This window comes from Streptomyces hyaluromycini (genome assembly GCF_002217755.1).
Lineage (GTDB): Bacteria > Actinomycetota > Actinomycetes > Streptomycetales > Streptomycetaceae > Streptomyces > Streptomyces hyaluromycini.
In genome coordinates this window covers 1,497,569-1,610,218 of record NZ_BCFL01000016.1, presented here as the reverse complement: position 1 = coordinate 1,610,218, position 112,650 = coordinate 1,497,569, and the positions used below count along the sequence as shown (strand labels likewise).

The window sequence follows — 112,650 nt, the reverse complement described above, 5'->3', positions numbered from 1 at the left end:
ACCTCGCCGGCCGGGACGTCACCCACGTCGCCGCCTCCCCGCTGGAGCGCGCGCAGGAGACCGCGACCCCGATCGCCAAGGCGCACGGGCTCGACCTCGGCACCGACGACCGGCTCATCGAGGCCGAGAACATCTTCCAGGGCAAGACCTTCGGGGTCGGCGACGGGGCGCTGAAGAACCCGGCCAACTGGAAGTACCTCGTCAACCCGTTCCGGCCGTCCTGGGGCGAGCCGTACGTCGACCAGGTCGTGCGGATGCGGGGCGCCCTGGACGCGGCCAGGGACCGGGCGCGGGGGCACGAGGCGGTGCTGGTCAGCCATCAGCTGCCGATCTGGATCCTGCGGTCGTACATCGAGCGGCGCCGGCTGTGGCACGACCCGCGCAAGCGGCAGTGCACCCTCGCCTCGCTGACGACTTTCACCTACCAGGGCGACAGGATCGTTTCCGTCGGCTACTCCGAGCCCGCCATCGACCTGGTACCGGTCCATCTGCGCGCCGGTGCCAAGCCGGTGAAGGGGAAGGACAAGGCCTTCGGAGCGTGAGCCTGAACGGGCCTGCGTCATGCTGCGTAAGTCATGAGTGACGCACGCCACTTGGATGGACCGTCGTCACATTCGTTGCGGAATATCACAGACGCGGCGGAACCCGCCCCTTCGTCACGCCCTCTGAGTGGGTGACCACCAGAGGACGTGACGAATCGGGGAACCATGCGGACCTTCACCCGAAGGGGAATACTCGGCCTCGGCGCGGGCGCCACGGCCGGACTCGGCCTCGCCGGCTGCGGCTCTCTCACGGCATCGGACGGAACAACCCGGGCCGGCGGTTCCACCAAGGAGCCGTCGAAGTCGTCGAAGCCGTCGAAGACGCCGGACGCCCGCCCCCTCGGCGACGGCTCCACCTCCAGCACCGGCAAGCAGCCCCACCAGCCCGCCGCCCCCGAGCCGCTGGAGCCCGGCCAGACCCCGCCGCAGTTCGTGATCTTCTCCTGGGACGGCGCCGGCGAGGTCGGCACCGGTCTCTTCCCGCGCTTCCTCGACCTGGCCAGGGAGCACGGCGCGGCCATGACCTTCTTCCTCTCGGGGCTGTACCTGCTCCCCGAGTCGAAGAAGCGGCTCTACGACCCCCCGAACAACCCCCGCGGCGCCTCGGACATCGGCTACCTCACCGACGAGCACATCAGGGCGACCCTCACCAACGTCCGCCGGGCCTGGCTCGAAGGGCACGAGATAGGCACCCACTTCAACGGGCACTTCTGCGGCGGCCACGGCACCGTCGGGAACTGGACGCCCCAGCAGTGGCGCAGCGAGATAGACCAGGCCAAGGCGTTCGTGAAGGAGTGGCGGACCAACACCGGCTGGACCGACCTGCCCCCGCTCCCCTTCGACTACGACAAGGAGCTGGTCGGCGGCCGTACCCCGTGCCTCCTCGGCCAGAACAACCTGCTGCCCACCGCCCGCGAGCTCGGCTGGCGCTACGACGCCTCCTCGCCCGGCGGCCGCCAGGTCTGGCCGGAGAAGAAGCTGGGCGTCTGGGACCTGCCGCTGCAGCAGATACCGTTCCCGGGCCGCTCCTTCGAGGTCCTCTCCATGGACTACAACATGCTCGCCAACCAGTCGGTCAACTCGACCAAGGCCCCCGCCTACAACTACCCGGGCTGGCGGACCCAGTCGGCCCAGGCGTACATATCCGGATTCCAGCGGGCGTACACGACGAACCGGGCGCCCTTCTTCATAGGCAACCACTTCGAGCGGTGGAACGGCGGCATCTACATGGACGCCGTCGAGCAGGCCTTCACGCACATCGCCCGGGAGAAGGAGAAGGGCGCCGACGTCCGGATGGTCTCCTTCCGGCAGTTCGCCGACTGGCTGGACGTCCAGAAGCCGGAGGTGCTGGCGAAGCTGCGCACCCTGGACGTGGGACAGCGCCCCGCCGCCGGCTGGAAGACCTTCCTCAAGCAGGGAGCAGCCGCCTGAGGCGTCCGTGAGGGGGGTGCGCAAGATCCTCAGAACGGGCATGCGAAACTTTTCACATGAGTACCCGTAGCCGCGCCCTCCTGCTCGGCGCCATGGCCGCCACGGCGGCCCTGACCCTGTCCGCGTGCGGCAACGGCGGCACCTCCGGCGGAGGCGGCAACACCAACTTCGTCACCGGCAAGGACGGTATCGACACGGTTGCGGAGGGCCACCGCACGGCGGCCCCCGACCTGTCCGGGAAGACCATCGACGGCAGGACCCTGGACGTCGCGGACTACAAGGGCAAGGTCGTCGTCATCAACGTCTGGGGCTCCTGGTGCAGCCCCTGCCGGGCCGAGGCGCCCTACTTCGCCTCCGTCTCCAAGGAGTACGCGGGCAAGGGCGTCCAGTTCGTCGGCATCAACACCCGCGACACCAGCACCGGTTCCGCGGTCGCCTTCGAGAAGCAGAACGGCATCGACTACCCGAGCCTGTACGACCCGACGGGCAAGCTGATGCTCCGCTTCAAGAAGGGCACGCTCAACCCGCAGGCCATCCCCTCCACCCTGGTACTCGACCGGCAGGGGAAGGTCGCGGCGCGCTCGCTGGCGGCGCTCAGCGAGGAGAACCTCCTGAAGATGCTCAAGCCCGTCGTCGCGGAGAAGTGACGTGAGCGCACTCCTCACGGTCGCGGCGGAGACGGGCCGGAACGAGACCGTCCTCAACGGCGCCCTCCTGGTCGCCCTGCCGATCGCGCTGCTCGGCGGACTCGTCTCCTTCTTCTCCCCGTGCGTGCTGCCCCTCGTGCCCGGCTACCTCTCGTATGTCACCGGGGTCGCGGGCACCGACCTCGCCGACGCCCGGCGCGGCCGGATGGCCACGGGCGCCGCGCTGTTCGTGCTCGGCTTCACCGCCGTGTTCGTGTCGGGCGGTGCGCTCTTCGGCTACTTCGGCTCGACGCTCCTGGAGCACTCCAGCGGGCTCAGCAAGGTGCTCGGCGTGCTGATGATCGCCATGGGTGTGTTCTTCATGGGCCTGATGCCCTGGTTCACCCAGCGCGAGTTCCGCTTCCACAAGCGGCCGGTGGCCGGTCTGATAGGGGCACCGGTGCTCGGCGCGCTGTTCGGGATCGGCTGGACCCCGTGCATCGGCCCGACGCTCTCCTCCGTGATCGTCCTCTCCTCCCAGCAGGGCAGCGCCGGCCGCGGCGCCATACTGACCGTCGCGTACTGCCTCGGCCTCGGTGTCCCCTTCGTGCTCACCGCGGTCGCCTTCCGCAAGGCGCTCGGTGCCTTCGGCTGGGTCAAGCGCCACTATGTCTGGGTGATGCGCATCGGCGGCACGATGATGATCGTGACCGGTGTGCTGCTGCTGACCGGGGCCTGGGACGGCCTCGTGCAGGAGATGCAGGGCTGGTCCAACGGCTTCACTGTGGGGATCTGACTCAATGAGCAAGACCGAAACCGACAACGCCGAGCAGGATCTCGGAGCCGCCGGCTCCCAGCTCTCCACCGCTCCCGCCGAGCCGCCGGTCGCCCCCGGCCTCGGGGTGGCCGGCTGGGCCCGCTGGTTCTGGCGGCAGCTCACCTCGATGCGGGTCGCGCTGCTGCTGCTCCTGCTGCTGTCGCTGGGCGCGATCCCCGGCTCGCTGATCCCGCAGAGCGGCGCCGACATCAACAAGGTCGCCGAATTCCAGAAGGCCCACAAGACGCTGTCGCCGGTCTACGACAAGCTCGGGCTGTTCCACGTCTACAGCTCGGTGTGGTTCTCGGCGATCTACATCCTGCTGTTCGTCTCGCTCGTCGGCTGCATCATCCCGCGCGCCTGGCAGTTCGTGGGCCAGCTGCGCGGCCGCCCGCCGGGCGCCCCGAAGCGGCTGGACCGGCTCCCGGCGTACACGACCTGGCGGACGACGGCCGAGCCGGAGCAGGTCCGCGAGGCCGCCCTGAAGCTGCTGAAGAAGCGGCACTTCCGCGCGCACCTCGCCGGGGACGCGGTCGCCGCCGAGAAGGGCTACGTCCGCGAGTTCGGCAACCTGGTCTTCCACATCGCACTGATCGTGCTGCTGATCGCCTTCGCCTCCGGCCAGATGTACAAGTCGGACGGCACCAAGCTGGTCGTCGAGGGCGACGGGTTCGCCAACTCGATCCTCCAGTACGACGACTTCAAGTCCGGCTCCATGTTCAGCACCGACGACCTGGTGCCGTTCAGCTTCGACCTGAAGAACTTCAAGGCGTCCTACCAGACCAGCGGCCCCAGCAAGGGCACCCCGGTCACCTTCACCGCGGACATCGCCTACAGCGAGGGGGCCTACGGCAAGCCGAAGCGGACCACCATCAAGGTGAACGAGCCGCTGCACATCGACGACGCCAAGGTCTACCTCGTCAGCCACGGCTACGCGCCCGTCATCACGGTCCGCGACAGCAAGGGCAAGGTCGTCTACCACGACGCCGTCCCGCTGCTGCCGCTCGACGCCAACATCACCTCCCAGGGCGTGGTGAAGGTGATGGACGGCTACCAGAGCGCCCAGGGCGTCAGCGAACAGCTCGGCATCCAGCTGTTCTTCCTGCCGACCTACGCCGGCGGCTCCTCCGTCCTCTCCTCCTTCCCGGCGCTGGACAACCCGGTGCTGAACCTGGCGCCGTACCACGGCGACCTCGGCGTCAACTCGGGCATCCCGCAGAGCGTGTACCAGCTCGACAAGACGCACATGAAGGAGTTCAAGGACTCCGCGGGCAAGCAGTTCCGGGACAACCTGAAGCCCGGCCAGACCATGCAGCTGCCGAACGGCGCCGGTTCCGTGACGTTCGAGAAGGACGTCAAGGAGTGGGCCGGCTTCGAGATCGTCCAGGAGCCCGGCAGCGGCTGGGCGCTGGGCGGTGCCCTCTCCGCGATCTTCGGCCTGGCCGCCTCGCTGTTCATCCAGCGCCGCCGGGTGTGGGTGCGCGCGGTGCCGGGCCCCGACGGCGTCACGGTGGTCGAGATGGCAGGGCTGGGCCGCAGCGAGTCCGCGAAGGTGCCCGAGGAACTGGGCGACCTCGCGGGAATCCTCTACGACCAGGCGTCGGGGACTCCCGATCCCGCCGACGACCCCGCCGACGACTCTTCACCCTCCCCCGACCCCGAAGTCGTACCTGCCGAAGGGGCTGAGAAGCGATGACTTCCGCCGCCGCAACGACCCTCGCCGCGACCAACGAACATCTGGCGAGCATGAGCAACACGCTCGTCTACTCCTCGATGGCCGTCTACACGCTGGCCTTCTTCGCCTACATCTTCGAGTGGCTGCTCGGCAGCCGCAGCCGGGTGGCGCGCACCGCCAACGCGCTCACCAGCAAGGCGGACGCGAAGAAGGCGCCGTCCGTGACGGTCAAGAAGGCCGGCGGCACCGCCGTGCTGGAGCGCCCGCAGGTCGTCGTCCGCTCCGCGGCGGGCTCGCGTGACGTGCCGGACGGCCCCGGCGCCCACGGCGGCGACGAGCAGGGCGACCTCTACGGCCGGATCGCGATCTCCCTCACGGTCCTCGCCTTCCTCGTGGAGCTGGCGGGCGTGATCACCCGCGCGGCCTCCGTGCAGCGGGCGCCGTGGGGCAACATGTACGAGTTCAACATCACGTTCTCCACGGTCGCGGTCGCCGTCTACCTGACCCTGCTGGCCCTGAAGAAGAACGTCCGCTGGCTCGGCCTCTTCCTGATCACCACGGTCCTGCTGGACCTCGGCCTCGCGGTCACCGTCCTCTACACGGCGAGCGAGCCGCTGGTCCCGGCCCTGCACTCGTACTGGCTGTACATCCACGTCTCGACGGCGATCTTCTGCGGCGCGGTCTTCTACGTCGGCGCGGTGGCCACGATCCTCTACCTCTTCAAGGACGCGTACGAGAGCAAGCTGGAGAACGGCGGCAAGCCCGGCAACTTCGCCACCTCGGTCCTGGAGCGCCTCCCCGCCTCGGCCTCGCTCGACAAGTTCGCCTACCGCGTCAACGCGGCGGTCTTCCCGCTGTGGACCTTCACGATCATCGCGGGCGCGATCTGGGCGGGCAGCGCCTGGGGCCGCTACTGGAACTGGGACCCCAAGGAGACCTGGTCCTTCATCACCTGGGTCGCCTACGCCTGCTACCTGCACGCCCGCGCCACCGCCGGCTGGAAGGGCCGCAAGGCCGCCTACCTGGCGATGATCGCCTTCGGCTGCTGGCTCTTCAACTACTACGGCGTCAACATCTTCGTCACCGGCAAGCACTCCTACGCGGGCGTGTAAGTCCCGCACCGACAAGGCCGGTTCCCGTGACGCAGCTCACGGGAACCGGCCTTCGTCGTACGGACAGGTGGGAGGACGTGGACACACATCTGCGAAGACGCATCCGTGCCGGAGACCACGACGCCTTCGCCGCCCTCTTCGACGCCTACGCGCGCTCGGTCTACAACCACGCCTTCCGGCTGACGGGGCAGTGGACGACCGCCGAGGAGGTCGTCTCGCTCACGTTCCTGGAGGCCTGGCGGCTGCGCGCGAGCCTCGACGAGGACGGCGGCTCACCGCGCCCCTGGCTGCTCGGCATCGCCACCAACGTCACCCTCCCCCACTCTCGGCTTCGCTCGGGCGGGGGGACCCCCATCCAGCGCCGGGCCGCCCGCAGGCACACGGCCGCGATGTCCCGGCTGCCCCGCGAGGAGCCGGTACGGGACTTCGCCGACGAGGTCGCCGGACGCATCGACGACGGGGCCCAACTGGCCCTCGTGCGTGCGGCACTGGCGCAGCTGCGCAGGCCCGAACGCGAGGTGCTGGCGCTGTGCGTGTGGGCGGGCCTGGACTACGCGGCGGCGGCCGAGGCCCTCGGCGTGCCCGTGGGCACGGTCCGCTCCCGCCTCTCCCGAGCCCGCACAAAACTAGCGAAACATATGGAACCTCCTTATATCAACGGACAGATGAGAGGTGACCGCACCACCGCGGTCGGGCCCCTGAGGGAGGGAACCCGATGAACCCGCTGAACCCGCTGAACCCGATGTCCGAGCAGGACCTTCCGCCGGCCCGTCACCTACTCCTCAAGGAGCATCTGATGACCGAGATCCGACGGGAAGAACGCCGGCCGTCCCGTGGCCGGCTGCGGCCCGTGCTGGTCGGCGCGGCCGTGGCGGCCGTCGCCGCGATCGCCGTCACCGTGGCCGTGCCGTCCGGAAGCACGTCGCAGCCGCACGCGTCCCAGGAGGCCACCGTCCTCCTCGGCCACATCGCGCTGGCCGCCGAGCACGAGAAGGCGCCGGTCGGCGTCCGCGACGACCAGTTCGTCTACATCAAGAGCCGGACCGCCTTCACGGTCTCCGAGAACGGCGGACCCGCGAAGCTCCAGCCCGTCCACGACCGGGAGGTCTGGCAGTCGGTGGACGGCACCAGGGAAGGCCTGCTGGAGGAGAACACGCCGGACAACGAGCACGTCTCGCTCGGCACGAAGGGCAAGAAGGTCGGCGAACGGTCCACCTACTACCGGGACCTGGCCAAGCTGCCGACCGGCACCGAGGCGATGCACGACTGGCTGTACCGGGTCAGCTCCCGCGAGGTCGAGGCCGAACGCCCGGACCGCGACGCCGCGGCGTTCACCCTCTTCGCCGATCTGATCCAGGAGTCCCTGATGCCGCCCGAGGTGAGCGCCGCGCTCTACCGGGCGGCGGCGACGATCCCGGGCGTCGACGTGGTCCACGACGTCAAGGACCTGACCGGCAGGGAAGGCGTCGCGATCACCCGCACCACCGGACAGGAGAAGGTCCAGCTGATCTTCGACGAGAGGACGTACGCGTTCCTCGGGGAGCGGTTGTACGACCTGCACGGTACGTCGACGGGCGGCACGTCGATCATCACGCGGGCCGTGGTCGACAAGGCGGGGGAGCGCCCGTAGGGGTGCGGATCCCGGAGACCGGGGTCAGGCTGGTGTCATGGCCGGTTCCATAGAACAGGGCATCAGCCAGACCCACGGGAGAACGCACATCCTGCACTTCCTGGTACGACTGCCGAGGCCGACGGACCAGGTCTGGCCGAGCCTCTCCACCCCGGAGGGCCTGGCCGCCTGGTTCACCCCGGTCGATGTCCTGCAACCGAGACTGGACGGCACGGTCACCCTCGGTGACCTGGGCACGGGCCGGGTGACCGCCTGGGACGTCGACCGGATCGCGGAGTACACGGTGGAGGGCGGCGGCAGGATCCGCTTCCACCTGGAACGCGACGGGGAGACCGGCAGCACCCTGCGCTTCACACACGAGTTCAAGGGCGAGGGCGAGACAGAGCCGGGCTGGCGCACCAGATTCGAGCGTTTGATCGATGTCTTGGGGTGAAAACAAGGCGCGTAGCGCCGAGTTTTCAGGGGCGCGGGGAACTGCGCGCTCAGCCCCCACCCACCCGCACCCGCCTACGACGGCGGCAGACACTCCCCACTGGGCGGCTTCCCCTCCGGCCACGCAATACGAACGAACCGCGACCCACCCTCCGCCCGCAGCTCGACAATCGGCACCGCCTTGTCGTACGGATTCCCATGCGCGTCCAGGCAGATCCACCCGCTCGCCCCGTCCACCCGCAGCGACCCCTTCACCTGCGGCCACTGCAACCCCACGTCGGCCAGCGCCGGCACGGACTTCCCCTCCGGCACCGCCTCGCGAATGCCGTGCACCGCGAGCCGCATCGCGTCGTAGGCGATGATCAGCTGCCCGTCCTCCAGGGCCACCGTTCCGATCGGCCCGACCGGCGCCTTCTCCGCGCTCTTCAGCAGCCCGGTCAGGGTCGCCATGTCCGCCGCCGAACCCCCGGTCCTCGGACTGCCCGTGCCCCACGCGTCCGGATGGGCGAGGGCGGTGTAGCGGACGGAGAGGTTGTGCCCCAGGGCGCTGCGGTCCAGCTTCTTCTCGCCGGTCAGGTACGACCCCTCGTCCCCCGTCAGCACCGTGAACCTCCGGTCCTGGCAGCCCCGTCCGCCCAGCGCGTTGATGAACTGCCGCAGCTGGGTGTGGCGGCCGGCGAAGAGGATCGTGTCCGTCGTCCGCGAGGTGTCGCAGACCAGGTTGGTGATCTGCCGGAACGTGTTCGCGGTCGTCCCCTCCTGGCTGCGGTCGGCCGGCGGCGTGAACGGCTGCGGCTCGTACGGCGAGCCCTTGATCAGCGCTGCGAACGACGTCTGGAGCGTCCGGGTGTACGGGTCGCCCGGCTTGTCGTAGACGAGCAGCGCCCGGCCCGCGCTCACCTTCGCGAAGGAGGCCAGGGCGCGGGCCTCGTCGGTGTTGGTGGGGGAGACCCGGGCCAGGCCGGGGTAGGGGTCCTTGCCGCCCTGCCCGTTGGCGAGGTCGTCGGCGGTGATCGACGACCCCACCACCGGAATGCCCAGCCGGGTCAGCTCCTTGACGGCCTTCTTGTTGTTGTCGGTGCTCTGCCCGACCCCGGCGACCGCCCGCAGCCGGTCCGTGCCGCCGGTCATGCCCGCCAGCTGCGTGACCATCCGCTGCCAGTACTGGCTGGTCGCACCGGGGTTGGCCAGTACCAGCCGGATCACCGGGGACTGGCCGTTGGAGTCGTGGTTGGCCTGGTACTGGGCCAGGTAGGCGCCCTGGAGCTCGTGCTCGATGTCGGCGAGGTTCGCCGTCGCCGTCGAGGTGTACGGCAGCATCACCGCGACCGTGACATAACTCCCGGGCTTCAGACGGGCGTTCTCGCGGGCGATGGCCTGCACGGTGTCCCGCAGCTGCGGATGCCCGAAGTCGAACGCGGTCGTCGCCACGCCCACGCACTCGTCGCTGCCCTCGGGCCGGGCCACCCCCGGCGCGCAGGACCGGTCGTCGTGGAGGACCACGCGTACCCCGACGACCAGGCCGGCGAGCACCGCGGCCGTGACCAGCAGGGCGAGATAGCGGCGCAGCGGAATCTCCCAGACGCCCTCACGCAACCACGTGCCCACGCCCCGCCCCGCCATCACGCCACCCCGCCCCGCCGCGCCATCACGCTCCGCCGCGCCATCACGCCACCCCGCTCCGCTCGTCGTCGCCCTCGTCGCGCTCGTCGTCGTCCTCCGGGTCCGCCGGCGGGCGGCCCGCCAGCGCGGCCGCCGGCCAGTCCCGGGAGGCCCGCCACAGCAGCGCGTTGCCGGCCGGCCGCAGGTTGGACAGCTGCTCCAGCTCGAAGCGCAGCCGGTCGCCGACCTTCGGGTCGGGCAGCACCAGCGGATCCGTCAGCAGCCACACCGCGTGCAGCAACCGCCTTATCCGCAGGTGCAGTACGCCGTCCACGCCGCCCGGTACGCGCTGCTGCGCATCCGTGCGGCCGAGCGCCACCGCCGCCCGCCGGTCGCCCTGGCCGGTGAAGTCGCGGCCCTCGGCGTCATGGGCGTGGAAGTAGGGCGCGGAGGCGATGAACCGCAGGGTGTGCAGCCAGCTGCGGGTGTCCAGGACCGGGAAGCCGTCGCGCAGGTGGGCGACCGCCGGTCCGCTCTGTCCCAGGGCCAGTTGGTGGTGCAGCCGGAAGCGGGCCTGCCCGTCCGGCCGGTCCTCGGTGTAGTACGCGATCAGCGTCTCGTGGGCGGTGCGCCAGCCGCTGTGGTCGGCGTCCCGCAGGTGCAGCCGGAGCAGCAGCAGGGTCCGTACGAAGGGGTCCCCGACGAACTGGCCGGGCACGGCGGGCAGCCCCTCCCGGGCGAGCCGGTTCTGCAGGGCGCGTACGTCGGCCGGGCCGAAGTCGTCCGGGAGCAGCGCGGCGGCCAGGGCGCACGCCGAGTCGTGGTCGTGGGCGGCGGCCAGGACCGTCAGTTCGTCGAGGCGGTCGGCGGGGACCAGCCGGTCGAGGAGCCGGAGGTACGCGGGGGCGGCGGGACCGTCCTCGACCGGCTGTACGTCGGCGGTGAGCAGGCCGCCCAGCGATCCGGCCCGCTCCGGGTGCTGGGCCGCGGCCTCGGCGAGCAGGGCGATGCCCAGCGGGTTGCCGCCGGTCAGCCGGTGGACGGCGTGCGGGAGCTGGGGCGCGGCCGGGGCGGCGACCAGGTGCAGGGTGTCGTCGGGGGTCAGCGGCGGGAGCGCGACCAGCAGGGCCCGCGAGGAGGGTACGGCCGGGTCCGGCGTCCACTCGCTGCGCCGGGCGACCCCGGCCAGCTCGCGCCGTGAGCCGCCGCGCAGCAGCTCCCGGCCGTCGCCGCGCAGTCCGGCGACGAAGGCCACCTGGTCGGCGATGCCCTCGGCGCGGTCCCTGAGCACCGCCTCCACCAGGCCGGGCCCCGGCCCGGTCTGCACGTTGTCGGCCAGCACCAGCGGCCGGCCGAGCCGCTGCATCCGCGGCAGCACCCCCGCGTACGCCTCGGTGAGGTCGGCGAGCAGGGCCCGGACGAGGTACCGCTCGGCGTGCTCGCGGGAGGTGCCGCCCGCGCGGAAGTGGCCCGACAGCAGGATCAGGCCGCGCTGGGCGTGCCCGCCCGCGTTGGGATACGTGCGGTACCAGACGGACGCCTTCTGGTGCCGGCGGCTGCTGAAGCCCTCGGCGATCGACTCCAGGGTGGCCTCGATGGCGCCGGAGACCAGCGGTCCGGTGCCGGTCGCGGCGGCGACGACCTTCGCCGCCACCTTCCCGGCCCACCGCCCCGCGAACCCGCTGATCCACGAACCGCTCTCGTTCAGCAGCAGGATCCGCTCCACCTCGCGCCGGATCCGCTCCGAGTCCGCGTCGCCCCAGCCGCCGGCGGCCACCGCGACCAGGCCCGACATCAGCCGCGGGAAGGTGATCCGCCCGGCCCCGGTGACCGGCTCGGCGAGCTGCTCGGCGACGACCAGCAGCGCCTGCGCGAGGGGCGACCAGGATGCGGCGGGCCGCTCCGGCGGCGGGGCCGCGAACTGCTCGTCCGCACAGTCGACGAGCGCGACCGGGGTGTGCCCCTTGTAGGCGTCCCGCAACTCGGCGAGCACCGCACTCTTGCCGAGCCCCCGGGCCCCGGTCAGCACGACGAACGGCAGCTCACCGGGGTGTTCGAAGGGGAGGGCACGATGCTGGTACGGCCGTAACCCGACGAGCCTCGGGACGAGGCCGGCCGGCTCGACGTCGAACAGCGCGCCACGCCCGTGCAACCGTCTGTGCAAGGCAGTCCCCCCTCAACGCAAGTGTAGGAAGGGGGAGTTGCTTCGGGCCAGATCGGGTGATGACTGTTGGGTTACGAATCCTGACTCTGTGAGATCAGCCGACGGTGATGGAGTCCAGCTTCTCCCGGAGGTAGACGTGCGAGTCGACCGGCGGGTGCGCCACCCGGCCGACCGGTGCCGGGACGGACTCGACGGTGGTGCCCGGGGTGCACTCGCCGAAGTAGACGAGGGACATCAGCTCCTCGGCGGGCGCGTCGGTGGGCGGCGGCAGCACCCGGTGCCGCCCCGACCGCCACCGGTCGCCGGTCCAACGGGCCATCAGGTCACCGATGTTGATGGTGAACGCGGCCGGGTCGAAGGGCGCGTCCTCCCAGCCGCCCTCGTCCGTGTACACCTGGAGCCCGCCCTTGCCGGCCTGCCGGTCCAGGATGGTCACCGTCCCGAAGTCGGTGTGCGGTCCGATCCGGAACTGCCCCGGCGCGGGCTCGCCGAGCACCTCGGTCCCGGGATACCAGTTGATGTTGAAGCCGTACGTCGGATGGTCCATGTGCCGGGAGAAGAAGTCCTGTTCGAGCCCGAGCGCGTACCCGAGGAGGGACAGCAGCTCCTTCTCCAGCTCGGCCATCCGGTCCAGGTACTCCTCGCAGAGCGTCCGCAGTTCCGGCACCTCCGCGGGCCACACGTTGGGCGCGTACCACTCGGCGTTGACCGCCGGGTCCTCGAACGGCTCGTGGGTCGCGAAGGTCAGCGACTCCTTCAGGTCGGGCGGGGTCTCGGTGCCCTCCGAGTAGCCGTTGGCCTCCGCACCGGGCCCCAGCCAGCCGCGCCCGCCGACCTTCGCCTCGTACGCCTGCTTCACATCGGCCGGCAGCGCGAAGAACCGGCGCGCGGCCTCCCGGACCCCGTTGCGCAGTTCCGCGTCGACCCCGTGCCCGGTGACGAGCAGGAAACCGGCGGTCTGCAGGGCGCTGTCGACGGTCCGGGCGATCTCCCGCCGGTCGTCCTCGTCCCCGTCGAGCCAGGGGCGCAGGTCGACGGTGGGGATACGGGGGCTGCCGCTCGTGTTGGTCACCTTATTCACCGATGTCCTCGTTCCACAGGGCCGGGTTGTCGTTGATGAAGTCGCGCATCAGGGCGGTGCACTCCTCGTCGTCCAGCAGGACGATCCGTACACCGTGCTCGGCGAGCCAGTCGTGGCCGCCGTGGAAGGTGGCCGCCTCGCCGATCACGACCCGGGAGATGCCGAACTGGCGGACCAGGCCGGAGCAGTACCAGCACGGCGACAGCGTGGTCACCATGGTGGTGCCGCGGTACGTGCGCTGTCGGCCCGCCGCGCGGAAGGCGGCGGTCTCCGCGTGCATGGAGGGGTCGTCGTCCTGTACGCGCCGGTTGTGGCCGCGGCCGAGCAGTGCGCCGTCGGCGCCGTAGAGCGCGGCGCCGATCGGGATGCCCCCCTCGGCGAGCCCGGCGCGGGCCTCGGCGACGGCGGTGGCGAGCCAGGCACGGGCCTGTGTCCGGTCCAGGGGGTCCGGGGTGTCCAGCGGATCCATGGGCTGCATGACTTCACTCTCCTGTGGCCGAAACACGAGGGCAACGTGCGGAAAGTACCCTCCGGGCAACCCCCGGCCGGACGAAATGTCAGCGGCCGTGTCCGTCCCCTGGAGGTCGCCGTGCCCGCACTCACCCTCCGCGAAGTCCTGGCCCTCGACCCCGTGCGGGCGGCCCGCCCCGAACTGCTCGCCGGGGAGGGCGCCCTGGACCGCCCGGTGCGCTGGGTGCACTCCAGCGAGGTCTACGAGGGCGCCAACTTCCTCGACGGCGGCGAACTGCTCCTCACCAACGGCTTCGGGCTGACCGACGCAGGCGACGAGGTCCGCCGCCGGTATGTGCGGGAGCTGGCGGCACGCGGTGCGGCCGGTCTCGCGGTGGAGGTGGGGCGGGCCCTGCCCAGCATGCCGCCCGAGGTGACCGACGAGGCCTGCCGCCTCGACCTGCCGCTGTTCGCCCTGCACCGGGTGGTGCCCTTCGTCCGGATCGCCGAGGCCGCCAACCGGGCGATCGTGGCCCGGGGGCTGTCCGGCCGCCGTACGCTCGTCCGGCCCTGGGGCGACGACCACGCGGCGGCGCTGCTCGCCGACCTGGCCGACGGGCAGGCCCTCAACCAGCCCGAGGTGGAGGCCCGGGCCGCGCTCGCCGGGTTCCACCCCGGCCCCGGCGCCCGGCTCCTCGGCGTCTCGCTGCACGGCAGCCTGGGCGTGGGCGCGGTGGACCGGGCGGTACGGGTGCTGGGCGGGGCCGGGGCGCTGCGGGCCGCGTTCCCGGGGGACGTGCTGGCGCTGCTCGCGGTGCCGGCCGCGGTACCCGGCGATCCGGTGCGGGCCGTGCAGGAGGCGTTCCGGGGTGCCGCCGAGGCGGGGGCGACGGTCGCCGTCGGACACGCGGTCGGCGCCGGCGGCTGGCTGCACTGGAGCGAGACGCTGCGGGCGGCCCGGACCACCCTCGAACTGGCGCTGACCGTGCCGCCCGCCGAACCGGCGCTGCCCGAGGGCCCGTCGGTGACCTCGGCCCGCGCCCTCGCCCTGGAGCGGGAGCTGACCCGGGGCGGCGTCGCCGCCAACCGTGACCGCCTCGCCGCCCTCGTCCAGCACACCCTCGGCCCGCTGCTGGCCTGGGAGGCGGCCCACGCCAGCGACCTGGTCCGCACCCTGGAGGTGCACCTGCGGCACGGCTGCTCCCCGACCCGCACGGCCGCCCTCCTGCACATCGGCCGCCAGTCCCTCTACCAGCGCCTGGAACGCATCGAGTCCCTCCTGGGCCTGGAGATCGACGACCCGGACCTGCTGGGCGAACTCCTGACGGCGACCTGCGCGCACCGGGTGGTGCGGGGGACGCGCCCTGAAGGGGCGCGAGACCCTGTCCGATATGCGGCTACCGCCGCGTGCGCGCGACCAGCCACGACGGCGCAGCAGCCGACCGACGGCATATCGCGGCACTTCCAGCGGAGCGCCTAGGCGCGGGTCCGTGCCTGGTCGCGGAACCAGGCGGCCGTTCCCACCAGCAGTGCCACGGCCAGCCCGTACAGCGGCAGCCACAGGGTGGTCGTGGCCGAGAGGCACTCGGCGACGGCCTTGCGGGCCTGGGTCTGCTGGGCGAACGCCAGGGCGGCGCGGTCGGCGCCGGCCAGGTCTCCCAGGGCGGCTTTCACCTGGAGGGCCTGGTACCGGCCCGTCAGTTCGCAGTCGTCGCGGGTGCCGGGCATCGGGAACAGCCAGGCCTGCCGCTGCAGCAGGGGCGCGACCGCGATCGCCACGCACAGGCCGACGACCAGCGCGTACGCGACCAGGCCGCGCAGGTAGGGCGAGCGGAGGTCCGGTGTCCAGGCCGCCCGGCGCTGGAAGGCGGCCAGCACCGCGAGCAGCGTCACCCCGATGAAGGTGGCGAACCACTGCCATGAGCCCTGGGCCAGCGCGAACGTCAGCACCGCGGCGAGCCCGATGCCGATGACCCCGGGGGCCGGAAGGTCGTCGCCTGCCGTGACGGAGGCCGGCCTCGGGGCCACTCGGGGGCTGGGATCGGTCACGGGCCTCTCCTGCGAGGGGGAGACAGCGGGGGAGACCTCAGCATCCGCCGCGGGGTGCCGCGGCCCCGGGCACCATGCCGTACCGGCCCGCCGCCTCGCCCGGACGGCCCGCACCTGGTCGGCGGCAGCGCGTGCGGGTACCGCGGGCCGCACGCAGGCTGGGAGCCTGGGCGAGGGATCAGCGGTGAGGGTGATGATCGTAACGGTGGTGTCGGTGCCGGACGGGGGCGTGACGCGGGTCTCCGTGCAGGAGGCGCGTCGGCGGCTCGCCACGGATCCGTTCCTGCTCCTCGGTGTCGAACTGCCCGAGGAGGAGGTACCGGCACAGGAGCCGGTGGTCCGGCAGCTCGGGCTGGACGACGAGGACCTGGAGTGGTTCGCCCGGCCGGACGGATCCCCGCGGGCCGAGTTCCTGGGCGACATCGCCGGGTTCGTCGTGCCGGTGGCCCGTGGCGGCCAGGTCCACCATGTGCACGCCCTGGCCTCCGAACGCTTTCTGGTGGTCGTCCACTGGGGCCGCCGGGCCGGCCTGGCGGGGGACATCACGGCACTGGTGCGGCGGGAGCGGCCGCGCGACGCGGTGGCCGCGCTGTTCCTGCTGCTTCAGGAGGCGCTCTCGACGTTCCGCCGGGCCTCGGTGGAGGCGCTGCTCCAGGTGGAGGAGCTGGAGGACGACATGTTCGAGGAGCGACGCCCCGAGCAGATCTACCGGCTGTCCCAGCTGCGCCGCCACTCCGCCGTCCTGCACCACGCGCTGCTGCCCTACCTCCAGGGGGTCGACGAGGTGATCACCCGCAGGATGATGAGCCCCGACTTCCCGGTGGAGCGACAGCGGCTCGCCCAGGAGTTCCAGCGGGCGGCGCGCCTGGTCCTCGCGGACATCGAGTCCCTCCAGGACGCCACCCGGCGGGCCTTCGCCAGTTACGGCTCGCTGGTCGCGGGCGAACAGAACGGGGTGATCAACCGGCTGGCGATCGTGTCGGTGATCTTCCTGCCGCTGTCGTTCCTGACCGGTTTCTTCGGCATGAACTTCGAGTTCCTGACGAACCGGCTGGAGACCAGGGACGAGTTCTGGCTGCTCGCCGTGGGCCTCCAGCTGGTCGCCGTGGTCGGCTCGCTGTTCCTGCTGCACCGCTCCCGCATCTGGCGGCGGCTGCGGGACGACGACTGAGCGCTCCGCTGGAATGCCGCGATCTGCCGTCTGCCGTCTGCGGCGCCGTCGTGGCTGGTCGCGCAGTTGACTTCGCCGGACCCGCTTAGGACGGGGGTGGGTCCCGGCACGGTCAGAACCCGTCGACCGCCACGACAGCCGCGGCAAAGCCCCTCGGGTCCTCCTGCGGAACGTTGTGGCCCACGTCCAGGGTCCGGTGCTCGTATGTGCCTCCGAACCTGTCGCGGTAGGCCGATCCGTTTCCGGGGGGTGTGAACGGGTCGTGCTTTCCGTCGACGGTGATCGTCGGCACTTTGATGACCGGTGCTGCGGCGAGGCGCCTTTCGAGGTCGTCATACCTGGGCTCGCCTTGTGCGAGACCAAGCCGCCAGCGGTAATTGTCGATCACGATTCCGACGTAATCCGGGTTGTCGAAAGCCGCCGCTGTGCGATCGAATGTCGCGTTGTCGAAACGCCATGTCGGAGAGTTGAACTTCCAGACCAGTTCGGCCAGATCGCGCCGGTACCTGTCGAGGCCGCGCACACCTCTTTCGGTGGCGAAGTAGTACTGATACCACCATGCCCATTCGCTCTTCGGGGGCGACGGCATTTTGTTGGCTTCGACGTTCGCTATCAGATATCCGGTCACGGAGACCAGCGCTTTGCAGCGTTCCGGCCAGAGCGCCGCAATGATGTCGCCCGTCCGGGATCCCCAGTCGTATCCGGCGAGGAGGGGCCGCTCCGTCCCGAGGGCGTCCATCAGGGCGATGATGTCGACGGCGAACGCCGACTGCTGGGCGTTCCTGGGTGTCTTGTCCGAGCGGAACCGCGTGCTGCCATGGCCGCGCAGATAGGGGACGACCACCCGGTATCCCTTCGCCGCGAGCAGCGGCGTGACCGCTTCGTAGCTGTGGATGTCGTAGGGCCAGCCGTGCATGAGTATGACCGGCTGCCCGTTCGCGGGTCCGGCTTCGACATACCCCACGTTCAGTTCCCCGGCGTTGATCTGCTTCACCGGTCCGAACGCTTCCGGCGGCGCTTGGGTATGTTCTTTCATGCCGAACCGGCCCGCCACAGCAGCTGCGGCGGCAGTACCGAGGAATTGGCGACGGCTGGGTATGGACCCGTGCGTTTCCATCGGTGAATCTCCTTGTTCGAGGCGGCGCCGACGCCTCTCCTCTGCCATGCAACACCCGTCGGTGGACCGCCGCAACAGTGGCCGACCGTCCCGGATCGCTCCGCTTTCCATGAAGAGGGACATGACGAAGACCTCCGGTGTGGTGAAGGTGTCGAGTCTTCACCACACCGGAGGTCTTCGTGGCTCACCGCAATGCGGGTCGGTAGACCTAGGCGGTCCGGGGGCGCTTCCGCAGTACCGCGTAGAGCAGGGCGCTCAGCGCGAAGCCGACCAGTGGGGTGATGTCGCCGAAGGCGGGGTGGTGCTTCGGTACCCAGCCCACGTAGTCCTCCTGGTTGGAGAAGAGCGGGACGGAGACCGCGACGCCGATCAGCAGGGCGGCGAGGCCGGGCCAGTTGGCGAAGGAGCGGTCGGCCAGGCGGGCGGACAGTTCCTCGTCCGTCGCCGTACGGCCCTGGAGCCACCGTTCCACCAGGACGACTCCCAGCCAGGGCGCCACCCAGTACGCGATGACCAGCAGGAACGCCTCGTAGGCCGCGCCCGCGTCGTCCAGCGAGGCCCAGGCGGCCGCCGTGCCGACGATGCCCGACACCACGACCAGGGCGCTGCGGCTCAGCCAGGTGGGGAGCTTCAGGCCGAAGGAGGCGATGGAGATCGCGCCGGAGTACACGTTGAGGGCGTTCGCCGAGACACCGCCGAGCATGATGGCGAGCAGGACGAGGTCACCGAGCCAGCCGGGGAGGTGGCCGGTGAAGGCGGCCGTCGGGGTGGCGTCCTTCGGGGCGATGATGGTGGCCGAGGCCGCGCCGATGACGGCGACGATCGAGACGGACACGAACAGGCCGACGGCCGGCCACAGGACCGTCTTCGCCTTGTTCGCGGTGCGCGGCAGGTAGCGGGAGTAGTCGGTGGCGTACGGGTTCCAGCCGGCCGCGTAGCCCCAGGCCGCGCTGAAGGCGAGCAGGAAGCCGCCGACGCCGCCGCCCGAGCCGCCCCCGCCGAGGTCCGCGTCCTTGAAGGTCCACACCCCGGCCAGCAGGAAGACCACGGCGAGCGCCGGGAACGCGTACTTCTCGAAGGTGTGCACGAAGTTGTGGCCGATGAAGCCGATGAGGATCTCGGCGACCACGACGAGCAGGAGGGAGGGGAGGGGGCGCAGGCCGGTGAGCGTGTTCAGGGCGAAGGCTGCGCTGACGCTGTTGACGGCGAACCAGCCGACGCCCGCGAGCAGGCCGTTGGCGGCGGAGGGCAGGATGTTGCCGAGGAAGCCGAAGGAGAAGCGGCCGATCACCATCTGCGGGACGCCGAACCGCGGCCCGTCCAGCGACAGCACGCCCTGGGTGACCGCGCCGATCGCGGTGCCGAGGAGGATTGCGGCGGTCGCCGACCAGAAGTCCAGGCCGAAGAAGAGAACCGCGATCACGCCGATGTAGACGGTCGCGAACTCGATGTTGGGGGAGGCCCACGTCCAGAGCAACTGGAGCGGACTGCCGTGGCGTTCGGCGTCGGGGATGGGTTCCGAGCCCGCCGTCTCCACGGCGATGACCCGGTCGCCGTACTCGGGCGCGATGCTGGTGGTGGAACCGGCGGGAGCAGTCGTCATACGAGGTAAGTGTCGGGATCGCTCCCGGTGCGGCCCAGGGGCGCACTGTCCGCTTCGGGCGGCCCACCGGCGTACAACCTGCACGCATGCGAGGACTTCCGGAGGCTCGGCGCCTCCGGAAGTTCCTCGGACGATACCTGCGGTGCGGCCTGGGTCAGCCGTTCTTGCAGGTGTTGCCGATCGCCGGGTTCAGCAGACCGATGACGTTGACCGTGTTGCCGCACACGTTGATCGGGATGCTGATCGGGATCTGGACGACGTTGCCCGACAGCAGACCCGGGCTGTCGACTGCGACACCGTGGGCTTCGGCGCCGTTGTCGGCGTACGCGGCGGTGGTGCCGGCGAGGGATCGGATGCGCGTGACGGCCTCCAAGGTGTCGGAATGTCAGAGCCCGTCCATCACAACCGCCTGCAACCGGGCCCGCATGTGCTGCTGGGCCGATCGGCGCAACCGGCCCCGGACCGGGGGCCGGGCGCCGGTGCGCGCGTTACGCGGCGAGGCGGTCCGCCAGCTCCTTCGCCTTGGCGGCCGCGTCCTGGAGGGCGCGGTCGCGGGAGGCCTCGTAGAGCGGCACGAGCTCGGCCATCGCCGGGTTCTGCGGGGCCATGGTCAGCTCCGGCACGATGAAGTCGACGTCCAGGCCGAGACCTTCGGCGAGGAGCGCGGTCAGGTAGTTCTGGACGTACTCGAACGGCTCCCGCGGGGTGCCCGGCGCGTACGAGCCGCCGCGGCTGGCCACCACGGTGACCGGGGTGCCCTTGGCGGAGGGGTTCTCGCCCATCGTGCGGTTGAACAGGACCACGTTGTCCAGCCACGCCTTGAGGGTCGACGGGATCGTGAAGTTGTACATCGGGGCGCCTATCAGCACCGCGTCCGCCTGCTCCAGCTCCTCGATCAGCCGCACCCGGGCCGCGAAGGCGTCCGCCTGCTCGGGGGTGTGCGTGGCGGGGTCGGCGAAGCCGGCGGTGTGGGCGGCCGCGGTGAGGTGCGGTACCGGGTCCGCCGCCAGGTCGCGGTAGATCACGGTGCCGTCCGGGTGCTGCGCCAGCCAGGCCGTGCGGAAGGCGTCGGTGACGGCACGGGAGGAGGAGGCCTCGCCGGGGAGGAGGGACGAGTCGATGTGGAGAAGGGTGGCCATGAGATGTCTCCGGATACACGGGCCCAGGGCAGAGCCGAGGGGGCTGAGAATTCGTACTCAGCTATAGATAACACAGGTGCTTACTTTTTTTCAGCCCCCTCCCCCGGCGGGGCTGTACCCTGATGCCATGGCGGTGGAGCAGGCCCATGACCCGGAAGCGTGCAAAGGTGTCGATGCCGGCATCACGCGCGTCTTCCAAGTGCTCGGCAAGCGCTGGAACGGCCCGATCCTGTCCGTCCTGATGGATCAGCCCACGCACTTCGCCAACCTGCGCCGCGCCATCCCTGGCATCAGCGAACGCATGCTCTCCGACCGGCTCGCCGAACTCGGCGCGGCGGGACTCGTGGTGCGCGAGGTCGACGAGGGACCGCCGCTGCGGGTGTCGTACCGGCTGACGGCGGCGGGGGCGGCGCTGGAGCCGTCGCTGAAGACGCTCGGGGAGTGGGCGCGGCAGCACCTGCCGGAATCGGCCTGCTGAGCGCTTCGCCCGTGGTGGCGGGTCAGTTGGGGAGCCGGTGCAGGATCCACTCGGCGAGTTCCCCGGTCATCAGGGCGTGCGCCTCGTTCTTGGAGGAGAGCAGGAAGTCGTCGACGTCGGACTCCTCCGGCGGGAGGTCGCCGATGTCGGCGTACAGGTCGTCCTGCTGGTCCAGGTCGCGGATGGAGACCGCGCTGACGGACGGCACGAAGCACACGCTCCGGTGTGCGACGTCGGTGTTCTCGCCGGCCGCCGCGAGCGTGTCGGCGAGGAGGCCGAAGGACTCCAGCGTGCCGCCCGGCGCGCCGTCGAGGTCGGGGAAGCCGCTCGTGGTGATCGAGTGCGGTCCGCCGAGTACGCCGTTCACCACGGCGACCTCCGTCTTCTGGCCCCTCGCCTGGGCGAGGAAACGGGTGCCGTCGAAGAGCGGCCCGGCGCAGCTGAGCGTCTTCGCGCCGGCGCGGACGCCGTTGCCCGTCCCGTTGCCGCGTCCGCTGGACACCGCGAGCAGGCGCGGGAAGCGCGGCCAGTCACCGACCTGCTGGAGCCGTTCCCTGAACTCCGTCCGCAGCGGGCTCTCCCCGGGTGTGCCGTGCACGCCGTCCAGGTGACGCCAGAGCATCTGCTGTGCGGCGGGGCTGCTGATCTGCCGCAGGCAGGTGTCGTCGTACGGGGCGAGGTGGTGCGCGAAGGCCTGGAGGCCGATCGGAATCCAGGCGCCCCGGTGCGGGCTGTCGAACGACAGGTGGACGCCGACCCGGTGGTCGAAGCGCTGTGTCTCCATCCTGGCCAGCGCGTACCGGGTGACCAGGCCGCCCATGCCGAACCCGCCGACGAGCAGCCGGGAGTCGCCCAGTTGCTCCGCGACGGTCCGCAGGACGGCGGCGATCACCGTCTCGGCGTTCCGGAGGACCGACTCGCTGCGCTCGTCGAACCCGACGAGGACCAACGTGCGCCCCCGGCGCCGCAGTTCGCCGACGAACGGGAACCGGCCGTTCTCCAGCCCGTCCCAGAGCCGGTCGTGGTCGGTCGGTCCGAGGTCGAACCCGTCGGCGAGGACCACCGGCCGGACCACGCCCCGGTGCCCCTCCCCGTAGTACACCCGGGCGCTGCCGCCCGGCAGTTGCCACACCTCGTCGGCCGAGGGCGCCTGCGCGGCCGGCCGCGCGCCCACCGGGGTCACGAGTCCGATCGACCCGGCGGCCTTCTTCGCCTTCTCGACCTTGCTGTCTGCCACGGTCATCCCTTTCCGCACTGCCGGAAGCGGTTCCGGGGAGATCTTCGGCATATGAACCCGGCATTAGGCGCTTACGTCATGTTTTCACCAACACGTGTTAAATGGTGCGATTTTTGTCCCGGCGGCGCCCCGAAGGGCAGACCGGAGGGCAACTTGCCGCACAGGGGCGGGAATTGGTCATTCGTCGCGCGTCCCGGTCCTATGCTGACCGCGTCTTGGGGAGCAAGCGGCACGGGAGGGATCGTGGCAGCTCTGGAGCCGGGCGATCCGCGCTCCGTCGGGGAGTACCAGCTGCTGAGGCGGCTCGGCGCGGGCGGGATGGGCCGGGTGTACCTCGGGCGCTCGCCGGGCGGCCGGGCCGTCGCCGTGAAGGTCGTCCACGCCGAACTCGTCGCGGGGCAGCCGGAGTTCCGGTCCCGTTTCCGCCGTGAGGTGGAGGCCGCGCGCAAGGTCAGCGGCGCGTTCACGGCGCCGGTCGTGGACGCCGACCCGGACGCCGAGCTGCCGTGGCTGGTCACCAGCTACATCGCCGGGCCCTCGTTGCAGGAGGCGGTGGCCGAACAGGGGCCGCTGCCCGCCGCGAACGTGCGCGCGCTCGCCGCGGGGCTGGCCGAGGCGCTCACCTCCATCCACGCGGCGCAGCTGGTGCACCGGGATCTCAAGCCGTCGAACGTGCTGCTCGCCGAGGACGGGCCGCGGGTCATCGACTTCGGCATCGCCCGCAGCGTCGAGTCGGCCACCATCACGCGGGCCGGGCTCATGGTCGGCTCGCCCGGTTTCATGTCGCCGGAGCAGGTCGCGGGCGGGGAGGTGACCGGCGCGAGCGACGTGTTCGCGTTCGGCGCGGTCCTCACGTACGCGGCCACCGGCGGCAACCCCTTCGGCGACGGGCCGACCCCCGCCCTGCTCTACCGGGTCGTGCACGACGAACCCGACATCGGCGCCGTCACCGACCCGGCCCTCGCCGCCCTCATCGCCCACTGCCTGGCGAAGGACCCGGCCGACCGGCCCACCCCGCGCGAGATCCTGGCCCGGATCGGGCCCACGGCCGACGCCACCGCCCTCCTCGAACGGCCCGCCGCCGACCCCCGGGCCGGCTTCCCGCGCCCCGCTCCGCCGCCCGCCGCGACCCGACCGGTCACCCGGCTCGACCCGGTGCCGCAGCCGGCGTCCCAGCCGGTGTCGTACCAGCGGAACCCGGGCACGAACCGCCGTACCCTGCTCGTCTCCGGGGGAGCCCTCGCCGTCGCCGCGCTCGCGGCCGTACCGGTCGCGCACCTCGTCAACCGGGGCGGCGGCAAGAAGTCCCCGCAGCACGCCGGCGGTTCCGTCTCCGTCCCCTCGCCGCTCGACGCCTGGCCGCTGGACGAGACCTCGGGCGCGGTCGCCGCCGACGACACCGGCCGGTACGACGGCACGGCCACCGCGGTCGGCTGGGGGCGGGGCAAGGACGGGGCCGCGCTGTTCGACGGCGGCACCAGCCAGATCATGACCGCGGGGCCGGTGCTCCGGACCGCCGAGGGCCGCAGCTTCACCGTCTCGGCGTGGGTGGCCCTGAGCAGGGTGCCGTCGTCCTTCGCGACCGCCGTCAGCCAGGACGCCGTCGACGTCAGCGGCTTCTACCTCCAGTACTCGGCCGCCGAGAACCGCTGGGCCTTCGCCCGCCCCGGCCTGCGCGCCCTGTCGTTCACCGTCCCGAAGCCGGACGTCTGGACCCACCTGGTCGGCGTCTACGAGGGCCTCCGCAACCAGCTTCTCCTGTATGTCGACGGCGTTCAGGAGGCCGGTATCAACGACAGCAACCCCGTCGCCGCCGACGGCCCCCTGGTGATCGGCCGCGCCACCACCGGCGGCGTCCCCGCCGACTGGTTCCCCGGCTCGATCAAGCAGGTCCAGGTGTTCCAGCGGGCGCTGACCGCGGCACAGGTCAAGGCGCTGCTGTAGGGCTCAGTCGCGGCGGGCCGTGCGCATCCCCGCCGCGGCGCCCACGGCGAGCAGGAACAGGAATCCCAGGACGAAGCACCAGACGGGTCCCGGCGCGTGGAAGAGGGCAAGAGGCAGGACGGCCACGGGCACGAGTGCGACGCTGCCGATCAGTTCACTGCGGTACTTGCTGCGCGGCGGGTCGTAGCGGTCACGGTCGACCGGTGCGGCGGGTGGCAGCACCGCGGCCGGCGGCAGATAGGCGGTGGTCCGCGCCAGCCCCGAGGCGATGCGGCCGGCCCTGGCGCGGTACCCGGCGAACTCGTCGCCGTAGACGGGAGGCGCGCCGTACGTGGGGTCGGTGTCCACCCACCCGGTGACCCGGGCCGTCCGGAAGGTCCTGCCGAGCTGGTCGGCGAGTTCGCGCCACTCCGGGAGGCCGGTCAGCTCGGCGAGTCCGGCGAGCCGGGGCAGGACCGCGCCGATCTCGGCATGGCCGTCGTCCCCGGTGGGGATCGGGCGAGGGTCGAAGACGAGCACGAGCCGCCGCAGGTAGTCCGTGAGGTCGATCCAGCAGCCCGCCGCGTCCTTGCCCTCCTTGGACGTGGCGGTGGGCAGGTCCTCGTCCAGTTCGGCCAACAGCGGTTCGGCCCTGAGCAGGGCACTGCGGCGGGACTCCGCGATCCTCGCCTCGATCGTGAGCAGCAGGGCCTCGGCCTCCTCGGCGGCGGCTTGCAACGCGGCCCGGTCCGAGGGGCGCAGGCGGCTGGGGATCAGGTCGGTGCGGCCGGCCGTCCGCAACTGCTCATAGGCCACCGCCCATCTGAGCCTCCACTCGTCCGGGTCCGCTCCGGCGTGCGCGGCGAGCGCGACGACCAGGGCCAGGGAGGGCAGCTTCTTCGCGGTGAAGGCCTTGGAGAACTCCGAACTGGACCAGTTCAGTTCCCTCTTGAGCGCCTCAAGGGTCTGAGTCCCCTTCAGCTGCCCGAGGTCCCGGGCGAATTCGCGAAGGTGTGGATCAAGTCCCGGTATGTCCAGGCCCTTGGGTGGCCGTCCGCGCCGCGCATCCCTCTGCTCAGCCATGCCCTCCAGGCTAGCGGGGGGCCGCGTGTCGCTCCGGAAAAAATCCTGACCTGCGCATTTCCTCCCGCTCGTGGTCCGGAAACAAAGACCCGTCCTGAACCCCGTGGCCCCCGGATACAACCGAGTCAGCGCTCCGACCGGCGGGGCGGACCACCCGGAAGGCAGGCGGACCGGCCATGACCACGAACCGAAACCCCCGACACCCGAACCCACGGCTCGACCTGGTGGCCTTCCTGGTCGTCGTGACCGCGGGCGTCGTACTGCTCCTGTGCGGCGTCTCGACCACCGCCCTGACCGCGGGGAGCGCGGCCCTGGCCGCCCTCTACCGTGCCTGGACCGACTCCCGCCGCCGCCCTGAGACGCCTGCGCGGTCCCGCACCGAGGAGCGCGACCGGTGACCGGCGTCAGTCGGTGCGCGGGTCGTCCGGCTTCAGGGACTTCAGGAACTCCGGGTTGTCGTCAGGGGCGACCCACTGCTCGCGCGGCTGCCGGGTCCTGCCCGCGATCAGCCAGGCCACCGGGCCGACCAGGACCTCGCCGAAGAGCAGGATGACGAACACCCACGCCAGCTTCGGCAGGGCGCGGACCTCGTCCTCGGGGGTGTTCAGGCAGTCCACGAAGGCGTAGATCCACAGCGCGAGGACCAGCAAGTAGGGCAGATACCTGAGCATGGCGGCCAGACTAGCGGGTGACCTGGGCCGCGGATCGGCACCCGGGCATCATCGTTCTCCACCTGATCGTCTGACGGGAGGGGGACCAGCGGTGGCCATGACCTTGGGCGCCCGCCCCTGAAGAGGCGCTGCAGCAGCGCCTCTTCAGGGGCGCGGGGAACTGCGCGACAAGCCACGAACTACCGGCAGCCGCCGTCGCACGGAACCACCCCGCCCCTCGGGCGCGCTACTCCGCCAGCAGCGGCCGGGTGATGCTGCGCACGACGACCTTGCCCCGGTACCCGGCGAGGCTGACCGCCCTGCCGTCGAGGTCGGGCGCCGTCCTCCGGTCCGGCGGCCGGCACCCGGGTCAGCGGAGAGGCGGGCGCGCCGGCGGCCTCCCGCGGCGGCGCACAGGCGGCGAGCGACTATGCAGGGGGCGGTGACCGGGCCCGGACCCCGGGTGGCCGATACTGGGACACATGGCTTACGACGATCTTCGCTCCCTGCTCCGGGCACTGGAGCGCGAGGGAGACCTCAAGCGTGTCAAGGCCGAGGTCGACCCGTATCTGGAGGTCGGGGAGATCGTCGACCGGGTGCAGAAGGCCGGCGGACCGGCCCTGCTCTTCGAGAACGTGAAGGGGTCGGGCATGCCCCTCGCGATGAACGTGTTCGGCACCGACCGGCGGCTGCTGAAGGCCCTGGACCTGAAGTCGTACGGCGAGATCTCCGAGAAGATCGGCGGGCTGCTGCGCCCCGAGCTGCCGCACGGCTTCGTCGGCGTGCGCGAGGCGTTCGGGAAGCTCGGCGCGATGACGCACGTACCGCCGAAGAAGATCAAGGATGCTCCGGTGCAGGAGGTCGTCCTGACGGGCGACGACGTCGACCTGGACCAGCTCCCGGCGCTGTTCACCTGGCCGCAGGACGGCGGCTCCTTCTTCAACCTGGGCCTGACCCACACCAAGGACCCCGAGACCGGCATCCGCAACCTCGGCCTGTACCGGCTCCAGCGCCACGACCGGCGCACCATCGGCATGCACTGGCAGATCCACAAGGACAGCCGCAACCACTACCAGGTGGCGGCGCGGAAGGGAGAGCGGCTCCCGGTCGCCATCGCCTTCGGCTGCCCGCCCGCCGTCACCTACGCCTCCACCGCCCCGCTCCCCGGCGACATCGACGAGTACCTCTTCGCCGGGTTCATCGCCGGTCGGCGGATCGAGATGGTCGACTGCAAGACGGTCCCGCTCCAGGTCCCGGCCAACGCCGAGGTCGTCCTGGAGGGCTGGCTGGAGCCGGGCGAGATGCTGCCCGAGGGCCCGTTCGGCGACCACACCGGCTTCTACACCCCGCAGGAGCCGTTCCCGGCGCTGACCATCGACTGCGTGACGATGCGCAAGCGCCCGCTCCTCCAGTCGATCGTCGTCGGCCGCCCCCCGACCGAGGACGGCCCGCTGGGCCGCGCCACGGAACGCTTCTTCCTGCCCCTGCTGAAGATCATCGTCCCGGACATCGTGGACTACCACCTCCCCGAGGCCGGCGGCTTCCACAACTGCGCGATCGTCTCGATCGACAAGAAGTACCCGAAGCACGCACAGAAGGTCATGCACGCGATCTGGGGGGCGCACATGATGTCCCTCACCAAGCTGATCGTGGTCGTCGACTCCGACTGCGACGTCCACGACCTGCACGAGGTCGCCTGGCGGGCCCTCGGCAACACCGACTACGCCCGCGACCTCACGGTCGTGGAAGGCCCCGTCGACCATCTCGACCACGCCTCCTACCAGCAGTTCTGGGGCGGCAAGGCGGGTATCGACGCGACGAAGAAGTGGCCCGAGGAGGGCTACACCAGGGACGGGGGCTGGCCGGACATGGTCCTGTCGGACCCGGATACGGCGGCGAAGGTCGACCGCCGCTGGAAGGAGTACGGCCTGTGAGCTCCGCCTCCGCAGCCCTCCCGCAGCCGGGACGGACGAAAGCCTTCCTCCGTCTGGTGATGATCGAGCACTCGGTCTTCGCCCTGCCCTTCGCGTACATCGCGGCGCTGACCGCCATGTTCGAGATGGACAGGAACATCCACTGGGGCCGGCTGCTCCTCGTCACGATCTGCATGGTCGGCCTGCGCACCTTCGCCATGGCCGTCAACCGGATCATCGACCGCGAGATCGACGCCCGGAACCCGCGCACCGCCCACCGCGAGCTGGTCACCGGCGCGATGAGCGTGAAGCACGCCTGGACCGGCGCGCTGATCGCGGTGGCGGTCTTCCTCGGCTCGGCGGCCCTGCTCAACCCGCTCTGCCTGGCCCTGGCCCCCGTCGCGGTGATCCCGATGGTGGTCTACCCCTACGGCAAGCGGTTCACGAACTTCCCCCAGGCCATCCTGGGCCTCGCCCAGGCCATGGGCCCGATCGGCGGCTGGCTGGCGATCACCGGCGAGTGGTCCTGGGACGCGGTGATCCTCGGCCTCGCCGTCGGCATCTGGATCGGCGGCTTCGACCTGATCTACGCCTGCCAGGACGTCGAGACCGACCGCGAGATCGGCGTCATGTCGGTCCCGGCCCGCTTCGGCATCCCGGCGGCGATCTGGGGCGCCCGGGTCTGCCATGCGGTGACGACCGGCCTCTTCGTCTGGTACGCGATCGCCACCGACGCCGGTGCCTTCTTCTGGCTGGGGCTGGTGATCGTGGCGGGCGCGTTCGTGTACGAGCACAACATCGTCCGCCCGCACGACCTCTCCCGCCTGAACCGCGCCTTCTTCAGCGTCAACGGGTTCATCGGGATTGCCCTGTTCGTGTGTGCGCTGCTCGATCTCCTGGTCCGGGGTCTGACCGTCTGAATAGCGTGCGGCCTACCATCGAGTGCAGGACACCAAGGAGGCCACCGTGACCGTCTCGGACCTTGACCGCCTGCACTCGCAGCTCAGCCGGTTCGAGGACATGTTCCCCGGCTATCACATGGAGATTGTCGAGGGCAACATCGTGATGAGTCCGGTCAAGCCCCACCATGCGGAGACCCTCCGACTGGTGTGGAACGCCCTCCGCGAGCAGGTGGCCGAAGAGTGGGGCTTCACCAGCGATGTCGCCTTCCCGTTCGACGAGGACAACGAGTTCTGCCCCGACCTGGCGATCATTCCGGCCGTGGAGGTGTCGAAGAACGAGGGTGCTTACCCGCCCGATCTCATCGAGCTGGTGGTCGAGGTCGTGTCCAAGGGCAGCATCCGCCGGGACTACGAGGTCAAATCGCGCTGGTACGCCACGCGCGGTATCGCCAACTACCTGATTTTCGACCCCCTCCAGGGGCATGTCGTCACGCTCTGGAACCCTGGCCCCGATGGCTATGTGGGCCGAGACACCATTCCGTACGGTCCCGAGCTGATCGTCGCCTCGACCCTCGGCAAGATCACCCTGCCCACCTCCGGTCTTCCCGTCGACCCCAAGGCGCCCCACCGGTCCTGAGCACTCCTCCTTCCACCGGTACGCTCAAGGTGTGAACGCAGGAGAAACGCAGCGCGTGCCTTGGATCGTGGGGGTGTCCGGGGCGTCCGGAACGCCGTATGCCGCTGCGGTGCTGCGTGCCCTGCTGGACGCGGGGGAGAGCGTCGACCTGGTGGTCAGCCGGGCCTCGCGGCTCACCCTGCTGGACGAGACCGGGATCTCCTTCCGGGACGCGCACTGGAAGGACGACCTGGGGGAATGGCTGGCTCGGGGGGCCGACGGCAAGCCGGGGACCTTCCGGACGGACCTCGCGCGGGTGCGGTACTGGAGCGCCGGGGACCTGGCCGCCGGGCCGTCCTCCGGGTCGTACCCGACGAAGGGCATGCTGATCGTGCCGGCGTCCACCGCCGCCGTCGCCGGGGTCGCGCTCGGCCTCTCCAAGGACCTGCTCCAGCGGACGGCCAGTGTCACCCTGAAGGAGCGCCGGCCCCTCGTCGTCGCCGTCCGCGAGACCCCGCTGAACGGCCAGACCCTGCGCCACCTGGTCACCCTGGACGACCTCGGGGCGGTCGTCGTCCCCACCTCGCCCGCCTTCTACGCGGGTGCGACCCACATCCAGGACCTGGTGGACTTCGTCGCCGGGCGGGTGCTGGACGCGGCCGGTGTGGGGCACCGGCTCTACCGCCGCTGGGAAGGGGACCTCGGCGGCGCCACAGGCGAGTAGCAGTACCCGGCAGCACCTCTGCACCACCTCTCATCTACTTCGGGAACTTTCAGCGGAAGGCTTCGATCGCATGGACGCCGTGGACAGGCAGCTCATCCAGGCCCTGAGGGAGAACGGCCGGGCCTCGTACGCGGAGCTGGGCCGCCTCGTCGGACTGTCGGGACCCAGCGTCACCGACCGCATCAACCGGCTGGAGGCGGCCGGGGTCATCACCGGCTACCGCGCCACCGTCAACGCGGCCTCGCTCGGCCTCGGTGTCATCGCCCTCATCGGCATCTCCCTCTCCGACGCGGCCGACCACGAGGACGTGGCGCAGCGGCTGCGGGACCTGCCGGAGATCGAGGACTGCTGGTTCATCGCCGGCGACGACTCCTTCATGCTCAAGGTGCGCTCCACCGACGTGGACGGCCTGGAGAAGACCATCCGGCGGCTGTCCGGGACGAAGGGCGTCTCCCGCACCCGTACCACGATCGTGCTGTCCACGAAGTGGGAGAACCGGGTCGGGGAACTTCCCGAAGAGGCGTAGACGTACGGTTGTCGAAGTTGTCGTAGAGAGGTGTGGGCATGGACGTCGGGCTCAAGCGTGAGCTGGAGGAGAAGGTCAGGGCCGGTGAGCGGCTGACCCGCGAGGACGGCATCGCGCTGTACGAGTCGGACGACCTCGCCTGGCTCGGCGGCCTCGCTCACGAGGTGCGGACGCGGAAGAACGGCGACGTCGTCCACTTCAACGTCAACCGCCACCTCAACATGACGAACGTGTGCACCGCGTCCTGCGCGTACTGCTCGTTCCAGCGCAAGCCGGGCGAGAAGGACGCGTACACGATGCGCATCGAGGAGGCGGTGAAGCTCGCCAAGGCGATGGAGGGCGAGAACCTCACCGAGCTGCACATCGTCAACGGCCTGCACCCGAACCTGCCGTGGCGGTACTACCCCCGGTCGCTGCGGGAACTCAAGGCGGCCCTCCCGCACGTCTCGCTGAAGGCCTTCACGGCGACGGAGATCCACCACTTCGAGACGATCAGCGGCCTGTCCGCCTCCGAGATCCTCGACGAGCTCATCGACGCGGGCCTGGAGTCCCTCACCGGCGGCGGCGCGGAGATCTTCGACTGGGAGGTCCGGCAGCACATCGTGGACCACCGCACCCACTGGGAGGACTGGTCGCGGATCCACCGCCTGGCGCACGAGAAGGGTCTGAAGACCCCGTGCACCATGCTGTACGGCCACATCGAGGAGCCGAGGCACCGGGTGGACCACGTCCTCCGCCTCCGCGAACTCCAGGACGAGACGAACGGCTTCCAGGTCTTCATCCCGCTCCGCTACCAGCACGACTTCGTGGACATGAAGGACGGGAAGGTCAGGAACCGGCTCCAGGCCCGGACCCAGATGGCGACCGGCGCGGAGGCGCTGAAGACCTTCGCGGTCTCCCGGCTCCTCTTCGACAACGTCCCGCACGTCAAGGTCTTCTGGGTGATGCACGGCGTGCAGACCGCCCAGCTCGCCCTCCAGCACGGTGCGGACGACATGGACGGCTCGGTCGTCGAGTACAAGATCACCCATGACGCGGACAACTACGGCACGCCGAACAAGCTGACCCGCGAGGACCTGCTGGACCTCATCCGCGACGCGGGCTTCCGCCCGGTGGAACGGAACACCCGCTACGAGATCATCCGCGAGTACGACGGCCCGGACCCGCTGCGCCGCGAGTCCCCCCAGCCGATGCGGGTGTGAGGCACCGGGGGGGGCTCCGCCCCCCCGGACCCCCTGAGACCTTCGCCCACCCACCACCCGACTCGGTAGGGAGAGAGGTGAGGCTGAAGCGCCCCGTAAGGGGCGCGGGGAACTGCGCGGCCAGCCCCCACGCGCCCGCACTCGACCCGGGACCGGAGTTCCACGGCGAAAACCCTCTCCACACCCCTCGCCGTAATGGATACGATCCGCCCATGCCCCTTACCTTCACCCTCGACCCCGCCATCACCCCCGCCCTCCGCGACGGTCTCCTCGGCCTGTGGACGGACGTGTCCAACGCCGGTGGAGCCGTCGGTTTCGTGGCTCCGGTCACGGCGGAGGAGATCCGGCCGGAACTGGTCCGGCACCTGACCGCCATGGCCGAGGGGCGGCACCGCCTGCTCGTCGGGCACGACGAGGCCGGCGAGGTCGCCGCCACCGCCTTCTTCTCCTTCAACACGCACCGGCTGATGAAGCACTGGGTGTGGCTGTACACGGTGATGGTGCACCCGAGGCACCAGGGCCGGGGACACGGCCGCGACCTCCTCGCGGCCGCCGCCGGCGCCGCCCGTGGCTTCGACGGCATCGACGCGATACGGCTCGCCTGCCGCGGCGGCCTCGGCCTGGAGGAGTTCTACGGCTCCTGCGGATACAAGGAGGTCGGCCGCGTCCCCGCCGCGATCCGCGTCGCACCCGGCGACGACCGCGACGACATCACCATGCTGCTCCCGCTGGCCTGACGGCCCGACGGCCCGACCGGACCCCGGTGCAAGATCGGCGCCACGGCGTGCTTCACTGGACGGTGCCCCTTTTCGTCGTCGGAAGACTGGATTGAGATGCTCCGCTACACGCTGATGCGCCTCGGTATCTTCGCGGGCTGCCTCCTCGTCGTCTGGGGCCTCGTCTACGCCGGCGCGTTCCCGCGTGGCTTCGGCGACTCCAACCCCTTCTGGGTGCTGCTGCTCTCCCTCGTCCTGTCGGCGCCGATCAGTTTCGTCGTGCTGCGCAAGGAGCGGGACCGCGCCTCCGTGCAGGTCTCGCAGCGGGTCGACCGGATGAAGGCCAACATCGAGGCCAACCGGAGCCAGGAGGACGAGGCGGTCGACGAGGCGGACCAGGCACAGGCCCAGGCCCCGGGGCAGGCCCAGACCTCCTCCTGAGCGGCTCCCCGGTCTCCGGCCCCAACTAGGCTTTGTCCCATGGGGACCGTCAAGACCAAGCGGATGCCGCGCGCGGTACGTGAGCAGCAGATGCTGGACGCCGCCGTGCGGACCTTCGGCCAGCGCGGCTACATGGCCGCGTCGATGGACGAGATCGCCGAACTCGCCGGTGTCTCCAAGCCGTTGGTGTATCTGTACCTCAACTCGAAGGAAGACCTGTTCGCGGCGTGCATCCGCCGCGAGGCCGGCGCCCTGACCGAGGCGGTCCGGGCCGGCGTCGACCGCGAACTGCCCGCCGACCGGCAGCTCTGGGACGGCCTCCGGGCGTTCTTCACGTACACCGCGGAACACCCCGACGGCTGGTCGGTGCTGCACATCCAGGCCCGTACCCACGGCGAGCGGTTCGCCTCCGAGGTCGCGGCGATGCGCGAGGACATCGTCGCGTTCGTGACCCAGCTCATCGTCGCCGCCGCCCGCGAGGCGCACCGCGACCCCGACCTGGGGGAGGGCGAGGTGGCGGGCCTCGCCGAGGCCCTGGTGGGCGCGGCCGAGTCCCTCGCGGCCTGGGCCAACGCCACACCAGGAGTAACGGCACGTCAGGCGGCGGCGACCCTGATGAACTTCGCCTGGGCGGGCCTGGGCAGCCTGATGGAGGGCCGGCCGTGGTCCCCGCCGTGACCGGCCCGGCCCGTCAGACGGAACCCCAGCGGCGCAGGGCGGGCGCGAGCCGCTGATGGCCCACGCGGTACAGCTTCTTGGCACCCCGCCCGGCGACCGACCGGACGGCCTTCTTCACCCGCCCCCGGCCGCCGCCGCCCAGCGGCACCGGCAGCGGGCGGCCCTGCTCGTCGAAGCCGTTGTTCCGGAGGATGCCGTCGAGGTAGATGCCGGCGTTCTGCCGCGTGTAGTACGGGCGCAGCGGCGGTAGCGGTTGCAGCGGGTCGGTGGCGCGCAGCGCGGCGATGCGGGCCCGGGCCGCGGTGTACGGGTCGCTCCTGCCGATGCCCTGTGCCGCCGCCCATTCCGGGTCCGGCTGCGGGAGCGCGCCCGCGTCGATGTCGTCCCAGGAGGCGAGGCAGCCGGAGTGCACGAAGTAGTGGTTGCCGTGGGCCTCGCGGACGCCGAAGTCGGTGAGGATCGCGGTGGGTATCCGCCGGTGCATCGACTCCAGGGCGGCCGTGGAGCTCACCGTGACCAGCAGGTCGGTGCGGTCCAGCACCTCGGCCATGTTGCCGTAGACGAGCTGGAGGTTCGCGGGCGCGGGTTCGGCGAGGGTCTCGACCAGCTTCTGGTACGGGTCCCGCTCCTCGTGGGTGGTCTGCTCGCCGGGCCGGCTGCGCAGCTTGACCAGCACGAGCCGGTCCGGGTGCAGGCGGGCGTGGGCGGCGGCCCGCTCCAGGAGCCTGAGCCGGGACGCGCGGTCCTTGGGCACGGACGGCTGGGCGGCGAAGGTGACGGTGAACGGCCGCTCGGAGGAGGGCAGGTAGGGGGCGCCGCCGAGGAAGGGCAGGGCGCACTCGACGACCGAGTCGGGGTCGGCGCCCACGCTCGCGAAGACGGAGCGGAACCGCCGGGTGTCGTGGCCGGAGTTGGCGAGCACGAGATCCGTGCCGGCGCGGGTCAGGAGACCGTCGACCATCTTCTCGTAGACCACGCCGACGTACCCGCTGACCGTGACCGGCCGGTGCAGCCGGCCCTCCCAGGCGATCCCCAGGCTGTGGACGAGCGCCAGGACCGTGCCGCCGAGGACCGCCAGCACGACGATGTCGGCGTTCGCCAGCTCCTCGTCGTCGGCCAGTTCGGCGGCGCGTACCTCGCGCCGGGTGTCGGGCTCGATGCCGATCTCGGCGAGTTGCCGTTCGGTGGGCGTGGACCGGCCCCGCAGGAAGTACGCGTCCAGCGCGTGCTCGGGGGCGATCTGCCGGGCCACCGACGCACCCCATTTCCAGCGGGTGTCCGAGTCGGCGATTACTGCGACGCGTCTGGGAGGCATGCTCAGTGCCCTTCGTGCAATGGATCACAAAAGTGAGCAGAGGCTAAGGACGCTTTCTTGGCGCAGCATTAGGGATTCCTTCACGGATCCTTGGACGGGCTGGGTGTCCGATGTGAGTGGATCTTCGGTCACCGCTGTCACCTGCGGTTTCGCAATGGCGTGACAGGATCCGCACAGATAGGCGAAACACAGTCTTTGTGTGTTTTTAGTAGATCACGGGGCAACGCGTGGGCTGACGATGCCCTCCACGTGCACCCGGTCTCCGCTCCGCAATTGAAAGCGACCGCCCTCGGCGGCGTATTCGACCGTGCCCGGCAGCAGGACCGGTGCCCGGAACTCCGCCCGTACCTCCGCCGCCGCCGGCACCCCGTGCGCGGCGAGGCACCGGGCCACGGTCCACATGCCGTGCGCGATGGCGCGGGGGAAGCCGAAGAGGCGGGCGGTGAGCGGGTGCAGGTGAATGGGGTTGCGGTCCCCGGAGGCGGCCGCGTAGCGCCGGCCGACATCCCCCGCGATCCGCCACTCCTCGGCGACGGGCAGGAGTCCGGACTCGTCCCGGGCCGTCTCACCGGCGTGCCGCGTCCGGTGCCGCGCCAGATACGTACTGCGCGACTCCCATACGACGTCCTCGCCGACCCGCACCCCGGTCACGACGGTGGCCTCGGTGCCCCGTCGGTGCGGGCTCAGCTTCTCCACATGGACGGCCATGTCGTACGTCCCGTCCCCGGGCAGTTCGGCATACCGCTCGATCGCGATGGAGGTGTGCACCAGCCCCAGCAGCGGCAGCGGGAAGTCCCGCGCACTCATGAGCCGCATGGCCAGCGGAAACCCGAGCACATGGGGGTAGGTGATCGGCAGCCCGTCGTCGCCGGTGGCGAACCCGCAGACGCGCTCGTAGGCGGCGAGCTTTCCGAGGTCGGGGCGGACACCGGGCAGTACGAGGTGGGTGCGGGGGAACAGGGAGTCCAGGGTGGGCCGTTTGAACGGTGACCGTAGCGCCCCACGAACGAGTAGAGGCCCGAGGGAAGGAGCGCTGTTGAGGGTGGTCACAGGGCTTTCCTTTCACATTCCGGTGGCAGGGACGTGCCCCCTTGGGGGCGCGGGGCTGTGGTTGATATGCGGCTGCCGCCGCGTGGGCGCGACCAGCCACAACGCACCCGCACCCGCCCCGCAACCGTCCCGTCCCCCCATGTCGCACGATTCCTGACTCTGGAGTAAGGTTACCGTAGGTAAGTCTATGTCACAGCTGTCAAGTGCCGGGAAACGGGCCGAACGTGAAGGACCCTCACGTAACCTCCGGGATTGCACAGGCCCGTCCCCGGACAACCCCCGAATGCCCACAAGCCCGCCACAGCGGCCCCGTACGATCTCCAGCCTGAACCGCCGGTAACCCCTTTCCGAGGGCCGGTGCCGGTGAACGCCTCGGTGCGCGAGGCACGTACGTCATGCAGCAAGCAGTTCACCGCTGCACGCCCGAGGAGCCGCCCCGTGTCCACGTCCTCTTATCCGAGCGCCGCCCCCGTCTCCTCGGGCGCGGCGATCCAGGCCACGGACTACGACGGGAACCCGATCCTGGTCGAGCCCCTCGTCCAGCGGCTGGACGGGGTGGTGCGGGAGGCGTACGTACCGCCGTTCGCGCCGCCGGTGCGGCACGGGTCGCTCGCCGACCTGCCGTTCGAGAACGCGGAGGCGGAGCCGGGCGCCGTGGTGCTCAGCCGCAAGTCGGGCGAGGACGAGGGCCGTTGGGAACACGTGACGGCTGCCGAGTTCGCCGCCCAGGTGCTGGCGATCGCGAAGGGCCTGATCGCGGAGGGGCTGATGCCGGGCGACCGGATCGCGATCATGTCCCGGACCACGTACGAGTGGACGCTGCTCGACTTCGGCGCCTGGGCGGCCGGCCTGGTGACCGTGCCGGTCTACCCGACCTCCTCGGTCTTCCAGACCCGCTGGATCATGCACGACTCGGGTGCCGTCGCCCTGGTCACCGAGACCGCCGCGCAGGCCGCCGCGCTCGGCCCCGAACTCGACCGGCTGCCCGACCTCAGGCACCTGTGGGTGACGGAGAAGGGGCACGTGGACCGGCTCGCGGAGGCCGGCGCGCAGGTGCCGGACGCCGAGGTGGGCGTACGGCGCGGCATGCTGGGCCCCGACACCCTCGCCACCCTCATCTACACCTCGGGCACCACCGGCCGCCCCAAGGGCTGCGCCCTCTCGCACGGCAACTTCTTCGCCGAGGTCGACAACGCGATCGAACTCCTCTACCCGATCTTCAAGTCGCGCAACGACGAGGAGGTCTCCATCCTCCTCTTCCTGCCCATGTCCCACGTCTTCGGGCGCATGGTGGCGATCGCCTGCGTCCGCGCCGGGGTCCGCCTCGGCCACGCCCCCAGCCTCAAGGCCGAGGACCTGCTCCCGGACCTGGCCGGCTTCAAGCCGACCTGTCTCCTCACCATCCCGTACATGCTGGAGAAGGTCTTCAACACCGCGCGGGCGAAGGCGGAGGCAGGCGGCCGGGTCTCGGTCTTCGACCGGGCCACCGGGGTCGCCCAGCGGTACGGCGAGGCACTGGAGGCCAAGCAGACCGGCACCGGCAGCGGCCCCGGCCGCGCCCTGAAGACGGCCCGTTCCTTCTACGACCCGCTCGTCTACCGCCGTATCCGCACCGCCATGGGCGGCAAGGTCCGGCACATCATCTGCGGCGGCTCACCGCTGGGCCGCCGCCTCGCCGCGTTCTACGCCGGGGCCGGCATCGAGATCTACGAGGGCTATGGCCTGACCGAGACCACGGCGGCCACCACCTGCACCCCGCCCCTCAAACCCCGCCTGGGCACGGTGGGCTGGCCGATGCCGGGGACCAAGGTCAGGATCGCCGCCGACGGGGAGATCCTGGTCGCCGGCGACCACGTGCTGCGCGGCTACTGGGACCCGCAGGCCGGCGGGGTCGTCCCGGCCACCCGGGACGGCTGGCTGGCCACCGGCGACCTGGGCGAACTGGACGACGAGGGCTACCTCACCATCACCGGCCGCAAGAAGGAGATGCTGATCACGGCCGGCGGCAAGTCGGTGGCCCCGGCCCCGCTCGAGAACTGGCTGCGCTCGCACCCCCTCATCTCCCAGGTGATGCTGGTCGGCGACGGGCTGCCGTACGTCAGCGCCCTCATCACCCTCGACCGGGACGGCCTCACCCACTGGCGCCAGATGAACGGCAAGCACCCGGTGCCGCCGGAACTCCTCATGGACGACATGGAGTTGCGGGCCGTCCTGCAGCGCGCCGTCGACGAGGCCAACAAACTGGTCTCCCGCCCCGAGTCCATCCGCCGCTTCGAGATGCTCCCCGTCGACTTCACCGAGGAGGCCGGGCATCTCACCCCCTCGATGAAGCTGCGCCGCGAGGCGGTCATGAAGGACTTCGCGCCGGAGATCGAGAGCCTGTACGCGAAGTGATCCGCGGCTGACGCGCGAAGCGGGCCGCGGCCCCGGTGTCCGGTGGTTTGCGTTGGGCCACCTGGCCCACCTGGCGTGATGGCATCACAGGGACCGTCCGGGACCCGTGATTCCATCGCGCCAGGAGGTACACCATGGCCGACGACCGGCAGCAGGACACCCACCCCCGACCGTCCACCACCCGGCGCCGCGTGCTTGCCGCGGGTGCCGTGGCCCCCGTCCTCGCAGGCGCGGCGACCCCGACCGCCCGGGCCCTCTCCCGCGACCGCCCGCGCACCCTGGCCGAACCCGAGATGACCGTCCTCGCCTACTGGGCGGACGTGGCCAAGGCCCTGGGACGGCCGGGTGACATGAAGCGGTACATGTACCACACCGGCCTGCCCCGCCGGGACCTCAAGGTGGTCTCCCGGGGCGTGCGGATCGAGACCTCGCTGGCCCTCGGCACCCACGTCGCCTTCGTCCGCTACAAGGACGGCGCCCATCTGATGATGGGTGACGCCGTGGTCACCGAGCACGAACTGGACGGCTTCACCGACGTCATCCTGGAGCACGGCATCGGGATCAACGCCGTACACAAGCATCTTCTCGCCCACCAGCCCGCCCTGTGCTGGCTGCATCTGCACGCGCACGCTCACGACCCGGTACCCGTCGCAAAGGGGCTGCGCGCGGCCTTCGACCGCACCGGCACCCCGCCCGACCGGACGCCCGCCACCCCGACCCTCGACCTGGACACCAAGGGCATCGACGGCGCGCTCGGCAGCAAGGGCGTCCAGGACGAGGGCATCTACAAGAGCGTCTGGGCACGTGTGGAGCGGATCGTGGACGGCGACATGATCCTGCCGCCCGGCCTCGGCTCGACGACCACCGTCAACTTCCAGCCGCTGGGCAGGGGGAGGGCCGCGGTCAACGGTGACTTCGTGATGACCGCGGGCGAGGTCCAGCCGGTCCTGAAGATCCTGCGCGACGGCGGGATCGACCTGGTGGAGCTCCACCACCACAACCTCTACGACGAGCCGCGCCTGTTCTTCCTCCACTACTGGGCGATCGGCGACGCCCTGCGGCTCGCGAAGAACCTGAGCGCCGCCGTCCACGCCACCAAAGTGGTGCCGTTCTCGTGAGCGACCTACCGATGAAGGAGACGAATGTGCAGGCGATCGACTGCCCCTTCGGTTTCAGCAAGGCCCTCGACTTCGACCCGACCCTCGCCGGGTTCATGGAGCGCGATTCCCTCGGCACGATCCGGTTGCCGTACGGCGAGTCGGACGCCTGGCTGGTCACCAGTTTCGAGTCGGTGCAGCAGGTGACCACGGATCCCCGGTTCAGCCGGGCCGAGATCATCGAGTACGACTATCCGCGCCTGACGGCCGAGCCGATCGTCTCCCCCGAGTCGATCAACGTGATGGACCCGCCGCACAGCAGCCGGATCCGGCATCTGGCCACCCAGGCCTTCACCCCGCGCCAGGTGGACCGGATGCGGGGCCGGATCGGCCTCCTCACGGACCGGCTGCTGGACGAAATGGAAGACGCCGGTCAGCCGGCCGACCTGGTCCGGTACCTGTCCGACCCCCTTCCCCAGCACACGATCCTGGACCTGCTGGGCATCGACCGCGCCGAGTGGCCCCGGATGCAGGAGCAGGTCCAGCGGCTGCTGGTGGTCGGCGCCGGCAACCGGGACGTCGCACGCGCGGCCAAGGAGGACCTGACCGGCTACTTCACCGGGCTCGTCGCCGAACGCCGGAAGAACCCCGGTACGGACATCATCAGCGTGCTCACCGAGGCACGGGACGGCACGGACCAGCTCGACGACCGGGAACTGGCCGTCCTGGCACTGACGTTCACCCTCAGCGGCCAGGACACGGCGACCTGCCAGATCAGCGACATCGTGTATCTGCTGCTGACCCGCCCGAAGCTGGCGGAGTACGCCCGCGCGCACCGGAAGGACCTGACGGACTTCATCCACGAACTGCTCCGGTACATCCCCTTCCGGAAGGGCGTGGGCATTCCCCGGGTGGCACTGGAGGACGTCGAGATGGACGGGGTGGTCATCCGGCAGGGCGACTTCGTCCACGTCTCCTACCTGACGGCCAACCGTGACCCGGACCGCTATCCGGATCCCCACGAGATCGTGCCCGACCGTCCCGTCGCTCCCCACATGACCTTCGGCTGGGGCGGCCACCGGTGCATCGCGGTGCCGTTGGCGATGGCCGAACTGGAGGTCGCCCTGGAACGCCTCCTGGACCGCTTCCCCACGCTCCGCCTGGCGGTGCGCCCGGACGAGGTCCGCTGGGACACCGAGACCATCCGCCGGTTCCCCCTGGAGCTGCCGGTGGCCTGGTAGGCCCGGGCCTCACTCCTCGTCGGCCAGGCGGTCCAGCCACTCCCCCAGCAGGTGCTGTTCCGCGCTGCTGAGGATCGTCTGGCCGGGGAGGCCCGCGCGCAGGGCGCGGGCCGCGGCCGCCGGCCCGCCACCGGTCCGGACGGCCGGTCTCTCATGCGTGACCGCGCCGACCATGGCCTCCCGGAGGGTGGCCAGCAGGGCCGGGTCGCGGTTGGCCGCGGGCGCGGACAGCCAGGTGAGCACGGCGCCGCGCGCGGTGGCGTGGATGACATCGACCGCGAGATCCTCGCCGACCCGCAGCCACCCGCCGGCGGCGAGCCGCCGCACCCGCCCCCGCAGGATCTCCAGCCCGGCCCGGAAGGCGGCCGACCCGCTGTGCGAGGTGCCGCCGTACATCAGCATGTACAGCGCGGGGTTCTCCAGCCCGAACCCGACCGCCAGGTCCCAGCTGCCACGCAGGTCCTCGATCAGATCCTCGGGGTCCGGATCGACCCGCTTGCCGGCCAGGAACGTGGCGAAGCCGTGCTCCGCAACGGCCTCCAGCAGCCCGTCCTTGTCGCCGAACAACCGGTAGATGGCCGGGGGTTGCAGCCCCGCGGCGACCGCGACCGCCCGGGTGGTGACGGCGTCCCGCCCCTCCCGTTCCAGTAGTCCCAAGGCGGCGTCGACGACGCGCTGCCGGGTGTCCGTGTCACGTGATTCCGAGCCCATGTATCAATGATATCGCTCATGTGCTTCCATCGATAATATCGGTGTTACGCTGAATCTGTTTCCATCGATATCGCCATCGTGCTGGAGGACATCGTGATCGTCGTGACCGGAGCCACCGGACAACTAGGCAGCCGCATCGTGGAGCGACTGCTGACCCGCGTACCGGCCGAGCGGGTCGGCGTCAGCGTCCGCGACCCGAAGAAGGCCCAGGCCCTGGCGGACCGGGGCGTGCGGGTGCGGCAGGGCGGCTTCACCGACCCGTGCGGCCTGGCACACGCCTTCGAGGGCGCCACCCAGATCCTGATCGTCTCCGTCGACCGGCTGGGCGAGGAGGGCGTACGACAGCACCGCACCGCGATCGACGCGGCCGTCGCGGCCGGCGTCCGCCGCATCCTCTACACCGCCCACATGGGCACCAGCCCCACCTCCCGCTTCCAGGCCTGCCGCGACCACGCGGCCACCGAGGAGGCCCTGCGTGCCTCGGGCGTCCCCTGGACCTCCCTCCGCAACGGCTTCCACGCGGCGAGCGCGCTGCAGTTCGCCGGCCACGGCCTGGCGACCGGCGAACTGGCCCTCCCGGCCGACGGCCCGGTCTGCTGGACGGCCCACGACGACCTGGCGGAGGCGGCAGCCGTGATCCTGGCGGACGAGGGCCGCTTCGAGGGGCCGACGCCCCCGCTGACGGGGGCGCAGGCACTGACCTTCGCCGACATCGCCGACCTGGCCGGCGCGACCAGGACCATAGCCCCCGACGACACGTTCCGCGGGCAACTCGCGGCCAACGGCGTCCCCGAGGACACGGCCGACCACCTCCTGGGCGTCTTCCTGGCCGCTCGTGAGGGCGAGTTCGCGACCGTGGACCCGACCCTGGCGGACCTGATCGGCCGCGAACCGATCGGCATGCGGGAGCTGTTGAGCGAGCGGCCCGCCTAGAGAGGCAGCTCCGCCCAGACCGTCTTGCCGACGTCCCGCTCCGCGACCCCCCACGTCCGCGCCAGCAGCGACACCACCACCAGACCGCGTCCGCCCTCCGCCTCCGCCTCCCGCGCGAACCGCAACTGCCGGTCGTCCCGCGCGTCGCTCACCTCGATACGGAGGGTGTTGTCAGGGGTGAGCAGGAGCAGCCGTACCTCGAAGTCCCGGCCGGGGACGCGACCGTGGGTGACCGCGTTCGCGGCGAGTTCCGCGGTGAGCTGCTGGGCCGTGTAGTTCAGGTCGCTGTCGTGGGGGTATCCCCAGGTGGCCAGCTGGTGGGCGACGAGCCGCCGGGCCAGCCGGGCGCCCCGCGGGGTGGCGCTCAGACGCTGCGTCAGTTCGGCGGTGGGGGTGGAGATTTCGGCGTTCACGTGACAGAGCGTGGCCGGTTCTCCGTACCCTGGCCAGGGGCGATCGCGCGACTCACGGTAGCCGTACGGGTGTGTCGGGTGAGGAGTACGGGTCGTCGGCCGTGACCACGACGACGTGAGGCGGAGGCGTACGTGACGGACGTACAGCAGGAGCGGCGGCCGGAGACACCGGCGGAGGCCGAGGGCACGACGGGGCTGTTCAGCGCACTGGGCAAGCAGCTGAAGCTGCTGCGGGAGCGGAAGGGGCTCACGCAGAAGGAGTTCGGGGCGCTGGTGGGGTACGGGCCGGACGCGATCTCGGCGATGGAGAGGGGGGTGCGGGTGCCGCAGCCGGACATGCTGGTGAAGGCGGACGAGTTGTTGGAGGGCGGGGGGTTGCTGGGGGCGGCGGTGCCGGAGCTGAAGGAGGCGATGAGGAGGGCGCGGACGCGGCATCCCGAGTGGTATCGGAGTTATGCGGGGCTGGAGGCGGAGGCGGTTGAGCTTCACTTCTACGCCAATCAAGGCGTCCCCGGGTTGTTGCAGACCGAGGACTACGCGCGGGCGGTGTTCTCCCGCAGGCGCCCGCTTCTCGACGAGGAGACGATCGAGAAGCGTGTCGCCGACCGGCTCGCGCGGCAGCAGATCTTCGACAAGTGGCCTGCGCCGATGTGCAGTTATGTGCTTGAAGAGGTGTTGCTGGATCGGCCGATCGGGGGCCGCGCGGTCCACCGAGGACAGTTGGAGCAGTTGCTGCGCATCGGCGGGCTGCGAAACGTTGAGATCCAGGTGATGCCCACCGGTATCGAGGACCATCCAAACATGGGCGGAGCCTTCAACCTGCTGACTCCGCAGAAGCACCCGCAGGTGGGGTACACAGAAGTGCAGGGGTTTCCTCGGCTGATCACCGACCCCGAGGAGGTCCGGACGATCGCAGATCGCTATGGGATCATGCGGGCGATGGCTCTCCCGCCCGCGGAATCCCGGGCGTTGGTCGAGAAGAAGCTGGAGGAGCTGTGAACACCCAGCAACTCGCTTGGTTCAAATCCAGCTACAGCGACGGCGAGGGCGGCGAATGCCTGGAAGCCGCCTACACCTGGCGCAAGTCGTCGTACAGCAGCGGCGAGGGCGGCGAATGCCTCGAAGTCGCCTACCCCTGGCGCAAGTCCACCCACAGCGGCGGCGAGGGCGGCGATTGCCTCGAAGTCCGCACCGCCCCCTCCGTCATCCACATCCGTGACTCCAAGCGGACCGCCGGCCCCGCCGCCCCCCACCTCGCCCTCTCGCCCTCCTCCTGGACGGCGTTTCTCACGGGCGTCACCGGTCGTCCGGGCACGCCTCGCTCGTCTTGACCACGCGTAGCGTGACCGGCGTGGTGAGGGCGTAGCGCGCCGGTGGCGGCTGCTGGGAGCAGACTCTCCAGTTGCCGCCCAGGACGGGGATCCGGTGCCGGTCGAGCGCGTCCTCGGCGGCGAGTTGGCGGAATCCCGCGTCCCGGGCGGTGAGTTGGGCCGTGCGCAGGGTCGTCCCGCGCAGGTCCGGCAGCTCGGCGGTCTGCTGTCGGGCGTGCTGGGACAGGGCCAGCAGCGCGACGACGACCGCGAGGGTGAGGAGGGCGGGACCTCTGCGCACGGTCGGTCCTCAGCCGACGTGGGTGAAACCGGCCTCGGCGTCGGCTGGGGCCGGTTCGGCCGCCACCGCCAGCTTCTCGCCCTCGATGTCGACGTGGGGGAGTCGACGGTCGATCCACCCGGGGAGTGCCCACGCGCGGTCTCCGAGCAGCGCCAGGACGGCCGGGACGATGGTCATGCGGACCACGAACGCGTCGAAGAGCACGGCCGCGGCGAGGCCGAAGCCGAGCGACTTGATCATGGCGTCGTCGCCGCCGATGAAGCCGCCGAAGACGCCCGTCATGATGAGCGCGGCGGCCGTGACGACCTTGCCGCTGTGCCGGAAGCCGTCGGTGATCGCTTCGCGGGCGCCGGCGCCGTGGACGTAGGACTCGCGGATGCGGGTGACGAGGAAGACCTGGTAGTCCATGGCGAGGCCGAAGACGATGCCGACCGTGAGGATCGGTACCAGGCTCATGATCGGGCCGGTGGTCTGGAGGCCGAACAGGTCCTTGAACCAGCCCCACTGGAAGACCGCCACCATGGCGCCGAAGGCGGCCAGGACGGACAGCAGGAAGCCGAGCGCCGCCTTGAGCGGTACCAGGAGGGACCGGAAGACGAGGATCAGGACGAGGAAGGCGAGGCCGACGACGAGCAGCAGGTAGGGGACGATCGCGCTCGCGAACTTGGCGGCGACGTCGAGGTTCAGGGCGGTGGTGCCGGACACCAGGCCCTCGGCGCCGGTGGCGGCGCGGGTGTCCGCGGCCCGGTCGCGGATGTCGTGGACGAGGTTCTTGGTCTTCTCGCTGGTGGGCGCGCTCCTGGGGACCACGGTGACGATCGCGGTGTCGCCGGCCGGGTTGTAGACGGCCGGGCTGACGGCGGCCACGTCCTTCATGCCGGTGATGCCGTTCGTGAGTTCGCCGACGGCCTTCTTCGTCGCCGCCGGGTCGGTGTCGTTGACGACGACGGTGAGCGGGCCGTTGAAGCCGGGCCCGAAGGACTCGGCGAGCATGTCGTAGGCCTTGCGCTCGGTGGTGGCGGGCGGCTTCGATCCGTCGTCGGGCAGGCCCAGTTCGAGCTTGGTGGTGGGCAGCGCCACCAGGACCAGGCCGGCGACGGCGACCAGCAGCACCTTCCACGGGCGGCGCAGGACGAAGGCCGCCCAGCGCTCTCCCAGCGGCGTCTTCGAGGGGGCCTTCGGCCTGCGGCGCGCGCGGCCCAGGACGCGTTCGGGGGCGAGCGAGAGCAGGGCCGGGACCAGGGTGACGGCGACCAGGACCGCGACGACCACGGCGCCGGCGGCGGCCATGCCCATGGCGGTGAGGATCGGCAGGTTGACCACGGCCAGGCCGACCAGGGCGATGACGACGGTCAGTCCGGCGAAGACCACGGCGGAGCCCGCGGTGCCGTTGGCGCGCGCGGCGGCTTCCCCGGGGTCGTGACCGGCCGCCCGTTCGGAGCGGTAGCGGGACACGATGAACAGGGCGTAGTCGATGCCCACCGCGATGCCGAGCATGGTGGCCAGCGCCGACGTGCTGCTGTTGAGGTTCAGGGCCGCGGTCAGCGCGGTCACCGAGGAGATGGTGATCCCGACGCCGACCACGGCGGTCGCCAGCGGCATGCCGGCCGCGGCGAACGAGCCGAACGTGACGACCAGGATGAGCGCGGCGAGCGCGAACCCGATCGCCTCCGAGGAGCCGCCCGCCTCGGCCGCCGTCAGCGCGGTGCCGGACGCCTCGACGGTCAGGCCCTTGTCGCGGGCCTCTTCGAGCACCTTGTCGAGGTGCTTGTGGTCCGTGTCGGTCAGGTCGGCCGCCTTGGCGGAGTAGGTGACCTGGAGATAGCCGGTGGTGCGGTCGGCGCTGACGGTCTTGGCGGTGAAGGGGTCGGTGACCGAGGCGACCCGCGGCGAGGACTGCTCCAGGTCCTTCAGCAGTGCCTTCACCTCGGCCTTCGGCTCGCGGCCGGTGAGCTTCTGCCCGGCGGGCGCCCGTACGACGACCCGGGCGCTCGCCCCCTCGGCGTTGGCGGCCGGGAACTTCTTGCCGAGCAGGTCGTACGCCTTCTGTGCCTCGATGCCGGGCAGCGTGACGCTGGAACTGCCGCCTCCGCTGCTGCCGGCCGCCGCGGCGCCCGCGACACCCAGTACGACCGCCCAGAGCAGCAGAACCAGCCAGCGGCGCTCGAAGGCGCGGCGACCGATCCGGTGCAGGAAAGTAGCCATGACGAAAAGAGACTCCGTACGTCGGAACGAGGGTGGGGGCGGAGACACATGCGGCTGGGGTCGAGGACCGTGCGCACGGGGCGGTGCTCCAGGCATGCGCGGCCTGTCGTCGTCGACGGGCGCGGTGGCGGGGCACCGGCGCCGGGGAGACGCCCGTGCCCCGCAAACCATGCTGCGCCGGGCCGCACCCCGGCCGCGTCAGCCTCTGGTACGGGCGTCGCCGGACCGTGTCGGTCATCCGGCCGACACCACGGGAGCGGGTCGGTTTTCTACTCTGGTAGGCGTGGACTGGAAACTTCCGTTTTCGCCCGGAGTACGGCGACTCATCACCGCCGCCGCACTGCTGGCCCTGGCCCTCACCTGGGTGGTCGACATCCTCGCGGTGTACAACCCGGGGGAGGCGAGCTCACCCATCCGCTGGCTGCCGGTGTTCGTCACCGGTCCGCTGGCCGTGCTGGCGCTGCCCGACACCCGCTGGTCGCCCTCGCTCACAGCCAGGTCGCTGGGCATCGCCGCCATGTCCGCCGCGCTGACCTGCGTATGTTTGGTGGACCCGCGGCCGGTGGGCGACTGGGGCCTCCTGGAGCTCCTCGCCCTGCTCTTCCTGATCGTCCGGGTGCTCGCCGAGACGGCGTCCGACCGCACCACGGCATGGACCGCCGCCGCCCTGGTCGCCGCCGTGCTGATGATGCCGCTGCGCGGCCGTACCGTGTTCAGCTTCGTGGCCGGGCAGTACGTGCTGACGGTCGCCCTCGCGCTGGCGGTCCTCATCGGCTGTTCCCTGCGCGCCCTGGAGGCCCGCCGCCGGCGCGCCGTCCAGGAGGTGCGCTACGCCGAGCGGCTCGCCCTCGCCCGTGACCTGCACGACCTCATCGCCCACCACATGACGGGGATCATCGTGCAGGCCAACGCGGCCCGGACCGTGCACGCGATCGCGCCCGAGAAGGTCGACCCGGCCCTGGAGGCGATCTCCCGGTCCGGGACGGAGACCCTGGAGTCGATGCGGCGCCTGGTCCGCGTGCTGCGCGAGGACGACCACCAGGCGCTGCGCCCCGCCGACCTGCTCTCCGGGCTCGGCGACCTCGTCGCCGGCTTCTCCCGGGGCCGGCCCGAGGCCCCCGCCGCCCGCCTGGAGGCCGGCGCGGCGGCCCGGACCAGCAGGTTCAGCCCGGAGGTGGAGACATCCGTGTACCGGGTGGTCCAGGAGGCCCTCACCAACGTGCACCGCCACGCGCCGGGCGAGCGGGTGGTCGTACGGCTGGACGCCGACCCGGACTGGCTGCACGTGACGGTGGCCAACAGCCTGCCGCACCGCCGCATCGGCAGTCCCGCCGGCGGACAGAGCGGGCTCGGCCTGATCGGGCTGCGGGAGCGCGTCGAGGCGCTCGACGGCGAGTTCTGGGCGGGTGCCGTCGACCCCGCCCAGTGGGAGGTCCGGGCCAGCGTGCCCCGGTCCCCGGACTCGCCACCGCACCCGCCGCGATCGGTGCGCGGTGCTACCAGGACCGCGAAGTGACCACGCCGTGCTCCCACGCCCAGGCCGCGATCTCCACCCGGTTGCGGGCCTCGGTCTTGGCCTGGATCCGGGCCAGATACGTCTTCACCGACGACAGCGACAGGAACAGCTCCTCGCCGATCTCCTGATTGGTGCGGCCCACGGCCACCAGCCGCACGATCTCCGTCTCCCGGACGCTCAGCCCGGCCGCCTCCGCGTCCCGCCCGCTGCGCGGGCCGTGCTGCAGCTCGCCCAGCAGGCGGACGGTGACCGCGGGCGAGACCAGGGCGTCCCCGCGGGCGGCCGCCCGGACCGCCTCCACCAGCAGCTCCGGAGACGCGTCCTTCAGCAGGAACCCGCAGGCGCCGTACCGCAGCGCGTCCCGTACGTAGTCGTCCTGGTCGAAGGTGGTGATCACGACGACGTTCGGCCCGTCACCGGCACCGTGCCCGCCGCCTCGCTCGCCCGTCAGTGTCCGGGTGACCTCCAGCCCGTCCAGCCGCGGCATCCGGATGTCGACCAGCACGACGTCGGGCCGCAGCCGGCGGACCAGCTCGACACACTCCACGCCGTCGCCGGCCACGCCCACGACCCGGATGCCCGGCTGGGCGTCGAGGATCATCTCGAAGCCGGCCCGCACCAGTTCCTGGTCGTCGGCGATCACCACGTCGATCGGTTCGCCGGTCACGGGCGGTCCTGGTCCGCTCGCCCTGCCGGCGCCGGCAGCGGGGCCCCGGCGCCGGCGTGCAGCATCGCGATGATCCGGTCCGCGTGGTCGGCCGGCCGCGTCGTGTCGAAGCTGTCGCGTTCGTGGTCGTACGCCATCCCGACGATCACCAACGCGAGGTGCGCGGCCGCCGCGTTCCACAGCTGGTCCCGGCCGCTGCGCTCCGCGATCGCGTCCTCCAGCAGCAGCCGCTCCCGGTGCATGAGATCCCACAACCGCGCCCGCGGTCCCGGCGCGCGGTCCAGCTGCGCGCGCAGCCTGCGGATCCGGTCCAGCTGCTCGGGGGTGCGGTCCAGGGCGTCGTGCACGGTCCAGCGGAGCGAGACGGTGACGTCCTCGTCCTCGGGCCGGGCCCGGAACAGGCCGGCGAGCGCACCGACATCGCTCTCGACCGGGTCGAGCAGGATCGCGTCCTTGTTCGCGAAGTACCGGTAGACCGTGGAGACCGCGACCTCGGCCCGGTCCGCCACCTGCTCCAGCGTGGCCGCCTCGTAGCCGTCCCGCTCGGCGAGCGCGAGCATGGCGTCGTAGATCGCCTCGCGTACTTTCCGCGCCTTCTTCTCCCGCAGCCCCACACGGCAACCGTAACAGAATGAGAAGACTTCTCATACGAGATGTCTTCTCATTGGGCAAGGGTTACGGATATACGGGCGCCCCGTCGTTCGACGCGCGGCCCTTGACTTCACAAGACCCCCGCGGGACCTTCCCTCCCCGATCCTCATGTTCCCGTCAGGTCTGGAGGGATCGGTCATGTCGGAGCGTGCGAAACCCACCCGGAGACAGGTGCTGGGCACCACGGCGGCGACGGGGCTGGCCCTCGCCGCCGGGGCGCGCGGCGTCGCGTCCGGTGCCGGGCTGCCGGTGCTCGGCACGTACGACGTCGTGGTCGTCGGTGCGGGGGCCGCCGGAATGACCGCCGCGCTCACCGCCGCCGCGCAGGGGCTCAGCTGCGTGGTGGTGGAGAAGGCGGCGACCTTCGGCGGCTCGGCGGCCCGTTCCGGCGCCGGGATCTGGATCCCCGACAACTCCGTCATCCTGGCCGCCGGGGTGCCCGACACCCCGGCCAAGGCGGCCGCCTACCTGGCGGCGGTGGTCGGCTCCGACGTCCCCGCCGCCCGGCAACAGGCCTTCCTCGCCCACGGCCCGGCCATGCTGACGCAGGTCATGGCGGCCAGCCCGCTGCGCTTCCGCTGGATGGAGGGGTACAGCGACTACTACCCCGAACTGCCCGGCGGCCTGCCGAACGGCCGCTCCATCGAACCCGACCAGCTCGACGGCAACCTGCTCGGCACCGAACTGGCCCACCTGAACCCGCCGTACCTCCAGGTCCCGTCCGGGATGGTGGTGTTCAGCGCCGACTACAAGTGGCTGGCGCTGGCGGCCGTCAGCGCCAAGGGCGCCGCCGTCGCCACCGAGTGCCTGGCCCGCGGGACCCAGGCCGCGCTGCTCGGGCAGACCCCGCTCACCATGGGGCAGTCGCTGGCGGCCGGGTTGCGCAAGGGGCTGCTGGACGCGGGGGTACCGGTGTGGCTGAACACCCCGCTGACCGGCCTCTACCAGGAGAGCGGGGCGGTCACCGGGGCGGTGGTGACCCAGGGCGGCGCCGCCGGGCTGGTGCGGGCCCGGCGCGGGGTGGTCGTCGGGTCCGGCGGCTTCGAGCACAACGCGGCCATGCGGGCGCAGTACCAGCGGCAGCCGATCGGCACCGACTGGACCGTCGGCGCGAAGGAGAACACCGGGGACGGGATCCGGGCGGGGGCGGCGGCCGGCGGCGCGCTCGCGCTGATGGACGACGCCTGGTGGGGGCCGGCCGTCCCGCTCCCCGGCGACCCGTACTTCTGCCTCGCCGAACGCACCCTCCCCGGCGGCCTGATGATCAACGCGGCGGGCCGCCGGTTCGTCAACGAGGCCGCTCCCTACAGCGACGTCGTCCACGTCATGTACGACCGCAACCCGACCGACCCCGACATCCCGGCGTGGCTGATCGTCGACCAGAACTACCGCAACCGGTACCTGTTCCGGGACGTGGCCCCGACCTTCGTGCTCCCCGACGCCTGGTACACCTCCGGCGCCGCGTTCAAGGCCTGGACCTGGGACGCCCTCGCCGCCGCCGTCGGCGTCCCGGCCGCCGCCCTGCGCACCACCGTCGACCGCTTCAACTCCCTGGCGGTGAGCGGCAAGGACACCGACTTCAAGCGCGGCGACAGCGCCTACGACCACTACTACACGGACCCGTCCGTGCTGCCCAACTCCTGCCTGGCCCCCCTGTGGCTGCCGCCGTACTACGCCTTCCGGATCGTGCCGGGCGACCTGGGGACGAAGGGCGGACTGGTGACCGACGAACGGGCGCGGGTGCTGCGCGGCGACGGGTCCGTGATCAACGGGCTCTACGCGGCCGGGAACGCCAGTGCCGCGGTGATGGGGCACAGCTATGCGGGCGCCGGATCGACCATCGGCCCCGCCATGACGTTCGGGTACATCGCGGCCCTGGACCTGGCCGGGGCGCTCTAGACGTACCGAAAGGGGGGTGGGCCGGCCGTGTCCGATACGCGGTTCCGCAGCGCGGGCGTGGCCGGCCCCGCCGGCCCGCGTACGCCCACTGCCGAGCATCTGGACACTCCTGGCCGGGCCGACTCGTACCGCGCCGTCGCCGCAGGTGTCTCGGTCCTCTGCCGGCGCGCCCGGGGCAACATCACCCCCACCGAGACCCTCATCCTCGCCCGTATCTGATCCCGCTCAGGAAGCGGAGGTCCTGGCGATCAGAAAGGCTTGGGGAACCCTCTCCCCGAGCTCCGCCTCGGCTTCGCGCACGGTACGGGACCGGAGTTCGAAACCGGCGTCGGACAGGAGTTCCGCCATGAACTCCGGTCGACGCCGCTCGAAGTCGAGCGTCACCCGGTGTCCCCATGGGTTCTCCAGCCGGCGCGCCACATCCCCCACCTGGAAGGCGAGGAGGAGATGACCACCGGGCGCGAGCACCCTGTGGAACTCCGCGAACAACCCCGGCAGTCGATCCACAGGCGTGTGGATGGACGAGTACCAGCAGACCACCCCGTCCAACGCCCCGTCCGGCAGGTCCAGTTCCAGCATCGAGCCCGGTACGAAGCGCAGGTCGGGATTCTCGCGGCGGGCGACGGCGAGCATCGACTCCGACAGGTCCAGACCGAACACGGACAGGCCCAGGGCGGCGAGGCGGGCGGTGGTCCGGCCGGGGCCGCAGCCCAGGTCGGCCACCTCGGCGCCGGCGCCGACCAGTTCGGCGTAGGTGGCCAACAGAGCCCTCTCCAGGGGCCTGTTGACGAGTTCCGCGCGGAAGTGGTCGGCGTAGTCGTCGGCGATCGCGTCGTAGAAGGTACGGGTGGCGGTGATGAAGTCGGCGGTCATGCCCGCGGACCCTAACGGGCGGCACTGACAACGGCCGCAGTCCGCTGCGGTTCGGCAGCGCCCCGAAGGGGCGCTGGGGGTACCCCCGGCCGAAGGCTGGGGGAGGAACTGCGCGACCAGCCACGACGGTGCCGCGGTCGAACGACGACGCATCGCGGCCCTTCCGGCGGAGCGCTCAGCCGGCCCCGGCCGCCCGCAGCAGTGCCGTCACCGCCACGGCCGCCAGGACCACGACCGCGAACGGGGCCCGCCGCCAGGCCAGTACGCCCGCCACCAGCACCCCGGCCGGGCGGGCCCAGCCCGCGAAACCGCCGTCCTCGGTCAGCGCGCCGGTGGCCAGCAGGGCCACGAGGAGGACCACCGCCCCCGCCGACGCCAGCTCCTGGACCCGCGCCGGGACCTCCACCCGGCCGTGCAGCGCCGGGCCCACCAGGCGGAAGGCGTACGTGCCGAGGCAGAGCGCCAGGATCATGACCACCGTCGCGTTCATCGCCGTACCCCCGGAAACGCGAACAGGCCCAGAAGGGCGAGCAGGACCGGGACTCCGGCCGGGACGGCCGGGGTCACCGCGAGGGCGACCGCCGCGCCGGGCAGCGCCGCCCGGCGTACCCCCGCGTCCGCCCGCAGCGCGGGCAGGACCAGGGCCGCCAGGACCGCCGGGAACGCCGCGTCCAGGCCGTAGCGGGCCGGGTCGCCGAGGGCCGTGCCGGCGAGGGCGCCGATCAGCACCCCCGTGTTCCACGCGGCGAACAGGCCGAGGCCCGAGATCCAGAACGCGGTGCGGCGGCGCGCCGGGTCCGGCTGGGCCAGGGCGAAGGCGACCGTCTCGTCGGTGACCAGGTGGGCGCCGAGCAGGCGGGTGGCGCGGCCGGGGCCGAGGAGGTCGGCGACGGCGAGGCCGAACGCCGCCGTACGGGTGTTGAGGAGCAGGCCGGTGGCCGCCGCCGCCAGCGGGCCGCCGCCGGCGAGCAGCACGCCGACCGCGCTGAACTGGGCGGAGCCCGCGTAGACGACGAGGGACATCACGACCGGGACCCAGACGGGCAGGCCACCGGCCACGCTGACCGCGCCGAAGGAGACGCCGACGATCCCGCCGGCCAGCCAGACGAGTGAACTGTCCCGGACGAGCGAGGTACCCGTTCGGGCGCCCGGCGGACGAGTGGTTCGGTGTGACGAACGCATGTTCTCTACAATGAACACACACAGTGGTGTTCGTCAAGGCGAACGGTCGTACCGATGGAGCGAACGAATCAGATGTCCGAGGCACCCGACCGGTCGGACCGGTCAGACCGGCCGGACCGGCTTCCGATGGAGTGGATCGCAGGTTCGCTGAAGCGGGAGCGGGCCCGGGTCGGGCTCTCGCTGTCCGAGCTGGCCAAGCGGGCCGGGATCGCGAAGTCCACACTGTCCCAGCTGGAGGCCGGCGGCGGGAACCCCAGCGTGGAGACGCTGTGGGCGCTGGGCGTGGCGCTGGGCGTGCCGTTCAGCGCGCTGGTGGAGCCGCCGGTGTCCGGCGTCCAGGTGATCCGGGCGGGGGAGGGGCCCACGGTCGCGTCGGAGCGGGCCGACTTCGCCGCCACCCTGCTGTCGTCCTGCCCGCCCGGCGCCCGCCGGGACATCTACCACCTGCGGATGGAGCCGGGCGCGCCGCGGGAGTCCGAGCCGCACATTCCGGGAACGGTCGAGCATCTCGTCGTATGCAGCGGGCAGGTGAAGGCGGGGCCACGCGGAGAAACCGTCGAATTGAACCCCGGGGATTACCTGACGTATCGCGGGGACGTGCCGCACTCCTACGAGGCGCTGCTTCCGGGCACCACGTTCGTGCTGGTCATGCAGCACATTTGAGGCGGCGGTGAAAAGGCAGGAGCCCCGTCGCCTGACGGCGCGGGGCTCCTTGGGTACTGCACTCAGTCTGCGATCAGACTTGGTTTGTCTGGGATCAGACGGGGGTGACGTTCTCCGCCTGCGGACCCTTCGGGCCCTGCGTGACGTCGAAGCTCACCTGCTGGTTCTCCTCGAGGGAGCGGAACCCGCTGGCGTTGATCGCGGAGTAGTGGACGAAGACGTCGGGGCCGCCGCCTTCCTGGGCGATGAAGCCAAAGCCCTTTTCGGCGTTGAACCACTTCACGGTTCCGGTAGCCATAAGCCCTCCTTGGGCTCAAAAGGGTCGCCCTGCTCCAGAACCTGCAAGTGTGAAAACAAACTAAGTGCCGCACAACTGCATATGTCTGAAAACGACGAGAGCCCGCGGTTACATGCTCCGCAGGCTCTGTACTGCAAGGGAAACCAAACTGCAACTTGCGGCGAGCCTAGCATGTGGGCAGCCGAAAGCAACAGAGGCCAAGATCACGTCACCCGGACGTTTGAATGACCCCGAAGACGGGTTGACCGTACGGACGGTCGAGGCACCGAGGGCGGGGGGCGGGGGCGGTCCCAGCACGGTACCCCATGGGGTCTAGTCTCGCGATGTGGACAATTCTCGCACCCGGCCGCGCGTCGGCCACATCCAGTTCCTGAACTGCCTGCCCCTCTACTGGGGGCTCGCGAGAACCGGCACCCTCCTCGACTTCGAGCTGACCAAGGACACCCCTGAGAAGCTCAGCGAGCAGCTGGTGCGCGGCGACCTCGACATCGGGCCCATCACCCTCGTCGAGTTCCTGCGCAACGCCGACGACCTGGTCGCCTTCCCGGACATCGCCGTCGGCTGCGACGGCCCGGTGATGTCCTGCGTGATCGTCTCGCAGGTGCCGCTGGACCAGCTGGACGGCCGCCGGGTCGCCCTCGGCTCCACCTCGCGCACCTCGGTCCGCCTCGCCCAGCTGTTGCTCGCCGACCGCTACGGCGTCCAGCCCGAGTACTACACCTGCCCGCCCGACCTCAGCCTGATGATGCAGGAGGCGGACGCGGCGGTGCTGATCGGCGACGCGGCCCTGCGCGCCAACCTGCTGGACGGCCCGCGCTTCGGCCTCCAGGTCCACGACCTCGGCACGCTGTGGAAGGAGTGGACGGGCCTGCCGTTCGTCTTCGCGGTGTGGGCGGCGCGCCGGGACTACCTGGAGCGCGAACCGCACATCACCCGCGAGGTGCACGGCGCCTTCCTCGACTCCCGCAACCTCTCCCTGGAGGAGGTCGCCAAGGTCGCCGAACAGGCCGCCCGCTGGGAGGCCTTCGACGAGGCGACCCTCGCCCAGTACTTCACCACCCTCGACTTCAGCTTCGGCGCGGCACAGCTGGCGGCGGTGGCGGAGTTCGCCCGCCGGGTGGGCCCGACGACCGGGTTCGCGGCGGACGTGAAGGTCGACCTGCTGGCGCCGTGACACGACCTGGCGAATGCCACCCCGTGAGGGGAGGCGCCCCAAAGGGGCGCGGGGCCGTATCGGCTATGCGGCTACCGCCGCGATGGGGGTCCCCCCGGGTTCGAGCGAAGCCGAGAACTTGGGGGAGCGACCAGCCCCCACCGGCCCGCGGAGGCCCCCACCGGCCCGCGGCAGGAGAACCGCACAACTCGCGGAGCGAATAGGCTGCTGCCGAACTCTCTGGGGGTGAGGGCGCATGCAGCCGCTCGCGGGCGACGAACCCACGGCTGTCGGGCCGTACCGACTGCTCGGCCGGCTCGGCTCCGGCGGCATGGGCCGCGTCTATCTGGGCCGTTCGGCCGGCGGCCGCTCCGTCGCCGTCAAGATCGTGCACCCGCACCTCGCGCTGGACGAGGAGTTCCGCGCCCGCTTCCGCCGCGAGGTGGCGGCCGCCCGGCGGGTCGGCGGTGCCTGGACGGCCCCCGTCCTGGACGCCGACCCGGACGCGCCGGTGCCCTGGGTCGCCACCGCCTACGCGGCCGGTCCCTCCCTGACGGCCGCCGTGACCGACGGCGGCCCGCTGCCCGCGCACACGGTACGGGCGCTCGGCGCCGGGCTGGCCGAGGCGCTGACGGCGGTGCACGAACTGGGTCTGGTGCACCGGGACGTGAAGCCGTCGAACGTGCTGCTGACCCTGGACGGCCCGCTGCTCATCGACTTCGGCATCGCCCGCGCCACGGACGGCACGGCGTCACTGACGTCGTCGGGGGTGTCGATCGGCTCGCCCGGATACATGTCCCCGGAGCAGATCCTCGGCAAGGGCGCCACGGGCGCCGCGGACGTCTTCTCCCTCGGCGCGGTGCTGGCCTACGCGGCGAACGGGGCGCCGCCGTTCCCGGGCGACTCCTCGGCCGCCCTGCTCTACAAGGTCGTCCACGAGGAACCCGAACTCGGCGCGCTGAGCGGCGAGCTGCGGGAGGTGGCCGAGGCGTGCCTGGCGAAGGAGGCGGGGCGGCGGCCCGGCCCGGCGGAGGTGGCGCGGCGGCTGGCCCCGGAGGGGGCCGCGCGGCTGGTGGCGGGCGGGTGGCTGCCGGGGGCGCTGGTAGAGCGGGTGAGCCGGAGCGCCGTGGAGGTGCTGAACCTGGAGGCGGCGGAGGCCGTGCCGGCCGCGGTACCGGCGTCCGGGCCGGTGGAGTTCAGCACCCCTTCCGTGGCCGGGGAGTTCGGGCCGCCGCCGACGGTGCCGCCCGCGGTCGTACCGGAACCGCGGGATGTCGTGCCCACGCCGGAGGGGACGCCCGGGAAGCCGGGGAAGCCCGGCAAGGTGTCCGTGAGCGTCGCCGCGACCGCCGTACCGGGGGCGGACGGGCGCGGGCGGCGGGTGAGCTGCACGGTCGCGCTCGCGGTGGCCGCGGCGCTGGCGGTGGTCACCGTCGGGGTGGGGTTCCTGGTGAAGCCGTTCCTCGGGACCGACGGCGGCGGGGCGGACAGTGACGCGGGCGCCGCCGCCAAGTCGCCCTCGGCGTCCGCGCCGTCCGCGTCCGGCGGCGGGGCGATCCCGGCCGCCTACCTCGGCACCTGGCAGGGCTCGGCCACCGCTCTGTCCGGCAACCTGCCCATCGGCACCTTCCGGGTCACCGTCGAACAGGCTGCGGTCGGCAAGGAGCTGGGCCGCCTGCGGCAGACCGACCAGCTGGGCGGGGTCTGCACGGACATCCTGACCCTGAGATCGGTGACGGCCACCAGGCTCGTCGCCTCCTCGGAGGGCGCCGAGGGCAACCACGACGGCTGCGACCCCGGCACGAACACCGTCTACCTGACCCCGAGCCACGGCGACCTGGTCTACACGTCGGACAGCTCGGCGGAGGGGAATCCGGTGGCGGTGATGTCGAAGGCGGGCGACTGAGGGTTCCGAGGATCCCCCGGCCTTGCCGTTCTGCAAGGGTTCCCCGGCCTTGGCGTACTGCAAGGGTTCCCCGGCCTTGGCGTACTGCAAGGGTTCCCCGGCCTTGGCGTACTACTGCGGGGTCGTCACCGTGACGTGCTCCCCGCTGCCCAGGTGCAGCATGCCCTTGCCGGGCTGGATCGGCCCGCCCACCATGGCGCGGGTGGTCCGGATGCCGATCAGCTCGCCGGAGCCGGACTCCTGCGGGGAGAGCAGGATGCCCCGGCGGGCCTTCTTGGCGTCGACCTGCCAGCCGGAGAAGCCGTCGCAGATCTCGTCCTCGTCACCGGCGATGACGACGGCCAGCCCCTGCTCGGTGCCGCTCTCCACGATCCGCTTGAAGACGTCCTCGGCGTCGCAGTCGTCCAGCACCTCGGCGTCGTCGACCAGCACGACGATCGGCTCGGCGGGGGACGCCGACGCCAGCACCTCCGTCAGCTCGTCCTCGTCCACGTCCCGGCCGGTGAAGACCTTCAGCACGCCGTCCCGGCCGTCGAGTTCGCGCAGCGGCGACTGCCGGGGCGCGGCGACCACGATCCGCACGCCGTTGGCCAGGTAGGAGCGGGCGAAGCCCAACAGGGTCGTGGAGCGGCCGGACTTGGCGGGACCGCCGATCACGAAGGCGGGCACGCCCTGCGCCAGGTCCGGTCCGAAGGCGGTGAGTTCGTCGCCGCCGACCCCGACCAGGGCCCACAGCGGAGAAGCCGCCGCAGCCGGGTCGCGCATCGCCCAGGCGTCCTCGAAGGAGATGCGGCCCGGCAGCACGTCCACCCGGAACGGCCGCCGGGAGCGCGGCACCTGCGCGTCGCGGGCGTCGGCCGCCTCGCCGATCGCGACGATCGCCGCGGCCTGACCCTGACCGGTGGTGTCCGCGGAGAGCAGCGCGAACTGCGTCTCGGCGGCCGTCTCGCTGCGGAAGGCCCGGCCGGGCGGGATCTCCTCGGGAACCTTGCGGGAGTTGATGTCCAGCATCGAGAAGTCGGCACGGTCGGCGAGCCGCAGACCGTACTTGTCCTCGGTGAGGGAGGAGATCCGGCCGGCCAGGATCTGCCGGTCGCCGGTGAGGACGAGATGGATGCCGACGCTCGCGCCCTCCCGCATCATCACCATGATCTTGTCGGTGAGGTCGCCGTGGTTCAGCTCGCCGAGGGTGGGCAGCCAGCCCTCCCAGCGGTCCAGGAGCAGCACGATGTGCGGCAGCCGCTCCGCCTCCGGTACGGCCGCCCGCTGCTCGCCGATGTCCGCGAACCCCCGGTCGGCAAGCAGTTCCTGACGGCGGCTCAGCTCCCCGGAGAGGCGGGCCATGAGCCGTTCCACCCGCTCGGTCTGGTTGCGGCTGACGACGGCACCGCAGTGCGGCAGCCGGGTCAGCGCGTTCAGCGCGCCGTTGCCGCAGTCGATGCCGTACAGGTGCACGTCGGCACAGGAGTTGGTGCGGGCCAGCGAACCGGCGATGGTGCGCAGCACCTGGGACCGCCCGGTGCGCGGGGCGCCGGCGATGATCAGATGCCCGAAGGTCGCGAAGTCGACGGCGACCGCACGGCGGGCCTGGTCGGCGGGCAGGTCCTCGACACCGTACGCGGCGGCGGGCAGCGCGCCCTGCGCCTGCACGGCCGGTACGTCGTCGAGCAGCAGCATGTCGTCGAGGGCGGGCAGCCACGGCGAGTGCTGGGCCGGGATCCTGAGGGCGGTGTTGGCCTCGCGCACGGCGTCGACGAGCACCTTCAGGTCGGTGATCTCGTCGTCCTCCTTCGCCTCGGACTTCGGCTTGCGCAGCGCGGCCCGCCCGAGGTCCTGCCAGGACAGCGCCCCGGCCCAGGGCGCGAGCGTGGCCGGGTCCGCCGCCCCCGGCCGCCTTCCGCCGACCCGCCCCGACTGGAAGGGAACCAGCGAGGCATGCCCGAGCCGGACGTACGCCCGGCCCGGCGTGCTCTTCGCGATGTGCCCGGCGTCGGGCGCGTCGATGACGTCGGTCGACTCACCGGCGTCGGTCACGCGCAGCGCGATCCGCAGGTTGGTGTTGGCGCGGATCTCGGGCGACACGACACCGGAGGGCCGCTGGGTGGCGAGCAGCAGATGGATCCCGAGCGACCGCCCTCGCTGGGCGATGTTGACCAGCCCCGTGACGAAGTCGGGCAGATCACGCACCATCGACGCGAACTCGTCGATGACGATGAGCAGTCGGGGCACCGGCGCCCGGGACGGATCCCTCTTCACCAGGTCCTGGTAGTCCTCGATGTCCTTGGCGTCGGCCGCGGCGAGGATGTGCTCGCGCCGCTTCAGCTCCGCCGCCAGCGACTCCAGGGCCCGCTCCACGAGGTGGGCGTCGAGGTCGGTCACCATGCCCACGGTGTGCGGCAGCTTCACGCAGTCCTTGAACGCCGAGCCGCCCTTGTAGTCGACGAGCACGAAGGTCATGTTCTCGGGGGTGTTGGCGACGGCCAGCGCGGCCACGATGGTCTGCAGCAGCTCGGACTTGCCGGAACCGGTGGTACCGGCGATGAGCCCGTGCGGCCCGTCCCGTCGCAGGTCGATGCCGAACGGCCCGTCGTACGACTCCCCGACGACCGCCATCGTCGACTGCCCGCCCATCCGCCACCGCGCGGCGATCGCGTCCCGCGTGGGCGGCTCCAGCTGGAGCACGTCGAGCAGCCGGCTCGCGCCGGGCAGCGCGGAGTCCTCGCTCTCGCCGCTGATGTCCCGGAGCGGGGAGAGCGAGCGGGCGAGCCGGCCGCACCAGGCGGCGGAGACGAAGTCGGGCCGTACGTTCAGCTTGCGCAGCGCCCCGCTCTGCTCGACGCGCAGTCGCAACTCCAGGTCCTGCGGGGCCTGTTCCTCACCGCCGCCGCCGTGCTGGGGATGCCAGGCCTGGAAGGAGGGGAAGCCGCCGGCTGCCTGCTGCTGTGGCACGGGCGATGCCTGGGCGGCGGTCTCCTTACTGGCCCGCGGCTCGGCGACCACCACACCCTGGCACTCGCCGGGAAGGAAGCGTTCCTCCTCGTCGAGGCAGATGGAGCGGATGGCGACGCCCGGTCCTTCCTTCAGCAGCCGTACGACACCGGGCATGGACCGCAGCCGCCGCGACCCGTCCCACACCACCACGATGTCAGGGTCGGAGAAGGCGGGCCCGTCGATCTTGCTGCGCCCGCCCTGCTGCAAGGCCTTCTGCCGGCCGTCGAGGAGCTGGGTGAGCTCGCCGACGCGGGCGCCGACGGTCTCGGAGTCGGTGCCGATGAGGACGTTCACGTCCTGGCCGCCGCTCGGCCGGGCATGCGGCAGCCAGCGCACCCAGTCCCAACGATTACCGGCGTCGTTGTCGGTGAGGACGTAGAACTGCACGTCCATGGGGCTGTGCAGGACGGCGGTCTGGGCGACGGCCCAACGGCCCAGCGCATGTGCCGAATCCCCCGGCCCGGCGACCCCGATCACCCCGAGGTCGCGCAGCGACAGACCGACCGGGGCGTCCTCGATGTACCAGCGGACCTTGCGCTTGTGCTCGTCCTGCTCGGGGTCGTCCAGCTCGACCTCGGAGGGCACGCGCCCGGTGCCGAACCTGATCAGCAGATGGTCGGCGTCGGTGCGCCGCCGCTCCCACAGCCGCGTCCGCGGCCCCGTCCCGTACGTCAGCACGGCCGCCGGATCCGGCACCGCGCCCCGCCGCTCGGACCGTTCGGCAACAAGCGCCTCCTGCGCCTCCTCCTCGATCCGCGCCTTGTGCTCCTTGTACTCCTTGAGCTGCTTGGCGTGTGACTTCCTGCCGTGCTTCTTGTCCATGAAGTAGTTGCCGAAGAGCATGATCGGGCTCATCACGGCCATGATCAGGTAGTACCAGCGATGGAACATGAAGACGGACACGACCGCGCCGACCAGCGGCAGCAGCGCCATCAGCCAGGGCAGCGGACGGGCCTCGTAGTCGCCGGGCGGGTTGGGCAGCGAGAAGTGCGTCTGCCGGTCGGCGGGGCGCAGCCGCGGGGGCCGGTTGTAGTCGAGCCCGGCACCGTCGTCGGACCACTTGAGGGCGGCGTTGGGCGGGGCGTACCCGGTGATCTCCAGCAGGGTGTTCCCGAGCGCGAGTTGTCCGCCGAGGACCCAGTCCCCGTCCCCCTTGAACTCCTCCCCGTCCAACCGCACGTCATCGATGTGGGTCCGCACTTTGCAGGTGCCGTCGATGGCGATGGTGAGGGTGGCGGCGCGGGCGGGCAGCTCGGGGTCCTCGACGCGGAGGTGGGAGGCAGGCCCGCTACCGATGTCGTACCGGCCGACCCCGAGCCGGTGCACGGCGCCGGCGGCGGGACCGCCGGCGACCCGGAACTCCACGACACCGGTGGGCTCGCCGAGCAGGCACCCGGCGGGGTCGTGGAGACTGACGACGACACCGTCCCGGAGGGGCGAGCCGACGACGGTGGCGGCGGGGTCGAGGGCGTACCCGTCGACGTAGGCGTGCGGACCGGAGAAGTGGACGGCGGCGGCCTGTTGCCGGTGCGCGCCGATGGGTATGACCTGGGCGCCGCCCTCGCTGCCGTCCGGATATCCCAGACCGACCTGCCGGGCCAACTCCCTTGCGACGTCACCGACGGTCGACTCGGGATCTGCGTCGAGCACCACGTCGGCGGTGGCACCGCCGACCGGGTCGACGACGGTCAGACTCAGGCGCACGTTCCGTCCCCCAACACACCGAGAGCACCCAACACAGTGGAAGTGACCTTAGCCGCCCGCACTTTCCCGGGTGCAACGGGATGTGCGTGGTTCACGATTCCGCCGCACAAGGACCGTGCGGTCGCACGCGTCACCCCCGTAGGATCTTTGCTCGTGCGGACGGCCATGTCATGGCCAAAGGATCCGCGCGATCGGTGCCACGGGGGAAGGCCCTGAGGCCACACCAACGGGAGGAAGCCGTCATGGCCAGTAAAGACACGGATCTCACATATGCGGAGATGGAGAAGGTCGCGGGCGACCTGATCAAGGACATGCACGAGCTTGAGGACAAGATCAAGAACGTCGAGAAGCGCGTTTCCGCGCTGGTGGAGAACGGCTTCACCACCCAGAAGGCCTCGGGAGCGTACGACGACTCCATGAAGGACTTCACGAAGGGCGCGACGAAGACGATCCAGGGCCTGCACGGGCTGTCCGACTTCCTGAAGAAGGCCAAGGAAGCGTACGAGCAGCTGGACGACCAGCTGGCGAAGCAGGCCAAGGGTTAGTAAAGTCCGAGGTCGTCGAACGGCTGGGTGCGACGGAGCGTGTGATGTGCTCCGTCGCACCCGGCTGTCAGGCTTCGGCGGCCCGGGAGTCGTCCGACTGCTGATGACGCCTCAGGTACCTGTGGAGCTCGCTGCGCCACTCCTCGGTGATCAGGGTGAGCCACGAGCCGTCCTTGAAACGCAGGCGCAGCCTGTCGTTCCTGTACGCGGGCAGCGGGTCCACAAGGTCGGCCTCTGCGACGGGGATTTCGGCGATCACCTGCATGAAGGCGTCCCGGCGCACTGACACGCGCTGGGGAGGAGCGGCCAGCAGGATGCGGTTCCCGGCGAGCGCGACCAGTCGTTGGTGGTGGGAGGAATGGCTGTACCACTGCAGCAGGAGACGGCCCGCGGCACCGTTCCAGTCGCCGTCGAAGGTCTTGTCGAGCCCGAGTTCGACGACGGCCTCGTCGCGCCGCTTCTCTTCGAGTTTGGCGGCGCGGTGTCGCTCTTGTTCACCAGTGGTCGACAGCATGCGCTTGAGAGCCTCTTCACCCGCGCCGAGGAGACTCAGCAACTTGCCGATGTACAGCAGGGGCGTGCCGAGTGTGACGCCGAGCATGGCGAGCGGCCTCATGGAGGCAGGGCGCAAGGGCGCCGACCCTGCCACCCGGTGTACCTCGTCGGGTGGTTCGGGAATCCTGCCGATCGTGCACCAGGCTGCCGCGTCGGGAGTGACGCCGAGCCGGTCCCGTATCGTGCGGTCGGTGCTCGTGGGCAAAACCGTCCCACCTTCCATGTCGTTTGCCGCATACCTGCGACGCAGGTGGCGACTCCGGTCGTGAAACTGACCCCGCAGCGCGAAGCAGTTGACGGTTTGGATTTCCGGAACGGTGACGTCCTGCGTGGTCCCGAAGGTACCGTCGGGCAGGTCTTCCCCCTGCGCTCCCGGTGCCCGTCCGGGAGACCTGCCAGGCGATCCTCGCCCGAAGCTTGAAGACGCTGACACCGGAAGAACGCAGGTGCCTGAATCCGTTGGACGGCGTTCCGTCCGCGTCTCCCGGAGTAGGTCTCGCTGGAGGAGCCGTCGGCGTTGACGGCGCACTCGCCAGAGGGGGAAAGTCCCGGCTCCTCCGACACCTCGAAGTCACGCCCGTAGGCCGCTACCCGCGTTCGGCGCTGCCCGCTCGTGGGCGCTTTCGCGGTCCTCCTCATCGTCCGGTACGACCAGGCGCATGCCCCGTGACTCGGCGACGCGCAGCGCGTCGTTGAGGCATTCAGCGAGGCGGATGCCGGCGTAGCGGACCTCCGTGTACGGCGACATCGGGTCGTCCAGCACCTGGCGGGCACGGCCGAGGACATCGGTACCGGTGGCGAGCTGGGCGGCCTCCAAGTCGTCGGCAAGACGGCTGAGATACCCGCCGTTGTTGTCCGTGACCAGGTAGCACGGCTTGCCCTCGGGGTTGGGCCAAGGGAGGAGCCGGGGGGAGGCCGGGGTGTGCGCGTGGCTGTTGGCCCGTTCCATCACGCGGCCACCTCCGGCGCGCCGATCACGTGCTGGTCCAGGTCGATCCCGAAGTCGGCGGCGAGTACGAGGGCGAGGCGGCGGCGCTGCTGGAGGGCGGCCTCGCGCTCGTAGGCGGTCAGGTAGGGGCGGACCAGCGCGGAGTCGGTGCCGTCGAGGAAGGCGGCGAGGCCGTACGGCGAGCGGTGGTTGGGGAGGTGCGGGTGCTCGGCGGTGAGGGGGCAGCGTACGAGGGTGAGGTGCAGGTGGGGGAAGGGCGGGCGATGAGGACGACGGCGACGTTTCCCGGTTCCGGGGGTGAACAGGAGGCGCAGCCATTGGAGGGTGCGGGGGATAAGGTCGTGCATGTCGACGCTCCTGGTAAGCGTTGGCCATGCCCCGGGAGGTCTAGCCACCTCGCCGGGGTCCTGTCATTTCGACCATACCGGTAACTGCGTCCCCCCGCACCCTCCAGATATATTCAGCGTCCCACTGCGGTGGGACGCGTTCTACTCCTGCGATGTGCGTAGGGTTGCGGCACGGTGGAGACATGACCGAGCTTCCGCGCTATGAGTACGTGAAACTCGCCGACGCCATCGCGGCAGACATCGCTTCTGGAAAGCTGCCGCAGGGTGCTGCACTGCCTGGTGAGCGAGCCATGACGGATCTGTACCGCGTGAGCATCGGCACTGTGCGCCGTGCCATCGTCGAACTTCGCAAACGAGGGCTGGTCGCGACACTGCCCGCGAAGGGGACGTACGTCATTGGGATGCCGGAATCAGACGCTGACGCCCGCGAAGGGGATGGGTCGAACGTCTGAATGGGCTGTGCATCGCGTTGCGCGGTCCCTGCCGTCCTGTTGGCTTCTCGGCAGCAGCAACTTGCGATCCGCCTCGCTCCTTCTCAGGACGCGAGCGCCGGGCGTGCCAGTCTGGGGCGCTCAGTTGCCCAAGGCCGACTCGCCAGCTCCGCTGTTACCTTGTCCTGCTGAGTCCGTGTCGTTTTCAGGAGCGGGGAATGACACCGTCCGCAGGATCGCCACCGTTCCGTCGCAGAATTCGTTCCAGTATTCGGTGGAAGCCGTGTGGAGCGTGAATACGGCGGTGTAAGGGCCGGTCGGGAACGGGATATGGACCTGGATCTGCCCGGTCAGGAGCTGTTTCTCCGTGTGATCGGCAGTGAGTTCCGGTGAGAGTGTCACCTCGCGCATGGTCACGCAGGAGACCGCGGGGCCACAGGGGAGATCCATCCAGCGCGTGTCGTGGTGCGGATCACGGGACAGGGCGACCAGGATTCCGTGTGCCGCCGTTTCGGGGTCTGCATGATCGGTTTCGACAGCCGCCACGGTGAACGCGCACTGGACGACGCCGTCGTCTTCGGTGGAGAACAAACCCAGGGCCGAGTACGAAACACCACTGAGGGCCAGTTGCTCGGCCAGGGCCGCGTAGTACGGGGCGGCCGGGTTCCACAGCGCTTCGTCGCCCTGGGAGTAGAGGTCCCGAACGAAGGTGTCGGACAGTGCGGCCCGCGCTTCGGGCTCGGCTGCCAGGGGGAGGGTGAAGAAGCCCTCGGGGACGTCGAACGTCAGGGGAGGGACATCCGCTTCGACCGTTATGAGAGGCGTGGTCACTGGGTTTCCGCTTCCAATCCGGTTTAGAGGTCGCCCTCTTGGAACGGAACGTCTTCGCCGTCGGCGCCCATCAGGCAGAAGTCGCTGCTGACTCCGTAGTCGGGATCGATCGTGCTGGTCCTCAGATAGTCGGCGAGGAAGTGGCCGCTCGGCCGACGACTGATCACGAGATCGCCGGGTCCCTTCTGGCGCTCCAGCAACTCCGCGACGGTCCGCTGTTGCCCCTCTGTCAGCGCGTCGCCGGACACCAGTTCAGGACTGGTGGCCAGGGGCCGGGTGACATCGTCACGGCAATTGGTGTTCCAACCCGCGAGGCGACTCCATGATCCGTCGGCGAACACGAGCTTGAAGTCCACCTTGTACTGGCTGAACTTCATCCGTTTCACGGTGCTGATGTTGGACCGTTCGGTCTCCCACAGGACCTCGTCATGGGGAGCGCTCTTGTCGTCCAGCAGTCCGAGGACGAGGACCCGCCGGTCCGTCACCACCAGATGGGTTCGATCGGTGTCGGGACGCCGTCCGGGGTCGAGCTGCCACGGGAGGGTACGGGCGAGGCTCCCGGGAGCCGCCCACATGACGGGGAAGTCCTCGACCTCGTTCTCCGGCTCCTCTGGCTGTCCGAGCCGCGAGACGTTTCCTGTGCTGCCCGACCCGGCCAGCGATTCAAGGACGCCGAGGGTCGCCACGAGCAGAAAGCGAGCACCGAACTTGCCCCCCTCACGCAGGCGGCTCTCGCTCTTGGCGCGGGCGGTGAATTCCGGACCCGCCGGCCAGCCCGGCAGCTCGCCCTGGATGTCCCGTCGCGTCGTGTCCCTGAACCAGCGCATCCCGGACACAGGTGTGGCGACGCCGGTGGCGAAACTCACTCCGCAGCGCGCGAGCAGGGTCTCGTCGGGGTCAGGTTGCCATCTCGTCATCTTCTCGTGCCTCAATGTGCTGTGGCGGACTGCTGGAGGCTGTCGCCCGGGTTGGCCGAGTCACCGCTGTGCAGGCCGATGCTGATCCCCTTGGGGAGCACCTTGCCTGCCACATCGATCCCTCTGCCCAGTTTGCTCAACGGGTCGACCGTGAACTTCTCGCCGGCGAGCGCCAGGCCCTTGGTACCGAGCCACTGGCCTTGGTGATACCCCGCCTCGGCGAGCCCGGCCAGGCGGCTCATCGCACCGCTCTCATGGGACAGCAGTCCGAGGTCCTTCCCCGCACCGCCCAGGACGATCCGCCTGCCCAGCAGGCCGACACCGCCCTCGACCGATTTTGCCATGTCGCCCGTTGCGATCACGTTGAAGGCGCGCTCGATGCCGGACACCTTGAAGCCACTGCCGAATTCCGCGATCCGCTCGGCCGCGGCTGCCTTGCTGGCCACCTTGGCGCCCTTTCCGAGGAGGCCGATACCTGGCAGCAGCCCCAGTGCGTCCGTGCCCATGGTGAGCCAACTGACGTCAGCACCGCTTGCCTTGGCGACCGAGTGCGCCAGCAGCGCCATTCCGCTGGTGAGAACCGCCGCAGCACCGAAGATCGCGCCGAGAGGTTCGAAGGGCAGAGTGATGATGGCCAGCACGCCGAGGATCGCGGTGACGTCGCTGAGGATGTCGCCGATTTCCTTGATCAGGTCGGCATGTTCCTTGAGCCAGTCACCCGTGGCATCCCACGCGTTCGCGATCCCGTGCCCCAGCTTGTCCCAGAAGCCGGGCTCGTCGGGGGCGATGTCGCCGGCCTTGTCCAGCTCCTTGCTGACCTGGCGGGCGGCCGCCCGGTAGTCCTCCTCCAGTTCGTGGACCTTCTGGATGACCCCGTCCACCGCGCTGGACGCCTTGCCCAGTTCCATGCTGCCGTCGCTGCCGGCCTTGCCCTGCGCCTCCGCCTTGGCGTCGAGTTTGTCCCCGGCGCTCTTCTCCAGCCGGTCCGCCCGGACCTGGAACTCCTGGAGGTCGTCGGCCCAGCGGTGCAGCGCACGCGATGCCTTGTCGAAGGACTCGTGGCTCTTGCGGATGAGCGGGGTGACGTCCTTGCCGACGTACTCGCTGAAGGCGACCGCGGTCTTGCCCTTCCAGGCACCGGTCTCGATGCGCTCCAGCTCTCCGAGCGCCGTACCCAGCTCGCCGGCCAGTTTGCCGAGCTGCTTGGCGAGGTCCCGGGTGTCCTCCACGCTTCCCGGCGTGGGATCCCAGCCTATGTGGGGGAAGGCCGGCCGTTGCCCAGCCACGTCACTTGCCCTTCTGCTGCGGAGCCTTGAGGGACTCGGCCAGGTCCAGGTCGAGCTTGCCGAAGCTCTCCCCGATCTTGTTGATCATCTTCACGGCACCCTGGGTGTGCTTGCCGAGCTGCTTGATGCCGTAGCCCCAGTCGTCGGCGAAGTCCTGGACGTCTTCGACGAGTTGCTTCTCGCCGACGGCCGAGGCGTCCGCGCTGCGGAGCGTGCGGCGGGTGGTCTCCATGCGGTCGCTGATGGACGAGAAGGTCTTCTTCAGGTCCTGGAAGATCGTGTCTTCGAGGCGCAGGTCACTCATGTCGGATTCCGGTCTCCTGGAGCGGCCCTGAGCCGGAACTCGGCGGGCCGCTTGCGTCTCATCAGCGGTTGACCGCCTGGATTTCCTTCACGGTCACGTTCTGCTCGTACGTGGACAGGCCGTCGGGCAGGCCCGGCTGCCGTGCGGGTCCGTCGGGGTCGGCCGAGTCCGTCCAGGTCACCTTCCAGGTGATCGACGCCTTGAAGGGGTAGGTGCCGGTACCTGACGAACGCAGGTAAGTGACGTTGCAGCCGGCGTCCTTGCTGTCGACCGTGTACCCGTTGTCGCCCTTGACCAGGTCGTACGTGCACGACTGCGGGTCGGCGTCCGCCGTGCCGGCCTCGACCTTGAGCGCCAGGGGGGTCGCGACGGTCGTCGCGGCCATCTGGACACCCTTGTAGTTGATGCTGGCGGTCGTCCAGACGCGATCGAAGTCACCCTCGAACTTCACCCGCGTACCGAGGTTCACCTTGAGCCGGTCCGGGCTCGGGCTCAGCACCACGGGCGGCTTCGGCAACTTCGTGGAGTTGTAAGCGAGTTCGGAGAGGATCTCCGGGGTCAGCTGGTTGGGGTCCGCCTTCGGCTGGGCGGGCGGGACCCAGATCTCCCAGTTGGCCGGGGTCACGGGACAGGCGTCGGTGTAGTCGTCGTTCCGGAACTGCACCTGCCACCACAGGCCCTTGTCGCCCTTGTGGTAGTCCTCGTCGGCGCGCTTCTTGGCGTAGCTCGCCGCCGGTTCCTGGGCTCCCTTGTACGAGGACTTGATGAAGTCCTCGTACTCGTCCGGCGTGTACATGGGCTCGTACCAGCAGACGGGGGGTTTCCAGTTGGCGTTGGAGGACGTGGCCTTCGAGGTGGAGTTGCTTGAGCCGCCGGTCTTGCTTTGACTGATCTGGATATGGGCGCCGATGGTTCCGGTCCCGGAGCTGCCACCTGAGTCGGTGCCGGAGCTGGGTGGGGTCGGCTGGACGTCGCCCTCGTCACCGCCGTAGGAGGGGTCACCCGCATACGCCGGAGCGCCCGCTCCCAGCGCGACGACCAGGCTCACGGCCGCCGCCGTCCGAAAAGCGGGACGAGCGGCTCGGACACCTACCCCCGCACGCACGAGGCGTCACCCTTCTTCCAACTCTGCCGCGTGACCTGCCAGTCGCCTGCAGAGTCCTTCGCGACCTGGAGCGTGTTGAGGACGAAATCCTTGTCACTCGGTTTGGTGACCTGCACCTTTTGAGTCTTGATGACCTTGCCGTACGCCTTGCTCTGGTCCTCGCAGTATCGGACGGCTGCTGTCTTGCTGTTGGCGATGTCGGTGACCTCGAAATCGAAGTACCGATAGTGTCCCGTAACGGTCAGCCCTTGCTTCTTGAGCTCCGCAACCCTGCCGATCCAGTAGGTACGGGCGTATCCCGCAAAGTAGCGATTCAGGTTGGCGGTCTGGCCGTTCCCCTTGGCGAAAGCCTCGAGCCGGGCCTCGGCCGCGTACGCCAGGTCGCGCAGAACCGCGTCCTTGGTGGCATCTCCCGTCGACTCCCGATCGACGACCACCGTGATGTCCGACGGGAAGTCGAAACTCGGCGCGTTCTTCTCGGTCGAGGCGGAGGTTGAGGCGGACGGCGATGGAGAGGTGGAGCCTCCCGTTCCGTCGGCCCCCGCGATCTTGTCGTTGCCCTTGGAGCTGTCGTCCCCGCCTCCGCACGCCGTCAGCAGCAGTGCTGCGGTCGCGGCGAGCGCGGCGGCAACGGGCAAGGTGCGGCGCTTCACTGTGGACTCCCCCGTGAGACAGATGTTTGGCAAGGACACAAACGCTATCTGCGAGGTTCTCGATTCGCCAGCGCGAACTTCCTTGCCAACATGGTCAATGTGGCGCGAACCGGACACTGTGTGGCTGGTCCGTTTCCTGATCGTGCCTCTGCCGGTTTGTGCTCAGCCCTCCGTCCTGGTCTGCCTCAGGAGGTGCATGTGCACCTCACTACGCGTCTCCTCGGTGACGACCGTGAGCCAGGAGCCGTCGCGGAACCGGACGCGCAGCAGGTCGCTCGCGTGAAGCCCGGCGAGGGGGTCCTCGACCACCGCCTCCGTGGCCGGAATTTCGGCGACGACCTGTATCTGTTCTTCCTGCCGTATGGAGACACGCTTGGGCGGGGACGCGAGAATGATGCGGTCCTGGGACAGGACGAGCAGGCGGTTGTGGTGTGACGAGCGGCTGTACCAGCGGAGCAGGAACTGGCCGGCGGCACCGTTCCAGTCGCCGTCGAAGGTCCTGTCGAGCTTGAGTTCGACTATGGCCGCTTGTCGCCGCTTCTCTTCGAGTTTGGCGGCGCGGTGCCTTTCTTGTTCGCCCGTGGTCGACAGCATGCGTTGGAGAGCCTCTTCACCCGCGGCGAGAGGACTCAGCAACGTGCCGATGAACAGTAGAGGTGCTCCCAGAATGACGCCGAAGATGCCGAGTGGCCTTATGAAGGCAGGGCGCAGGGGCGCGGATCCGGCCGCTTGGTGTACCTCGGCGGGTGGTTCGGGGATCTTGCCGATCCTGCACCAGGCGACACACAGGGAGGGGACGCCGAGACGACTCTGTACCCGTTCGGTCAGGCTCATCCTGCCCATGTAAGGAGACAATCCCTTTCAGCGATTCACGGCTTGAGCTTCCTGAACCCTGACGTCCTGGTCGTTGCCGAAGGTTCCGTCAGGCAGGTCACCGCCGGTGCCTCCGGTTCCGGTCCAGGTGATCTCCCAGGTGACTGTGGCCTGGAGTTTGTACGTGCCGCCATCCGACGACCGCAGGTACTTGATGCCGCAGGGGGGCGTCTCGTGGGCCCTTCCCGTCTCGTACGGCTCACCGATCGAATCGTCGTCGTTGATCGCGCACTCGCCGGAAGCCGGATAGGTCTCGGCGTCTTCGGTTCCGGGCTGAAGCTTCAGCGAGACGGGCTTGGCCACGGTGGTGGCCTGCATGTTCAGACCAGGCGCGGTGATCGACGCGGTGACGGAGACAGGTTTGAAGTCTCCCTTGTCCAGCCATGCCCAGGTTGCCAGGTTGACCTTGGTGGTGCCGCTCGGAGCAAGCGTCACCTCGGTGCCCGGAACCTTGATCTGTTCATAGGCGAGCCCCGCCAGTATCTCCGGTGAGATGGCGGTCTTGACCTTGGGGGTTTCGCCGTTCTCAGCCCAGAAAGGCAGTGTCGAATTGCAGGCTGTTCTCTCGAGGATGGGCGCGTTCGGATTCTCGACCGCTCCCCACCACATGCCGTCGTCCTGCTTGTCGAGGTTGTAGTTCTTGTACTCGCCGTCCTTGTATTTCTCCCGAAACTGGGATGTGGCGTTCTTCGCGTAGTTGGGCTGGTTGGGGTCGGTCGTGACGTCCTTGTACTCGGACTCCGTCTCCTTGGCGAACTGCTCGGCCGTCCACTTGGGTGCAAGCCAGCAGGCCGGAGGCGTCCAGGAGGTTCCTGTGGCCGAGACATGACCCACGGACGAGCCGGAGCCGTTCTTCGAGGTGTCGTAGGAGACCGCCGCGTACAGGGTGTCGTCCTTGAGACCGGTGTCCTTCTTGGTGTTGGTCGTGCCCTTGTCGACAGGGCCGCCGGCGAAGGCGCTGTGCGCCGGGGCGAGAAGCAAGGCGGCGGTCAACCCGGCGACACCGATCGTGTGACGCTTCAAGCCTTGCACTGCGTGGCCTCCGTCTGCACTTCAATGTCCTCCGCGGTCCACAGGCCCCGGACCTCCTGAGACGCCGTCATGACGATCTCGAAGTAGTAGTAATCCTTGTCACTGGGACTGGTCTTGAGGATCTTCTTGGACTTGACTTCCTTGCCGTAGAACTTCGAGTCGTCGTCACAGAAGGAGACGGACGCGCGCTTGCCGTCGGCGGCCAGGTCGACCTTGCCCTGCGAGTAACGCTGGACCCCCGTGACGGTCCAGCTGCCGTCGACGTACTGCTTGATCTGCTTCTTGGCGTAGGTCTGAGCGGTGTCGCCGGCCGTGGAATAGAACTTGTACGCGGCGTCCTCCGGGTCCTGCCGGATGATGCCGTAGTTGATGGCCCGCACGAAGTTCTCTGCGTCACCCAGAGCCGCTGCCTCCTTGGCATCGGACGGCTTGGTGATGTCGAACGCCATCTCGAAGTCCGAGGGGAACGTCATCGCCGGACGGTCGATGCCCGCAGCGGCGTCCGATGCGCTCGGTGATGCCGACGTCTTGGCGCCACCGGTGCCAGCACCCGCGATCTTTTCGTTGCTCTTGGAATTGTCGTCCCCGCCACCACAGGCCGTCAGCAGCAGGGCTGCGGTCGCGGCCAGCGCGGCGGCAACGGGCAAAGTGCGGCGCTTCACTGTGGACTCCCCGTGAGAATGAAGTTCGTCGAGGACACAGACGCTATCGGCGGGGTTCACGGTTTCGCCAGCGCGAACCTGTGAGACATGAGGGAAAACCCGGCTCAAGGTGCGCCAACCGCCCACCTCTGTATCCGGACTGTGTCCTCGTACGCGGGATGGCGGAGCCGGAGCCCAAGGCGGCGAACGGGGTGTGGCAGGTCGGGCTTGCGTGCGTCTGGAACGGAACCACCGGGAGGGAAGCGCGGACTCTTCCCGCTTTTGCCCCGGTTGCCTTCGCGTTCTACCGTATTTTTGCCGTCTGTCTGCTTGTCACGTGCGGTTTTTACGTCTCCCTTGCCCTTCGTGCCTGTCGTGCCCTCCGTTCACGGTCATAGGATCTTTTGCTCGTGCGGATGGTCCGAGCATGCAGTAACGGGGGCGGAATGAGTGACTTGTCGGCTGACTACGCGGTGCTGAACCGTGTGCGGCACAACCTCGACCACATAGCAGGGCTCATGAAGAGGCCCGGTCGTGAGATGGCACAGGTGAGTGGGGAATCCATGGGGGTGCCCGAGCTGGCCCAGCGGATGGACCACTTCGGGGACGAGTGGTCGTACGGAATCAAGCAGTTGACCAAGTTCTCGGAGAAGGCATCCAAGATGCTGCTCAATGTGAAGGAGTCCTTCGAGAAGCTGGACCACGAACTCGCCGAGACGAGCAAGGGGCGGGGCGCGAAGTAGGCATGGCTGAGGCGAGGCTCGAGGATTTTCCGGCGTTGGGGTTCGTGCCCTGCCCGGGTGACCACGCAGTGGCGGACGACGTGGCGGGGACGGTCCGCAGGACGGCGAAGGCGCTCGACGAGATCTGCCAGGTGCTGCACGGCACCGGTGTCGGGGATTGGAAGGGGAAGGCTGCCGAGGCGTTCCGGGAGAAGTTCGACGACGACTTCCGGCCGCGTATGGACGACGCCCGTGATTCGTTCGCCAAGGCCGCAGGCGCCCTGGAGGACTGGGCGGCGTACATGGAACGCAAGCAGAAGGACGCGGTGAGGCTGGAGGCCCGGGCAGCCGAGGCCGACGGGCAGTTGGGCAGTGCCAAGGACAAGGTGAGCCGTCTCGACAACGCGGCTGGCGGGTCGGTCGACGCCAAGGACGAAAAGGATCACAAGGCGCAGGTCCGGAACGCCAGGACCGCCGTGAGTGCCAAGGAAGCGGAACTGGAGGAACTGCGCCGTCAGGGGCACCGGATGTCCGGCGACTACCACGCATACGGCAAGGAGATCGCGGGCCGACTGAAGTCCGCCATGGACATCGCCCCGAACGAGCCCGGCATCTGGGACAAGCTGGGCAATGCACTCGAAGGGCTGGGCAAGGCCCTTGCCGATCTACCGGGGGAGGTCGGCAAGCTCCTCTCCGACCTCGGAGACTGGATCAAGGCCCACGCGGACTGGATCACGGTGGCCGCCTCCGTGGTCGGCGTGATCGCGATCTTCTGCCCGGCGCTGGCTCCGTTGGCCATCGGGTTGAGCGCTCTCGCTTTCTTCGCACACGCGGCGTCTTACGGTGTGGACGGACTCTGGCCGCCGACGGGCGGGAACATCGGCAACTGGCTCACGTTGGGCGGTGACGCGCTGGGCATGGTGCCGGGTGTCGGCGCCGCCAAGTCGGGGATCACGGCCGGTTTCAAGGCGGGACGAGGCGCGGAGGGTTTGGTCGCCGGCACCCGTGTGGGTCTCAAGACGGCCGGCGTCACCGCCAAGAACATCATGAAGGCCGCCGATCCCGTCGCTGCCGTGATCGACAGGCCGGTCATGGCCGTCGCCACGAAGCTCGGTGTCTCGCGCGGTACCGCCCTTACCGTCACCGAGGGAGTGCAGGCCGCCGCCACTCTCGCTTGGACCGCACCGACCGCCGTCAACGCCTACCAAACGACGCCGGGTCGGTACGACGCAGCCACCTGGGGCACCGGCGTGGGCAACGCCACCATGGGGACCGGTGGCGGCAAGTTCGGCGGACTCGTGGCCGTCGGCAGCGCCATCGGGCTCGGCGCCTGGGAGCTGACGGGCTGATGGCCGACCACGAAGAGGCTACGACGGCCGTCGTGGTGACCGGTGACTTGCCGGACGGCGCGGCCGAGCCCGACCTGTGGTTCGAACTACCGCCGGGTTTCACCCAGTTCCGCCTCGACGAGGCCCCCGAGTCGCGCATGCTGCGGATGGCGGAGGCCACCGATGCCATGTTCGGTGCCACTGCCACGGCGGAGCAGAAGCTCAGTCTGATCGTGTCGGGCGAATACGTCCTCCAGACCATGATCGCCGCAGGTGCCGAGCATGTGTCGAGCTGCCTGGTGCGCATGCCCGACGGGGAGTTGTCCCAGGCGACCTTGTGCGTCCTTGTCGAGACACCGCCGGTGGGCCCGGAGCACCAGGACCGGAAGAGTTCGGCGAAGCGGACGGCCGTGCAGTGGAGCGAGCTGTATCCCGATGCCGAGGTCGGACTCGTGATGCTGCCGTACGGCATGACCGCCCTCTGCATATGGGAGCAGGAACTCCTGATTCCCGGGGCGCTTTTCGGCCTGGGTGATCCCGTCCCTGCCACGGTCCGCCAGGTGCAGTTCTGCGTGCCGTTGCAGACCGGGCCGGGTTCCGCTCTGTTCGTCTTCACCACGCAGGACACCGACCCCGGCCACTGGCCGGCCTACCTCGACATGTTCAGCGGCATCATGAAATCGCTCTCGACGGACAAGCCGGAAGACGAGCGCCGACCAGGCAGACGGAGTCCGGACGCCGAAGGAACGGAGAGACAGGTATGAGCGGCGAAGACGCTGGACACGACGAGGCCGACGAGGCCTACGGGAGGCGGGTGCGGCACCCCGTCGTGCTCGCGGTCGCCATCGGCGGCTACGTGCTCGCGGCCATCGCGGGCCTGTTCGTCCTGGCGGGCGACTTCGGCCCTGTCGTCCTGGTACCTCTGTGGATCGTCCACGCCGTACTCCTCGTTCTGCTCGTCCGGCAGCTCGGGGCGAAGACGTCGAGTACGTACACGATGTTGTTCATCGTGGCCACCTCAGTGATGTCCGTGTACGTGGCGGACATGGCGCGAGACGATCTCACCCTGCAGCAACGCGGCGAGCGCGTCACCGCCACAGTGGTGAAGGAGTGGCGTGACGCGGCGGAGGGCCGCAAGGCGCGTGACTACAACTACACGCTGGAGCGGGAGGACGGTACGAAGGTGCCGGGACCCGCCATGAGAACGTTGACCGACCTCTATGACGTCGGCCAGAAGGTGACGGTCATCGAGGATCCCCAGGGCGAGCTCCGGCCGAAGACGCCGGGGCAGGCAGATGCGACGAGTGAGGAACTGGGGTCGTCGGGTTTCGCCCTCGCCGCCCTCGCCGCCGTGGGCTGGACGGCTTGGCGGGGCTCGGATCCTGCCCGGCGGAGAGGCGATGCGGGCGCACGGCACGACAGTGGGAACGGCGCGTACCGGAAACTCACCGGGGCCCGTGGCTCGGGCGCCACGCAGGAGGAGCAGGAAGAGAAGCTCCGCGAAGCTTTGCGCACGTACCCGGCCGACCGCCGGGGCTACATCAAGGTGCCGCCCGAGCAGTATCCCGACGTGTCGCAACAGCGCGCGGCCAGGATCGCCTGGGAACTGGGCCTCCGTGCAGAGGCCTCCGGCAATCGCGGGTCATGGCGCTTCGCGGAGAAGGTGGTGGAGGAAGTTCCGCTGGACTGACTTCACGGGTACAGGGACGGCAGGTACCCGCGTGTGCTGGGGAAGCGGTCCACCCGCACGCAACGAGAGTTGCCGCGTGTCGTCCCGGTGCCCGGACGGAGGGCCACATGGCCTTCATCCCCGTACGCACGCCGCGTCTCCCTTCTTCCAGTTCTGCTGTGTGACCTGCCAGTCGCCGGCTGAGTCCCGGGCGGCTTGCAGGGTGTACAGGACGAAGCCCTTGTTGCTCGCCTTGGTACGCAGAACCTTGTTCGACTTGATTTCCTTGCCGTACGCCTTGTTCTGGTCCTCGCAATAGCGGGCTGCCGCAGTCCTGCCGTCCGCGACGTCGGTGACCTCGAAGTCGTAGTACCGGTAGTGACCCGTGAGCGTGAGGCCCTGCTTCCTGAGGGTTGCAACACGCTGAGACCAATAGGTGAAGGCAGCCCCGCCGAAGTAGCGGCTCATATTGATGGTCTTGCCGTCACCCTTGCCAAAGGCCTCGATATTGGCCTGGGTCGAGTACGGCCACGTCCCGCAGGATCGCGTCTTTCGTGACGTCTCCCGTCGACTTTCGGTCCACCGTCACTGTGATGTCCGACGGAAACGCGAATGTCGGCGCGTTCTTGTCGGCCGAGGCGGAGGTGGACGGCGAAGGGGAAGCCGATTCTTCCGTACCGGCCCCCGCAATCTTGTCGTTGTCGTTCTTGGAGCTGCTGTCCCCGCCTCCGCAAGCTGTCAGCAGCAGAGCCGCGGTTGCGGCGAGTGCGGTGGCGACGGGCAAGGTGCGGCGCTTCACAGTGGATCCCCCGTGAGAAGGAAGTTCGTCAAGGGTGCGAACGCTTTCGGTGGGGTGCGTGGTTTCGCCACGGCGAACGTCTCAGCAAACGGTGCTCGCCAGTGCGCGGTGTGGTGTCCGACCGGGTCGGTTGTGAAGGCCGTGTGGATGCCGGGTGGGGGCGGTGCGGTCCGTCCGGCGGCGCCCCTCTCCTTTGGTCTCCCTTTGCGGTTCGTTGGTTGTAGCCCCCAAAACCCTCGACACACAGTGACCCTGGTCCTCTGCGTCTCGTGGGGCGGCCGGGTAGGCAGGTGTTCACGGGGGTAGTAGTGGCGGATCACGTCAGGGTGTCCACGACCGAGCTGCGGGAGATCAGCCGGTCTGTCGCCAAGTTGAAGTCCAACTTTGAACATGCGAAGGATCTCGTCGACGCGTACGGCTCCGAGATCGGGTCCGGTGATGTGGCCGATGCTCTAGGCGACTTCGCGGACGACTGGAAGAAGAAGCGCAAGCAGCTCTGTGACGGGCTGGAGTTTCTCGGGAAGACCGCGGGCGAGGCGGCGAAGGCCTACGACGGGGTCGATCAGCATCTTGCCGACGCGCTGGTCAAGGCACAGCCGGGGGACAAGTGAGCGATCACGACTTCTCCGGGGTCGACTGGCAGACGGCCCGGTACGACGACAGGGAGTTCACGCCGGGGGATCCCTACGAGGTCGCCCGGCTCGGGAAGCGGATCTCCGACACCGCCAGGCTGATCGAGGAGCAGGCCGGCAAGCTGAACAACCTCGTCGACGGGAACGGGTGGGACTCGGATGCCGGGAAGGCGTTCGCCACGAAGACCGGTGACACCGTCAAGCTGCTCAGCCAGTCGCATCAGCGGTACGCGGCGGCCGGGGCGGCGCTCGGGTCCTCCGTGCCCTACGAGCCCATCGCCGATCAGGTGCGGGAGAACTGGGCCACCGCCCTCAACCACGCCCAGAACCGGGTGCGTTCGGCGCTGAAGAAGGCCGCCGCGGCCGATGGTGACAGCAGTAACTACCAGAAGCAGATCGATCAGCATCCGTCCGGTGACGACAACCACCCGGACAAACAGAGGCTCAAGCGGCAGAAGGAGGCCTCGGACGGGGAGCTCGACGCCGCGAAGCGGGAGCTTCGGGCCGCGCTCGACTACCGCGACACCCAGGCCGGGTACGCCGCGAAGGCGATCCGGGATGCCATCGACCACGACGGGCTGAAGGATCCCAAGCACCACTGGTGGGACAACTGGAAGGACTGGGTCGCCGACATCGGCCACTGGGCGGGAGCGATCGCCGGAGTGCTCTGCCTCCTGGCGCTGGTGCTGAGCTGGGTTCCCATCCTCGGTGAGGTGCTCGGGGCACTGGCCCTTATCGCCTCGGTGGTCGCCCTGGTCTGCGACACCGTCTCCGCGCTGGACGGCAAGGGCACCTGGCTGGACGTCGCCATCGACGTGGTCGGTGTGCTGTCCTTCGGTGCAGGCCGGGTCCTCGGGACGACCTTCAAGGAGGCGGCAACCGCCGCCCGAGGATCGTCGGCGCTCAGGGAGTTCCTGAACCTGCGGGGACTGGGCGTCGGGGAGAAACTGGCCGGCGAAATCGCCCAGGCGAATTCGGGGGTCAAGGCGGGCAAGATCGCCGAGGCCCTGGCCAAGGGACCGGACAGCGTCCTGCCCAGGATGAAGTCGATCGTCAAGGAATCCGTCAACGTCAAGGCGTACTTCAGCGACATCCGCACGGCCGTCGCCGAGCGCGGAGCCGAGGACCCGATCCTCACCAAGGACCTGCCCAAGTGGCGCGGTCTCTCCGACTCGGTGTTCAAGGGCAAGGCGTGGTCGGCCGGTGGCCTGTACGCGGCGAGCCAGGTGGTGCCGCTGGGTGCGGGCATCGTGAACCTGGCCCCCTCGGCGGGCTGGGAGCCGACCGCCGTCGAACGCAACCAGTTCGACGGTCTCAAGCACACCGCCCCCCTCGGGGCGAACGGTATTCCCTTCTACAACTGGAACTGGAAGGTCGCCGGCGGCTGAACGCGTCCGTCGGCACCGGATCACGGCGAGGCCCGCAGGGGCGAGGAGAGAACGAGGAAAGTGGCACCTGGAGACGGTCAGACCGTCGACGAACAGTTCGCCCGGCTCCCGAGAAGCAGACAGCGCGAACTTGAGGAGAAAGGGCTCGGTCTGCCGAGACTGCGCGAAATCGCCTTGGAGGAGGGCGGTGAGCCGGCCGTGCAGCACATCCTCGCGGAACACTCCCGCCCTTCCAGCCTGTGGGATTTCGACGGCGATCGGCGCACGGACGAGAGCAGAGGGGCCTGGCCGTGGATGCGGCTGCTCCTGGCCGCCGTCATCGGCGTGGTCCTCTGCTTGCTGTCCACGTACGTCCTCAATTCCTCGGCGCTCTTCGTCGGTGTTGCCTGCGGTGTGGTCGTGGCCTGGGCGGGGTTCAAGACTCGGAGGTCCCTCGGAGGGCTCGTGGCTTGCGGCCTCGTCGCGGTCGCCTATGTCGCCTTGATCTGGATGGGCTCGTACACCGCCGACGAGTGGTACCTGCACCTGCGTGGGCAGGAGACCACGGTCACCTACGCGAAGCCCCTGCACGAGCAGGCGTCGCACGGCGTTCGCGTCACGTACTGCCGTGTCACGCTGCCGGACGGAACCGTCCGCAGGGTCTTCAAGAACGACAAGCGGTGTACGGACGAGGCCATGGTCGGCGCCAAGACTCATGCGGTGATCGACCCGTCGGATCACTACCGGCCGGTGCTCGGAGGCAAGTCCGCCATCGGCGGGACCATCGCCGCGTATGTCTGCCTCGGCTTCGCCGCCGTCCTCGTCCTCACCCCGGTGGCCGCCGCTGTGATGAGCCGGTCGAACGAGCGGCGCAGCGGGCGGGGCGAACAGGGCCGCCGGGCGAGCGGAACGGACGTATGACCGACGGCACGGAAACCCGCGTCACCCCCGTCCCACCCCCCTCCGACTACCGCTTTGCCGTCCCCGGCGGCTGGGAGCGGATCGTGCTGGACAGTCCGGAGCGCTGGACGCACCGCATCGACAAGCTGGTCAAGCGGGGGCTGCGGCGTACGCAGGCCACCCCGCAGCTTGAGGCCGCGCTCGCGGAGCGGATGCGGGCACAGGCCGAGGCCGCGCAGGCCAACGGTGGCGTGGAGATGTACGTCGTCAACCAGGTCCTCGGCCAGGTTGCCGTCTCCGCGGGTCTGGTCGTGACCGTCCTGCGGCCCTCGCCCGGCACCGAGTCCGGCGACCTCGGCGACATCGCCCGCTCCCTCGCCCTCCGCGACGACGCCGGTGACGCCGGTCATGTCGGTGATGACGACGTCACCCTCGTCGACCTCCCCGCCGGCCCCGCCGTACGCCACCGCTACGTCCGCCGGCCCGCCCCCGACGCCCCCGGCAACCTTGACGGCAACAAGCTCGCCGTCGCCCACCTGGACGTCTACCTCGCCGTCCCGCACAGCGGCCAGCGGCTGTTGCTCTCCTTCTCGACACCGACGGCACCGCCGCTGGAGCCGCTGGTGGAGGCCCTGGTCACGTTGTTCGACTCCGTCGCCCGCACCCTGCAATGGATGGCCTGATGCCCGAGTTCGCCGCCGCCACCGTTCGTATGCGGACACCGGAGGACGCCGTCGCGCTGCCCGTGCGGTCGTCCGTCGATCTGCGCGGGTGGGCTGCGGAGGCCGCACGGGGGCTCGTCGGCCCGGACGACGACGTGCCGAAGCTGTTCGACGCCCTCGCCGCCGAACTGCGCGAGGCCGCCGCCGACTCCCACGAGCGCGGCCCGATCGCCGCGCTGTCGTACGTCCCCGAGCCGCGCCTCGGCGAACTCGCCCGGATCGAGCTGTCCGCGCTGGTCGCCGACGACACGTACCCGGCCATGACCGTCGACCTGCTCCAGCGCTACCTTGCCGCCCCCACCCCGGTCTCCTACCGCCCGCCCGAGGCCGAGCTCCGTACGCTTCCCGCGGGCCCGGCGGTGCGCGTACGGCACGCGTACGTCCAGGACGTCGGCCGGGACGGACTGGGGACCGTGCTGGAGACCTGTGCGTACGGCATCCGCGCCGACGAGACGTGGGGGCTCGTCCTGCTCACGTCCTGGCGGGCGTTGGCCCACACGGACGCTCTGTGCGAGCTGACCGACGAGCTGGCGGAGACGGTTCGGGTCACGTCCTAGCCGCGTCGCGGGGCGAAGGAGATTCCGGGCATCGGGGCCGGCGGAACACCGTTCTACAACTGGCACTGGAGCACCAGCGGCTGACCCGGCCGGCCGTCCGGTACCCCAGAGCGGAGAGAGCAAGGATCACGTGGCGAGCGAGGACGAGCGGTCCGTCGACGAACTGTTCGCGGAACTGCCGGAGAAATGGCAGCGGGCGCTGGAAGAAGTGGGCATGGGGCTGTCGGAGCTGCGCCGTATCGCGGCTGGTCCGGACGGCATGCGGCGGGTACGCACCATCCTCTCCGAGTTCTCCGAGTCCACCTCCAAGGGCCGGCCGGCGCGGAACGGGTACGGCGGCGGAACGCCGGTGTGGCCGTGGGCCCGGCTGTTCCTGGTGGCGGCCGTATCGGTCGCCGTGTGCCTGCTCTCCAGCCTGTTCATCGGCAAGGCGGCGGCGTTCGTCGGCCTGCTGCTCGGGCTGCCGGTTTTCTGGGTGGCCTTCAAGACCCGTGACTCCCGCGGGGCCCCTGTCGCCCGGTATGTCACCGCGGCCGCCTATCTCGTACTGGTTCTGGTCGGCTCGTACTTCGCCAACGCCTGGTATTTGCAGCTGCGCGGGGTGGAACAGACGGTCACCATCGCAGCCCCGAGCCATCAGTGGACGCACGGGACCCGTGAGACGTACTGCAGGGTCCGGCTGCGGGACGGGTCCGTCCACGAGGTGATCGACAACAAGGAGAACTGTGCCGACCGAGTCGGGCGGACGACCGCGGCCGTCGTCGACCCGGCAGGTCACTACAAGCCCTCCCTCGGCACCGAGTCCGACATCGGCGGCGTCCTTGAGGGCTACCTCTGCCTGGGCGCCGCCACGGTGCTAGTGCTGGCACCGGTGACGGTCGTGGTCATGGGGCGGCGCAACCGCTACGGCCAGGCGAGCCGGGCAGCGGGATGAACGGCGAGACGGCCGAGTCGGCGGCTGCGGCCCGTTCGGCCGGTGCGGCCGCGGCGAACTCGAACGTGTCCGCGGCGAACTCGAACGTGTCCGCGCCGACCGACCCCCTGACCCGCACCCCGCACCCCCTCCGACTACCGCCTCGCCGTCCCCGAGGGGTGGGAGCGGATCGTGCTCGATCCCGACCGGTGGGCGCACCGTATCGACAAGCTGGTCAAGCGCGGTCTACGCCGTACGAAGGCCGGTCCGCGGCTCGAGGCCGCGCTCGCGGAGCGGATACGGGAGCAGGCCGAGGCGGCGCACGCCAACGGCGGTGTCGAGATGTACTTCATGAACCGGACCTCGGGGACACGGCATCCGCGCCGACGAGACGTGGGCGCTCGTCCTGCTCACGTCCTGGCAGCGTCGGCTCGCCGGCTCAGGACCACCATCAGCCACACCAGCAGCACCGCCGAAGCAAGCGTCGAGGCGATGCCCACCGCCCACAGCCAGGGATAATGGGCGAACACCCAACTCGGCGCCACCGAACGGTGCTTGCGTTTGCCGCTGTCCATCGCGTCGAAGGCCAGGCACAGGAAGGCCAGCAGCGACGCCACTGCAAGGACGGCGAGGACCGTCCAGCCCGGGGCGCGGGCCGGGTGGGTCTTCCGGGCCTTGCGGCCCACGCCGTCCAGCGCCCGGAGGAAGAGGGCGACCAGGAGCGGGGCGGCCACGCCGAGGCACACCGCGAAGGCGTACGCCCCGCCCGGCCAGTTCCGAGCAGCCCACCGCCAGGTGTCGTCGCCCCAGAGCATGGTGCCCAGCGCCATCAGGACGATCCCGCCCCCGATGCCGAGGAACATCAGACACCCGAAGAGAGCGCCCCGGTCCTTCTTCGCCTTCTTCACGCCGGGCCCCCGGACTCGCGACGCGGCCGGAGCGGCCCTCGGGCGCCCGGGCTTGGCCGATCCACCCACGGTGTACCCCCCTCCCGGTCAGCCGGCGGTCAGAGGGCGAAGCAGGGACTCGCCCTCCAAGGACGCCAGACGGCACCAGGAGCCGTCCGTGAAGGTGATCCTGAAGTCCCGCTTGCCGACACTGAACGGTCGCCGCTCGACTGCGGCGACCGTGCTGAGGTCCGTCTCCCAGAGGACTTCCTCCCAGGGTTCCCTGGGATCCTTCAGCCCGCCGAGCACCAGCAACCGGCGGTCGGTCAGGGCCAGCTCCGTGATGTCCGTGTCGGGGCGGCGGGCCGGGTCGAGCTGCCAGGGGAGGGTGCGGGCGATCGTGCCGGGGGCCGCCCACAGCACCGGGAAGTCCTTCTCCTCGTTCTCCGGGTCCTCGCTCCTGCCGAGGCCGTCGGGCTGGGCCGGGCTGCCTCCGAGGAGGCCGAAGACGAGGGTGAGCAGGAGGGCGAACACTGCCACCACGCCGTCCCACACCACTCGGTCGAACCACGAGCGTCGGCGATACCCCGGCCCCGCCGGCCACCCCGCCAACTCGGCCTGGATGTCCCGCCGTTCCGTGTCCCGGAACCAGCGTCGCCCTTCGACCCGCCCCGCGGCCCCGGTCGCGAAGGACACTCGGCCGCGCGTCAAGAGCTCCTCGCCCTCGGGGGGCTTCCAGTGATGGCGGTACGACGGCTCGATCACGGCCTTGCATCCTCCCCCGTCATTCATGCCGGCGAACCTCCACCCGGCCGGCTGATCCTATTCGGACGGCGCCGTCGGCAACCGCTGTAGCATCCGCGACAGTTCGGTCACGGCCGCCACGGCCGTGACCGCCACCACACGCAAGGCCGCCCTTGTCCGGCACCCGCGCTCACACCCGCACCCGCCAGGCAAAAATCATGGCATGTGTCGGTCGAACCGACGTGAGCACTTCGTGCAGGCCTCATGGGTGCGCGGTGAGGGCGTCGGGGGCGGCCCGGCCGCGAACAGGGTGTTCTGGATTCGCCGGCGCACAGTCCGGTGTCCCCTGGTGTCCCCTCGATCCCAACCGCCGCACAGGGCAACGCCGTTGCAGATCGCAACGACGATTTCGGTGAGGTCAAGGAGTCCGGGCGCGCCTTGAGGGGCTTATGTGCGGCTGATACGGTGCGATCGCTTGACTCTCGCCATGCCGCCGAGTACTCGGCCGGATCGGGCGGTTGGAGTCGAGTGTCCGCTTTTACGGCGTTGACAGAGTGTTCGAGTGTTCGGCAGACAGTTTTCTTGGCTGTAACGGGGAGCGGTTGCGTGAAGATCCAAGAGCGTACGGGGGCGGGCGCCGGTCGTTCCGCCGGTCCGGCTCAGCCTTCGGTCGGTGACCGGCTTCCCACCGCGCCTCGTGAGCGCAAGCCCGCGCTGGCCGCGCTCGCGGTGCTGCTGATTCTGCTGGGTGCGCTGGGGGCGACGACGCTCGTGCTGCAGGCCGGCAAGCGCATCGAGGTCATAAAGATCACGCAGGAGATCCCGGCCGGCTCGTCCGTGGACGGGAGCAACGTGACCTCCGTCATGGTCGCCGACGACTCCAGCATCCACTACGTCAGGTGGTCCCAGCTGGAGAGCCTGAAGAAGCTGAAGGCCCTGAGCACCATCCCCGCCGGTGCCGTCGCCGTCGGCGAGATGTTCGGCAGTGGCAGCAAGCTTCCCGCCGGCAAGTCCACCGTCGGCCTGGCCCTGAAGGAGGGTCAGTACCCGAGCGGTATCGAGGTGGGCGACACCGTCGCCGCCTACCGCGTCAGCGGCTCCTCCGGCGGCTCGTCCTCCAGCGGTTCGTCCTCCTCCGCCGGCACCGACTCGCTGATCACGGGCGACGCCAGGGTCAGCGCCGTACCGGACGACAAGAGCAGCGGCGACCTCGTCAGCAGCACCAGTTACGCCATCACGCTCACCGTCGACAGCGACAAGGCCGCCGACCTGGCCGACGCCGCGTCAGGCGGCGAGGTCGCCCTCGTCCTCGTGCCCGGCACCGGCAACTAGAAGGCGGCTTCCACCCCATGGCGCTCATCGCAATCGCCGCCGACAAGGGTTCCCCCGGCGTCACCACCGCGGCCGTCGCGCTGGCCGCGGTCTGGCCGCGCCGGGTCCTGCTCGCCGAGGCCGACCCGGCCGGCGGCGACCTGGTCTACCGCAGTGCCGCCGCGCACGGCGGACCGCTCAACCCCAACACCGGCATGCTGTCCATAGCCGCCACGGCGCGACGAGGACTCGTCCCGGATCAACTCTGGGACCACGTACAGCCGTTGAGCGGAGGGCTGGAGGTGCTGGTCGGGCTGGGCATCGCCGAGCAGGCCGCCGGACTCGCCGGGCTCTGGCCCACCCTCGGGCACGCCTTCGCCTCCCTCGCCGACTCCCCGAACGCGCCCGCCGACGTCATCGCCGACTGCGGCCGGGTCAGCGGCGACACCCCGGCCGTCGAGCTGTTCCCGCACGCGGCGCTCGTGCTGCTGGTCTCGCGGACCGAGCCGGAGGCCCTCGCCCGGGTCCGGGACCGTGCCGCCGCCCTCGCGCAGAAGCTGCACGGCGGTCCGCGCGGTGCGGCCGCCCTCGCCACCCCGCTGATCGGCGTGGTCCTGGTCGCCGACCCGTCGAGCTCCGGCAAGCTGGTCAACCAGGTCAACGACATGCTCGTGCACGCCCAGACCGGTGCCCGGGTCGTCGGCACCATCGCCGACGACCCCGCCGGCGCCGACCAGCTGGCCGGCCGCAAGCGCGGGCGCCTCGACAAGTCCCTGCTCATCCGCTCGGCCCGCAAGGTCACCGCCGACCTCCACCAGCAGTACGGCGCCGCCTGGGCCGTACCGACGCAGGCGCCCCACGCGGGGGCCGGCCGGTGACCGCTGTCGACCACCAGTTGGTCAAGCGGTTCCGGCAGGACGCCGGCGACCGGATCGCCGAGCAGCGCCGGCAGGACCAGACGTCCGGTGTCACGCCTATGTCCAACGAGGACGAACGGCAGTACGCCCGCGCGGTCATAGCCCAGATCCTGGAGGAGTACGCCCGCGCGGACATCAACGCCGGGCGCACCCCGCTGGACGCGGAGACCGAGGAGCAGTACGCGGCCGCCGTGCACGCCGCGCTGTTCGGCGTCGGGCGGCTGCAGCCGCTGCTCGACGACGCGGACGTCGAGAACATCGACATCAACGGCTGCGACCAGGTCTTCGTCGGGTACAGCGACGGACGGGAGGCCATCGGGGATCCCGTCGCGGAGACGGACGAGGAGCTCATCGAGCTGATCCAGGTGCTCGGCGCCTACTCGGGTCTGTCGTCACGTCCGTTCGACTCGGCCAATCCGCAGCTCGACCTCCGCCTTCCCGACGGCTCCCGGCTCTCCGCCGTCATGGACGTCACCCGGCGGCCCGCGCTGTCCATCCGCCGCGCCCGCATGGGCAAGGTGTTCATCTCCGACCTGGTGGGGAACGGCACCGTGACCCCCGAGGTCGCGCACTTCATGGCCTGCGCGGTCCGCGCCCGCAAGAACATCATGATCGCGGGGGCCACCAACGCCGGCAAGACGACCCTGCTGCGGGCCCTCGCCAACGAGATCCCGCCGCACGAACGGCTCATCACCGTCGAGCGCGCGCTGGAGCTCGGGCTCGACACCTTCCACGACCTGCACCCCAATGTGGTGGCGTTCGAGGAGCGGCTGCCCAACTCCGAAGGGCAGGGCGCCATTTCCATGGCCGAACTCGTCCGCCGGTCGCTGCGTATGAACCCGTCCCGGGTCATCGTCGGCGAGGTCCTCGGCGACGAGATCGTCACCATGCTCAACGCGATGTCGCAGGGCAACGACGGATCCCTCTCCACGATCCACGCCAACAGCTCCAGCGAGGTCTTCAACCGCATCTCGACGTACGCGCTCCAGGCCGCCGAGCGGCTGCCCATCGAGGCCAGCCAGATGCTGATCGCGGGCGCGGTGAACTTCGTCGTCTTCATCCAGCGGCGCAACAACTACCAGACCGGCGGCCGCCTCCAGCGCATGGTCACCTCGGTCCGTGAGGTCAACGGCGTCGACGGCCGGGTGCTGTCCAGCGAGGTGTTCGCGGAGGCACACGACGGCCGGGTCGTACCGCATGCGCCCCTAGCCTGCCTGGAGGACCTGATGGCCTACGGCTACCAGCCGCACGGGGCCTGGGGGTGATCTGACATGAACCTCAACCCCTTCGCCTCCCTGGGCTCCATGGGCGGGCTCTTCTCCACCGAGGTCCTCTACTCGCTCGGCTGCGGAGTCGCCGCCGGCGGCGGGCTCGCGCTGCTGATCGTGGCGATCCGCGGTCTGCCCGCCAAGCCCGACCACGAGAAGCAGAAGGCCAACGAACGGGCCGCCGAGCTCATCCGGTTCGCCGGCCAGCGCGGCTCCCTCGCCGCCATCATCGGGCTCGCCGTGCTGCTGATGACCCGCTGGGCGGTGGCCGGCATCGCCGCCGGCGTCCTGGTCTTCTTCTGGGACAAGCTGTTCGGCGGTGCCGCCGAGGAGCGGGCCGCGATGAAGCGCGTGGAGGCCCTCGCCTCCTGGACCGAGTCGCTGCGCGACACGATCGCCGGCGCGGTCGGTCTGGAGCAGGCCATCCCGGCCTCGGCCCGTGCCGCCGCGCCCATCCTGCGGCCGCACCTGGACGCCCTCGTCGACCGGCTGCGCGCCCGCACCCCGCTGCCGGACGCCCTCCAGCACCTCGCCGACGAGATCGACGACGCGTCCGCCGACATCATCGTGGCGGCGCTCATCCTCAACGCCCGCCTCCGCGGCCCCGGTCTGCGCCAGGTGCTGGGCGCCCTGGCCAAGTCGGCCCGCGAGGAGGTCGACATGCGCCAGCGCGTGATGGCCCAGCGGGCGTCCACGCGGCGCTCGGTGCAGATCGTCGTCGCCGTGTCCGTCGCGTTCGTCCTCGGCCTCGCCGTCTTCAACCGCGACTTCGTCTCGCCGTACGGCACCGCCGTCGGCCAGCTCGTCCTCGCCCTGGTCTGCGGGCTGTTCGCGCTCGGCTTCTGGTGGCTGCGCAAGCTGTCCACCATCGAGACCCCGGAACGGTTCCTGGTCCGCGACCAGTCCTCCGTGCAGTTCGTACGGCCGCCCCGCACCGCTCCCGGCCAGCCGGGTCAGCCGGGTCAGCAGGGTCCGCCTGGTCAGCAGCCGCTGCCCACCGAGGAAGGAGTACGCCGGTGAACCTCACGATGCCGATCGTCGTCGGCGTGATCCTCGGACTGGGCGTCTACGCCCTGATCCGTGCCCTGATGCCGTCCAGGCGCAGCGCGGTCGCCCAGGTCGCCCGGATCGACGCGATGCGGGCGCGCGGCGCGGCCTACGAGTCGGCACGGCCGGCGCAGGACACCGGCCGGTTCGGCTCGCTGCGCGCCGAAGTCGGCGCACGCGTCGCCGAGTTCTACCGGGAGCAGGGTTGGGAACAGCGCTCGCTCCGCGCCGACCTCGCCGTCCTGGACCGCAGCTGGGAGAAGTTCCTGGCGACCAAGGCGCTGCTCGCGGCGGCCGGCCTGATCTTCGGGCCGTTCCTGTTCGCCGTCGTCTACACGATGGGCTTCGGGCACAGCCCGGTCATCCCGGTCTGGCTCTCCCTGGCCTGCGCGGCCCTGTTCTTCTTCCTGCCCGACCTGGAGGTACGACGGGACGCGGCCGAGAAGCGCCGGGACCTCAGGCGGGTCATCGGGGCGTACCTCGACCTGGTGTCGATGAGCCTCGCCGGCGGCCGCGGCCTGCCCGAGGCCCTGATGGCGGCCGCCGAGGTCTCCGACGGCTGGGCCAACCAGCGCATCCGCAATGCCCTCGCCGACGCCCGGATCACCGGCGTCAGCCAGTGGCAGGCGCTGGGCGCGCTCGGCGAGGAACTCGGCGTGGAGGAGCTCAAGGACCTCTCCGCCTCCCTCGCCCTGGTCGCGGACGACGGCGCCAAGGTCCGCGAGTCCCTCGCCTCCCGCGCCGAGACCATGCGCCACCGCGAACTCGCCGAGATCGAGGGCAGCGCGGGCGAGAAGTCCCAGTCGATGCTCGTCGCGCAGTTGCTGCTGTGCGCCGGCTTCCTGGTTTTCCTGATCTTCCCGGCGGCTATGCGGGTGTTCCAGGTCTGAAATCCCTCCACAACCGCGAACTGTTTCGAGAGGACAACACATCATGAACGGACGGAACTTCAGCACCGGGATCCCGGCGGTGGACTTCCTGGTCACCTTCCTCCAGGGCCGGGTGCAGCGCGCCCGCTCCGGCGAACTCGACCGCGGCGCCTCCGCCGTCGAGTGGGTCATCATCTCCGCGGTCGTCGTGGCGATCGTCGGCGTGGTGGCCGCCATCATCAACGCCGCCCTGAGCGACGGCGCCAAGAAGGTCGGCGACTGCATCAAGGGCGCCAACGCGAGCGGAACCTGCTGAGCGGACGAGGGCGACCACAACGGGGATGACGGGGATTACGGGGGTGACGGGGATGTCTGCGGGCGTGAGCAGTGGCCTGCGCGGCTGGGTACGCCGGCGTGCCGCCGCCGCGCGCGGTGACTCGGGCATGACGGCGATCGAGTTCGTGTTCCTCACCCCCGTCCTGTTCTTCATGATTTTCGCGACGGTGCAGTTCGCGCTGTACTTCTTCGCCGACCACGTGGCCCAGGCGGCCGCCCAGGCCGGCGCCCGCAAGGCCCGCGCCACCGCCGACGCGGAGCCCGGTGCCTGGCGCGGCGAGGCCCAGGACGTGGTCGACTCCTACATCAGCCAACTCGGGCCGCAGCTGGTTCTGTCGCCCGACGTGAAGATGCTCCAGCCGGAGCAGACCACGGTCGGCGTCGAGATCACGGCGCGCATCCCGACGGTGTTCCCGGGGCTGGACCTGACGGTGCACGCGCAGTCGTCGGGGCCGGTGGAGCGGTTCGTGGAGGACAAGAACTAGATGTCCTCCGTGCAGAAGAGAGCTCTGGACGACGACCGGGGGCTGTCCACCGTCGAGGTCGTCATCCTCGCCCCGGTCATGATCCTGTTCATTCTCGTCCTGGTCGCCTTCGGCCAACTCGTCGACGGGCGTGGGGCGATCGACGGCGCCGCGCGGGACGCGGCCCGCGCCGGGTCCATCCAGAAGGACCATGCCACGGCCATGTCGGAGGCCCAGAAGGCCGCCGAGGCCGACCTGTCGGACGTCTGCTCGGGGCCGGTCTCCGTCGTACAGACCAGCGCCGGCTTCCAGTCCGGCACCATCTTCACGGTCGAGGTGAGCTGCGAGGTGAGGGGTCTGGCGATGCTGGGCCTGGACATCCCGACGACCCTCTCCTCGACGTTCTCCTCGCCCCTCGACCCGCTCCGGAGGGCGGCATGAGCCTTGCGGTGCTGCGCAGTTGGTGGACCGCGCGCCGGCTCCGTCTCGACGACCGGGGCTCGGGCGCCGGTGCGGTCATCATCTTCGCCCTGGTCTTCCTCACCCTGTCCGCCTTCGTCATCGACGGCGGCCTGTCCATCTCCAAGCGTGAACGGGCCGCCGACATCGCGGAGCAGGCGGCCCGTTACGCGGCCCAGGACATCGACCTGGACAAGCTGTACGAGAACCAGGGCGACGCGCCGATCAACTTCCAGGACTGCGACGCCCGGGTGAAGACCTTCGCCCGCGAGATGGACATGTCCACCACCGACATCGCGGGCACGCACTGCACCGCCGCCGACGCCCAGCAGGTCCAGGTCGAGGTCCAGCTGACGTACGAGCCGGTCTTCACCGGCATGTTCTACGGCGGCGCGATCGTGGTGCACGGCCGGGCGACGGCCGAGAACGAGGTCGGCTAGGCGCTCCGCTGGAAGGGCCGCGATGCGCCGTCTGCCGACCGCGGCGCCGTCGTGGCTGGTCGAGCCCACGCGGCGGCAGCCGCACATTCCATACGGCCCCGCGCCCCTTCGGGGCGCTTGCTCAGGCCTCGGGGCCGGAGGCGGTGCGGCTGCTGTGGCCGTGGGTACGGTCCTTGCCGTTGCCGTTGCCGTTGCCGTCGCCATGGCCGTGCTGCGGTGGGCAGTCGTCGTCGGGCGGAGTGACCGGATCCGGGTCGGCCGGTGCCGGGGCGGGGTCCGTGACGGGCGGGGGGTCCACGGGAGTCGGGTACACCGGATCCGTCGGGGGAGCCGGCTCGGTCGGCGGTGCCGGGGGAGTGGGCTCCGGGTCCGTGGGCGTGGCGGGCGGTGTCGGCTCGGTGGTCACCGGCGGAGTGCCGCCCCCGTCGCCGTCGCCGTTCCCGTCGCCCCCTGGGGTGTTCCCGCCGGGATCCGCCGTCGAGCCGTCGCTGCCGCTGCCGCTGCCGCTGCCGCTGCCGCTCGACGCCGGCGGTTGCGTCGTGGGCTCGGACGGGGACACGACGACCGCGGCGGTACCGCCGTCGCCCGCGTTCCGCTGCCCTACCGGCTCCTCGTCGCCCTGACCGGGTGTCACCGTCGGCCGGGTGGCGGGGGTGTCCGCCGGGACCACCGGCTGTTCGGCCACCGGTACCTGTGCCACCGGCGCGTCGGCGACCGGTGTCCGCTGGGCGGGGACCGAGGCCGACTGGCCGGGGCCGAGTATCAGCACCAGCGCCGCCGCACCGGCCGCCATCGCGCCCGCCGCGACCGCCAGCGGCGCCTTCGTACCGCCGACACCGGTGGCCTGCCGTACGCCGTGCAGCAGCCCGCTCGCGCCCCCGCCCGCGTGACCGCCCGCCGAGGCTCCGGCGGCGGTCAGGGTCAGCAGGAACTTGCCGGCCGTGCCGCCCACCGCGAACACCAGCAGGGCCGGGCCGACGAGGGCGGGGAGCCGGTCGTTGGCGCTCATCAGCGCGGCGAGCCGGGTCCGGCAGTCCTCGCAGGTGTCCACATGGCCGAGCAGGCGGTCGGACTGACGTTCCGTCGCGGCGCCCCGCACATACGCGGGCATCCGGCTCCAGTGGACCTGGCAGGCGGGGTCGTCCGGGGCCCCGGTCTGGGTGCGCAGGAAGGCCTGCCGCATCCCTTCACGGGCGCGGTGCAGCAGGACGGCGGTGGCGCCCTCCTTGGTGCCCAGCTGCGGACCGATCTGCGCCAGCGGCTGGCCCTCCGCCTCGGCCAGCCAGAGGGCCTTGACCCAGCGCTCGGGCAACTGGGCCAGGACGCGCACGAGCAGGTCGACGGAGGAGACCTGCTCGGCCGGATCGTCGCCGTGGTGGCCGGACTCGGCCTGCTCGTCGTCGTGCGGGTCGCGGGGCGTCTCGCGCGCGGCACCGCTCGCGGCGTACGCGAGATGCCGGACGGTCGTCGTCAGGTACGCCGACACGTTGTCGATCCCGTGCCCCTCGGCCAGCCGCCGCCAGACCCTGAAGTGCGCCTCGGCGACGAGGTCTTCGGCGAGCCAGGTGTTCCGGGTGAGGGAGCGGGCGTACGCGACGAGGCGCGGCTGCTGTTCCTCGTAGATCCGGGCATAGGCGGTGGCGCTGATCACTGCAGAGGAACCGTCGTGCATGGCGGAACGCTCCAGTTGCCGGCTGTGGGGCGGGAGAAGGTTTGTCAGAGTAGATGACGAAACTTTCAAGCAAAGTTTCAAGCGCGTCGGAAAGTGACACATGTCACTCAAGTCGCTTGTGTTTTCGGCGTAATGAGCCCGTCCCCAGGCGCTCTCACTTGTACGACGGCCCACCACCGCACCCCCGGAGACGACCCGTGCCCATCACGCTAGAGCAGCCCACCGGCGCCCGCCTGCTCACCGCCGACGAACAGGAGGTGGCGGTCCCCGCGACCCTCCGCTACACCTCGGCCGACCCGCAGGCCGTGCACTTCGTCTTCCCGCCGTGGATCTCCCTGGACGGCGAGGAGGTCACCTGGACCTTCGCGCGGGCCCTGCTGGAGGAAGGTCTGGAGGGCCCGGCCGCGCTCGGCAACGTGCAGGTGCGCCCGTACGGCCCGTCGCGCACGGTCGTGGAGTTGCGTGCGGAGGAGGGCGTGGCGGCGATCAGCTTCCCCACCTCGGCCCTCACCCGCTTCCTGCTGTCGTCGCTCCGGGTGTGCAGCTGAAAACGAAGCCGGCGGGGGCGTATGACCGTCACCCGGTGGGCGGCGGGGGGGATTGTGCGGGGTGTGTGGAGGGGGCGTGCGCGGGTCGGGTGGTGACAACTCCGGTCAATGGGGCATCGGTTGGCGAAAAGGGGTGATTCGGGCGGCCGTTCGCCGTTCTTCCCCTTCGACGCTGTCGGTCCCAGTCAATAGGATCGTCAGGGGGACCTCGACAGGCTCGGTGCGCCCCCGGCCCACTCCTTCCACACACGACCTCGGGACACCCGCCATGGCGCGACGCAGCACATCAAGCTCGACGGGAAGACCGGCGGGGACCGCTCCGTCGGGTCCGCGGAACCGGACCCCGCAGCCGGTGCGGTTGCGTCGGCGTACGTTCGGGGACGTCGTCAAGGCGTTCCTCGCCTTCGTGGTGCTGCTCGTCCTCGTCGTCGGCGTCCCCGGCGCCCTCGCCGTGACCGTCGGCTGGCCGCTGCCGCGCAGCGCGCCCAGCATGGACTGGCTGTCGCAGCCGATCGGCGTCGACGTCTTCCTGAACACCCTGACGGTCATCGTGTGGCTGGCCTGGGCCCAGTTCACGGCCTGCGTGCTGGTGGAGGTCAAGGCCGCCGTCTCCGGCGTCGGCCTGCCCGGCCGGGTCCCCGGTTCCGGCCCCAGCCAGCTGCTCGCCCGGCAGCTGGTCGCCGCCCTGCTGCTGGTCGGCGCCACCGCCGCCAGCCTCACCCCGGGCCTCTCGCAGCTCGGCCACAGCCTGGAGGGCAACCAGAAGGGCACGGTGGCCGCCGCCCAGGCGACCCCCGGCATCCTCGCCCAGCAGCAGGAGCAGGCGAAGAGCACCGCCGCCGCACTCGCCGAGCAGGCCGGTCAGGTCTCCGCCCAGGCCGAGCACGGCTCCACCGCCACGCACGGCGCGACGAAGTACTACCGGATCCAGCCGCCCGAGGGCCGCCACCACGACTCCCTGTGGGAGATAGCGCAACGCCACCTCGGCGACGGCCGCCGGTACAAGGAGATCTACGAGCTCAACAAGGACCGCATCCAGCCCGACGGCTCCCGGCTCTCCGAGGCCAGCCTCATCCGCCCCGGCTGGATCATGGAGATGCCCGGCGACGCGCACGGCGGCGAACTCGTCGAGAACCCCGACGCGCACGTCTCCCCCGAGGTCCGGCAGCAGATCGGCGACTACGCGAAGAGCGGCGACCACGCCCAGCAGCAGCACCAGGAGCAGGGCGGCGGACAGCACGCGGACCAGGACGGCGCCACCGCCCAGATCACTGTGCCGAGCCAGCGCCAGGCCGGCGACAACACCGCCACCCCCGCCGCACACGGGACCACCTCCGCGCACTCCGCCTCTTCCTCCTCTTCCTCTTCCTCCTTCGGTCTGTCCGAGGCCCTCCTCGGCGCCCCCCTCCTCGCCGCCGGCCTGCTGGCCGCCCTCGGCCGCCGGCGCCGGCAGGCCCTGTGGCAGTCGGCGCTCGGTGCCGTGGGCGGCCGCCGCGGCATGGAGCCGCCGATCCCGACCGGCGACGCCCAGGACGTACAGGACGCGCTGCTGGTCGGCGCGGACCCGGAGGGCGTACGACTGCTCGACCGGTCGCTGCGCGGACTCGCCGCCGCCCTCACCGCCGAGTCCCGCTCGCTGCCCGTCGTCTACGCGGCCTGGCTCAGCCACGGCGATCTGCATCTGCAACTCGCCCAGCCGGCCGGCAAACCCCCGGCGCCCTGGCAGCTCGGCCAGGACCAGACGTTCTGGACGCTGTCCCGCGCGGACGCCGAGCGCTACGAGGACACCGACGCCGCGGCCCCGTACCCCGGTCTGGTCAGCCTCGGCACCATGGACGACTCGCGGCTGCTGCTCAACCTGGAGGCCGTGCCCGGCATCGTCTCGCTGAGCGGCCGCGAGGCCGACCGGGCCGCCGTGTTCGCCTCCGTCGCCGCCGAACTCGCCACCAACGGCTGGTCGGACCGTATGACCATCACGCTCGTCGGCTTCGGCGCGGACCTCACCCCGCTCGCCCCCAACCGGCTGCGCCATCTCGACGACGTGGAGGCGCTGTTCGAGACGATGGAGGCGGAGACCCGGCAGCGGCGCGGCGCGCTGGGCGCCGCCGACCACCACTCGGTCCTCACCGGCCGGACCGGGCCCGCCCAGCACACCCGCTGGGCGCCGAACCTGGTCCTGCTCGCCACCCAGCCGTCCGCCGAGGACGCGCTGCGCCTGGCCGAACTCGCCGCGGACGCCAGCCGGCTGGGCATCGGCTACCTGGTCGGCACCGAGAGCGACGACCTGGCCGGCGCCGCCTGGGCGATGGAGATCACCCCGGACGGCAGGCTCCTCGCCCCGCTCCTCGGCCTGGAACTCCAGGCCCAGCTGCTGCCCGCCGTCCAGCAGCGCGCGGTCGTCGAACTCTTCGTGGAGGCCGACCCCGAGCGCGACCCGGACGGGCCCACCACCACCCCGCCGTTCCTCGTCGACATCAGCGAACAGGGCCGTCCCGCGGTGTACGCGCGGCTCGTCGGGCCGTACGAGATCATGGGCCTGGACGCCCCCGACGGCGAGCGCAGCGCCCTCCTCCACGAGGCCCTGGCGCTGCTCCTCCTGCACCGCGAGGGCGTGCACCCGCGCGTGCTGTCGTCCGCGCTGTGGCCGCGGGGCGTGACGGAGGACGTCCGCGACTCCCTCCTGGAGCGGCTGCGCGGCTGGCTCGGCACCGACCCCGACGGCGGCGCCCGGCTGCGCACCGACGCGGCGGGCCGTCTCACGCTCGCCAAGTCGGTCGTCTCCGACCTGGACGTCCTGCGCTCCCTCTACCACGAGGCCACCCAGGGCAAGGGCGTCGACAGCCGGGCGGTCCGCGGCCGCCTCCTCACCGACGCGCTCGTCCTGGTGCGCGGCCCGCTGCTCGCCGATCGCGCGGAGGGCCGCTACCGCTGGCTCACCCACGAGATCATCGACGCCCAGCTCCCGCTCCTCGTCGCCGACATCGGCCTCGCGCTGTCCGCGTTCCACCTGGAGAAGGACCGCGCGGAGAAGGCGATCGAGGCGCTCGGCGCGGCGCTGAGGACCGCCTCGGCGGACGAGCGCCTCTGGAACGAGCTGCTGCGCGCCACGCACGCCACCGGCGACCCGGACCGGCTGCGCGCCCTCGCCGCCGACCTCGTCGCCCGCAGCGGTGCACGCGGCCTGCCCCCGCGCACCGAGGCCCTCCTCGACGAACTCCTCCCGACCTGGCGCGACGGCGCCGCCGCGACGGGATGACGACCGCCCTGGACCTCGCCCTCCCGGCCGCCGCCGCCCTCTGGGGCGCGACGGCCGGCGCCCTGCTGCCCCGCGCCGCGTACCGCTTCTCGGCCCCGGCGGGGGAGGAATGGCGCAAGACCTGCCCGGCCGGCCACCCCGTCAGGGGCTGGCTGGGGAGCGCGCACTGCGGCGACTGCGCGGCCGACTCCCCGGCCCAAGCACCCGCACCCGTACCCGCGCCGACGGAGGCTTCCGCACCCGCCCCCGACGACGAACCCGCGGCCGCCGACGGCGAGGACGCCCCGCAGGGGCCACCCGCACCCGCCCCCCGGGCCCCCCGCGCCACCCCCCTCGCCCTGGCCACCGCCGCGGTCTGCGCAGCCCTCGCCCTCGCCACCGGCACCCGCCCCGAACTCGCCGTCTGGCTGCTGCTGGCCCCCGTCGGCGTACTGCTCGCGGTGGTCGACTTCCGGGTACAGCGGCTCCCCGACCCCCTCACGCTCCCCCTAGCGGCCGCCGCCCTCGCCCTCCTCGGGGTGGCCGCCCTGCTGCCCGAGCACGCCGGCGACTGGACCACCTCCCTCTACGCGGCCCTCGCCCTCGGCGGCGCCTACTTCGTCCTCTTCCTCATCAACCCCGGCGGCATGGGCTTCGGCGACGTGAAGCTGGCCCTCGGTACGGGCGCCGCCCTCGGCTGGTACGGCTGGCCCACCGTGCTGCTCGGCACCTTCGCCGGCTTCCTGCTCGGCGCCCTCTACGGCGGCGTGCTGGTCGTCGTACGGCGGGCCGGGCGCAAGACGGCGATCGCGTTCGGGCCGTTCCTGATCGCGGGGGCGTTCGCGGGGCTGCTGGTCGGCGCGTACACGGCCTGAGGTCGGGCCGTCCGAAGGGCTGGCGTAGGCTGGTTCGGTCCGTCCACAAGCCATTACGAAAGGGACGCGCCCGGTGACCGAGAAGGCCGACCTGCAGTCCGTCCTCGACCGTGCCGCAGCCGGTGGGCGGATCACCCCGGAAGAGGCGCTCGACCTCTACCGCGACGCCCCGCTGCACGCGCTGGGCGCCGCCGCCGACGCCGTACGCCGCCGCCGTTACGAGGGCACCGAGCACATCGCGACGTACATCATCGAGCGGAACATCAACTACACGAACGTGTGCGTCACGGCGTGCAAGTTCTGCGCCTTCTACGCGGCCCCCAAGGACACCGCCAAGGGCTGGACCCGCGACCTCGACGACATCCTGCGCCGCTGCGCGGAGACGGTCGAACTGGGCGGCACCCAGATCATGTTCCAGGGCGGCCACCACCCGGACTACGGCGTCGAGTACTACGAGAAGCACTTCAAGGCGATCAAGGACGCGTTCCCGCAGCTGGTGATCCACTCCCTGGGCGCCTCCGAGGTCGAGCACATGGCCCGGATCTCCGGTGTCTCCGTCGAGGAGGCCATCACCCGCATCCACGAGGCCGGCCTGGACTCCTTCGCCGGCGCCGGCGCGGAGCTCCTCCCCGAGCGCCCCCGCAAGGCCATCGCGCCCCTCAAGGAGAGCGGCGAGCGCTGGCTGGAGATCATGGAGACCGCGCACCGGCTGGGCGTGGAGTCCACGTCCACGATGCTCATGGGCACCGGCGAGACCAACGCCGAGCGCATCGAGCACCTGCGCATGATCCGGGACGTCCAGGACCGTACGGGCGGCTTCCGCGCCTTCATCCCGTACACCTACCAGCCCGAGAACAACCACCTGAAGGGCCGCACCCAGGCCACGCTCTTCGAGTACCTGCGGATGATCGCCATCGCGCGCCTCTTCCTCGACAACGTCGCCCACATCCAGGGCTCCTGGCTGACGACCGGCAAGGAGGTCGGCCAGCTCTCGCTCCACTACGGCGCGGACGACCTCGGCTCGATCATGCTGGAGGAGAACGTCGTCTCCTCGGCCGGCGCCAAGCACCGCTCCAACCGCCTGGAGATCATCGACCTGATCCGCAAGGCGGGCCGCGTCCCGGCGCAGCGCGCCACGACCTACGAGCACCTCGTCGTCCACGACGACCCGGCGAACGACCCGGTCGACGAGCGGGTGATGTCCCACATCTCCTCGACGGCGATCGAGGGCGGCACCGCACACCCCGAGCTGAAGCTCCTCGCCTCCAACTGACGCCCGACGTATTCGTATTCGTGGAGACGATTCACACGGCGGACCGGATCTTCGGCACCTGGGACTCCGAGCCGGTCGAGAACGGTGCGGTGGCCGTCGTACAGGACCGGATCGCCGCCGTGGGGCTGTACGAGGACCTGCGTGAGCGCTTCCCGCGGGCGCGGGTCCGCACCTGGCCGGGTGCGCTGGGCCCCGCCCGCATCCACGACGGCCCCCTCCCGGACGCCCCCAGCCCACGGGAGCGTGTGCACGCGGTGCTGAAGCAGGGAGCGACCGCGGTCCTGGAGCGGTACGTCGACTCACCCGAACTACGGGCGGCGGCGGACCGCAACGACGTCGTGATCGTGCCGAGTCCGTGGCGCGAGCCGACGATCGTCGAGACCGGCCGAGCGGACTTGGCGGTCTTCGACGCCGCAGGGGCGTGTATCGCGACGGTGTGCGCGGGCCGACTGGTTCACAGGCGAAGGTGACTTTTCAACGCAGCTCAGGAAAGCGCCCCGTCAGGGGCGCGGGGCTGTATCGATATGCGGCTCCGCCGCGTGGGCGCGACCAGCCCCCACCGGCCGGCAGACGACACTCAGCCCGCGAACGCCTCCCCGAACGCCCCCGAACTCTGAGTCACCCCACTGCAATTCGTCGCCGCATCGTCATCCCCCGAACTCCCGCTCTCACACTGCACGTCCCGGAACGTCGACCACATCGACACCCACGCGACCCCCTCCTCCTCCGCGAACGCCCGCACGTCCTTCGCGTCGGACAGCGAGAACGTCTCCCCGTCGACGTCGTTCACGCCGATCATCGAGGTCAGCGCCATCCCGCCCCAGGCCCCCGCGTCCGACAGCCCGAACACCTTCTTCAGCTGCGTGTGCGTGGCCTTCGCCGAGGTGACCGCGTAGTCGCCCATGTCCTTGTCGTACGACTCGCCGTAGTTCATGGTCATGATGTTGACCGTCGAGACCTGCACGTCGTACTTGTTCGCGGACTCCAGCAGCGCGAGGCCGTCGGAGTCGAGCCCCGACGGCATCACGGGCAGCGTGAAGGAGACCTCCAGGTCCGGCCGTTCCTTCTGGAGCAGCGCGATCGCCTCCGACCGCAGGGCGACCGAGTCGGAGTCGGTCAGCGTGTCGCCCTCGATGTCGAAGTCGGCCTGGGCGGAGCCCGCGGCGTCCAGCGCGGCACCGTACGCGGCGGCGAGTTTCGACGCGCTGGAGCACGTCGTCGCCAGCTCCTTCCCGGAGGCCCCGCCGAAGGACACCCGGACCGTCGCACCGTCCTCCTTCAGCTTGGAGATCCGCGACTTCACGGTCGAGCTGCCGATCGCGTCCGTCCCGTTCCACGCCGGCGTGCAGCTGCTGCCGCTGGCGATCACGAACGCGAGGTTGTACGTCGAGGGTGACCCGGCGTCGTCCGTGCCGGCGGCCTCCGTCGCGCTGACGTAGGGCGCGTACGAGGTGCTGGACCCGTCCGAGCCGTCGGCCTCGCTCGCCGACGCCGACGCCGCTGACGACGCCTTCTTCGACGGTGCGGGCGCCGCGTCCGACGTGCCGTCGGAGCCCGAGGAGCACCCCGCGACTGCCATGGCAAACAGGCAGGTAAGCCCAGCAGCCGGCCTGAGGAAACTCCGCATTAAGATGCACCCGCTCTCGTGATTTGTGTCTCAGGCTCGAAACAAAGCCTGATTCCAAAGGAAAACGTCTCACACGGTCATCGTGTTCAACGTTCCGATCAATTCATAGAAACCTCACGGAATGAAGGGTGCGTAGCGCGCGAAAGGTGCAGCTCAAAAGGGGTGTTGAGGTAGTTTCCCCTCCCTGGTGGTCTCCGCAGGTGTTCACAGAATCTCTCAGTAAAAAGACAGGTTAAGGGGTTTCTCATGGGCGCTTCACAAGAACTCCGAAGACGGTCACATAAAGGCTGTCTAATATCCGTGGAATGCAATCCGAGCCTGCCATCGAAAGCCGCGCCGCCGGGCGCGGTAGCCGCCGCAAACAAGGCAACGGGTCTGCCGAGGGGCCCGTGTTCGTCGACTCCTCCGGGCGCCGGTCCAAGGTGCTGCGGCGTGTCGGCCTCCTCCTCGGCGTCGTCTGCCTCGCCTACACGGGAGTGCTCGGCGCCGCCTTCATGGGCTGGGGAACCTCGCTCACCCCGGACTCGCTGATCCCCGACTTCGCACGCGCCGGCAACGCCCCCGGCGGCGTACGCCCGCAGGGCGGCATCGGCGGCCAGGTCGGCCTGCCCAGCGGCCGCCCGTCGTCGCTGCCCTCGACCGCCGCCACCCCGTCCGCCTCCGCATCCGCCACCGCCGACTGACCGGAAACGCAGGCCTCTTCCCATGACTACTCCGACGTCCTCACGCGGCCGCAGGCGCGCCCCCACCCGCATCGAGCGGGCGGCGGGCAGGGCCGCGGCGCTGCAGAAACCACGTGTCATCCTCGCGCTGCTGCTCCTGCTGGCGCTGACCTGCGTGATGCTGCTCGACGGCTATCTGCGCGCAGAGGTCGGCGGCGACCAGCGGGTCCGCACCGGCGCCAGTTCGAGCAAGGTGCCGGACAAGGTCCTCGACGGCGGCCCGATCCTCACCTTCCGGGGCGGCCAGGCGTCCACCGTCTCGGTCCCCTCCAAGACCATCGCCCTCACCTTCGACGACGGCCCGAACCCGACCTACACCCCGCAGGTCCTCAAGATCCTCGAACAGTACGACGTGCCCGCCACGTTCTTCCTGGTCGGCTCCATGGTGTCGCGCTACCCGAGCATCGTGAAGACGATGGTCCAGCAGGGCAACGAGGTCGGCATCCACACGTTCACGCACGTCGACCTGTCGTACCAGAGCGACGCCCGGATCAACCGCGAGATGCAGCAGACGCAGCTCGCGCTGGCGGGCGCGGCCGGCATCACCACGACCCTCTTCCGCGCGCCGTACTCCTCCGAGACCGACGCCATCGACAACTACAGCTGGCCGGTCTACAAGAAGCTCGGCGGCGAGGGCTACACCAGCGTCTTCGTCGACACCGACAGCGACGACTGGAAGAAGCCGGGCGTCTCGAAGATCGTCAAGTGGGCCACGCCGAGCGGCACGAAGGGTGCCGCCGTCCTCTTCCACGACGCCGGTGGCGAGCGCTCGCAGACGATCAAGGCGCTGCCGCAGTACATCAAGAAGATGAAGGCGAAGGGCTACACCTTCACCACCATCAGCGGCGTCATCCAGAAGCGGAGCACCACCAACCAGCAGGCCGCCGCCGCGAACACCGGCTCGAACGGCCAGACCACCACCGGGCTCACCGAGGCCGGCGTGACCGGCACCGGCACCGGAACCGGTACGAGCACCGGCGGCACCGGCACCGGCTCTCAGCCCGGCGGCGGCACCGTCCCGAACGGCACCGGCCCCAACGGTGAAGGCGGCACCACCCCCAACAGCGGGACCGGCACCCGCACCACCACCGTCTCCCGCCTCCAGGCCGCCCACCGCACGGCCACCGGCATGACCCTCTACGAGGGCAAGGCGCTCATCATCGCGGTCGCGATAGCCGAGTGGGCCCTCCCGGTCCTGTCCGGTCTGCTGTTCGTCGTCGGCATCGCGGTCATGGGCCGCTTCGGGATGATGCTGCTCATCGCCCGCCGCCACTACCGGCTGCGCAACAAACGCAGGTTCAGCTGGGGGGAGACGGTCACCAGACCGGTGAGCGTGATCGTCCCGGCGTACAACGAGAAGGAGTGCATCGCCAACACCCTGGAGTCGCTGGCGCGGAGCACCCACCCGATCGAGGTCATCGTCGTCGACGACGGTTCCACGGACGGCACCTCGGAGATCGCCCGCGCCGCCGCCGACAAGCTCGGCATGTACAACGTCCGAGTCATCCGCCAGGAGAACGCGGGCAAGCCGGCCGCCCTCAACAACGGTGTGCGCAACGCCAGTTACGACATCGTCGTGATGATGGACGGCGACACGGTCTTCGAGCCCGAGACGGTGGGGCACCTCGTGCAGCCGTTCGCCGACCCCGAGGTCGGCGCGGTCGCCGGCAACGCCAAGGTCGGCAACCGCAACACGATCATCGGCGCCTGGCAGCACATCGAGTACGTGATGGGCTTCAACCTCGACCGGCGCATGTACGACCTGCTGCGCTGCATGCCGACGATCCCCGGCGCGATCGGCGCCTTCCGGCGCGAGGCGGTCCTGGGGGTCGGCGGCATGAGCGAGGACACCCTCGCCGAGGACACCGACATCACCATCGCCATGCACCGTGCGGGCTGGCGGGTCGTCTACCAGGAGCACGCCAAGGCCTGGACGGAGGCGCCCGGTTCGCTGAAGCAGCTGTGGTCCCAGCGCTACCGCTGGTCCTACGGCACCATGCAGGCCCTGTGGAAGCACCGCAAGTCCCTGACGGACAAGGGCCCGTCGGGCCGCTTCGGCCGCGTCGGCATGCCCCTGGTCGTCCTCTTCCAGATCGTCACCCCGGTCTTCGCCCCTCTGATCGACGTCTTCACGATCTACTCGATGATCTTCGTCGACTTCGAGGCGGCCCTGCTCGCCTGGCTCGCCGTCCTCGGCATCCAACTGACCTGCGCGGCCTACGCGTTCCGCCTGGACAAGGAGAAGTACCGCTATCTCGCGATGATGCCGCTGCAGCAGCTGGCCTACCGTCAGATGATGTACCTCGTCCTCATCCACTCCTGCATCACCGCCCTCACCGGCGGCCGCCTGCGCTGGCAGAAACTCAAGCGCACGGGCGAGGTCGGCACCCCGGCGGGGGTGAGCAGCTGATGAGCTGGGACCAGCAGAACCCGTACCAGCAGGGCTACAACGGCTACGACTACGGCCCCTACGGCCAGCAGCAGTACGCCCAGCAGCCGTACCCGCAACAACAGCAGTACACCGACTACACCTACCCCCCGGCCCCGGACCAGACGGCCCCGTTGCCGCCGGTGGAGCTGGAACCGGAACCGACACCGGAGTTGCAGTCGCAGCCGGAGCCGACCCCTGCCGCCGCTGCCGCTGCCGCGGCCGCCACCGCCACCGCTGTGGGCAATCGTTCCGCAGGGCGATGGGGGTCCCCCCGCTCGAGCGAAGCCGAGAGTGGGGGAGGGTGGGCACAGCCCACAACTCCGGTCACCGAAGCAGCCGACGCCCAGGAGTCCGACCCGAACCCGCAGCCCAAGCCCGCTGCAAGGGACCGCTACTTCGACACCCTCCGCGCCGTCGCCCTCATCCGCGTCGTCACCTACCACACCTTCGGCTGGGCCTGGTGCGGCATGGTGTTCCCCTCCATGGGCATCATGTTCGGCCTCGCCGGCACCCTCATGGCGAAGTCCCTGGAGCGTCCGGCGCTCAAGGTGGTCAAGAGCCGGCTCCGCCGCCTCCTGCCGCCCTTCTGGTTCTGGGGCTTCTTCGTCGTCCTCGCGATGCTGATCCACGACTGGATGCCGGGCTGGCAGATCGTCTACTGGATCGTGCCGCTCGGCGACCCGCCGGGCAACGCGTGGGGCACCCAGGCCTGGGAGATCCTCTGGTACCTGCGCACCTACCTCTGGTTCGTGCTCCTCTCCCCGGCGCTGCTGTGGATCTTCCGCAAGGCCCCGATCCCGGTACTCCTGGGGTCGCTGGCCCCGATCCTGGTCCTGAACTTCGTCTGGTCCGGCCCCGACAACCGGTTCGGCAGCGCCCTGTGGGACCTGTCGACGTACCTCTTCTGCTGGATCCTCGGCTTCGCACACCGCGACGGCGTGCTCCAGCGGATGAAGCCGGCCCTGGTGGTCGTCGGCTCGCTCGCCGCCATCGGCTACGGCGGCTGGTACGCCTTCTCGCACCAGGCCGACTTCGGCACCTACGACCTGGACGAGAACCCCCTCGCACAGGCCTTCTGGTCGGCCGGATTCGTGATGCTGCTGATGTGGGCGAAGGCCTACTTCAAGATCGACTTCGCCTGGCTGACCCGCTACAAGAAGCTCGACCGGACGGTCACGATCTTCAACGCCCGCGCGGTGACGATCTACCTCTGGCACGAGATCGCGCTGGTCCTCGCGGTCCCGCTGATCGACCAGATGTGGAACGTGCCCGCGTTCGAGAAGTGGCTCCCGCTGGACAGCCAGTGGTTCATGTTCGGCGTCGGCTGGATCCTGATCGCGGTGTTCGTCGTGGCGTGCGGCTGGGTGGAGGACGTGGCCGCGAAGAAGAAGCCGAAGCTTCTCCCCTGAGGGCGTGCTGCAAGAATGGCGAGCGTGACCCGCGCTTCCCTGAACAAGCAGCCGCACGAAGTCGCCTCGATGTTCGACGACGTGGCGGAACGGTACGACCTGACCAACGACGTGCTGTCGCTGGGCCAGGACCGGCAGTGGCGGAAGGAGGTCGCCAAGGCGGTCGACGCGCGCCCCGCGCAGAAGATCCTGGACCTGGCGGCCGGCACGGGCACCTCCTCCCAGCCGTTCGTCCGGGCCGGCGCCTACGTCGTGCCCTGTGACTTCTCCCTGGGCATGCTCCAGGTCGGCAAGCGGCGCAACGCCTGGATGCCCTTCACCGCGGGGGACGCCACCCGGCTGCCGTTCGGGGACGACACCTTCGACGCCGTGACGATCTCCTTCGGGCTGCGCAACGTCCAGGACACCGACGCGGCCCTGCGCGAGATGTACCGGGTGACGCGGCCCGGCGGCCGGGTCGTGATCTGCGAGTTCTCGCACCCGACCTGGGCGCCGTTCCGGACCGTCTACACCGAGTACCTGATGCGCGCGCTGCCGCCGGTCGCCCGCGCGGTCTCCTCCAACCCGGACGCCTACGTCTACCTCGCCGAGTCCATCCGTGCCTGGCCCGACCAGCCCGCGCTGGCCGGCCGGCTGCGTGCGGCGGGCTGGTCGAAGGTGGCCTGGCGCAACCTCACCGGCGGGATCGTCGCCCTGCACCGGGGCTTCAAGGAGGCCTGAGCCCCGACCAGGGACTCACAGGCTGCTCACCTCGAAGGCGTCCCCGGGCCGGTCCAGCTCCCGTTGCAGCCCGCCCGTCGGTGGCCGTGGGATGCGTGGCTCGCGCACGCCCCCGCCGCCCTCGCCCTCACCGAAGTCGAACCACACGTACACCATCGAGTCCTGCGGCACCTCGGCACCGGGCTGCGGGAACTGGCGTACGACGTAGTCGACGACCGTGAGATGGAAGTCCGGCCGGTCCGGCGCGTTGAGGAACAGGCCCCTCGCCCGGGCGGTCTCGCGCGCGTCCACGGCCATCAGCCCGACCAGCCGTGGCACGCGCACTTCGGGTGTTTTGGGTGTTATATGCACAGATGTCACCCCCAGCGGTACTGGAAGGGTAACCCCCGGCATATGGCGTCCGGAAGCGCTAAGTGTCTTTCTGTAACAGATCGTTACTCTGTGTAGTCAATCATGGTGCCGCCCCGCAGGTCGAGCCGGAAGCAGAGCGCCTCCTCCGGGAGCCGCGGGTGCGGGAACGTCTCCGCGAGATCCATGCCGAGGCGCCGGGTGACGGCGACGGACCGCTCGTTCCCCGGCCGCACCATCGCCACCACCTTCGGCACGCCCGCCGCCCGCAGCCGCCCCAGCGTCATGTGCGCCGCCGCCGTCACGTACCCCTTGCCCCAGTGGGCCCTCCCGAGCCGCCAGCCGATCTCGATCTCGCCCCTGGGTCCCCAGTCCGGCGCCCACGGCTGGGCGCCCGTGAAGCCGATGACCCGCCCGGCCTCGTCGGTCATCGTCCACAGGCAGAAGCCGAGCTCCGCGTCGTGCCGGCGCTGGCGAGCGGTGAGCTCCTCGTAGACGGACAGCTCGGCGGACCTGCCGCCGTGGAACTCCATGACCTCCGGGTCGTCGAAGACCCGATGCCAGGCGAACGCGTCCTCGTGCGTGGGTACACGCAGCCGTACCGCGGGGAGAGCTCGGTTCACAGGGGCAGCCCTTCAGCCGGGTGATCAGTACCGCTGAATAGACTGCCCATGTCCAGTGCCGGTCGGCACGCGATTTCGAGCCTTGGGGAGACCCTGCCGTGACCGAGCCCCTCTCCGAAAACACCGCCGATGTCATCGTCGTCGGCGCGGGGCCAGCCGGCTCCACGACGGCGTACCACCTCGCCAAGTCCGGTCTGGACGTGCTGCTGCTGGAGAAGACCGAGTTCCCGCGCGAGAAGGTGTGCGGCGACGGACTCACCCCGCGCGCGGTGAAGCAGCTGGTCGCCATGGGTATCGACATCTCCGAGGAGGCCGGCTGGCTGCGCAACAAGGGCCTGCGCATCATCGGCGGCGGCACCCGCCTCCAGCTCGACTGGCCGGATCTCGCCTCCTTCCCCGACTACGGCCTGGTCCGCAAACGCGACGACTTCGACGAACAGCTCGCCCGCCAGGCGCAGAAGGCGGGCGCCCGCCTCTTCGAGCGCTGCAACGTCGGCGCCCCGATCGTCGACGAGCGCACCGGCCGGATCACCGGCGTGCACGCCAAGCTCGGCGAGGAGAAGCGCGAAGTCACCTTCCACGCGCCGCTGGTCGTGGCCGCCGACGGCAACTCCACCCGGCTCTCCCTCGCGATGGGCCTGCACCGCCGCGAGGACCGCCCGATGGGCGTCGCCGTCCGGACCTACTTCACCTCCCCCCGTCACGAGGACGACTACCTGGAGTCCTGGCTGGAACTCTGGGACCGCCGCGGCCCCCAGGACCGCCTGCTGCCCGGCTACGGCTGGATCTTCGGCATGGGCGACGGCACCTCCAACGTCGGTCTGGGCGTCCTGAACACCTCCGACTCCTTCAAGGAGCTGGACTGGCGCGAGGTCCTCAAGGCCTGGTGCGCCTCCATGCCCGAGGACTGGGGCTACACCCCCGAGAACATGACCGGCCCGATCCGCGGCGCCGCCCTGCCCATGGCCTTCAACCGCCAGCCCCACTACACGCGCGGCCTGCTGCTCGTCGGCGACGCCGGCGGCCTGGTGAACCCCTTCAACGGCGAGGGCATCGCCTACGCCATGGAGTCCGGTCAGATCGCCGCCGACGTCATCGTCCAGGCCCACGCGCGGGCCACGCCCAGCGGGCGCGAACTCGCCCTCCAGCGCTACCCGCGCGTCCTCAAGGACACCTACGGCGGCTACTACACGCTGGGCCGCGCCTTCGTGAAGCTCATCGGCAACCCGAAGGTCATGCAGATCGCGGCCCAGCGCGGCCTGACCCACCCGCTGCTGATGAAGTTCACCCTGAAGCTCCTGGCGAACCTCACCGACCCCACCGGCGGCGACGCGATGGACCGCATCATCAACGGCCTGAGCAGGGTAGCTCCGAAGGCGTGACCGCCCGCGTTACGAGGTGAGCGCCTCGATGTTGGCGGCCCGGCGGGCGTAGACGTCCTCCCGCCGGTCCGCCATCTGCCGCAGCGCTTCCTTCCGCTCCCGCTTGGAGAGCCGGTCGAGATACACGCGCCCGTTCACATGGTCGGTCTCGTGCGCCAGGCAGCGGGCGAAATACCCCGTTCCCTCAAGGGTGAGCGGATTGCCGTCCTTGTCCTGTCCGTGCACGACCGCCCGGTCCGGCCGCGGCACGTCCATCGCGGCACCCGGCACCGACAGGCACCCCTCGCTGTCGTCGAGCAGTCGTCGGCCGGCCGGGTCCTGCGCCGCCAGTACGGGGTTGACGATGTGCCCGACATGTCGGACACCATCGTCATCGGGGCAGTCGTACACGAACAGCCGCAGGTCGATCCCGACCTGGTTGGCCGCGAGGCCGGCTCCGTCGGCGATGTACATGGTGAGGAACATGTCGTCGATGAGTGCGGCGAGGTCGGGGCCGAACTCGGTGACGTCCCGGCACGGCCTGTGCAGGACGTCCTCGCCGGTCTCGGTGATCCGGCGCACCGAACCGCTCCGGGCCTCGGGGGCGTGCCGGGGGTAGTAGTCCACGGGGTTTCCCTGGACGAAGACGCGTGGCATCGCAGTGTCTCCTTCTCGGATCTCGGAGCCGCCGCTTCGTGCGGGCGGCCTGCATCGAGCATCCCAGGAGTCACCGGATCACGGGCGGGCCTGTGGAAAACCCTCGCGAGGGCCTGCGGCTTGTGGACAACCGGGAGAAGGGCGGCCGGTACAGGGGTGATCCGTGCCGGGGCGGGCACGCCGGAAGGGCCGCTGCCCCCGAGCGGCTGCGGCCCTACCGTGCTTGTGCGATGCCTGAGTTGTCCTTGTTGCCCGGGTTGTCAGAGCACCCGCACCGCGCCGGTCGGCGGGTCGTACGACAGCGGGTGCTCACCGACGCCGCTGGAGGGGTTCTGCGCGCCGACGAACATGCCGTCGCCGACGTACACCGCCACGTGGTACGCGCTGCCGGCGCTGCCCCAGTAGAGGATGTCGCCGGCCTGGAGGTTGCTCAGCGAGACCTGGGTGCCCTGCGTGGACTGGTCCTGGGAGACGCGCGGCAGGCTGACGCCGACGGACTTGAAGGCGGCCTGGACGAGGCCCGAGCAGTCCCACGAGTTGGGGCCCGTGCCGCCGGAGACGTAGGCGTCACCGATCTGCGCCTTCACGAAGGCGACCACCGCGGCGGCCGAACCGGTCGCCGTGGACGTGCTCGTGGAGCTGCTGGAGCTGCTGGAGCTCGCGGAAGCGCTCAGGGTGGTCCGCTCGGCACTGCGCGAGGTGGCGCGCTCTGCGGCGGCTTTGCGGGCCTCCTCGGCCTTCTTCTTCTTGGCCTCGGCCTTCTGCTTCGCCTCGGCGAGGTCCGCCTTGGCCTGCTTCGCGGCATTTGTGGCGGCCGCGTCGCGCTCGGCCTGGAGGGTGTAGTTCGCCGCGGCCTGCTGCGTGGCGTCGGCGGACTGAGCCACCTGGGTGGCCAGATCGGCCGTCAGAGTGGGCAGTTCGAGCGTCTGCGTCACGGGTTCGGCGGCACTCGCCGAGGCCGCGCCCGCCGCTGCCATGCCGAGGACGCCACTGGCAACTCCGGCACGCACGGCGATGTTTGTCGTCGCGCTGCGGCGGGGCTTCCGGTGGCTGCGTATGTGAGCGGTGTGGGACATGGGAACAACCGGTATCAGGGGCTCCTTCATATCTTCAAGAAACGTGTGCTGCGCCACAGTTGCTCAATCGAGACGGTGAATCCCTCGCATGTCTTTCTTTATTGACGCCGTAACGGACATTGCGGACGCTCGCGATCAAGCCCGTGATCACGCTCTTTCGCTGTTACGTCCGAATTGCCCGCGACTTACCATCGGTTCGGATGGTTGGCCAAGCCCGGTTCTCAGACGCCTCTCATCAATGTGGCGGAGGTCACGGAACGGTTACCGGGAGGGGTGCGTCTCGCGCGTCCGGGTTCGTGAACGCGTGCACGCGTCCACATCGCCTCCCGTGCGTCCCCCTGAGGTGTGAATGCGGCTCACTATCAAGGCGCCCCGTCCATCGCGAATTTGCATGCAGCGGAACCCTCTTGATATAGAGACGTCCGCTCGAAACCCCCTCCCGTCTGCGGCGACGGTCGAAATCGTCACTTCTGGTGATCAGCTGAACGCTTCGCGTGCGAAGATCACCACTCATCCGACTTCATGATCGATCGTCAGGTGGTGGAGATCACAAAGCTTGTGTAATACCCCGTGTCGCAGATCACAGAGCGGCGGGCATAAGATGCGAGGCAGTTGGGCTTGTGACCTGCTTCACATGTTCGCGATCTTCGCCCGGGACGCGCGGGGTTCGCGTGACGGATGAGGCAGGTGGGGAGCCCGATCCGAACCGCCACCAGTCAGTGCCGACTGAGAGGAGCGAGGAGCGGTGAACGCCTATGCGCCCATCCTCGTACTGGGAGCCCTCGGGGCAGGCTTTGCGATCTTCTCCGTGGTCATGGCCACGCTGATCGGTCCGAAGCGGTACAACCGCGCCAAGCTCGAAGCCTACGAGTGCGGTATCGAGCCGACCCCCACGCCGGCCGGCGGCGGGCGTTTCCCGATCAAGTACTACCTGACGGCGATGCTCTTCATCGTCTTCGACATCGAGATCGTCTTCCTCTACCCCTGGGCCGTCACCTTCGACGCCCTGGGTGTTTTCGGGCTCGTGGAGATGCTGCTCTTCGTGCTCACCGTCTTCGTCGCCTACGCGTACGTCTGGCGGCGCGGCGGCCTGGAATGGGACTGAGGGGCCTTTAGACATGGGACTCGAAGAAAAGCTGCCGAGCGGATTCCTGCTGACCACCGTCGAGCAGGCCGCGGGCTGGGTGCGCAAGGCGTCCGTCTTCCCCGCCACCTTCGGCCTCGCCTGCTGTGCCATCGAGATGATGACCACCGGCGCCGGCCGCTACGACCTGGCCCGCTTCGGCATGGAGGTCTTCCGCGGCTCACCCCGCCAGGCCGACCTCATGATCGTCGCCGGCCGGGTCAGCCAGAAGATGGCGCCGGTGCTCAGGCAGGTCTACGACCAGATGCCCAACCCCAAGTGGGTGATCTCCATGGGCGTCTGTGCGTCCTCGGGCGGCATGTTCAACAACTACGCGATCGTCCAGGGCGTCGACCACATCGTCCCCGTCGACATCTACCTGCCCGGCTGCCCGCCGCGCCCCGAGATGCTGATGGACGCGATCCTCAAGCTCCACCACAAGATCCAGACCTCCAAGCTCGGCGTCAACGCGAAGGAAGCGGCCCGGGAGGCGGAGGAGGCGGCGCTCAAGGCCCTGCCCACGATCGAGATGAAGGGGCTGCTGCGGTGAGCGACGTGAACGGCCACAACGGGGTCAACCCGGAGAAGGACCTCGGCACCGACAACCTCCCCGGCCAGCGCGGCCAGGGCGGTGAGGAGATCCGCGTCCAGCGCGGCATGTTCGGCGCGAACAACGGCGGCGACACCTCGGGCTACGGCGGCCTGGTCCGCTCGGTCCGCCTCCCGGGACCTGCGGCCCGCCCTTACGGCGGCTGGTTCGACGAGGTCGCCGACGAGCTGGAGGGCGCGCTGGAGGAACAGGGCCTCCTCCCCGAGAACGCCATCGAGAAGACGGTCGTCGACCGCGGCGAGCTCACCTTCCACATCGAACGCGAGCACCTGCCGCGCGTCGCCCGCACCCTGCGCGACGACCCGGCCCTGCGCTTCGAGCTGTGCACCGGCGTCAGCGGCGTCCACTACCTGCACGACAAGGGCCGCGAGCTGCACGCCGTCTACCACCTGCGCTCGATCACCCACAACCGGCTGATCCGCCTGGAGGTCAGCGCCCCGGACGCCGACCCGCACATCCCGTCCCTGGTCTCCGTCTATCCGACCAACGACTGGCACGAGCGCGAGACCTACGACTTCTTCGGGATCGTCTTCGACGGTCACCCGGCCCTGACGCGGATCATGATGCCGGACGACTGGCAGGGCCATCCGCAGCGCAAGGACTACCCCCTCGGCGGCATCCCCGTCGAGTACAAGGGCGCCCAGATCCCGGCTCCGGACCAGCGGAGGTCGTACTCATGAGCACGCAGCACGCAACTCCGCGGGAGACCACCGAGGGAACCGTATATACGGTCACCGGCGGCGACTGGGACGAGATCGTCCAGTCCGCGGCCCGCGCCGACGACGAACGCATCGTCGTCAACATGGGTCCCCAGCATCCGTCCACCCATGGGGTGCTCCGCCTCATCCTGGAGATCGACGGCGAGACGGTCACCGAGGCCCGCTGCGGCATCGGCTACCTCCACACCGGCATCGAGAAGAACCTCGAGTTCCGCACGTGGACGCAGGGCACCACGTTCGTGACGCGCATGGACTACCTGACGTCCTTCTTCAACGAGACCGCCTACTGCCTCGCCGTCGAGAAGCTCCTCGGCATCGAGGACCAGATCACCGAGCGCGCCAAGATCATCCGGGTGCTCCTGATGGAGCTGAACCGGCTCTCCTCCCACCTGGTGTGCATCGCCACCGGCGGCATGGAACTCGGCGCCACCACGATCATGATCTACGGCTTCCGTGATCGTGAAATGATTCTCGATCTCTACGAGCTCATCACCGGCCTGCGGATGAACCACGCGTACATCCGCCCCGGCGGCCTCGCCCAGGATCTGCCGCCCGGCGCGGTCGACCAGATCCGCGAGTTCGTGAAGAAGATGCGCAA

General features: G+C 70.3%; 117 protein-coding genes (2 of these 117 only partly in view). 70 read left to right on the top strand and 47 right to left on the bottom strand.

What is annotated here, in order from left to right; genetic code table 11:
- The 9 genes from SSP29_RS07550 to SSP29_RS07510 all read left to right on the top strand — a co-directional run.
- On the top strand, positions 1-542 hold the 3' portion of the coding sequence (locus SSP29_RS07550) for a histidine phosphatase family protein (RefSeq protein ID WP_089099638.1). The gene continues 151 nt to the left of window position 1, outside the view; the window shows 542 of its 693 coding nt (coding positions 152-693); its start codon lies off the left edge, out of view; the stop codon is at positions 540-542.
- Positions 543-707: 165 nt separating this feature from the next.
- The gene (locus SSP29_RS07545) at positions 708-1,973 is read left to right on the top strand and encodes a polysaccharide deacetylase family protein (RefSeq protein ID WP_089099637.1); all 1,266 of its coding nucleotides are present in this window, start codon (positions 708-710) and stop codon (positions 1,971-1,973) included.
- 56 nt (positions 1,974-2,029) lie between these two features.
- On the top strand, positions 2,030-2,620 hold the full coding sequence (locus tag SSP29_RS07540; RefSeq protein ID WP_150133713.1) for a TlpA family protein disulfide reductase: 591 nt from the start codon (positions 2,030-2,032) through the stop codon (positions 2,618-2,620).
- A 1-nt stretch (position 2,621) separates the two neighbouring features.
- Positions 2,622-3,395, top strand: a complete 774-nt coding sequence (locus SSP29_RS07535; RefSeq protein ID WP_089099635.1) for a cytochrome c biogenesis CcdA family protein — start codon at positions 2,622-2,624, stop codon at positions 3,393-3,395.
- Positions 3,396-3,399: 4 nt separating this feature from the next.
- The gene (gene resB, locus SSP29_RS07530; protein ID WP_089099634.1) at positions 3,400-5,112 is read left to right on the top strand and encodes a cytochrome c biogenesis protein ResB; all 1,713 of its coding nucleotides are present in this window, start codon (positions 3,400-3,402) and stop codon (positions 5,110-5,112) included.
- Positions 5,109-6,203 carry a c-type cytochrome biogenesis protein CcsB gene (gene ccsB, locus SSP29_RS07525; protein WP_089099633.1) on the top strand — a complete coding sequence of 365 codons (1,095 nt, stop codon included), beginning with the start codon at positions 5,109-5,111 and terminating at the stop codon, positions 6,201-6,203. The genes resB and ccsB overlap by 4 nt, the downstream gene beginning before the upstream one ends.
- Positions 6,204-6,280: 77 nt before the next feature.
- Positions 6,281-6,922 (top strand): RNA polymerase sigma factor, encoded by a 642-nt coding sequence (locus tag SSP29_RS07520; protein WP_089099632.1) that lies wholly within the window; start codon positions 6,281-6,283, stop codon positions 6,920-6,922.
- Entirely contained in the window at positions 6,919-7,833 is a 915-nt protein-coding gene (locus tag SSP29_RS07515; RefSeq protein WP_089099631.1) for a CU044_5270 family protein, read from the top strand. Before SSP29_RS07520 ends, SSP29_RS07515 begins: the two co-directional genes overlap by 4 nt.
- A 37-nt stretch (positions 7,834-7,870) precedes the next feature.
- Positions 7,871-8,266: an SRPBCC family protein gene (locus SSP29_RS07510; protein ID WP_089099630.1), complete on the top strand. Its 396-nt coding sequence runs from the start codon at positions 7,871-7,873 to the stop codon at positions 8,264-8,266.
- Positions 8,267-8,340: 74 nt separating this feature from the next.
- On the opposite strand, the gene SSP29_RS07505 is transcribed toward SSP29_RS07510, so the two are convergent.
- The 4 genes from SSP29_RS07505 to SSP29_RS07490 form a co-directional block, all read right to left on the bottom strand.
- On the bottom strand, positions 8,341-9,888 hold the full coding sequence (locus SSP29_RS07505; protein ID WP_089099629.1) for a type 1 periplasmic-binding domain-containing protein: 1,548 nt from the start codon (positions 9,886-9,888) through the stop codon (positions 8,341-8,343).
- 43 nt (positions 9,889-9,931) lie between these two features.
- Entirely contained in the window at positions 9,932-12,031 is a 2,100-nt protein-coding gene (locus SSP29_RS07500) for an amino acid adenylation domain-containing protein (protein WP_089099628.1), read from the bottom strand.
- A 94-nt stretch (positions 12,032-12,125) separates the two neighbouring features.
- Complete coding sequence (locus SSP29_RS07495) at positions 12,126-13,103, bottom strand: isopenicillin N synthase family dioxygenase (protein ID WP_089099627.1); 978 nt, start codon at positions 13,101-13,103, stop codon at positions 12,126-12,128.
- 1 nt (position 13,104) lies between these two features.
- Positions 13,105-13,590, bottom strand: a complete 486-nt coding sequence (locus SSP29_RS07490) for a nucleoside deaminase (RefSeq protein ID WP_150133709.1) — start codon at positions 13,588-13,590, stop codon at positions 13,105-13,107.
- A 111-nt stretch (positions 13,591-13,701) separates the two neighbouring features.
- Between SSP29_RS07490 and SSP29_RS07485 the strand changes: the two genes are divergently transcribed.
- Complete coding sequence (locus SSP29_RS07485) at positions 13,702-15,042, top strand: PucR family transcriptional regulator (RefSeq protein ID WP_089099626.1); 1,341 nt, start codon at positions 13,702-13,704, stop codon at positions 15,040-15,042.
- Here the strand turns inward: SSP29_RS07485 and SSP29_RS07480 are convergent.
- Positions 15,039-15,611 carry a hypothetical protein gene (locus SSP29_RS07480; RefSeq protein ID WP_245883020.1) on the bottom strand — a complete coding sequence of 191 codons (573 nt, stop codon included), beginning with the start codon at positions 15,609-15,611 and terminating at the stop codon, positions 15,039-15,041. The two genes, SSP29_RS07485 and SSP29_RS07480, sit on opposite strands and share 4 nt — an antisense overlap.
- 193 nt (positions 15,612-15,804) lie before the next feature.
- On the opposite strand from SSP29_RS07480, the gene SSP29_RS07475 reads away from it, so the two are divergent.
- Complete coding sequence (locus SSP29_RS07475) at positions 15,805-16,782, top strand: magnesium transporter CorA family protein (protein ID WP_245883019.1); 978 nt, start codon at positions 15,805-15,807, stop codon at positions 16,780-16,782.
- A 112-nt stretch (positions 16,783-16,894) separates the two neighbouring features.
- On the opposite strand, the gene SSP29_RS07470 is transcribed toward SSP29_RS07475, so the two are convergent.
- The 4 genes from SSP29_RS07470 to SSP29_RS07455 form a co-directional block, all read right to left on the bottom strand.
- Positions 16,895-17,899, bottom strand: a complete 1,005-nt coding sequence (locus SSP29_RS07470) for an alpha/beta fold hydrolase (protein ID WP_089099624.1) — start codon at positions 17,897-17,899, stop codon at positions 16,895-16,897.
- A gap of 208 nt (positions 17,900-18,107) precedes the next feature.
- Positions 18,108-19,502, bottom strand: coding sequence for a purine-cytosine permease family protein (locus SSP29_RS07465; RefSeq protein WP_089099623.1), 1,395 nt, complete (start codon positions 19,500-19,502; stop codon positions 18,108-18,110).
- 154 nt (positions 19,503-19,656) lie between these two features.
- Positions 19,657-19,875 (bottom strand): chaplin, encoded by a 219-nt coding sequence (locus SSP29_RS07460; protein ID WP_089099622.1) that lies wholly within the window; start codon positions 19,873-19,875, stop codon positions 19,657-19,659.
- Positions 19,876-19,990: 115 nt separating this feature from the next.
- Entirely contained in the window at positions 19,991-20,641 is a 651-nt protein-coding gene (locus SSP29_RS07455) for an FMN-dependent NADH-azoreductase (RefSeq protein ID WP_089099621.1), read from the bottom strand.
- A 127-nt stretch (positions 20,642-20,768) separates the two neighbouring features.
- On the opposite strand from SSP29_RS07455, the gene SSP29_RS07450 reads away from it, so the two are divergent.
- Complete coding sequence (locus SSP29_RS07450) at positions 20,769-21,119, top strand: winged helix-turn-helix transcriptional regulator (RefSeq protein ID WP_089099620.1); 351 nt, start codon at positions 20,769-20,771, stop codon at positions 21,117-21,119.
- Between the two features lie 22 nt (positions 21,120-21,141).
- On the opposite strand, the gene SSP29_RS07445 is transcribed toward SSP29_RS07450, so the two are convergent.
- Positions 21,142-22,362, bottom strand: a complete 1,221-nt coding sequence (locus tag SSP29_RS07445; RefSeq protein ID WP_438363776.1) for an esterase/lipase family protein — start codon at positions 22,360-22,362, stop codon at positions 21,142-21,144.
- Positions 22,363-22,599: 237 nt separating this feature from the next.
- Here SSP29_RS07445 and SSP29_RS07440 point away from each other — a divergent pair, with 237 nt between their 5' ends.
- On the top strand, positions 22,600-24,300 hold the full coding sequence (locus SSP29_RS07440) for a protein kinase domain-containing protein (protein ID WP_089099619.1): 1,701 nt from the start codon (positions 22,600-22,602) through the stop codon (positions 24,298-24,300).
- A 3-nt stretch (positions 24,301-24,303) separates the two neighbouring features.
- Here SSP29_RS07440 and SSP29_RS07435 read toward each other — a convergent pair whose 3' ends face one another.
- Entirely contained in the window at positions 24,304-25,362 is a 1,059-nt protein-coding gene (locus SSP29_RS07435; protein ID WP_089099618.1) for a hypothetical protein, read from the bottom strand.
- A gap of 176 nt (positions 25,363-25,538) precedes the next feature.
- Here SSP29_RS07435 and SSP29_RS07430 point away from each other — a divergent pair, with 176 nt between their 5' ends.
- Entirely contained in the window at positions 25,539-25,760 is a 222-nt protein-coding gene (locus SSP29_RS07430) for a hypothetical protein (RefSeq protein WP_089099617.1), read from the top strand.
- A 6-nt stretch (positions 25,761-25,766) separates the two neighbouring features.
- On the opposite strand, the gene SSP29_RS07425 is transcribed toward SSP29_RS07430, so the two are convergent.
- Entirely contained in the window at positions 25,767-26,033 is a 267-nt protein-coding gene (locus SSP29_RS07425) for a PLD nuclease N-terminal domain-containing protein (protein ID WP_089099616.1), read from the bottom strand.
- Between the two features lie 461 nt (positions 26,034-26,494).
- Here SSP29_RS07425 and SSP29_RS07420 point away from each other — a divergent pair, with 461 nt between their 5' ends.
- The 9 genes from SSP29_RS07420 to SSP29_RS07380 all read left to right on the top strand — a co-directional run bounded on the left by SSP29_RS07420 (position 26,495) and on the right by SSP29_RS07380 (position 33,730).
- Positions 26,495-27,946 (top strand): menaquinone biosynthesis decarboxylase, encoded by a 1,452-nt coding sequence (locus SSP29_RS07420; protein ID WP_089099615.1) that lies wholly within the window; start codon positions 26,495-26,497, stop codon positions 27,944-27,946.
- Complete coding sequence (gene mqnP, locus SSP29_RS07415; RefSeq protein WP_089099614.1) at positions 27,943-28,845, top strand: menaquinone biosynthesis prenyltransferase MqnP; 903 nt, start codon at positions 27,943-27,945, stop codon at positions 28,843-28,845. Before SSP29_RS07420 ends, mqnP begins: the two co-directional genes overlap by 4 nt.
- Positions 28,846-28,891: 46 nt before the next feature.
- Positions 28,892-29,464 (top strand): Uma2 family endonuclease, encoded by a 573-nt coding sequence (locus SSP29_RS07410; protein WP_089099849.1) that lies wholly within the window; start codon positions 28,892-28,894, stop codon positions 29,462-29,464.
- Positions 29,465-29,519: 55 nt separating this feature from the next.
- A complete protein-coding gene (locus tag SSP29_RS07405) occupies positions 29,520-30,167 on the top strand; it encodes a UbiX family flavin prenyltransferase (protein ID WP_089099613.1) in 648 nt (215 codons plus the stop codon).
- 70 nt (positions 30,168-30,237) lie between these two features.
- Positions 30,238-30,693: an Lrp/AsnC family transcriptional regulator gene (locus tag SSP29_RS07400; protein ID WP_089099612.1), complete on the top strand. Its 456-nt coding sequence runs from the start codon at positions 30,238-30,240 to the stop codon at positions 30,691-30,693.
- 38 nt (positions 30,694-30,731) lie between these two features.
- Positions 30,732-31,895, top strand: a complete 1,164-nt coding sequence (gene mqnE, locus SSP29_RS07395; protein ID WP_089099611.1) for an aminofutalosine synthase MqnE — start codon at positions 30,732-30,734, stop codon at positions 31,893-31,895.
- A 212-nt stretch (positions 31,896-32,107) separates the two neighbouring features.
- Positions 32,108-32,632, top strand: coding sequence for a GNAT family N-acetyltransferase (locus tag SSP29_RS07390; protein ID WP_089099610.1), 525 nt, complete (start codon positions 32,108-32,110; stop codon positions 32,630-32,632).
- A gap of 96 nt (positions 32,633-32,728) precedes the next feature.
- Complete coding sequence (locus SSP29_RS07385; RefSeq protein ID WP_089099609.1) at positions 32,729-33,052, top strand: DUF4229 domain-containing protein; 324 nt, start codon at positions 32,729-32,731, stop codon at positions 33,050-33,052.
- A gap of 39 nt (positions 33,053-33,091) precedes the next feature.
- Positions 33,092-33,730, top strand: a complete 639-nt coding sequence (locus tag SSP29_RS07380; protein WP_089099608.1) for a TetR/AcrR family transcriptional regulator — start codon at positions 33,092-33,094, stop codon at positions 33,728-33,730.
- Positions 33,731-33,743: 13 nt separating this feature from the next.
- Here SSP29_RS07380 and SSP29_RS07375 read toward each other — a convergent pair whose 3' ends face one another.
- Both SSP29_RS07375 and SSP29_RS07370 read right to left on the bottom strand, forming a co-directional pair.
- Complete coding sequence (locus SSP29_RS07375) at positions 33,744-35,045, bottom strand: DUF6716 putative glycosyltransferase (RefSeq protein WP_089099607.1); 1,302 nt, start codon at positions 35,043-35,045, stop codon at positions 33,744-33,746.
- Positions 35,046-35,258: 213 nt separating this feature from the next.
- Positions 35,259-36,095 carry a MaoC/PaaZ C-terminal domain-containing protein gene (locus SSP29_RS07370; RefSeq protein ID WP_089099606.1) on the bottom strand — a complete coding sequence of 279 codons (837 nt, stop codon included), beginning with the start codon at positions 36,093-36,095 and terminating at the stop codon, positions 35,259-35,261.
- Between the two features lie 489 nt (positions 36,096-36,584).
- On the opposite strand from SSP29_RS07370, the gene SSP29_RS07365 reads away from it, so the two are divergent.
- From SSP29_RS07365 to SSP29_RS07355, 3 genes are all read left to right on the top strand, one after another.
- The gene (locus tag SSP29_RS07365; protein WP_089099848.1) at positions 36,585-38,489 is read left to right on the top strand and encodes an AMP-dependent synthetase/ligase; all 1,905 of its coding nucleotides are present in this window, start codon (positions 36,585-36,587) and stop codon (positions 38,487-38,489) included.
- A gap of 134 nt (positions 38,490-38,623) precedes the next feature.
- Positions 38,624-39,607 (top strand): DUF1259 domain-containing protein, encoded by a 984-nt coding sequence (locus SSP29_RS07360; protein WP_089099605.1) that lies wholly within the window; start codon positions 38,624-38,626, stop codon positions 39,605-39,607.
- 11 nt (positions 39,608-39,618) lie between these two features.
- On the top strand, positions 39,619-40,827 hold the full coding sequence (locus SSP29_RS07355) for a cytochrome P450 (RefSeq protein WP_089099604.1): 1,209 nt from the start codon (positions 39,619-39,621) through the stop codon (positions 40,825-40,827).
- Positions 40,828-40,836: 9 nt separating this feature from the next.
- Here the strand turns inward: SSP29_RS07355 and SSP29_RS07350 are convergent, their stop codons facing one another.
- Positions 40,837-41,538 carry a TetR/AcrR family transcriptional regulator gene (locus SSP29_RS07350; RefSeq protein WP_089099603.1) on the bottom strand — a complete coding sequence of 234 codons (702 nt, stop codon included), beginning with the start codon at positions 41,536-41,538 and terminating at the stop codon, positions 40,837-40,839.
- 93 nt (positions 41,539-41,631) lie between these two features.
- Here SSP29_RS07350 and SSP29_RS07345 point away from each other — a divergent pair, with 93 nt between their 5' ends.
- Positions 41,632-42,471: an SDR family oxidoreductase gene (locus tag SSP29_RS07345; protein ID WP_089099847.1), complete on the top strand. Its 840-nt coding sequence runs from the start codon at positions 41,632-41,634 to the stop codon at positions 42,469-42,471.
- Here SSP29_RS07345 and SSP29_RS07340 read toward each other — a convergent pair.
- Positions 42,468-42,884 carry an ATP-binding protein gene (locus SSP29_RS07340; RefSeq protein ID WP_089099602.1) on the bottom strand — a complete coding sequence of 139 codons (417 nt, stop codon included), beginning with the start codon at positions 42,882-42,884 and terminating at the stop codon, positions 42,468-42,470. The genes SSP29_RS07345 and SSP29_RS07340 overlap by 4 nt on opposite strands.
- A gap of 132 nt (positions 42,885-43,016) precedes the next feature.
- Between SSP29_RS07340 and SSP29_RS07335 the strand changes: the two genes are divergently transcribed.
- Together SSP29_RS07335 and SSP29_RS07330 are read left to right on the top strand one after the other, a co-directional pair.
- Positions 43,017-43,883 (top strand): helix-turn-helix domain-containing protein, encoded by an 867-nt coding sequence (locus tag SSP29_RS07335; protein WP_089099601.1) that lies wholly within the window; start codon positions 43,017-43,019, stop codon positions 43,881-43,883.
- A complete protein-coding gene (locus SSP29_RS07330; protein ID WP_089099600.1) occupies positions 43,880-44,215 on the top strand; it encodes a DUF397 domain-containing protein in 336 nt (111 codons plus the stop codon). The genes SSP29_RS07335 and SSP29_RS07330 overlap by 4 nt, the downstream gene beginning before the upstream one ends.
- Here SSP29_RS07330 and SSP29_RS07325 read toward each other — a convergent pair.
- Both SSP29_RS07325 and SSP29_RS07320 read right to left on the bottom strand, forming a co-directional pair.
- Positions 44,181-44,495, bottom strand: coding sequence for a PASTA domain-containing protein (locus SSP29_RS07325; protein WP_089099599.1), 315 nt, complete (start codon positions 44,493-44,495; stop codon positions 44,181-44,183). The genes SSP29_RS07330 and SSP29_RS07325 overlap by 35 nt on opposite strands.
- 9 nt (positions 44,496-44,504) lie before the next feature.
- Positions 44,505-46,700: an MMPL family transporter gene (locus SSP29_RS07320; RefSeq protein ID WP_089099598.1), complete on the bottom strand. Its 2,196-nt coding sequence runs from the start codon at positions 46,698-46,700 to the stop codon at positions 44,505-44,507.
- 283 nt (positions 46,701-46,983) lie between these two features.
- Here SSP29_RS07320 and SSP29_RS07315 point away from each other — a divergent pair, with 283 nt between their 5' ends.
- Positions 46,984-48,216: a sensor histidine kinase gene (locus SSP29_RS07315; RefSeq protein WP_167449860.1), complete on the top strand. Its 1,233-nt coding sequence runs from the start codon at positions 46,984-46,986 to the stop codon at positions 48,214-48,216.
- Here SSP29_RS07315 and SSP29_RS07310 read toward each other — a convergent pair.
- Positions 48,197-48,883, bottom strand: coding sequence for a response regulator (locus SSP29_RS07310; RefSeq protein ID WP_089099596.1), 687 nt, complete (start codon positions 48,881-48,883; stop codon positions 48,197-48,199). The genes SSP29_RS07315 and SSP29_RS07310 overlap by 20 nt on opposite strands.
- Entirely contained in the window at positions 48,880-49,497 is a 618-nt protein-coding gene (locus SSP29_RS07305; protein ID WP_089099595.1) for a TetR/AcrR family transcriptional regulator, read from the bottom strand. Before SSP29_RS07305 ends, SSP29_RS07310 begins: the two co-directional genes overlap by 4 nt.
- 175 nt (positions 49,498-49,672) lie before the next feature.
- Here SSP29_RS07305 and kstD point away from each other — a divergent pair, with 175 nt between their 5' ends.
- Positions 49,673-51,433, top strand: a complete 1,761-nt coding sequence (gene kstD / locus SSP29_RS07300) for a 3-oxosteroid 1-dehydrogenase (RefSeq protein WP_089099594.1) — start codon at positions 49,673-49,675, stop codon at positions 51,431-51,433.
- A gap of 27 nt (positions 51,434-51,460) precedes the next feature.
- The gene (locus SSP29_RS07295) at positions 51,461-51,652 is read left to right on the top strand and encodes a hypothetical protein (RefSeq protein WP_089099593.1); all 192 of its coding nucleotides are present in this window, start codon (positions 51,461-51,463) and stop codon (positions 51,650-51,652) included.
- A gap of 6 nt (positions 51,653-51,658) precedes the next feature.
- Here SSP29_RS07295 and SSP29_RS07290 read toward each other — a convergent pair whose 3' ends face one another.
- The 3 genes from SSP29_RS07290 to SSP29_RS07280 all read right to left on the bottom strand — a co-directional run bounded on the left by SSP29_RS07290 (position 51,659) and on the right by SSP29_RS07280 (position 53,488).
- On the bottom strand, positions 51,659-52,306 hold the full coding sequence (locus SSP29_RS07290) for a class I SAM-dependent methyltransferase (RefSeq protein ID WP_089099592.1): 648 nt from the start codon (positions 52,304-52,306) through the stop codon (positions 51,659-51,661).
- Positions 52,307-52,481: 175 nt separating this feature from the next.
- On the bottom strand, positions 52,482-52,796 hold the full coding sequence (locus SSP29_RS07285) for an AzlD domain-containing protein (RefSeq protein WP_089099591.1): 315 nt from the start codon (positions 52,794-52,796) through the stop codon (positions 52,482-52,484).
- A complete protein-coding gene (locus SSP29_RS07280) occupies positions 52,793-53,488 on the bottom strand; it encodes an AzlC family ABC transporter permease (protein WP_089099590.1) in 696 nt (231 codons plus the stop codon). The genes SSP29_RS07285 and SSP29_RS07280 overlap by 4 nt, the downstream gene beginning before the upstream one ends.
- A gap of 126 nt (positions 53,489-53,614) precedes the next feature.
- Between SSP29_RS07280 and SSP29_RS07275 the strand changes: the two genes are divergently transcribed.
- Entirely contained in the window at positions 53,615-54,151 is a 537-nt protein-coding gene (locus SSP29_RS07275; RefSeq protein ID WP_368669235.1) for a helix-turn-helix domain-containing protein, read from the top strand.
- Positions 54,152-54,245: 94 nt separating this feature from the next.
- On the opposite strand, the gene SSP29_RS07270 is transcribed toward SSP29_RS07275, so the two are convergent.
- Positions 54,246-54,449, bottom strand: coding sequence for a cold-shock protein (locus tag SSP29_RS07270; RefSeq protein ID WP_003992177.1), 204 nt, complete (start codon positions 54,447-54,449; stop codon positions 54,246-54,248).
- A 325-nt stretch (positions 54,450-54,774) separates the two neighbouring features.
- On the opposite strand from SSP29_RS07270, the gene SSP29_RS07265 reads away from it, so the two are divergent.
- The gene (locus SSP29_RS07265) at positions 54,775-55,623 is read left to right on the top strand and encodes a menaquinone biosynthetic enzyme MqnA/MqnD family protein (RefSeq protein WP_089099588.1); all 849 of its coding nucleotides are present in this window, start codon (positions 54,775-54,777) and stop codon (positions 55,621-55,623) included.
- 235 nt (positions 55,624-55,858) lie between these two features.
- A complete protein-coding gene (locus SSP29_RS07260; RefSeq protein ID WP_089099587.1) occupies positions 55,859-57,508 on the top strand; it encodes a serine/threonine-protein kinase in 1,650 nt (549 codons plus the stop codon).
- A gap of 111 nt (positions 57,509-57,619) precedes the next feature.
- Here the strand turns inward: SSP29_RS07260 and SSP29_RS07255 are convergent, their stop codons facing one another.
- The gene (locus tag SSP29_RS07255; RefSeq protein ID WP_089099586.1) at positions 57,620-62,203 is read right to left on the bottom strand and encodes an FtsK/SpoIIIE domain-containing protein; all 4,584 of its coding nucleotides are present in this window, start codon (positions 62,201-62,203) and stop codon (positions 57,620-57,622) included.
- A 242-nt stretch (positions 62,204-62,445) separates the two neighbouring features.
- Here SSP29_RS07255 and SSP29_RS07250 point away from each other — a divergent pair, with 242 nt between their 5' ends.
- The gene (locus tag SSP29_RS07250) at positions 62,446-62,748 is read left to right on the top strand and encodes a WXG100 family type VII secretion target (RefSeq protein WP_046726478.1); all 303 of its coding nucleotides are present in this window, start codon (positions 62,446-62,448) and stop codon (positions 62,746-62,748) included.
- A gap of 67 nt (positions 62,749-62,815) precedes the next feature.
- Here the strand turns inward: SSP29_RS07250 and SSP29_RS07245 are convergent, their stop codons facing one another.
- The 3 genes from SSP29_RS07245 to SSP29_RS07235 all read right to left on the bottom strand — a co-directional run bounded on the left by SSP29_RS07245 (position 62,816) and on the right by SSP29_RS07235 (position 64,599).
- Entirely contained in the window at positions 62,816-63,508 is a 693-nt protein-coding gene (locus SSP29_RS07245) for a hypothetical protein (protein ID WP_150133693.1), read from the bottom strand.
- 366 nt (positions 63,509-63,874) lie between these two features.
- Positions 63,875-64,252, bottom strand: coding sequence for a hypothetical protein (locus SSP29_RS07240; RefSeq protein WP_089099584.1), 378 nt, complete (start codon positions 64,250-64,252; stop codon positions 63,875-63,877).
- Positions 64,252-64,599: a hypothetical protein gene (locus tag SSP29_RS07235; RefSeq protein WP_089099583.1), complete on the bottom strand. Its 348-nt coding sequence runs from the start codon at positions 64,597-64,599 to the stop codon at positions 64,252-64,254. Before SSP29_RS07235 ends, SSP29_RS07240 begins: the two co-directional genes overlap by 1 nt.
- Before the next feature lie 182 nt (positions 64,600-64,781).
- Here SSP29_RS07235 and SSP29_RS07230 point away from each other — a divergent pair, with 182 nt between their 5' ends.
- Positions 64,782-65,051, top strand: a complete 270-nt coding sequence (locus SSP29_RS07230; RefSeq protein WP_089099582.1) for a GntR family transcriptional regulator — start codon at positions 64,782-64,784, stop codon at positions 65,049-65,051.
- A 120-nt stretch (positions 65,052-65,171) separates the two neighbouring features.
- Here the strand turns inward: SSP29_RS07230 and SSP29_RS07225 are convergent, their stop codons facing one another.
- From SSP29_RS07225 to SSP29_RS07185, 9 genes are all read right to left on the bottom strand, one after another.
- Positions 65,172-65,861, bottom strand: a complete 690-nt coding sequence (locus SSP29_RS07225; protein WP_089099581.1) for a hypothetical protein — start codon at positions 65,859-65,861, stop codon at positions 65,172-65,174.
- A gap of 23 nt (positions 65,862-65,884) precedes the next feature.
- Positions 65,885-66,778, bottom strand: a complete 894-nt coding sequence (locus SSP29_RS07220) for a hypothetical protein (protein WP_145968865.1) — start codon at positions 66,776-66,778, stop codon at positions 65,885-65,887.
- 11 nt (positions 66,779-66,789) lie between these two features.
- Positions 66,790-68,007 (bottom strand): enoyl-CoA hydratase/isomerase family protein, encoded by a 1,218-nt coding sequence (locus tag SSP29_RS07215; protein WP_150133691.1) that lies wholly within the window; start codon positions 68,005-68,007, stop codon positions 66,790-66,792.
- Positions 68,008-68,065: 58 nt separating this feature from the next.
- Positions 68,066-68,368, bottom strand: a complete 303-nt coding sequence (locus SSP29_RS07210) for a hypothetical protein (RefSeq protein ID WP_089099578.1) — start codon at positions 68,366-68,368, stop codon at positions 68,066-68,068.
- Positions 68,369-68,429: 61 nt separating this feature from the next.
- On the bottom strand, positions 68,430-69,416 hold the full coding sequence (locus tag SSP29_RS07205) for a hypothetical protein (RefSeq protein WP_145968864.1): 987 nt from the start codon (positions 69,414-69,416) through the stop codon (positions 68,430-68,432).
- A gap of 41 nt (positions 69,417-69,457) precedes the next feature.
- The gene (locus SSP29_RS07200) at positions 69,458-70,126 is read right to left on the bottom strand and encodes a hypothetical protein (protein ID WP_089099576.1); all 669 of its coding nucleotides are present in this window, start codon (positions 70,124-70,126) and stop codon (positions 69,458-69,460) included.
- A 162-nt stretch (positions 70,127-70,288) separates the two neighbouring features.
- Positions 70,289-70,960: a hypothetical protein gene (locus tag SSP29_RS07195; RefSeq protein WP_150133690.1), complete on the bottom strand. Its 672-nt coding sequence runs from the start codon at positions 70,958-70,960 to the stop codon at positions 70,289-70,291.
- Positions 70,961-70,987: 27 nt separating this feature from the next.
- The gene (locus tag SSP29_RS07190; RefSeq protein ID WP_438363775.1) at positions 70,988-72,031 is read right to left on the bottom strand and encodes a hypothetical protein; all 1,044 of its coding nucleotides are present in this window, start codon (positions 72,029-72,031) and stop codon (positions 70,988-70,990) included.
- On the bottom strand, positions 72,019-72,693 hold the full coding sequence (locus tag SSP29_RS07185) for a hypothetical protein (protein ID WP_089099574.1): 675 nt from the start codon (positions 72,691-72,693) through the stop codon (positions 72,019-72,021). Before SSP29_RS07185 ends, SSP29_RS07190 begins: the two co-directional genes overlap by 13 nt.
- A gap of 527 nt (positions 72,694-73,220) precedes the next feature.
- Between SSP29_RS07185 and SSP29_RS07180 the strand changes: the two genes are divergently transcribed.
- From SSP29_RS07180 to SSP29_RS07165, 4 genes are all read left to right on the top strand, one after another.
- Entirely contained in the window at positions 73,221-73,415 is a 195-nt protein-coding gene (locus SSP29_RS07180; RefSeq protein WP_150133689.1) for a hypothetical protein, read from the top strand.
- Positions 73,416-73,483: 68 nt separating this feature from the next.
- Positions 73,484-74,743 (top strand): putative T7SS-secreted protein, encoded by a 1,260-nt coding sequence (locus SSP29_RS07175; RefSeq protein WP_089099572.1) that lies wholly within the window; start codon positions 73,484-73,486, stop codon positions 74,741-74,743.
- Positions 74,743-75,486 carry a hypothetical protein gene (locus SSP29_RS07170; RefSeq protein ID WP_089099571.1) on the top strand — a complete coding sequence of 248 codons (744 nt, stop codon included), beginning with the start codon at positions 74,743-74,745 and terminating at the stop codon, positions 75,484-75,486. The genes SSP29_RS07175 and SSP29_RS07170 overlap by 1 nt, the downstream gene beginning before the upstream one ends.
- A complete protein-coding gene (locus SSP29_RS07165) occupies positions 75,483-76,412 on the top strand; it encodes a hypothetical protein (RefSeq protein WP_150133688.1) in 930 nt (309 codons plus the stop codon). The genes SSP29_RS07170 and SSP29_RS07165 overlap by 4 nt, the downstream gene beginning before the upstream one ends.
- A gap of 114 nt (positions 76,413-76,526) precedes the next feature.
- Here the strand turns inward: SSP29_RS07165 and SSP29_RS07160 are convergent, their stop codons facing one another.
- Both SSP29_RS07160 and SSP29_RS52460 read right to left on the bottom strand, forming a co-directional pair.
- On the bottom strand, positions 76,527-76,859 hold the full coding sequence (locus SSP29_RS07160; RefSeq protein WP_089099570.1) for a hypothetical protein: 333 nt from the start codon (positions 76,857-76,859) through the stop codon (positions 76,527-76,529).
- 16 nt (positions 76,860-76,875) lie between these two features.
- Positions 76,876-77,190 carry a hypothetical protein gene (locus SSP29_RS52460; RefSeq protein ID WP_145968863.1) on the bottom strand — a complete coding sequence of 105 codons (315 nt, stop codon included), beginning with the start codon at positions 77,188-77,190 and terminating at the stop codon, positions 76,876-76,878.
- Between the two features lie 269 nt (positions 77,191-77,459).
- On the opposite strand from SSP29_RS52460, the gene SSP29_RS07150 reads away from it, so the two are divergent.
- From SSP29_RS07150 to SSP29_RS07125, 6 genes are all read left to right on the top strand, one after another.
- Positions 77,460-77,801, top strand: a complete 342-nt coding sequence (locus SSP29_RS07150; RefSeq protein WP_368669234.1) for a WXG100 family type VII secretion target — start codon at positions 77,460-77,462, stop codon at positions 77,799-77,801.
- The gene (locus SSP29_RS07145; RefSeq protein WP_089099567.1) at positions 77,798-79,210 is read left to right on the top strand and encodes a hypothetical protein; all 1,413 of its coding nucleotides are present in this window, start codon (positions 77,798-77,800) and stop codon (positions 79,208-79,210) included. Before SSP29_RS07150 ends, SSP29_RS07145 begins: the two co-directional genes overlap by 4 nt.
- Before the next feature lie 60 nt (positions 79,211-79,270).
- Complete coding sequence (locus SSP29_RS07140; protein WP_089099566.1) at positions 79,271-80,110, top strand: hypothetical protein; 840 nt, start codon at positions 79,271-79,273, stop codon at positions 80,108-80,110.
- Entirely contained in the window at positions 80,107-80,772 is a 666-nt protein-coding gene (locus SSP29_RS07135) for a hypothetical protein (RefSeq protein WP_089099565.1), read from the top strand. The genes SSP29_RS07140 and SSP29_RS07135 overlap by 4 nt, the downstream gene beginning before the upstream one ends.
- Entirely contained in the window at positions 80,772-81,368 is a 597-nt protein-coding gene (locus SSP29_RS07130) for a hypothetical protein (protein ID WP_089099564.1), read from the top strand. Before SSP29_RS07135 ends, SSP29_RS07130 begins: the two co-directional genes overlap by 1 nt.
- A gap of 130 nt (positions 81,369-81,498) precedes the next feature.
- Positions 81,499-82,302 carry a hypothetical protein gene (locus SSP29_RS07125; protein WP_089099563.1) on the top strand — a complete coding sequence of 268 codons (804 nt, stop codon included), beginning with the start codon at positions 81,499-81,501 and terminating at the stop codon, positions 82,300-82,302.
- A gap of 389 nt (positions 82,303-82,691) precedes the next feature.
- Here the strand turns inward: SSP29_RS07125 and SSP29_RS07120 are convergent, their stop codons facing one another.
- On the bottom strand, positions 82,692-83,189 hold the full coding sequence (locus tag SSP29_RS07120; protein WP_089099562.1) for a hypothetical protein: 498 nt from the start codon (positions 83,187-83,189) through the stop codon (positions 82,692-82,694).
- A gap of 87 nt (positions 83,190-83,276) precedes the next feature.
- Positions 83,277-83,960 (bottom strand): hypothetical protein, encoded by a 684-nt coding sequence (locus SSP29_RS07115; RefSeq protein ID WP_145968862.1) that lies wholly within the window; start codon positions 83,958-83,960, stop codon positions 83,277-83,279.
- A gap of 558 nt (positions 83,961-84,518) precedes the next feature.
- Between SSP29_RS07115 and SSP29_RS07110 the strand changes: the two genes are divergently transcribed.
- The 9 genes from SSP29_RS07110 to SSP29_RS07070 are packed head-to-tail and all read left to right on the top strand — an operon-like array spanning position 84,519 to position 91,023.
- The gene (locus SSP29_RS07110; RefSeq protein ID WP_089099560.1) at positions 84,519-85,244 is read left to right on the top strand and encodes a hypothetical protein; all 726 of its coding nucleotides are present in this window, start codon (positions 84,519-84,521) and stop codon (positions 85,242-85,244) included.
- Positions 85,245-85,261: 17 nt separating this feature from the next.
- Positions 85,262-86,101 carry a hypothetical protein gene (locus SSP29_RS07105; protein WP_089099559.1) on the top strand — a complete coding sequence of 280 codons (840 nt, stop codon included), beginning with the start codon at positions 85,262-85,264 and terminating at the stop codon, positions 86,099-86,101.
- Positions 86,098-87,405, top strand: coding sequence for a TadA family conjugal transfer-associated ATPase (locus SSP29_RS07100; RefSeq protein WP_089099558.1), 1,308 nt, complete (start codon positions 86,098-86,100; stop codon positions 87,403-87,405). Before SSP29_RS07105 ends, SSP29_RS07100 begins: the two co-directional genes overlap by 4 nt.
- A gap of 39 nt (positions 87,406-87,444) precedes the next feature.
- Positions 87,445-88,428 (top strand): type II secretion system F family protein, encoded by a 984-nt coding sequence (locus SSP29_RS07095; protein WP_167449878.1) that lies wholly within the window; start codon positions 87,445-87,447, stop codon positions 88,426-88,428.
- The gene (locus SSP29_RS07090; protein WP_150133687.1) at positions 88,425-89,345 is read left to right on the top strand and encodes a type II secretion system F family protein; all 921 of its coding nucleotides are present in this window, start codon (positions 88,425-88,427) and stop codon (positions 89,343-89,345) included. The genes SSP29_RS07095 and SSP29_RS07090 overlap by 4 nt, the downstream gene beginning before the upstream one ends.
- A gap of 43 nt (positions 89,346-89,388) precedes the next feature.
- Positions 89,389-89,640 carry a hypothetical protein gene (locus tag SSP29_RS07085; protein ID WP_089099556.1) on the top strand — a complete coding sequence of 84 codons (252 nt, stop codon included), beginning with the start codon at positions 89,389-89,391 and terminating at the stop codon, positions 89,638-89,640.
- A 52-nt stretch (positions 89,641-89,692) separates the two neighbouring features.
- Positions 89,693-90,145, top strand: a complete 453-nt coding sequence (locus SSP29_RS07080) for a TadE family protein (RefSeq protein ID WP_438363774.1) — start codon at positions 89,693-89,695, stop codon at positions 90,143-90,145.
- A complete protein-coding gene (locus SSP29_RS07075; RefSeq protein WP_089099554.1) occupies positions 90,146-90,565 on the top strand; it encodes a TadE/TadG family type IV pilus assembly protein in 420 nt (139 codons plus the stop codon).
- The gene (locus SSP29_RS07070; protein ID WP_089099553.1) at positions 90,562-91,023 is read left to right on the top strand and encodes a TadE/TadG family type IV pilus assembly protein; all 462 of its coding nucleotides are present in this window, start codon (positions 90,562-90,564) and stop codon (positions 91,021-91,023) included. The genes SSP29_RS07075 and SSP29_RS07070 overlap by 4 nt, the downstream gene beginning before the upstream one ends.
- Before the next feature lie 121 nt (positions 91,024-91,144).
- Here SSP29_RS07070 and SSP29_RS07065 read toward each other — a convergent pair whose 3' ends face one another.
- Positions 91,145-92,695 (bottom strand): sigma-70 family RNA polymerase sigma factor, encoded by a 1,551-nt coding sequence (locus SSP29_RS07065; RefSeq protein ID WP_089099552.1) that lies wholly within the window; start codon positions 92,693-92,695, stop codon positions 91,145-91,147.
- Between the two features lie 197 nt (positions 92,696-92,892).
- On the opposite strand from SSP29_RS07065, the gene SSP29_RS07060 reads away from it, so the two are divergent.
- The 5 genes from SSP29_RS07060 to SSP29_RS07040 all read left to right on the top strand — a co-directional run bounded on the left by SSP29_RS07060 (position 92,893) and on the right by SSP29_RS07040 (position 99,096).
- Entirely contained in the window at positions 92,893-93,243 is a 351-nt protein-coding gene (locus SSP29_RS07060; protein ID WP_089099551.1) for an SsgA family sporulation/cell division regulator, read from the top strand.
- 268 nt (positions 93,244-93,511) lie between these two features.
- Positions 93,512-96,499: a hypothetical protein gene (locus SSP29_RS07055; RefSeq protein ID WP_107436145.1), complete on the top strand. Its 2,988-nt coding sequence runs from the start codon at positions 93,512-93,514 to the stop codon at positions 96,497-96,499.
- Positions 96,496-97,353: a prepilin peptidase gene (locus SSP29_RS07050; protein ID WP_089099549.1), complete on the top strand. Its 858-nt coding sequence runs from the start codon at positions 96,496-96,498 to the stop codon at positions 97,351-97,353. Before SSP29_RS07055 ends, SSP29_RS07050 begins: the two co-directional genes overlap by 4 nt.
- Positions 97,354-97,426: 73 nt before the next feature.
- Positions 97,427-98,626 (top strand): cyclic dehypoxanthinyl futalosine synthase, encoded by a 1,200-nt coding sequence (gene mqnC / locus SSP29_RS07045; RefSeq protein ID WP_089099548.1) that lies wholly within the window; start codon positions 97,427-97,429, stop codon positions 98,624-98,626.
- A gap of 20 nt (positions 98,627-98,646) precedes the next feature.
- Entirely contained in the window at positions 98,647-99,096 is a 450-nt protein-coding gene (locus SSP29_RS07040; RefSeq protein WP_089099547.1) for an imidazolonepropionase-like domain-containing protein, read from the top strand.
- Positions 99,097-99,203: 107 nt separating this feature from the next.
- Here the strand turns inward: SSP29_RS07040 and SSP29_RS07035 are convergent, their stop codons facing one another.
- Complete coding sequence (locus SSP29_RS07035; protein WP_167449858.1) at positions 99,204-100,253, bottom strand: chitinase; 1,050 nt, start codon at positions 100,251-100,253, stop codon at positions 99,204-99,206.
- 305 nt (positions 100,254-100,558) lie between these two features.
- Between SSP29_RS07035 and SSP29_RS07030 the strand changes: the two genes are divergently transcribed.
- From SSP29_RS07030 to SSP29_RS07015, 4 genes are read left to right on the top strand one after another with little or no spacing between them, the layout of a single operon-like run.
- The gene (locus tag SSP29_RS07030; RefSeq protein ID WP_150133682.1) at positions 100,559-100,936 is read left to right on the top strand and encodes a hypothetical protein; all 378 of its coding nucleotides are present in this window, start codon (positions 100,559-100,561) and stop codon (positions 100,934-100,936) included.
- Positions 100,937-100,958: 22 nt separating this feature from the next.
- Positions 100,959-103,385, top strand: a complete 2,427-nt coding sequence (locus SSP29_RS07025; RefSeq protein ID WP_089099544.1) for a bifunctional polysaccharide deacetylase/glycosyltransferase family 2 protein — start codon at positions 100,959-100,961, stop codon at positions 103,383-103,385.
- Positions 103,385-104,815: an acyltransferase family protein gene (locus tag SSP29_RS07020; RefSeq protein ID WP_089099543.1), complete on the top strand. Its 1,431-nt coding sequence runs from the start codon at positions 103,385-103,387 to the stop codon at positions 104,813-104,815. The genes SSP29_RS07025 and SSP29_RS07020 overlap by 1 nt, the downstream gene beginning before the upstream one ends.
- Before the next feature lie 24 nt (positions 104,816-104,839).
- Positions 104,840-105,535 (top strand): demethylmenaquinone methyltransferase, encoded by a 696-nt coding sequence (locus tag SSP29_RS07015; protein WP_089099844.1) that lies wholly within the window; start codon positions 104,840-104,842, stop codon positions 105,533-105,535.
- A gap of 15 nt (positions 105,536-105,550) precedes the next feature.
- Here SSP29_RS07015 and SSP29_RS07010 read toward each other — a convergent pair whose 3' ends face one another.
- A complete protein-coding gene (locus SSP29_RS07010; protein ID WP_275539746.1) occupies positions 105,551-105,859 on the bottom strand; it encodes a PASTA domain-containing protein in 309 nt (102 codons plus the stop codon).
- A 110-nt stretch (positions 105,860-105,969) separates the two neighbouring features.
- Positions 105,970-106,506, bottom strand: a complete 537-nt coding sequence (locus SSP29_RS07005) for a GNAT family N-acetyltransferase (protein WP_089099542.1) — start codon at positions 106,504-106,506, stop codon at positions 105,970-105,972.
- A gap of 98 nt (positions 106,507-106,604) precedes the next feature.
- Here SSP29_RS07005 and SSP29_RS07000 point away from each other — a divergent pair, with 98 nt between their 5' ends.
- The gene (locus SSP29_RS07000; protein ID WP_089099541.1) at positions 106,605-107,888 is read left to right on the top strand and encodes a geranylgeranyl reductase family protein; all 1,284 of its coding nucleotides are present in this window, start codon (positions 106,605-106,607) and stop codon (positions 107,886-107,888) included.
- 9 nt (positions 107,889-107,897) lie between these two features.
- On the opposite strand, the gene def is transcribed toward SSP29_RS07000, so the two are convergent.
- Both def and SSP29_RS06990 read right to left on the bottom strand, forming a co-directional pair.
- Positions 107,898-108,524, bottom strand: a complete 627-nt coding sequence (gene def / locus SSP29_RS06995) for a peptide deformylase (protein ID WP_089099540.1) — start codon at positions 108,522-108,524, stop codon at positions 107,898-107,900.
- A 260-nt stretch (positions 108,525-108,784) separates the two neighbouring features.
- Positions 108,785-109,600, bottom strand: coding sequence for a C40 family peptidase (locus SSP29_RS06990; RefSeq protein WP_089099539.1), 816 nt, complete (start codon positions 109,598-109,600; stop codon positions 108,785-108,787).
- 745 nt (positions 109,601-110,345) lie between these two features.
- Here SSP29_RS06990 and SSP29_RS06985 point away from each other — a divergent pair.
- The 4 genes in view from SSP29_RS06985 to SSP29_RS06970 are tightly spaced (at most 13 nt apart) and all read left to right on the top strand, a layout consistent with a single transcriptional unit that may run on beyond the window.
- Complete coding sequence (locus SSP29_RS06985; RefSeq protein WP_007383963.1) at positions 110,346-110,705, top strand: NADH-quinone oxidoreductase subunit A; 360 nt, start codon at positions 110,346-110,348, stop codon at positions 110,703-110,705.
- Positions 110,706-110,718: 13 nt separating this feature from the next.
- A complete protein-coding gene (locus tag SSP29_RS06980) occupies positions 110,719-111,273 on the top strand; it encodes a NuoB/complex I 20 kDa subunit family protein (RefSeq protein ID WP_058923874.1) in 555 nt (184 codons plus the stop codon).
- Positions 111,270-112,013: an NADH-quinone oxidoreductase subunit C gene (locus tag SSP29_RS06975; RefSeq protein WP_089099538.1), complete on the top strand. Its 744-nt coding sequence runs from the start codon at positions 111,270-111,272 to the stop codon at positions 112,011-112,013. Before SSP29_RS06980 ends, SSP29_RS06975 begins: the two co-directional genes overlap by 4 nt.
- A protein-coding gene (locus SSP29_RS06970; RefSeq protein ID WP_089099537.1) for an NADH-quinone oxidoreductase subunit D crosses the window boundary here: on the top strand, positions 112,010-112,650 show its 5' end (the start). The gene runs 682 nt beyond the window's last position; 641 of the gene's 1,323 nt are visible here — the first part of the coding sequence; its start codon is at positions 112,010-112,012; the stop codon falls past the right edge of the window. The genes SSP29_RS06975 and SSP29_RS06970 overlap by 4 nt, the downstream gene beginning before the upstream one ends.

Coding starts and splice junctions, on each gene's coding strand:
- SSP29_RS07545 (WP_089099637.1), top strand. CDS start 708: ATGCGGACCTTCACCCGAAGGGGAATACTCGGCCTCGGCGCGGGCGCC.
- SSP29_RS07540 (WP_150133713.1), top strand. CDS start 2,030: ATGAGTACCCGTAGCCGCGCCCTCCTGCTCGGCGCCATGGCCGCCACG.
- resB (WP_089099634.1), top strand. CDS start 3,400: ATGAGCAAGACCGAAACCGACAACGCCGAGCAGGATCTCGGAGCCGCC.
- ccsB (WP_089099633.1), top strand. CDS start 5,109: ATGACTTCCGCCGCCGCAACGACCCTCGCCGCGACCAACGAACATCTG.
- SSP29_RS07515 (WP_089099631.1), top strand. CDS start 6,919: ATGAACCCGCTGAACCCGCTGAACCCGATGTCCGAGCAGGACCTTCCG.
- SSP29_RS07510 (WP_089099630.1), top strand. CDS start 7,871: ATGGCCGGTTCCATAGAACAGGGCATCAGCCAGACCCACGGGAGAACG.
- SSP29_RS07505 (WP_089099629.1), bottom strand. CDS start 9,888: ATGGCGGGGCGGGGCGTGGGCACGTGGTTGCGTGAGGGCGTCTGGGAG.
- SSP29_RS07490 (WP_150133709.1), bottom strand. CDS start 13,590: ATGCAGCCCATGGATCCGCTGGACACCCCGGACCCCCTGGACCGGACA.
- SSP29_RS07475 (WP_245883019.1), top strand. CDS start 15,805: ATGATCGTAACGGTGGTGTCGGTGCCGGACGGGGGCGTGACGCGGGTC.
- SSP29_RS07470 (WP_089099624.1), bottom strand. CDS start 17,899: ATGGAAACGCACGGGTCCATACCCAGCCGTCGCCAATTCCTCGGTACT.
- SSP29_RS07465 (WP_089099623.1), bottom strand. CDS start 19,502: ATGACGACTGCTCCCGCCGGTTCCACCACCAGCATCGCGCCCGAGTAC.
- SSP29_RS07455 (WP_089099621.1), bottom strand. CDS start 20,641: ATGGCCACCCTTCTCCACATCGACTCGTCCCTCCTCCCCGGCGAGGCC.
- SSP29_RS07450 (WP_089099620.1), top strand. CDS start 20,769: ATGGCGGTGGAGCAGGCCCATGACCCGGAAGCGTGCAAAGGTGTCGAT.
- SSP29_RS07445 (WP_438363776.1), bottom strand. CDS start 22,362: ATGACCGTGGCAGACAGCAAGGTCGAGAAGGCGAAGAAGGCCGCCGGG.
- SSP29_RS07435 (WP_089099618.1), bottom strand. CDS start 25,362: ATGGCTGAGCAGAGGGATGCGCGGCGCGGACGGCCACCCAAGGGCCTG.
- SSP29_RS07430 (WP_089099617.1), top strand. CDS start 25,539: ATGACCACGAACCGAAACCCCCGACACCCGAACCCACGGCTCGACCTG.
- SSP29_RS07425 (WP_089099616.1), bottom strand. CDS start 26,033: ATGCTCAGGTATCTGCCCTACTTGCTGGTCCTCGCGCTGTGGATCTAC.
- SSP29_RS07420 (WP_089099615.1), top strand. CDS start 26,495: ATGGCTTACGACGATCTTCGCTCCCTGCTCCGGGCACTGGAGCGCGAG.
- SSP29_RS07400 (WP_089099612.1), top strand. CDS start 30,238: ATGGACGCCGTGGACAGGCAGCTCATCCAGGCCCTGAGGGAGAACGGC.
- mqnE (WP_089099611.1), top strand. CDS start 30,732: ATGGACGTCGGGCTCAAGCGTGAGCTGGAGGAGAAGGTCAGGGCCGGT.
- SSP29_RS07390 (WP_089099610.1), top strand. CDS start 32,108: ATGCCCCTTACCTTCACCCTCGACCCCGCCATCACCCCCGCCCTCCGC.
- SSP29_RS07385 (WP_089099609.1), top strand. CDS start 32,729: ATGCTCCGCTACACGCTGATGCGCCTCGGTATCTTCGCGGGCTGCCTC.
- SSP29_RS07380 (WP_089099608.1), top strand. CDS start 33,092: ATGGGGACCGTCAAGACCAAGCGGATGCCGCGCGCGGTACGTGAGCAG.
- SSP29_RS07375 (WP_089099607.1), bottom strand. CDS start 35,045: ATGCCTCCCAGACGCGTCGCAGTAATCGCCGACTCGGACACCCGCTGG.
- SSP29_RS07360 (WP_089099605.1), top strand. CDS start 38,624: ATGGCCGACGACCGGCAGCAGGACACCCACCCCCGACCGTCCACCACC.
- SSP29_RS07355 (WP_089099604.1), top strand. CDS start 39,619: ATGAAGGAGACGAATGTGCAGGCGATCGACTGCCCCTTCGGTTTCAGC.
- SSP29_RS07350 (WP_089099603.1), bottom strand. CDS start 41,538: ATGGGCTCGGAATCACGTGACACGGACACCCGGCAGCGCGTCGTCGAC.
- SSP29_RS07320 (WP_089099598.1), bottom strand. CDS start 46,700: ATGGCTACTTTCCTGCACCGGATCGGTCGCCGCGCCTTCGAGCGCCGC.
- kstD (WP_089099594.1), top strand. CDS start 49,673: ATGTCGGAGCGTGCGAAACCCACCCGGAGACAGGTGCTGGGCACCACG.
- SSP29_RS07290 (WP_089099592.1), bottom strand. CDS start 52,306: ATGACCGCCGACTTCATCACCGCCACCCGTACCTTCTACGACGCGATC.
- SSP29_RS07285 (WP_089099591.1), bottom strand. CDS start 52,796: ATGAACGCGACGGTGGTCATGATCCTGGCGCTCTGCCTCGGCACGTAC.
- SSP29_RS07280 (WP_089099590.1), bottom strand. CDS start 53,488: ATGCGTTCGTCACACCGAACCACTCGTCCGCCGGGCGCCCGAACGGGT.
- SSP29_RS07275 (WP_368669235.1), top strand. CDS start 53,615: ATGGAGTGGATCGCAGGTTCGCTGAAGCGGGAGCGGGCCCGGGTCGGG.
- SSP29_RS07270 (WP_003992177.1), bottom strand. CDS start 54,449: ATGGCTACCGGAACCGTGAAGTGGTTCAACGCCGAAAAGGGCTTTGGC.
- SSP29_RS07260 (WP_089099587.1), top strand. CDS start 55,859: ATGCAGCCGCTCGCGGGCGACGAACCCACGGCTGTCGGGCCGTACCGA.
- SSP29_RS07250 (WP_046726478.1), top strand. CDS start 62,446: ATGGCCAGTAAAGACACGGATCTCACATATGCGGAGATGGAGAAGGTC.
- SSP29_RS07240 (WP_089099584.1), bottom strand. CDS start 64,252: ATGGAACGGGCCAACAGCCACGCGCACACCCCGGCCTCCCCCCGGCTC.
- SSP29_RS07235 (WP_089099583.1), bottom strand. CDS start 64,599: ATGCACGACCTTATCCCCCGCACCCTCCAATGGCTGCGCCTCCTGTTC.
- SSP29_RS07230 (WP_089099582.1), top strand. CDS start 64,782: ATGACCGAGCTTCCGCGCTATGAGTACGTGAAACTCGCCGACGCCATC.
- SSP29_RS07220 (WP_145968865.1), bottom strand. CDS start 66,778: ATGACGAGATGGCAACCTGACCCCGACGAGACCCTGCTCGCGCGCTGC.
- SSP29_RS07210 (WP_089099578.1), bottom strand. CDS start 68,368: ATGAGTGACCTGCGCCTCGAAGACACGATCTTCCAGGACCTGAAGAAG.
- SSP29_RS07195 (WP_150133690.1), bottom strand. CDS start 70,960: ATGAGCCTGACCGAACGGGTACAGAGTCGTCTCGGCGTCCCCTCCCTG.
- SSP29_RS07170 (WP_089099571.1), top strand. CDS start 74,743: ATGGCCGACCACGAAGAGGCTACGACGGCCGTCGTGGTGACCGGTGAC.
- SSP29_RS07165 (WP_150133688.1), top strand. CDS start 75,483: ATGAGCGGCGAAGACGCTGGACACGACGAGGCCGACGAGGCCTACGGG.
- SSP29_RS07160 (WP_089099570.1), bottom strand. CDS start 76,859: ATGAGCCGCTACTTCGGCGGGGCTGCCTTCACCTATTGGTCTCAGCGT.
- SSP29_RS07135 (WP_089099565.1), top strand. CDS start 80,107: ATGACCGACGGCACGGAAACCCGCGTCACCCCCGTCCCACCCCCCTCC.
- SSP29_RS07130 (WP_089099564.1), top strand. CDS start 80,772: ATGCCCGAGTTCGCCGCCGCCACCGTTCGTATGCGGACACCGGAGGAC.
- SSP29_RS07115 (WP_145968862.1), bottom strand. CDS start 83,960: ATGAATGACGGGGGAGGATGCAAGGCCGTGATCGAGCCGTCGTACCGC.
- SSP29_RS07105 (WP_089099559.1), top strand. CDS start 85,262: ATGGCGCTCATCGCAATCGCCGCCGACAAGGGTTCCCCCGGCGTCACC.
- SSP29_RS07095 (WP_167449878.1), top strand. CDS start 87,445: ATGGGCGGGCTCTTCTCCACCGAGGTCCTCTACTCGCTCGGCTGCGGA.
- SSP29_RS07085 (WP_089099556.1), top strand. CDS start 89,389: ATGAACGGACGGAACTTCAGCACCGGGATCCCGGCGGTGGACTTCCTG.
- SSP29_RS07080 (WP_438363774.1), top strand. CDS start 89,693: ATGTCTGCGGGCGTGAGCAGTGGCCTGCGCGGCTGGGTACGCCGGCGT.
- SSP29_RS07075 (WP_089099554.1), top strand. CDS start 90,146: ATGTCCTCCGTGCAGAAGAGAGCTCTGGACGACGACCGGGGGCTGTCC.
- SSP29_RS07070 (WP_089099553.1), top strand. CDS start 90,562: ATGAGCCTTGCGGTGCTGCGCAGTTGGTGGACCGCGCGCCGGCTCCGT.
- SSP29_RS07065 (WP_089099552.1), bottom strand. CDS start 92,695: ATGCACGACGGTTCCTCTGCAGTGATCAGCGCCACCGCCTATGCCCGG.
- SSP29_RS07055 (WP_107436145.1), top strand. CDS start 93,512: ATGGCGCGACGCAGCACATCAAGCTCGACGGGAAGACCGGCGGGGACC.
- SSP29_RS07050 (WP_089099549.1), top strand. CDS start 96,496: ATGACGACCGCCCTGGACCTCGCCCTCCCGGCCGCCGCCGCCCTCTGG.
- SSP29_RS07035 (WP_167449858.1), bottom strand. CDS start 100,253: ATGCGGAGTTTCCTCAGGCCGGCTGCTGGGCTTACCTGCCTGTTTGCC.
- SSP29_RS07030 (WP_150133682.1), top strand. CDS start 100,559: ATGCAATCCGAGCCTGCCATCGAAAGCCGCGCCGCCGGGCGCGGTAGC.
- SSP29_RS07025 (WP_089099544.1), top strand. CDS start 100,959: ATGACTACTCCGACGTCCTCACGCGGCCGCAGGCGCGCCCCCACCCGC.
- SSP29_RS07020 (WP_089099543.1), top strand. CDS start 103,385: ATGAGCTGGGACCAGCAGAACCCGTACCAGCAGGGCTACAACGGCTAC.
- def (WP_089099540.1), bottom strand. CDS start 108,524: ATGCCACGCGTCTTCGTCCAGGGAAACCCCGTGGACTACTACCCCCGG.
- SSP29_RS06990 (WP_089099539.1), bottom strand. CDS start 109,600: ATGTCCCACACCGCTCACATACGCAGCCACCGGAAGCCCCGCCGCAGC.
- SSP29_RS06980 (WP_058923874.1), top strand. CDS start 110,719: ATGGGACTCGAAGAAAAGCTGCCGAGCGGATTCCTGCTGACCACCGTC.